The organism is Paenibacillus sp. PvP094 (assembly GCF_040546835.1).
GTDB lineage: Bacteria > Bacillota > Bacilli > Paenibacillales > Paenibacillaceae > Paenibacillus > Paenibacillus illinoisensis.
On record NZ_JBEPOM010000001.1, the window covers coordinates 4,445,001 to 4,560,343 of the forward strand.

Genomic DNA, 115,343 nt, shown 5'->3' on the forward strand with positions numbered 1-115,343 from the left:
TCTGGAAAGGCCCGCCAAAGAAGGTAAAAGCCCTGTAATTGAAAGCCTGTTCCCTCCGAGACGGATCCCGAGTAGTGCGGGGCACGTGAAACCCCGTATGAATCCGGCAGGACCATCTGCCAAGGCTAAATACTTCCTAGCGACCGATAGTGAAGCAGTACCGTGAGGGAAAGGTGAAAAGCACCCCGGAAGGGGAGTGAAATAGAACCTGAAACCGTGTGCTTACAAGAAGTCAGAGCCCATTTTAGGGGTGATGGCGTGCCTTTTGTAGAATGAACCGGCGAGTTACGTTCCCGTGCAAGGTTAAGGTGAAGAGCCGGAGCCGCAGCGAAAGCGAGTCTGAATAGGGCGACATAGTACGTGGACGTAGACCCGAAACCGGGTGATCTACCCCTGTCCAGGGTGAAGGTGCGGTAACACGCACTGGAGGCCCGAACCCACGCACGTTGAAAAGTGCGGGGATGAGGTGGGGGTAGCGGAGAAATTCCAATCGAACTCGGAGATAGCTGGTTCTCCCCGAAATAGCTTTAGGGCTAGCCTCGGAAAACAGAGTCGTGGAGGTAGAGCACTGATTGGGTGCGGGGCCCGCAAGGGTTACCAAGCTCAGTCAAACTCCGAATGCCATAGACTTACTTCCGGGAGTCAGACAGTGAGTGCTAAGATCCATTGTCAAAAGGGAAACAGCCCAGACCATCAGCTAAGGTCCCCAAGTGTGTGTTAAGTGGGAAAGGATGTGGAGTTGCACAGACAACCAGGATGTTGGCTTAGAAGCAGCCACCATTGAAAGAGTGCGTAATAGCTCACTGGTCGAGTGACTCTGCGCCGAAAATGTAACGGGGCTAAACACACCACCGAAGCTATGGCTTGGATCGACTTCACTGCTTCTTTGAGGCGGTGTTTACCACAAGGACATTTTTGTCAGACAAGGCTTAAAATCTTGGATGACCAAATGGTTCTCAGGGGATAAACACAGGACTTCGAAGCTGGAGTGAAGTCGATCCAGGGGTAGGGGAGCGTTGTATAAGGGTTGAAGGTGTACCGTAAGGAGCGCTGGACATTATACAAGTGAGAATGCCGGTATGAGTAACGAAAAGATCAGTGAGAATCTGATCCGCCGAAAGCCTAAGGGTTCCTGAGGAAGGCTCGTCCGCTCAGGGTAAGTCGGGACCTAAGGCGAGGCCGAAAGGCGTAGTCGAAGGACAACAGGTCGAAATTCCTGTACCACCGTAAATCGTTACGAGCGATGGGGGGACGCAGTAGGGTAGTGACGCAGGCTGATGGATGCCTGTCCAAGCAGTGAGGCTGGTTAGTAGGCAAATCCGCTAACCGTAAGGCTGAGCTGTGATGGGGAGTGAAAATTACAGTAGCGAAGGTCATGATCTCACACTGCCAAGAAAAGCCTCTAGCCAGATGAAGGTGCCCGTACCGCAAACCGACACAGGTAGGCGAGAAGAGAATTCTAAGGCGCGCGGAAGAACTCTCGTTAAGGAACTCGGCAAAATGACCCCGTAACTTCGGGAGAAGGGGTGCCCCGGTAGTGTGAATAGCACGAGGGGGCCGCAGTGAAAAGGCCCAAGCGACTGTTTAGCAAAAACACAGGTCTGTGCGAAGCCGTAAGGCGAAGTATACGGGCTGACGCCTGCCCGGTGCTGGAAGGTTAAGGGGAGCGGTTAGGGAGTAATCCCGAAGCTGTGAACCGAAGCCCCAGTAAACGGCGGCCGTAACTATAACGGTCCTAAGGTAGCGAAATTCCTTGTCAGGTAAATTCTGACCCGCACGAATGGCGTAACGACTTGGGCGCTGTCTCAACGAGAGATCCGGTGAAATTTTAATACCTGTGAAGATGCAGGTTACCCGCGACAAGACGGAAAGACCCCATGGAGCTTTACTGCAGCTTGATATTGAATTTGGGTACGATCTGTACAGGATAGGTGGGAGCCTTTGAAGCATGAGCGCCAGCTTGTGTGGAGGCACCGTTGGGATACCACCCTGATCGTATCTAGGTTCTAACCTAGTGCCCTTAGCGGGTACGGGGACAGTGTCAGGTGGGCAGTTTGACTGGGGCGGTCGCCTCCTAAAGAGTAACGGAGGCGCCCAAAGGTTCCCTCAGAATGGTTGGAAATCATTCGAAGAGTGCAAAGGCATAAGGGAGCTTGACTGCGAGACCTACAAGTCGAGCAGGGACGAAAGTCGGGCTTAGTGATCCGGTGGTACCGCATGGAAGGGCCATCGCTCAACGGATAAAAGCTACCCTGGGGATAACAGGCTTATCTCCCCCAAGAGTCCACATCGACGGGGAGGTTTGGCACCTCGATGTCGGCTCATCGCATCCTGGGGCTGAAGTAGGTCCCAAGGGTTGGGCTGTTCGCCCATTAAAGCGGTACGCGAGCTGGGTTCAGAACGTCGTGAGACAGTTCGGTCCCTATCTGTCGTGGGCGTAGGAAATTTGAGAGGAGCTGTCCTTAGTACGAGAGGACCGGGATGGACGTACCGCTGGTGTACCAGTTGTTCCGCCAGGAGCACCGCTGGGTAGCTATGTACGGACGGGATAAGCGCTGAAAGCATCTAAGCGTGAAGCCCCCCTCAAGATGAGATTTCCCAGTATGTAAGACCCCTTGAAGACGACGAGGTAGATAGGCTGGGGGTGGAAGTGCAGTAATGCATGGAGCTGACCAGTACTAATCGGTCGAGGGCTTATCCAAATCGCAGGTTTTAGTCGCAAGTTTCGTTTCGGATCTAGTTTTCAGGGATCAAATCCTTGTAAGATTTAAGTTGCATGTCCTTTCTGAGGATTGATATTTTGCTGGTGATGATTCACCGAAGATATCACAGCGCAAAAATCATGTTTGGTGGCGATGGCGGAGGGGTTCCACACGTACCCATCCCGAACACGACCGTTAAGCCCTCTAGCGCCGATGGTACTTGGACCGAAGGGTCCTGGGAGAGTAGGACGCTGCCAAGCGAAACCCTTTTGGGTGTTTTTAAACTACATAATGTGGCGGCGTAGCTCAGCTGGCTAGAGCGTACGGTTCATACCCGTGAGGTCGGGGGTTCGATCCCCTCTGCCGCTACCATAAAACGCCGGTGTAGCTCAACTGGTAGAGCAACTGACTTGTAATCAGTAGGTTGGGGGTTCAAGTCCTCTCGCCGGCACCATAATACGATATGCGCGTGTGGCGGAATTGGCAGACGCACTAGACTTAGGATCTAGCGTCTTTGACGTGGGGGTTCAAGTCCCTCCACGCGCATCTCAGCATTGACAGAAAGGATCTAGAGTATAAGGTTAAACACATTCCTTCACTCTTGATCCTTTCTGTTTATAATTAGAACCCTTGAAATGGCTCAAGGGTTTTTCATGTTTTTATTTGCCACGAAATCGGCTCCTGCAAAATTGGGCTCACGCATAAATGCCCAGGGCATAAGCTGGCGTATAGGTTTTTACCTAAACCATGAGCGAAGGGCAGGCGTTAACTTTTGGCGACTTCTTATATGGATTATACGTTACCAACCACACAGTTCACGTATGATGTGAACCAGAATCAATTGTTCAAAAAGGATGAAAATAACTACATCAATTCCCTATCCATTAAACAGTTAAACACATTGGGGAATGCATCCCTACTGGATATTTATTTGAGTACTGGCAATGTCGTTGAACCTCACATACATCAAAATGCAACAGAACTGGTCTATTGTATTAGTGGTTCTGCTGTCGTATCCCTCATTAACCCCTTTACCAACGAGTTATTAAACTTCCCTATTAGTCCTGGCCAAGTAGCGAATGTTCCCCAAGGCTGGTGGCATTATGAAGTTGCGACGGTTGATCAGACTCACCTTCTGGCCATTTTCGATGCTCCGGTCCCAGAAGCGATATTTGGTTCAGACATTCTGCGTCTGACGCCTGCAAGTGTGCTGGCCCATACGTATTGTCTGGATGAGAACAAGGTTAAAGAGACGTTAGCTCCTATTCAAAAGACGGTATTCATTGGACCGCCTGCAGATTGTGCAACTCAAGTGTCACCAGCTGACGATAACATGCCTAAACCAAACAGTCAGCCGAACCTCCAACCAAATATCCAACCAAACGTTCAGCCTTATGTACAGATGCAATACGCGCCAAGTCCGGAATATATTTACCCCGATCCAATGAATCCAACGTATGGGCATAATCCAAATGCTGCTTATGTACCAGCAGAGTCCGAATATATGCCGTACACTGTACAGCGTCCTATTATTGGTAATGGTTGGAGATACTAATTATATTTCATAATTTTTTTTGAAATGAATGTCACAGATTCATCTGTTCATTTGTCTTCAGTATGTACACTACATTACGGAGGCGAATGAGATGAGTTTGAGAATGAATTACAGAGCAGCGAATCCGGGGGCTTTCAAGGCATTAATGGCAATGGAGCAGTTTTTATCGGGTCAATTTGAGGATAAAGTATTATATGAACTGTTAAAAATCAGAGTTTCACAAATCAATGGCTGTGCCTTCTGTCTTGATATGCATGCCAAAGATCTGATGAAGCTTGGTGATTACGCAGATCATATCCTGCTGCTTAGCGTTTGGCGCGAAGCTCCTTTATTTACGGAAAAAGAACGTGTTATGCTTGAACTGGCTGAAGCTGTGACCCGAATTTCTGAACAAGGGGTTTCACTGGAATTATACAATAAGGTCCGGGAACACTTTAGTGAAGAAGAACTGGTAGATCTGGTTATGGCGATTAATACCATTAACAACTGGAACCGAATTGCAATCACGACAGGCATGTATCCAGGCTGCTTTAATTAAAAATTTCAAATACCGCTTCCAGAGGAGGCCTTCATATGAATCCTGATAAACTCACCACTGAACCGGAAGAGTCTTCTCTGGAAGTTGGTGAACTGTATATCCGTTATAAAGCATATGCGTTCTCCATTGCTTATCGAATGCTTGGGAGTGTTGTGGAGGCTGAGGATGTCGTACAGGACTGCTTTGCAGGGCTGCATAGCAAATCTGACGAGGTTATCCGTAATCCCAAATCCTACATTGCCAAACTTGTAGTAAATCGAAGCCTGAATCTGCTGAATTCCGCGCGCAATCAAAGAGAACACTATGTTGGTGAGTGGCTTCCGGAGCCGATAGGCGAGACAGTGGATCTGCCTGAGCAGACCTATGAGCAGAAAGAAATGATCTCCTATGCTTATATGGTACTGCTGGAACGTTTGACGCCCGTGGAGCGGGCTGTATTTGTACTTCGAGAAGCCTTTCAGTATGAGTACCGGGAGATTGCTGATTGGCTTGGCAAAACGGAGAGCAATTGCCGACAAATTTTTAGTCGGGCCAGACGTAACCTGCCGGATCAACTTCCGGATAAGGTCCAGACCACCACAGATGATGCTACTAAAGAAAAATTGCTCGCACGTTTCACGACTGCCTTTCTTGCTTATGATGTGACGGCCATGCTCGATCTGCTCTCTGAACAACCTGTATTCACTGCTGACGGTGGTGGGAGGGTACATACGGTGATGAGAACGATGAAGGTTCACAAGGGTGTCCTAGCTCTTCTGACTTCACGGCGTGTGCTTACCCGATTAAGGGAGCGGGAGTGGGTGCCAACGATTATCAATGGAGAAGTCCAGGTTGCACTCCTGAACAATGGTGAGGTAAGCGAAGTCATATGCCTTCAGTCCGACTTGTCCGGTCAACGAATTGAGGCCGTTTATCTGGTTGTGAATCCAGATAAATTGAAGACCATTGCAGCAGGAGGTCATTGAACGGCAACGGAGAAGAAGAAGTGAACAATTAAAAGCGGCTTGCTCCTATTAACGGAACAGCCGCTTTTGTGCTATGCAAGTATGGATTCCAGTATCGGCATAATGTTTTTCAACGGACCTCATAGTAGTACCGAACTCAGATAAATTTGATTCTCGCGGAGTACGTGGTATGATCCTAATGTGGTGATTAATTCAATTTTAGGATGAGGATGGAAGTGATCATTCGCAATTTCCGAAAATAAGTGAGGTAGGCACTATTGAGACAGCTGAATTATTTTAAAGTTTTTATTTTCCTAAGCGTAGTTACTGTAGTGACAGTAGGACTGTACTTTGCAGCTGCTGATTGGCTGGACCAACGTTATTACCGATTTCTCATCTGGAATCTGTTTTTGGCTTGGATTCCTTTTTCTTTCTCTTATATATCATATGTCTTCAGTGCATCGAAGTGGAGAGCTGCTCCATGGCTTGCGGTGGCAAGTGGGCTCTTATGGTTGTTGTTTTTCCCGAATGCGTCATATATCGTAACGGATCTTGTTCATCTGACGGCGCGAAGCTCCCGTTATTATGTTGGCAACGGTCTGGATTACAAGTACTGGTACGATCTGATTGTCTTGCTGATGTTTGTCTGGACAGGGCTGCTGCTTGGTTTTTTGTCCATGTATCAGCTTCAAGAAGTTATTTATCGGAAAATGGGAAATGTGGCATCATGGGTCTTTGTATTGGCGGGTTGTGCGTTGGGAAGTTACGGTGTATTGCTCGGCAGGGTCTACCGACTTAACAGCTGGGATGCACTAACTAACCGTGATACGCTGTTTAATTTAATGATAGAAAGTATCAGTCGTCCATCGCTTGCGTTTTGCCTGTTTTTTGGCGTATTTGTTCTTACCATCTACTTGACGCTGTATTATCTCGTTAATGCGAAGTCTACATATAAAAAGTGATTATTAACTGCCTGGGCTTTCTTCAGATGTCGAGAGACAAGAAGATATTCTCATTAATGTCGCTAATCTAGCGGCTTTTTTATTTTATCGGAAACATTCAACCAGAGGGCAGGATATTTTAGTGGTAAAAAAACAAACAAAACCATAAGAAATAGCGTTTATTAAATGACATGTTTCTAAATAAAGCTATACTTGGAATGTATGGGTTATTAAACTAAATGAGGTGAATATATGAAAAAGTTATTGTTAAATAACTTGTTTGTTTATTTGGGATTATTACTAATAATGGTCTTGGTCTTTATATTAGGGCTAAAATATCAACAATATTTACAGTTAGAAGCTCAGAAGACGTATCAACTTCAAGCTAGTATTGTTTTCTCTGTCCTATTTCCAATGTTCATTGGCGTATTACTCGGTTTGATAAGATTATTAGATTTAATGCGAAAGCCTGGAGAATGGAAAATAAATTGGATTAAACTCTGTATATTCGGCATACCTTCACTCTATGTCTCTATAGTTCCGCTGTTGTATTGGTCTAGTCTACCTATTTCTTATTATGATTTAACCTTGGGTTATCTATTGATCACTTCTGGAACAACACCTCATACCATATGTGGGATTATATTCGGTTTTTTATTATTTTACGTCATCGAAAGGAAGGTCATAGAAAGATAGAATCCGGAATATCTAAGTGGTGATGAAAAGAGGAGAGCATGAAAAAATCAGACTGGTTTAAAGTAATTTTAATATTCTCACTGCTCGGGAATTTGGCGTTTTTTCAAAATCATGAACGTGCAGGCAGGAAACAAGAAATTAAAAATGAATTATTGAATTCTTCCATTTACAGAGATCTAGCTCAACTTGAAGAGGCGATTCAGTACCAAATCGATCATAATTGGCAAAATGAAACCCTTGTTACAGAGAAACTTGATGATGCCCTTGATTCTATTCTCTTAAATCATGGAATGGAGGAAGACAATTATAAAGATGATACGTTCTTGGAATTGCTCGACTACTTGGATAAGTTCAAGTATAGTGAAGAACTTTTTGATGTGAGTTTAAACGATGAGCAGCGTGCTAATTTCATTTATTTAGGCGAGAAACTCCGTTCAAACGGGTGGAGCTTTGAAAAGGGGTTTGATTTAAAGTGGGATGTATTTGAAACAAAAGTAAAGGGGCTTATAGCGGAATCATAATAGGATAGAGAAAAGCTACATATTGGGGAGATATGGTGTTAAGAAAAGAAATGAAAAAGAAGATAGGTGAATAATAATGACCAATATAATGGATGCAGCACGTAAAGTGGAAGAACTAATGGATTCTAAGGATTTTTCAGGTGTAGTTTTGTTAAAACAAAACGGACAGACACTCTTGAATCTGAGCCGGGGATACGCGAATCGCAGCGATGAGCTTTTCAACCAGATCGATACCCGATTTGGAATTGCATCAGGGTGCAAAATTTTCACGGCAGTGAGCATATGTCAACTGATTGAACAGGGCAGGCTGTCATATGACATGAGGCTTGCAGAGGCATTAAATATTGATTTTCCTCTGTGGCATAAGGAGATTACCGTTCATCAACTATTAACGCACACCTCAGGCATACCGGATTACTTTGACGAAGAGGTCATGGAGGATTTCGCTAAATTGTGGAAAGAGCGGCCCGTCTATTCCATGCGTAATGGGAGCGACTTTTTACCGATGTTCCAGCATCTGCCGATGAAGGCAGCTCCGGGTGAACGTTTCCACTATAATAATGCGGCATTTATCGTGTTAGGCTTAATTGTGGAAGAACAATCGGGACAACCTTTCACCGAATATGTACAGGAACACATTTTTAAACGTTGCGGAATGACGAATTCCGGTTATTTTTTGACCGATCAGCTTCCACGAAACACAGCAATTGGATATATCGACAACGAGGATGGAACCTGGAACACCAACATATTCTCAATCCCAATCAAGGGCGGGGCCGATGGTGGGGCGTATACAACAGCACCTGATATGATTTGTTTCTGGGATGGACTGTTAACTTATCAGTTATTGAGTGAATCGACAACACAACATTTGATTACACCTCATGTACATGAAGAAGGAGAGACTTACTATGGACGTGGTGTTTGGGTTGATCAAAAAAATGAAGGGATATTCAAAATACATGTCATGGGATTTGATCCTGGCGTGTCGTTCATGTCTTCGGTATATCCTGAACATGCTGCGCAACTGGTCGTTCTCTCCAATAAGGAGTCAGGTCCGTATCCGATAACGCGTGCAATTGAAGAGACACTTTTTGAGGTGTAACGAAGTAAAAATGTACGAGAGTAACCCCAACCGATCGGAAAATATCCGGTCATGGTTGGGGTTATACGGGGTTACATATAAACTGATAGATGCGGTCTACAATAGGCTAAGTAAATGCGGAGCGATCAATCTAGGGAAAACATCCAGAGGAGGCTTTTCCTTTTTTCGCTTGTCGTTCGTCAGGACCGTAACAAGCTCAAGCTCAGGAACAATGTATACAAACTGACCGCCGAATCCACGGGCGTAATAATAGTCAAGTACAGTTATGTTTCGGTCAGCGCTGTTAATGGAGGTAGACTCTGACAAATGCGATGGTGTACGTTCTTCACTATATTCAGATCGTTCATCCCTCTTGCAAGTATCGACCCACCAGTGCCAGCCGTAGCTCCCACGATTCGGTGGTGTCACGGTAATGAATGCTTCTGTGGAACGGTTAACCAGTTCACTTGAAATCAAACGCTCACCATGCCACATGCCTTCCTGCAAAAAGAGCTGACCGAATTTCAGCAAATCATCGGGCAGCATCTTTAACCCGAAGCCTCCTGTATGTACACCCTGAGGATCACACTCCCACTGATACTCCGTAATCCCCAATGGACCAAACAAATACCGTTCAGCGAATCCGGCTACACTCATTCCAGTATGCTGCATTAGAATGGCCGCAAGTATTTGCGATACCCCCGAATTGTATTCCATGTGTGTTCCGGGTGTATGACTGAGACGTTGTTCCAACGCAAAGTTCACCCAATGCTCCGTGCGTGTCATACGTGGAAACGAATTCTGTCCACCAAACTCATCCCAGTTGAAGCCGGCTGTCATGGTGAGCAGCTGTTCCAGAGTAATTTGCGGTTTGCGGGGGTCAGGATCTGAAACCAGCGCCGGAAAAAAGGCAGACAGTGGAGTAGATGCATCTGGCAGCCAACCGTGATCCATAGCGATACAGATAAGTGCAGACAGCACGCTTTTGGTGCAAGAATTAACTTTGGCGATCTGGCTTGCTGCTTCCTTATTGCGATAATGCTTGTATATGCTCTCCCCTTGCATGCTGACGAGACAGCTTCGCAGATCCAATGACGGAATATGTTGTTGAAAAATAGATTGTACGGATGAAGGATTCATAATGTTCCTTTCTGAGGCTGTTTATAAAATAGGTGTTCATAATATTAGCATAGGAAAGTGCTGAGCTCAAATGAAGTAAAGGAGATGAGATCCATTTAGGCAAAAATATATATCGAAGTTATAATAGAGTAGATGCTTATAAGTAATTTTCATATCAATATATACCAACTGGGAGGGTACACCTGTGTTCAAAATTGGAAGTCAAGGAACGTTTGAAACGCTGCCTGATTTCGCCATGGCGATCTATAAGGGAGACACTGCTGCCGTAGAAGAAAAGATCAGAGAGGGTGTGGATCTGGATGCACCTATCTCTCTCAGCAAATACATAGCATTGACACCGCTTGATCTTGCTTTGATCACCAATCATCAGAAGATCATAGAGTTATTCGTAGAGAACGGCGTCAATCTCAATATGAAGGATAAACCATCTATTCTTACCGCAGCCAGATATGGCGGAGAAGAGGTCGTCCGGTATCTGCACCAAAAGGGTGCGAAGTTGACTGGTTTAAACAAGGTGAAATCGAGTGCGTACGATGAAGCCTATTACGGCAACAAAAAGAATATAGCTGTACTGAACGAGCTTGGACTGGATATTCGCAAATATGGTGGGAAAACATTGCGCACAGCAGTGTCTGGCCATGATATGAGAACGATACAGTACTTGCTGGATGAAGGGGTAGACATTAACTATAATGAACCGGATATGGTGTACCCTTATAGGCCAACCCCGCTTACTGTCGCTGCTCGTAACAACAATATGAAGATGGTTCAATTTCTCGTGGAACAGGGGGCAGATGTGACCATCCAGGAAAAGGACGGGGAACGGGCATACACGATTGCGGTTAGTCAAAAAAATGACGTGATGGCCGATTACTTAAAGGCTCGCGAACCGAAGGAATTCCATGACTTAAGTAACAAGTTGCATGCGTTAAAGCCTTACAAGCTGCCGAAGGAACTTGTTCATTTTCTTAAAGAAGGACCGCGGAGAGTGGAATTGCCTGATAACGAATCAGGGATTACATATGTAGATTTCTTTAGTCTGTTAGATACTGTGGAGATGAAGATGGGCAGACAGAAACTGCTTCGTTTATCTGCGGATGTAGATCAATACTCCCATATTCATCTCGTCTGGAATCCCAGTAAAAAGCTTATTGGTTACGTTGATTTAGAACATCAGGAATATGCAAACCTCGGAACGTTTGATGCATTTATAGGGGAACCTGTACCATTTATCGAAGCGATTTTAAACTAGAAGACATTATGTATACTTTTCATAACGGAACGACGAAATTACATTTACGCGTCTTTTGCATTCTAAATGCCTAAAGGCGTTTTTTTGCCTGGAGCAGAAATAATTTTTTTAGGAAAAATAACACGGGAAAAATGAACTATTTTGATGCGGAAAGAGGTTAGAAATGGTAAAATAGCAATGCTTAAACAAGAATTCCGTAGAATAATATATAGTCGTTTTAACTAGTTCGTTTAATAATGAGATTTTAGAATCATAGCCTGATTGAGCTTTTGTAGTAATCATATACTGAAGTGAGGAATTGAACATGGCAATTATTGATGTAATTAAGTATGATGGCTCACCCGATGTGTTTGCCTGGAAGCATCCAGAGAACGAACTGGGAACTTGGACCCAACTGATTGTGAATCAGTCACAACAAGCCATACTTTTCAAGGATGGGAGGGCGCTAGATTTATTTGGTCCAGGACGCCATACGTTAAGTACCGCCAATATTCCGATTTTAAACCGGATTGTTAACCTACCGTTCGGTGGGAAGTCACCTTTTGCAGCAGAAGTATGGTATGTAAACCAAGTAAGCGCTCTGGATGTCAAATGGGGAACAGCGAATCCGATTCAGATTCAAGACCCCAAATATAACATTATCGTTCCTGTAAGGACTTTTGGTCAGATGGGAATCAAAATTGCTGATTCACGCAAATTTCTGGTCAAGTTGGTAGGAACATTGCCTGAATTTAACCAAATCAATCTGGTCAATTATTTCCGCGGGTTGATCATTATGAATATTAACTCCATGTTGTCTTCCTACTTAGTACATAGAAAAGTTAGTGTCTTGGAAATCAACGCCTATATCGCAGAAATATCCCGACATTTTGCAGATACAATAGCTTCAACATTTGATGAGTTTGGCATCGAATTAATTAATCTGTATATACACAATATCAATCTGCCTGAAGAGGACCCTTCCGTCATCCGGTTGAGGGAAGCACTGGCACGCAAAGCCGAGATGGATATTATCGGATACACCTATCAGCAGGAACGCTCTTTCGATACGCTTGAAGGGGCAGCCAAAAATGAAGGAAGCATGCAGTCCGACATTATGGGTGCAGGGCTTGGAATGGGTATGGGTGTTGGTCTCGGAGGTTCCTTCAGCAGTGAAATGTCCCAAATGTCACGGGTAATGTCTACTACTGAAACGCCAACCATGCATATGTGCGAGCACTGCCACCATCCGAATCAGGAACAAGCCTCTTTTTGCAGTAAATGCGGTAAGTCTTTGAAAAAGGAAGCAGCCTCAACGGATTGCAATAATTGTGGACATTCATTACAAAAGGGGACCAAATTCTGTCCTAATTGCGGTGACAAATATCATGCATGCCCTTCGTGCGGAGCAGATAATCCGGAGACCGCTGTAGAATGTATTCAGTGTCATCAGCCCATGCCAAGTCCTTGTCCAAAATGTAGCCACATGAATTCTGGAAATACCAAATTTTGCGGCAATTGTGGCACCAATCTGGCATTAAAATGCAGTCAATGTCAGCATGAAGTGAAACCGGGTCAGAAGTTCTGTCTGGATTGCGGACACAATCTGCAAGAGGGGGGACAGGTCTAGTGACTACGAAACAAAGTAATTTCCTGATTTTAAATGCGATCTATCTGATCTGTATCGTGGTAATCTCTGTCGCTTCATTTACGATATTCAATGATGCGGTTGGCTCGGTTGCATTTTGGATCAATCTGGTCGCTTCCTATGTGGCGATTACCGCTATCTGGATATATGTACGTTATATCATGAGGAATTTGGAACAGGTTAAACGGTTTGTGCCTGGTTATACAGCATTGGGTGTAGTTGCAGTCATGTACCTCCTTTGTGTAGTCTTTTACTCTCTATTCACAAGCATAGCTCATCTTTCGCTTCGCTTATTCACGTTAGTACATATCGTAACATTGGCACTGGCATTGGTTCTGTGCGGCATTATTATAATTTATATTCGAAATACGCAACGTCAGGAAGCAGGCATGCAAACGAAAATGGTAACCCTGCAGCTAATCGAAAAAGCTCTTCAACAATTACATCATACGCTGGGAAATCCTCTAACAGCATCCGTGGATGAGCAGAGGAGAGATGTCAAATCTCTCATTGAGCTAGTAAGATACAGTGATCCCATTACTCCAGATTCACTTACATATAATGATCACCAAATTTTGCTGGATATTGAATTAATGAATAGTGAAATTGCCAATCAATATGCTTCCGGTGAAGGGGTTAACAGCGAGCGGCTTGCTGGGCAATTATCACAATTAAAACACCGGTTAACTGAGCGGAATCGACAATTAATCGCTAGCAAATCATGAGTTTTCAGGAGGAAAAGCTGTGAAAAAATTTTTCGGGATCATCTTAATTTTGATTTCATCGCTAACTATTCTTTTCTCGCTGTTTTTAGTATCAGAAGGCACGGATGTTGCCGTCATTAGTACCATTATATTCTTTGTACCTGGTGTTATCGTGCTTGTTACGGGGATTAAAATGTGCAGTAAACCGAAGTTTCACTCTCACGCGTATGCCGCTGATACTTATCACCACCACTCCAATCATGATGAGTATTATGAGGAAGAATATCATGAAGAGTATGAACAATATGAACAATATGAAGATGAGTTTGAGAAACCCCAAGAGGCTGTTTCGGTAAATTGCCCCGGATGTGGAGCCAAAGCAAAAGTATATCCGAATATGTCGACAGAATGTGAATACTGTGGAACGACAGTTCGAATATCCTGAAGCGAAAATCTATCCTAAACAATCAACAGATTGTGAGTATTGTGGAACGACGCTGCGGGCATCTTGATCTGGCTCGACTGAAGTGTAATTCAATTCTTTAGGATAAAGTTTGCGTACAAAAACCTAAATTAGAATATTATAGGCATTCAAAAACGCCTCAGACCTCATTTCCATTCAGGTCGGGGGCGTTATTTATATTGCAGTCTGGGCTTTAAGAGTGCTAGAAAAGAAGTTTTATCAGGGTATCCCTTGATCATGGACGATACCAACAAGGATGTGGTCCTGACCGATCTGCTCAAATACCAGACGCAGTGTATGCCAATCTTTTCCCTCGGCGTCTGTGCCTTTAACATGGAATTCAACGAAATCATGATTGGCCTCAGGGTATATCTCGTGTAAATTACCAGGATGAGCATCTTTGCCAAGAAGAACATTTACAGCGTTTTCGCCATCATGAATAAAGTCCTTGTTATACACATATTTAAGATGATAATCGGCATAGGTCATTTTGATTTTGTTATCATCATTACCAGGTACGGTTCGCCATATATATCTGGTAGGATCCTTCAGTAGGTCGCTAATCTCATCTGGTGTGAACACCAGATCATTGACGGGGTCAATGTTGGCAAAAGGGGAGAAGCGGACTCCATCCTCTGAAGCCCATGAAGCTACAGTCTCCATGTCTTTTTCTTGAAGAGCTTTAATAATGCTAGTGGATGCTTCGGTGACGGAAAGTGGATGACCCTCCAGGGATTCACTGGACTTCTTGTTAGTTCTAGCTCCTTGTGATAATGCTTCACCTTCCGCCGCTGGATAGCTTTCCGTCTGGATTTCCTGTCGTTTCTGCAAGTTCTCTGAGGTTTGAATCTCCGAACGCTCCTCAGGAGCTGAACTATAGGCTGCCAGAGCTAAAGTGACTATGATCCCGAGTGCAAGATATGTGATTGTATTCCACTTCAAATGATAACCCCACCTTTCGGTCCTTATATGTTCTTACCCGCATATACGTCATGACTCACAAGAAAATAGAGACAGACCAAGGAAGAAAGATATGCACAGCTCCCCTTTTAACAGCATGATCTCAGTGCTGCGGGCATACATTACAACAATGAGATGTTTGCCCATAAGGAGGAAAAAATTAGCATGATCAATCCGATTTTGCAAATCCCGAATATTCAACTCGCAGGTGATTCCACTGCTGTACTGAACTATCAGCGAGACCCGCGAAATTATGTTACGCAGTTATTCGGGGAACAACTGCCCACCATTCAAAATGGCTTTTTCAATATACACATGAGCAAGGGGATTATTGTTCAGCCTCACTGGCATACCAACACGACGGAAATGATTGTACTGATTAGTGGAGAGATAACAACTTCCGTGTTTGATCCCTTTGCCCGCAGGCGAATTAATTATCATTTGAAACCCGGCCAAGTCTCCATCTTCCCCAAAGGATGGTTTCACTGGTTTGTGGCAGATACGGACGATGTTCACTTGCTGACCATCTTTGATCAGCCCACGCCTGATATTGTGCTGGGAGCAGACTTTCTGGCTGCAACACCTCCTGAGGTGGCGCATAGAGCCTACTGCATTGACGAAGAAGCCTATGCCCAAGCGGTTGCATCCATACAAAATGATGCGATCCTGGGACCGCCAATTGGTTGTGTGGAGTCCGTTTCGGACCAAGTGAATCCAGCATCCAAAACCAAAGGATGACTTTAGTTTCATTTCAGATCATGGCGGAGCCTGTGACCAGAATATACGTCTGGTTACTGGCTTTTGTTTTGCACAAATATACACAACCAAGTTTCTTGGTTAATATAGAATTAGCATGTAATCATACATAGGGTTAACGGAGGGGAACATGGATGACGACAATGGATTCAGTATTGCTGGAAAAAGCGATGAGTTATGCGCCCATTCTGATGTTTGATCAGAACGAACCGTTTTATCCGGATCTGGTTGGTATTTCACTGCTCGAGAAACCTGGTCCTTCACCTTCGTTAAGGCGGGAGATCCTTTTCCCGGTTGAGGCCGTGCAATTTGTGATTGAGTATGCGATATGGTGGGATTATGAGATAGGGCACCTGTATGAAATGGAACATGTATGGGTCTATGTGGGTCACGATGGAGAGGTAGTGGATTGTGAAGCCAGTTTTCATGGTAAAGTACTGCGCGGGATGCTGAGGGATCGGGTGAATATGGTTGATCGTCACGTCTGTCTCTATTCACAGCCAGGTAAGCACGCGTTCTCCCCGCTTCCTGTCGTGTTTGAGCTGCTTCCCGATTTGTATTCCGCTGCAGGTATCCAAGCCGGATGTGACGGTCTCTTGGTAAACGACTTGTTCCAAAATTATTATGAGACCAATGGAGTCATTGATGCACGAGTAAGGAAATATCTCCAGACCAAAGCCTTTGTGCCGGCAATGCAGTTTGAGGAGTATATACTTGGACCGGAGAAGTTTATCCTATGGGACGAGTTATTTGAGATAATTCCACAGCGAATCAAGAGCCGTCTGCTGGAGCTGGAGCAAATGTATGGAACATCATGAGCTTTCTGCAGCGCAAAGTTTTACAAGAGTACAACAATAAATAAAAATAACTAAAGCAATAATCGCTATCAAGATCAATAATAAGTGCTTCTTTTCCTTATCAGGAGTAGAAGCACTTATTTGTGTTAAGGAGTTATTTAACTTTTAAAAATGAGATCCATAAATCGGTTGGCCGCCAGGGAAATAGGCATATTCCGTTTGGTCATAATCCCCACATGTGAAGGGGGAAGAGGGACATCGAGCTGAATTTCAAACAGTGAACCTTCTTCCAGCTCTTTGAAGATAAATTCACGGGTTACATAAGAAATACCCAATCCCCGCCGTGCAAATTCAATGAGCAGATCCACGCTTCCGACCTCAATTTCAGGCTTCAGTGTGTAACCGTAGCTATTAAACAATTCCGTTATGGCCATACGAACCCGGCTGTTCCGCGAGAAGAGAATAAGCTGGTGCTCAAGCAGCATATCCAGTGTCATCACTTTGTCCTTCAACTGAGCATAACGTTCGCCCGCGACGAAGCAATCCTTGAGCTGTATGCTTTCACGGACCTCCAGCTGTGGATCAACAATCGGCATCCGTACAACACCGAGATCAATTTTGCCCTCTTTCAGAAACGTAATGACTTCCGGCGTTGTCCCATGACTTAGATGCAGCTTAATGTTGGGATAGAGGGTATGGAATTCTTCCAGGTAAGCGAGCATGTAATGTTTGAACAAGGAGTCACTGCCGCCGATTCGAAGCTCTCCACTGTCCAAACTTTTCAATGCAGCCATTTTCTCTTCTGCTAGAGAAATCAGAATCTGGGATTGTTCAATATAGGAATATAGGCTAACGCCTTCCTGCGTCAATGCCACCCCTTTGGAATTCCGATAAAACAATGTAAGGCCGAAACTTTCCTCCAGCTGCTTGATGGCATGGCTGACACTGGGTTGAGTGATATAGAGTGCCTTGGCAGCTTGAGTCAAACTTCCGGTTTTGGCGGCCCAATAAAAGACTTTATATAACTCATAATTTGTTGTCATAGATATTGTCTATAGCTCCTGTGAAATATATTAATTACTTGTATGGCTATAAAACGTATTATAGTGTAACTACAGAAAAGAAACCAGAGTTACTTGGAAGGAGAACGGTGAAATGGAACCAACGAGCATTATTTTATTTGGTGCTACTGGCGATCTAGCCAAAAGAAAAATATATCCTGCCTTATACAATTTATATATTGAGCAGAAACTTCCTGAAACCTTCTCACTGATTGGCCTGGGCCGCAGAGAATGGTCTGATGAATTTTTTCAGGCACAAGTTGAAAAGTCACTGAATGAATTCTCTAGACGCAAGCCGGATCCAGAACGTGTGAAGTTGTTCGTGCAGGCTTTTCGATACAATGTATTGAATATTAGCCATAAGGAAGATTATATACAGCTGTTAAAATTGGTTGAACAGAGAGAAGCAGAGCTGGGCATTCCGTCCAATCGCCTGTTCTATCTGTCTGTCGGCCCAGAATTCTTCGAACCGATCGCCGAAAATATCCAAAGCAGCGGACTTGGATCCACTGAAGGCTGGAAGAGACTCGTAATTGAGAAACCGTTCGGTCATGATCTGCAATCGGCCCGTGATCTTAATCGCAAACTGAGTGAGGCGTTCACGGAAGAAGAGATCTATCGGATTGACCATTACCTCGGCAAACCGATGGTACAGCGTTTGGAAACCTTGCATCAGAGCAATCCGATCATGAAAGCATTGTGGAACAACCGTTACATCTCCAACGTGCAAATCACGGCCAACGAGACTGTTGGCGTGGAGGAACGTGCTTCTTATTATGATCATGTAGGAGCCGTGCGGGATATGTTCCAGAATCACATGCTGCAATTGCTCATGATGATGGCCATCCAGCTTCCATACAACAGCACGACCGAAAAGGTTGGGCAGAAGAAAAAGCATATTATGGAATCGATCGAGCCGCTGCAGAAACAAAATGTGGGTGCAAGCGTGATTCGTGGACAATATGCTGAAGGATCCATCCAAGGCAAAGCGGTAAGCGCGTATGCTGCCGAGCCGGGCGTTGCCGAAAATACAATGAACGATACCTTTATTGCTGCGAAATTGCAGATTGATGATTTCTTCTGGCGCGGGGTTCCATTCTACATCCGCACAGGTAAACGAATGAAGGAGAAATCAACACGTATCGTCATCGAATTCAAGGAACCGTCTGGTCAATCAAATGCAGCGAAGAGCAATGGCTCTAAGCCAAACCTGCTTGTCATTGAAATGAGTCCTGATCAAAGCATGACACTTCAGCTCAATGCGAGCGACCCTCAGAACAAAGGGGAATTCAAGCCGGTTCACATTGATTTGGCACCTGATCGGGAAGATCTGGCCGAAGCATATGAGAACCTGATTCGTGACGCGCTCCAAGGGGATCCAACGTTCTTCGCTCATTGGGATGAAGTTGAATTGTCCTGGGCTTGGGTTCAACCAATCTTGGAGGCATTTGAGGAAAATCTGCTGCCGCTTCATCTCTACCCTGCAGGTAGCTATGGTCCTGTGGAATCAGACGAGATGCTTGCTGCCGAAGGTCATCACTGGTGGTTCGATGAGCCGTCAGTACAATTCGCTGAAGATGCACTGGCTGCACCACTCGCTGTAAATTCAAACTTGTAATTCAAAAAACAAATTAACTGGAGGGTTTTAACATGAAATTTTTCATCGATACAGCAAACTTGGAAGACATCAAAAAAGCATACAAAATCGGCGTCCTGTCCGGTGTAACAACTAACCCATCATTGGTAGCCAAAGAAGGCATTAAATTTGAAGATCGCATTGAGGAAATCTTGCGTGAAGTACCTGAAGTTGAATCCGTATCTGCAGAAGTAACACCGGATGCCCTTACAGCTGAAGAAATGATCGCCCAAGCGAACGAACTGATCAAAATCAACAATAACGACAAAAACATTACAATTAAGCTGCCAATGACACTTGCAGGACTTGAAGCTTGCCGTTACCTCACCAAAAAAGGTGTGAAAACGAACGTAACGCTGATCTTCACTGTGAATCAGGCACTCCTTGCAGCACGTGCAGGCGCTACTTATGTATCTCCATTCCTCGGACGTCTGGATGATATTTCGGAAGATGGTGTTCAATTGGTTGCCAAAGTAGCTGAATTGTTCCGTACACATAACCTGGATGCTCAAATTATCGCAGCTTCCGTAAGACATCCAGACCACGTTACACGTGTAGCTATGGCTGGAGCACATATTGCTACGGTTCCATTCTCTGTCATTGAACAAATTTCCAAACACCCACTGACGGATCAAGGCATGGATAAATTCGCAGCGGACTGGAAAAAAACAGTTCAATAAGGGTAACTTCTGATTAGTGAATTCAATCAGACTAAACGTTTCCTATAAAACAAAGAGCATGGGGAGGACATAATGAGTAAACAACAGATTGGTGTTATTGGACTTGCAGTAATGGGCAAAAACTTGGCCCTGAATATCGAAAGTAAGGGATTTTCCGTATCGGTGTTCAACCGTTCGCCGGAGAAAACGAATGATCTTCTGAAAGAAGCTGAGGGAAAAAACCTGACTGGTGCGTTCTCCATTGAAGAGTTCGTGGCATCCCTGGAATCCCCGCGCAAAATTCTGATCATGGTTCAAGCCGGTAAAGCGACTGACGCGACGATTGAACAATTGCTGCCTCATCTGGATGAGGGCGATATCATTATTGATGGAGGTAACGCCTACTTCCCTGACACGCAACGTCGCAGCAAAGAGCTGGAAGAGAAAGGATTCCGTTTCATTGGCGCTGGTGTATCCGGCGGCGAAGAAGGCGCACTGAAAGGCCCAGCAATCATGCCAGGTGGTCAAGAAAGTGCATACGAACTGGTTGAACCGATTCTGACAGCGATCTCTGCCAAAGTTGGCGATGATGCCTGCAGCACATACATCGGACCAGACGGTGCCGGACACTACGTCAAAATGGTGCACAACGGTATTGAATACGGAGATATGCAGTTGATTGGGGAAGCATACCACCTGCTCAAATCCGTTCTGAATGTTTCCGTTGAGGAACTGCACGAAATCTTCACAGAGTGGAATCAAGGCGAACTGGACAGCTATCTGATTGAGATTACGGCGGATATCTTCTCCAAATACGATCCGGAAACCGGCAAACCGATGGTTGACGTTATTCTGGATGCGGCCGGACAAAAAGGTACAGGCAAATGGACAAGCCAAAGCGCGCTGGATCTCGGCGTACCATTGTCCATGATTACAGAATCCGTATTCTCCCGTTTCCTGTCCGCGATGAAGGACGAGCGTGTAGCTGCGAGCAAAATCCTGAATGGACCGAAAGCCGAAGCGTTCTCCGGCGATAAAAAAGCGTTCATTGAAAGTGTACGCAAAGCATTGTTCGCAAGTAAAATCGTATCTTATGCACAAGGCTTTGCCCAAATGCGTGCGGCTTCCGACGAGTATGGCTGGGATCTGAAATACGGTAACATCGCGATGATCTTCCGCGGCGGCTGCATTATCCGTTCACAGTTCCTGCAAAACATCAAAGAAGCTTATGACAAAGATGCAGAACTCAAAAACCTGCTTCTGGATCCATACTTCCAAAATATCGTTGAATCCTACCAGGATGCTTGGCGTGAAGTTGTAGCAGCTGCTGTAAAACAAGGTATTCCGGTACCTGGCTTCTCCAGCGCGCTTTCCTACTACGACAGCTACCGTACAGAGCGTTTGCCTGCAAACCTGCTGCAAGCGCAACGTGACTACTTCGGTGCTCACACCTTCAAACGTGTGGACAAAGAAGGTTCATTCCACTTCCAATGGATGGATACAAACGAGTAAGATCTGTTGATTCAATGTACTGAACAGAACAAGCAAGCATGCTTGCATCGTTTAGAAGTGTGATATTCTAGACGAATGCAGGCATGTTTTTTTATTTTAACTAGGTACCATACTACTCAATATTATCAATTGCGAGTGGTTGGAATTTAAGCATCCCCAAATTGTAATAAAATGTACGTATCTATGCTGGTGAAGGTGATGCCTCGACCCTGCAAACTGCGTTATACTGGTTCAGACAGACTACTAGTTATCGTTTGTTTGGTGTAAATTCAGCAATCAACTTACTGACGTGGAGGTTAACCGGAGCATGTTCGTATTGGCAGGCATTTTGTTTTTGGTGGTATACGGTTTATTGGTGTTTTACATAGGTTGGAGCGGCTGGAGCTGGATGAAGCCTGTCGTGTCAGCCAGATTTCGATGGTTCTATATTGTGGCCCTTGTATTTCTTGCAGTTTCATTCATTCTGGCCCGGCTGTTTGGAAGTATATCCTTCTTAAGTGTGATTGGTTCTTACTGGCTTGCAATTTTTTCGTTGCTGCTGCTGATCTTGCCCGTTATTCATTTAACATTGTGGTTGCTCCGATTAACGCGGATTCCCAGACATCACACGCAGAAGTGGGCGGGTGTAGTTACTTTGGTGTTACTTCTCTCTACGATGGCATACGGGATCTACAATGCGTATAGTCCAGTCGTCAGAGAGTACAGCATTCAGATTGATAAAAAGGTGGAAGGAATCGACAGTCTCAACATTGTTATGGCTGCCGACATGCATTTTGGACTTCTATCAGGACCGGCACATGCCAAGCGCATGGTGGAGGAAATTAACGCTTTGAAGCCTGATTTGGTCCTCTATCCCGGTGATATTATCGATGACAATCTGGACATGTACCTGGGTAGTGGCATCGCAGATATTATCAGTGGTATCCAGGCGCCTTACGGAGTCTACGCTTCATTGGGCAATCATGACAAGTTCGACGGTCCGATTGAAGATCTGATTGCTGCACTGGAGAAGAGCAATATGCAGGTTCTCTACGATGATAAGATCATATTGGACGACAAAATCACTTTGATTGGACGGAAAGACAGAACGGAAGACGATCGTGCTGAAGTGGCAACGTTGATACAGGATACCGATCTCAGCAAGCCGGTGCTGATGATGGATCATCAGCCGTATGATCTGGATATTGCGGAGCAGAATCATGTAGATCTGGTTGTGTACGGTCACACCCACCGTGGCCAGATTGCACCAGCTCAATTCATCACGCAGGCGATCTACGAGAACGATTGGGGTTACTTACAAAAAGGTTCGATGCATTCCATTGTGACCTCGGGTTATGGCTTTTGGGGACCGCCAATCCGCACGAGCAGTCGCTCTGAAATTGTTCAGATTCATGTGACATTCCAACAATAATAGTAAAAGGCCCTTCAAAGGAAGGGTCTTTTTTTATGGAAGTGTCTTTGCTTTAAGCAAACCAAAAGCATCTAACCTGTGTTTATATAAATAGAGCTTATATATTTCGGAAACTAGGATATTAACATACATACTTCTAAGAAAGAGATGATCAGTTGAACACAAAAAGACATTCCCGAATAAGAAATCGATTAGTGCCCGTCATGGGTCTGATGTTGGTTATATTGGCTGGCTATCTCTACTGGATTAGAGACCAGTCCCAGATTCCTGAAGTTGCTTTTGAGACGATTGAACTTGCTCAGGCACCACCTGAGGTCATGGAGGTAATTGAAGACGAAGCGGGCAAAGCCAGAAAATTTGAAGTGTTAGCTGCTGAGCATGAGGGGTGGATTTACGTCTATTATGGCATTGATGAAATTGAATATTCAACTGTAGATGTGAAGTTAACGGAGTTAAAGAAACAGTACCTCGCAGAAATAATTGTATTAAATGCAGTAAGCGAAGAATGGATTAACAGTTATAAGCTTGTGCGATTTCAACCGTTAAGTGACAAGCCTTTGCTTTCTAAAGTAACAGATGATACCCGAATGAATTAGAATAACTAGTATTTATTAATAAGGTTTCACACCACTGTACGATGGCAATACTCTATAGGGGTAAACAAGTAAATAGCTGATAGAAAGTAAATTGCTAAGATTAAAGCCCTAATAAAAAGGATTTTTCTATGTAATTAGCCGATGTAAATAAGACAGTGGTAGCATTTTTGGTTGACACCGTTTTCAGGTTGTGATAAATTATACCCGAGGCTTGTTACCGGTAATGCGGGCAAAACCACTATGGAAATGATTTTATTATTTCTATTTTGGTTTTGCCCTTTTTTAATCCTCAAAAAAAACGGGTGGTCCAAAATGATTATTAAACAGATATTTAATAACAATATTGTCAGTACCGTGGATGACAAAAATCAGGAACTGCTGATCCTCGGCCGGGGTATCGGGTTTAAGTTCAAAGTCGGTGATGAGATTGATGAGGAACGGATAGAGAAAGTATTCCGTCTTCAGGATGCATCGATCTATGAGAAATTTAAGTCCATCGTCACAGAAGTGCCGATTGAAATTCTGCAGGCAACGGATGATATCGTAACGCTGGCGCGTACGCAACTGAATAAAACCATCAGTGACGGGATCTATGTCTCGTTGTCGGATCACATTCATTTTGCTGTCCAGCGAATGGTAAAGGGCATGATTACAAGGAATCCGCTTTCCTGGGAAGTGCAGCACTTTTACAAGGCGGAGTACGATGTCGCCCGAGAAGCGCTCACGCTGCTCAAGGAAAGACTGGATATTGATTTTCCCAAAGATGAGATTTGCAATATTGCACTGCATTTCATTAATGCGGAAGTCAATGATTCCATGAATGATGTGACTCATCTCATGCAGCTGCTTCAGGAAATCATGAACATTATCAAATATCACTTCAATGTCGAGTTGGATGAAGATAGCGTTAACTATTTCCGTTTCATCACACATTTGAAGTACTTCTGCCAGAGAGTCATCACGCATTCAACTCATGATGATGCAGAGGAGTATTTATACGAGGTGGTTCGGAAAAACTATCCGGAAACCTTCAAATGTATCGGCAAGATCGAAACGTTTATCCATAAGAATTATCAATACGACATGACACACTCGGAACAGTTATATCTCACGCTCCATCTGGAGCGGTTAATGAAAACCAAGCGAGAAAATTAGATGTTAACTGAATATCCCATGGGCTTGTTACTGTTCAATCAGGCAATACCCGAATGAAATGACGCGCACATGACGTGTCATATTCGTTCGGGTATTTTTTATTGGAAAATATGAGGAGGAAAACATCATGAACCATCAGGAAACGGCACAGGAAATTATCAAAGCCGTTGGGGGCACAAATAATATCAACTCGGTGTACCACTGTATTACCCGTCTTCGCTTTGAATTGAAAGACAATGACAAAGTGGATAACGGTACACTCAAGAAGCTGGACAAGGTCATGGGGACCAACATTTCCGGCGACCAGTTCCAGGTTATCATTGGTAATGATGTACCAAAAGTGTTTGATGCGATGGTCAAAGAACATCCAGCTCTGCAGCAGAGCCCGGAAAAGAAAGAGACCAAGTCGGATAACAAAAAAAATGTAATTCTTAAAATATTTGAAACGATTGCAGGCGTATTTGCACCCATGCTGCCAGCGATCACCGCTGCAGGTATGCTCAAAGGTTTGCTTGCCCTGTTTGTATCTCTCGGCTGGATGTCAGCAGGTACGGACACCTATCGTATTCTCTCAGCCATCGGTGATGGTGTATTCCATTACCTGCCACTGCTGATTGCAGTCAGCGCTGCCCGCAAGTTCGGCAGTAATCCGTTTGTTGCGATTGCATTAGGTACGGCGTTGATGTATCCGGATATGAGCACACTGCTCTCCAGCGGCGAATCCGTTGCTTTTATCGGCATCCCGGTAACGGCAGTAAGCTATGCATCATCGGTTATCCCGATCTTGCTGGCCGTATGGCTCATGTCCTATGTTGAGAAGTGGGTTGACCGCGTAATTCCGGCCGCTTTGAAGCTGCTGCTTGTTCCGTTGATTACTTTGCTTGTTATGGTTCCGGTTACGCTGATCGCGATCGGTCCATTGGGTACATTCGTAGGTAATGGATTGTCCGGCGGTATTAACTGGCTGCTGAATGAAGGCGGATTGGTTGCAGGTATCGTGCTTGGCGGTGCAATGGCGCTGATTATTATGACAGGAATGCACTATGCACTTGTTCCGATTATCCTGAGTAACATTGCTACACTGGGCTTTGATAAATTCTTGCCGCTGACGTATATCTCCAATATGGGTCAAGCCGGTGCAACTCTCGGCGTATTTTTCCGGGCAAAAGACAAAAAGCTCAAAACCGTTGCATTATCGACCAGCTTTACAGCCCTCATGGGTGTAACTGAACCGGCAATGTACGGGGTAAACATGAAATACAAAAAACCATTTGCTGCAGCCATGATCGGTAGTGCTGTAGGTGGCGGATTCGCACTGGCCTTTGGAGCCAAAGCTTATGTACTTGCGGGTAACGGCGGACTTCCTGGACTGCCTTCCCTGATTGGACAAACGTTCTGGTATTCCCTGATTGGTATGATTCTTGCTTTCGTGGTAGGTGCGATTATGTCCACGGTATTTGGAATTAAGGAAGAAGAAGGAGACGCAGAAGCGCTCGCTCAATTCTCACCTGGTGCTTCTTCTACGCCAGCAGCAGCGCCTTCCAATGAGGCAGCAGCAGTGAACGTGGATGATATGGGTGCACCAACACCAACAAGTGATGCGATAGCTGTAGCTCCGATGACAGGAAAAGCAATTCCGCTGAAAGAAGTCAATGATCCAACGTTTGGCGATGAATTAATGGGTAAAGGTATTGCATTTGTTCCAAGCGTAGGCGAGCTCGTATCTCCAGTGACAGGAACAGTTATGAATGTGTTCAAAACGAAACATGCGATCGTTGTACGCAGTGATAACGGCATGGAACTCCTGATCCACGTGGGAATCAATACAGTCAAACTGCGCGGACAATATTTTGAATCCCATGTTGCTGCCGGAACTCGCGTACAGGCTGGAGACAAGCTGCTTTCCTTCGAACTCGATCAAATTGCAAAAGAATATGACATTACAACGGCCATGGTTGTTACGAACACAGCTGATTACAAAGACATTCAGCCAGTAAATTTGGGTGAGATCACGATGGGTCAAGAGGTATTGAAAGCCCAAATTTAATCTTAATCAACGAGAAGAGGAGAGATACGCATGATTAATCGACAAGGATTTCCGGAAGGCTTTCTGTGGGGCGGCGCCATTGCCGCCAATCAGGCTGAAGGTGGATTCGATGCAGGTGGCAAAGGCTGGTCCACGGCGGACATGGTTCCTTATTTTGAAAAAAAAGACTACACCAATCTAAGAGAGCTCATGCATGTGACGACTGCAACCGTTGAGAAAGCGATGTCCCACCATAGTGCGGAGGGTTATCCGAAACGCTACGGCATTGATTTTTATCACCGCTTCAAAGAGGATATTGCGCTATTCGCTGAGCTTGGTTTCAAGACATTTCGTCTATCAATCAACTGGCCGCGTATTTTCCCGAACGGTTATGATGCGGAACCTAATGAAGAAGGACTGCGCTTCTATGACGAAGTATTCGATGAACTGCGCAAGCACAACATTGAACCACTCGTAACACTTTCTCATTATGAAATGCCAATGGCACTGGTACTGAAGTATAACGGCTGGGCTGGCCGGGAAGTGATTGGCCATTTCTTGAGATACGCCGAAACGGTGATGACCCGTTATAAGGACAAAGTGAAATATTGGCTGACGTTTAATGAAATCAACACAACCATCATCGAGCCGTTTACAGGTGGAGGCATTATCGAAGACCGTGTGGATAACGTGATGCAGGCTTCGTATCAGGCACTTCATCACCAATTTGTTGCCAGCAGTCTGGTTACGGAAAAAGCACGTCAAATTAATCCGGAGTTTCGGATTGGCTGCATGCTCGCTCGCATGATTCACTATCCGGCCACTTCGAAGCCAGAAGATGTGCTGCAGGCACAGATTGATAATCAGCTGAATCTGCTTCATACTGATGTACAGGTTCGAGGAAGCTATCCAACCTTCATGGCTCGATACTGGGCTGAGCATGGAATCTCCATTGTCATGGAACCAGGCGATGAGGAGCTGTTGAAAAAGCACACAGTCGATTTCATCTCATTCAGTTATTACACTTCTCTGGTATCTGCCGTAAATCCTGAGGAATATGGAGTGACCGGTGGCAATCTGTACAGCACGATCAAGAACCCGAATCTGGAGCGTACAGAATGGGGCTGGCAGCTTGACCCAATCGGTCTTCGCGTAGTGCTCAAGGAGCTGTATGATCGTTATCAATTACCATTATTCGTCGTGGAGAACGGACTAGGTGCCAAGGATACATTTGAGGCTGATGGTTCCATTAACGATGATTACCGGATTGACTACCTGAGAAAACATATTACGCAAATGAAGGAAGCCGTTATGGATGGTGTGGACCTCATGGGTTACACAAACTGGGGAGCGATCGACATCATCAGTGCATCCACCTCCGAAATGTCCAAGCGTTATGGCGTAATCTATGTCGATCAAGACGATAACGGACACGGTACATTGAACCGTTATAAGAAAAAAAGCTTTGGCTGGTATCAAAAAGTCATTGCTTCCAACGGTGAAGATTTGGCTTAATTCATAATGGCAGCCCCAGGCGCAGCAGATGAGCGGCGCAGGGGGCGGCTTTTTTTTACCCATAGAGGAGATGGTAAAAAGAATAGCTTCATGACACCCGGGGTGATATACTGTGTTCGTACGGGGGAGGGATAACATGAAGAAACCAATTATTGCTGTAGACATGGATGATACGATCTGTCATCTGGTCCGGCGAGCCATTTACCACAACAACATCAACTTCCCGACCCATCCGCTGCGTTATGAGGATATGACTCATTGGGATACGTCTCACTTGCGTCATCCGGAGAGTACTCATGATGTTTTTTATGGTCGGCCGGGACTATTCGAGGAATTGGAGCTGTATGACGAGTACGTTGTGGATGAAATGCAGAAGCTGAATGAAGCTTATGATGTTATTATTGTAACGGCAGCAGACCCGAAGACCGTGGTGGAAAAGTGGAACTGGCTTCAGCGCCATATGCCCTTTATCACGCCGGAGCAGTTTATCACATGCAAACGGAAAAATTTGATTAACTTTGACTTGTTAATTGATGACGGAGCACATAATTTGATTCCTGCCTGGAAAGAGGGAAAAAAAGTCATTTGCATTCCGCATCCATGGAATGGGAGTGAACGGGAACAATATCCGTTTCCCTTGATGTCCAGTTGGAAAGGTGCCAAAGCGTACATAGATGATTTGTTTGAGACTGCAAGTGGCTAGTCAAAGTACCAAAAGGAAGGTCCAGGACTTCAGGTTCTGGACTTTTTGCGGTATGTCAGCGGAGTTTCCCCTGTAATTCGTTTGAAAACGGCGTAGAATGTATCTACATCACGGTAGCCGACAAGCTCAGCGATGAGGCTAACTTTATGCTGTGAATTCTTTAGGAGTTCACGGCTTTTTTGTATGCGCAGGTGCTGGAGGTAAGAGCTGAACGTCTGGCCCGTATAGCTCAAGAACATGCGGCCAATTTGCTTTTCGCTCCAACCTGAACGGTGAGATAAATCACTCATGCGAATGCGCATGCCCAGATGCTGATTCAGATATTGAAGGATGTATTCAAAATCGGAAGATGGCCTTTGTTCACCGTGCCTTTTCTGATGAAGCTGTCTGTAGGTCGTTACGATAAGCTGGCAAACGAGGGTGTACAGCATGGTGGAAGATCCGATTCCCGCAACCGAAGTTTCGTGGTAGAGCTTCACCATCAATTCTTCAATTTGTCGATTCTGATCACCAATGGATATATAAGAGACCTCATTGTTGGCCAAATCGTTCAGGTGGCTTCGAATGTCCTCTTCCTGAATGGTGAGGGACAGTTTATGTATCAGCTCGGTATGGAACAGACAGTTATATATGATGAGCGGATGCTCTGAGACATTGGCGGATGATGGACGAAATACATGGGGAACACCGACCGGGATGACAAAGAGCATGCCTTTTTGAACCTGGACAATGTCCTGATCAATGTGATGGAAACCTGCTCCTTCCGCAACATAACTGTATTCCAAGAAATCATGGGCATGGAAAGGGAGGTTGAAGTCCTCGGTACATCTATTAACAAAGAGCTGCAGTTCGGAGTTGAAGAAGAGTTCACTTTTTAACAGGTGTACTGATGAGTTCATGGCTTCACCTCCTTATGGTTATGGCCGAATTACCGGGTTAAATAGTCCTCATTACCGGGTATTTCCTTGAGCGGGATCAGTATAATTATAGCGTAAGCCTGTGTTGGAAACCACGATGGAAAGGAATGTTTATCCTATGTTGACCATCAATCATCTTCGTTGCGAGTATAAAGTAAATCCGATTGGACTGGATGTAAAATCACCCCGATTAAGCTGGCAATTGCAGTCGGACCAGCGAAACTGTGTTCAATCCGCCTATCAAATTCAATTGTCTCTAACGGATGGCCATGAACAGACTGAATGGGATTCCGGGAAAGTAATCTCCGATCAGTCCATTCATGTGGAACTGGCTGGTTGGGAGCCTCAGGCACGAACCCGGTATTATTATCGCATTCGTGTCTGGGACACTGCTGAAGAGCAATCTGCCTGGTCAGCAGCAGCGTTCTTCGAGATGGGACTGATGGACAGCAAGAATGCTTGGCAGGCTGATTGGATTACGTCAAGACCCGAAGATGAGCATGATACGGCCTGTCCTCGCCTACGTACGACTTTCGAACTGAAACAAGAGGTAACTCGTGCAAGAATATATGTAACAGCTCTTGGACTCTATGAATTGCACCTGAATAACAAGAGAGTGGGTCAGGATTATTTTACGCCTGGATGGACCAGTTATGGTAAGCGGTTGCAATACCAGGTGTATGATGTCACTGATCTTCTTCAAGCAGGTGGGAATATTCTGGGTGCATACCTTGGTGACGGTTGGTATAAAGGTCATTTGGGATGGAATAAAGAAAAGAGGATATTCGGAGATCAAGCAGCTTTACTGCTGGAACTCCATATTCACTACGCGGATGGAACGGTAGAAACCCTTCTGTCTAATGGAGACTGGAAGACGGCGAGCAGTGCCATCTGTATGTCGGATATCTACATGGGGGAGACATACGATGCGCGCTTGGAGACAGATTGGACAGATAACACTTCAAACCGTTGGTCAACTGTAGAAGTACTGGAATATACCAAGGATATTATCGTTGCTCAGGAGAATGTACCTGTTACCCAGGTGCAGGAGCTCGAACCTATCGCCTTGATCACAACACCACAGGGAGACCGCGTGCTGGACATGGGGCAAAATATGGTGGGATGGGTGAAATTCAACATCGAGGGTAAACAAGGGCATACCGTTGAGTTAAGACACGCTGAAATTTTGGATCATGAGGGTAATTTTTATACCGAGAATCTGCGCGGGGCAGCGCAGTCTATTCGATATACCTTAAAAGGTGAGGGGGTTGAGTCGTATGAACCCCATTTCACATTTCAGGGATTCCGTTATGTTAAGCTCATTGGATTCGCGGAATCCATAAATCTAGATGACTTTAAGGGAGTGGTGCTGCACTCTGATATGGAGCGAACAAGTGATTTTCAATGCTCCAGCCTGCTTGTTAACCAGCTTCATCACAACATACTTTGGGGACAAAAGGGGAATTTTCTTGACGTACCGACAGACTGTCCACAACGGGATGAACGTCTTGGTTGGACCGGCGACGCCCAGATGTTTATTCGGACAGCTTCATATCTAATGAACACGGGTCCCTTCTTCACGAAATGGCTGCGGGATCTTCAGGCAGATCAGGGCGAGGACGGCGGTATTCCCTTTTTCGTTCCGGATCTAAGAAGTTCAACTTCAGAGGGCTGGGGAGATACCAGTCATTCCTCGGCTGCTTGGGGCGATGCAGCGGTCATCTGTCCCTGGACCATTTACGAGATGTATGGGGATGTCAGACTGCTTGCCGAGCAATATGATAGCATGAAACGTTGGGTTCATTATATTTATGAGCAAGGTAACGATCCATACTTATGGAACACGGGATTTCACTTTGGGGACTGGCTTGGACTCGATTCCAAGCCGGACAGCTACATTGGTGCCACGGACAAGGACTTTGTGGCAACTGCGTTTTATGCCTATTCGGTCTCACTTGTGAGAAAGGCAGCCGCAGTTCTTGGGCAGGGCGAAGATGAAGCATACTATGCAAATTTGCATGAACATATTGTAACGGCCTTCCGTGAGGAATTTGTTACGCCTTCGGGGAAATTGGCGGTTCCTACACAAACAGCCCATGTTCTTGCCCTGCATTTTGAATTACTGGATTCCAAGGCAAGACAGCGGGCTATCGACCAACTGGGAAAACTGGTTACAGATGCAGGGAATCATCTGACAACCGGTTTTGTTGGAACGCCATACCTGAATCCGGTACTCAGCGAAACGGGGCATCATGATCTGGCTTACACGCTGCTCTTTCAGGAAGACTACCCGTCCTGGCTGTATCAGGTAACGAAAGGGGCGACGACCGTCTGGGAACATTGGGACGGAATAAAAGAAGATGGAAGCCTATGGAGTGCAGATATGAATTCATTCAACCATTATGCGTACGGTGCCATTGGAGAGTGGCTATACCGTAATGTTGCAGGCATTCGTTCCGGTGAGCAATCTCCGGGCTTCCATGTTGTGCATATTGAGCCGCAGCCTGGTCCGGGTCTGGATTGGGTGGAAGCAAGTCTTGATACAATGTATGGACGTGTGGGTTCAAACTGGTATCGCCGGGAACACAATGAGATGGAAGTGCACGTAACCATTCCCGCAAATGCAACTGGTACCGTTGTTTTGCCGGGTGCAAGCCTTCAGACAGTTATGGAGGGTGGCCTTCCTTTGCACCAGGTGCCTCATCTTCAGGGTGTTCAAACGAGAGAATCTCACGTGAAGATTGATTTGGGATCGGGAAGTTACCATTTCACATACAAGTGTGTGGAGGAATCGGAGCACGTAATCATAAAGTAATATAGATAGAGGAATATAAGAATTGTGAAAAAAGGAGCTGCATTAACGCAGGTCCTTCTTCATTTTTATTTAATGTAATTGTAGAATCAGGGAAAGGAGAGTGTACTTCGTATGACAAAAGAACAAGTCAGACTCGTTAGACCATCGATTGCGTATAAAGAAGCTTACATGGAATTTTATCAGGATTGGCTCCAAAGTGGAGAATTGATGGTACCTTGGGTTATTGCAAAAGATCCAAGTGATTTTGAAGGAATGATAGCCTCTCTTCATCGAAGTGAACAAGGAATTGACATTCCGGAAGGGTGGGTCAAGGATAGTACATACTGGCTTGTAACAGAGACCGGCAAGATGGTTGGTGCCGTAAATATCAGGCATGAGCTTACGGACAAACTTTTCAACAGTGGTGGACATATCGGATATGGAATTCGTCCAGATGAGCGTCAGAACCATTATGGTTCACAGATCCTTGAACTGAGCCTGGTTAAGGCTCGGGAGCTTGGAATTACCAAAGTGCTGGTTGTGTGCGACGCCCACAATATCGCTTCCAAAAAAGTCATTCTTCGTAATGGGGGAGTGCAGGATCAACATTATGTTGAGCCAGATGGTAACGTAGTGGAGCGATTCTGGATTGATAATGTCGAATAATGTTGAATATGGGTGTGAATTGACGAAAATAATATGGATATCGATTGTATAACCCTCTCAGGCTGATTACTATGAAGTGTAGAATCTGGATTGCGGCCGGAAACTATCATCCCATATCAGTCATAAGTGAGGTTTTATCATGAATCAACCGGTTAATCGGCCCCGGCGAATTGAATATCTGGATCTGTTTCGGGCTATTGCCATCATGGCGGTGGTTGCCATCCATGCAACATCCACAGCAGTTACACATTACTCAACTCATTCGCAAGGCCATGATTTTTATTTTTTCTGGAACAGTATACTGCAATTTGCGGTGCCTGCGTTTCTGTTTTTGTCCTCCCTTGTCTTGTTCTACAATTATAGTGCCAGGGTGAAGGAAACAGGGTGGGTGTTCGGATTTTATAAAAAGCGTCTGCTCTATGTGTTTGTGCCTTATGTGATGTGGTCATTCATTTACTTTGCGGTCAAACAGCTGCTGGCACGTCATAATCCAATGTCTCATTTTACTTTTTTTCTTAAACAATTGCTCACAGGAACAGCCCATACGCACTTATACTTTTTTCTTATTATTCTTCAGTTTTATGCGGTATTTCCGTTACTGTTATCACTAACCCGGTTTCGTTTATTTAAGCGTTATCTGCCCTTATTCTTCGTTGCAGCTCAGGCTGTCTTTTATGCGCTGCATCTTCAGTTTCACTTCGAACGAATGGGAAGTCTACTGCCGAGTTACCTGATCGTTATTGGGTTTGGCGCATGGATTGGCCTGAACTTTAACGTTTCTCTGGGGAAACTGCCTTCATACCGCTATGTCTTAATTTTGGCCTTTTTAAGCGGAGCTTTTATATTTATCTATGGCAGTGTCTACATAAAAACATCCTTAACTGCAATTCCAATCATGATGTATATCTTGCTGTTTTTGTTCCGGAATTTGTTTACACTTTCTGCATGTTTGTTATTGTTGATGGGATGTGAAAGAATGGCGGCAAAAAAGCGGGATCGAGCACATCGGATTCATCGTCTTTTCGACTCACTGGGTACAGTGGCCTTCGGAGTTTTCTTGATGCACCCATTAGTATTGTTATTCTGGAGACGGGAGTTCTCGGTGGAACTGGCCCGGCATTTTAGTCTTGGCATACTACTGTCATACGTCCTTGCCCTGCTGCTCTCTTGGTTGATAGCGATTGGATTACGGCGAATGAAATGGGGCTGGGCACTGATTGGGCGATAATTTTGAATATTATTTTTAAAAATATGAATGAGATTCTAAGGCTCCTGATGAAAAAGGGGGAACTTGAATCTCTTTTTTATTTGCTTTTAAAGAGGTATTATGGATGAATGTCCAGAAAATTCAAATCATTTATATCCAAATGAGGAGTGATGGGATGAAGTTTGTCATCATTTTTGGTCCACAAGCGGTCGGGAAGATGACTGTCGGCCAGGAACTGGAGAAGATCACGGATCTGAAGTTGTTTCATAATCACATGACCATTGAACTGGTAGCTCCCTATTTCAGTTATGGTACACCTCAAGGTAAACGACTGGTGAGTCTGTTTCGCCAGGAAATTTTTGAAGAAGTGGCGAAGAGCAATCTTCCCGGCTTGATCTTTACATACGTGTGGGCGTTTGATTCTAAAGAGGATGCAGAATATATCCGTAAAATCAGTGAGCTGTTCACTGCTCATGGCGGACAGGTGTGTTATGTCGAATTGGAGGCAGATATGCCGGAGCGATTGAAGCGTAACCGGAGTCCTCACCGGCTGCTGCATAAGGCAACGAAGCGAAACGTAGAATGGTCCGAACAGGATTTGCTAGATAGCATGAACAAGCACCAACTGAATTCAGTCCCTGGAGAATTTACACATGAGCACTACATTCGAATCAATAACACACATAAAAGTCCTGAAGAGGTGGCAGAAGCCATCAAGAAAAGATTTGATCTATAATCAGTTAATTACCCAGAAATTTAGAAGGATAGAAAGGACGTGGTCATGTTGACCAACAACATATTTAAAGACATCATAGCGTCGGAGGACGTTCTTCGAGAGATCTGCGGTACACCGGGAGAATTGGTGAAGAATAAATCGATTGCCTATCTGGATGAGCATTGTCAGCAATTCATTGCCCGTTCTGGCCTGCTCTTTATGTCAACCAGTGATCGATCAGGCTCTTGTGATGTATCTCCCCGTGGTGACGGAGAAGGATTCGTACATGTCGTAGATCAGCATCATTTGGTCATTCCGGAACGGCCGGGCAACCGACGTTTTGACTCGCTGCTAAACATTTTGTCCAATCCGCACATTGGATTGATTTTTGTTATTCCTGGACTTGAAGAGACACTGCGTATCAATGGCAGAGCGATGATTATTCGGGATATGGACATGATGACGCAAATGCAGGCGCAGGGCAAAACACCCAAACTAGGTATCGCTGTAACGGTAGAAGAGTGCTATATGCATTGTGGCAAAGCCTTTAAACGTTCGCACACATGGGAACCTGAGAACTGGCTCGTTAAGGAGGAATTACCCAAACCAGCACGTATTATCGCTGCGCATGCTAGCAAATTAGGTGTTACGGAGGACGATGTCGACCGTTCTATGCAAGAATCGTATGAGAAACGATTGTATTAATATTTACAAATTCTAAGGAGTTGAATCATTTTGTTTGTATTAGTCTTGATGATTGCAGGAGCCATTGTTAGTCTTTTGGTGCCGTACGGCACTGTCATCGTCATTGGCATTATACTTGGTCTTGTGGTGGATAATTATCGAAATACGTTGTATCTTCGTGAGGACATTCGTGCGATTAAAAATCATTTGGGGCTGATGAACAATAAGGAATCAAAAGAGTACGAATTCGATAAAGAGTTCAAGCAAGTGGATCAACTTAGTTCCGATGAGATGAGTGTGATTAACAAGAGGATTGAAGCTGAACTGGAGAAGGAAAATAGAAATAAGAAAAACTAGGCGTGCAAGTCTGTTACGTCATGCAATTTAATGCAAAAAAAGAGATAGTTCTCCTCGGGTCGGTAATACATGCCGCTTTCTCTCATTAACCATGAATGGTATGGAATACTGGCTATCTCAGACCGAAAATTAGATGAGTTTTGCTCTTCATTTTTGGGTGTATTCTTCTAATTCCAGAGGAATTAATGCAAATGCTTCAAGAACATACGGGAGAGACTGAATAAAATAAAACAGATGGAACCAAATTAAATTTATTGTTGCACATTGTAGAAAATTGTAATACCATGAACGCACATATCGTAGATATTGAAGTTGAAAAGGGCAGGACCTATGACCTCGTTGAAGGTATGGCTTGTCTTTTTCTGTATATTGGGGTGGATAAAGTGAAAATCGAGAAGGTGCTGAACAATAATGCTGTAGTTGCCATTCAGGATGGGCGCGAAGTCATCGTCATTGGCCGAGGAATAGCTTTTCAGAAGCGGGCAGGTGATCGGGTCTCCGAGGAGCATATTGACAAGATCTTTACTTTGCAAAACGAAGATATCCAGGAAAATTTCAAAACATTAATCGCCAGCATACCGCTGGAATACATGAAAGTTTCCGAAGAGATCATCGCGTATGCCAAACTGAAATTGGGCAAAAAATTGAATGACAGCATCTATCTCCATCTTACAGATCATATCCATTTCGCCATTGAGCGATATCGCAACAACCTGCCTATACGAAATGGACTACTGTGGGAAACGAAACAGTTGTACAAGGATGAGTACGAAGTGGGACTCGAGGCCCTCAACATGATTTGTGATCAATTTGGTGTCCTGTTACCGGAAGATGAAGCCGGATTTATGGCATTGCATTTTGTAAATGCAGCACTTAACGAAGAAATGCCGAACATTCGAAGCATGACGCAGGTGATGCAAGAGGTGCTGACGATCATCAAGTACCATTTCAAAATGGATTTTGACGAGAACTCGCTGAACTATTACCGATTTGTGACACATCTGAAATTTTTCGCCCAGCGTTTGGTGAAAGGTAAGCACTATAAAAATAACAATGATGATGAATTGTTTGAACTGATCCAGAAGAAGTATCCCGAAGCGCACAAGTGCTCCGAAAAAATCAAAAAATTCATTGAAAATAACTACACGTATCAACTTACTAACGAGGAAATGATGTATCTGTCGATTCATATTGAACGCGTGGTGCACGCCACTTCAGAGTAGATCGATATAACCAAAATATTCCATTAAAAAAGCGCTTGCAAAAGATCAGAAGTTATACTATTATGAATCCATAAAGTAAGCGCATACAAAATCGGATTGTAACTGTTCAATCAGGCAATGCCGATCACTCCAGGTCAGTAGACTGGTTGCAACTTACTTTAAGATGAAGTTGTTGAAGTAACAACCGAATATCGCTGTGTACAGCCTTACAGGGTTGCAACCATTAAGGGCAAAACCTGAATTGCTGAATAACACGACTTGTTTCCGGATCATCCGGCACGTTGTGTATGTTCAGTAGTTCAGGTTTTCTTTGTTTCACAAGCATGGGGAGTCTACTTAGAGAGGGAGAATAACTATGAATTACGATCAACTGGCCAAAGACATCCTATCCCGTGTAGGTGGTTCTGGAAACGTGAACAGCGTTTTCCACTGTGTAACCAGATTACGTTTTAAACTGAAAAATGAAAGCGTTGCTAAAACAGAAGAGATTAAAAATCTGCCTGGCGTTATTACGGTTATGCAGAGTGGAGGCCAATATCAGGTAGTCATCGGCAATGAAGTGCCGGATGTATATAAAGCGATTGTGAAGGTGGGCAACTTGCCGACAGAAGGTCAGGTTGAAGAGACGAAGGACGAATCGGGGAAAAAAGTAGGGCTGTTCAGCCGATTTATCGATATGATCTCGGGAGTTTTCACTCCACTTCTCGGCTTGCTTGCTGCAACAGGGATGATCAAAGGGTTTACAGCCATGTTTCTATCCTTCGGCTGGTTGACGGACACATCCGGAACGTACCATTTGCTGAATGCAACAGGTGACTGTCTGTTCTACTTCTTCCCGGTATTCCTAGGTTATACGGCTATCAAGAAATTTGGCGGCTCACCGTTTCTGGGTATGGCCATCGGGGCTACACTGGTTTATCCTACGCTGTCCGGTTTGACTGCGGGAGATCCATTGTACACACTATTCGCGGGTACGTTGTTTGAATCACCGATTCATATTACATTCCTTGGTATTCCTGTGATCCTGATGAACTATTCATCGTCGGTTATTCCAATTATTATTGCTACATTCTTTGCCGTGAAAATCGAAAGATTCTTCAAAAATGTTATTCCTAAAGTGGTTAGCACATTCCTTGTTCCATTCTTTACGCTGCTTGTTATCGTTCCGGCAACGTTCCTTGTAATTGGTCCAGTATCCACTTGGGCTGGACAGTTGATCGGTGCAGGAGCAACCGGAATCTATGATCTGAGCCCACTTCTTACAGGACTTATCATTGGCGGCCTGTGGCAGGTGTTCGTACTGTTCGGTCTTCACTGGGGTCTAGTTCCAGTCATGCTTCTGAACCTCAGTACGTCCGGAGCGGATCCGGTGGTTGCCATGTCGTTCGCTGCTTCCTTTGCTCAGATTGGTGCGGTACTTGCCGTAATGTTGAGAACTAAAAATGCCAAACTGAAATCTTTGAGTATTCCTGCCTTCATCTCAGGCATCTTCGGTGTAACCGAGCCGGCAATCTATGGTGTGACCCTTCCACTGAAAAAACCGTTTATCATGAGCTGTATTGCAGGTGGTATTGGCGGCGCCATACTGGGATTCTTCGGTTCGAAAATGTACATGTTTGGTGGACTTGGCGTATTCGGTTATCCGACCTTCATTAACCCGGCCACAGGTGTTGATTCAACATTCTATATGGCACTTGTTGCAACAGCTGTTGCGTTCATACTTGGTTTCGTTCTCACGTATGTCATTGGTTTCAAGGAAGCTGCTGCACCAGTATCAGCTCCGGCAGCTTCACCAGCACCTGCACTCGATCCCAATCCGAACAGCAAATACGAAATCTTCAGCCCAATGGCTGGCGAAGTTATTCAATTGAAGGAAATTAACGACATTACGTTTGCTGGTGAGCATATGGGTAAAGGCATTGCGATTCGACCAACAAGTGGCCGAGTGGTATCTCCAATCACAGGTGTTGTACAAACGGTTTACCGCACAAAGCATGCCATTGGACTTGTGACGGATGATGGTTTAGAGATGCTGATCCACATTGGACAAGATACGGTACAACTGAAAGGTCAACATTTCAATGCTCATGTGAAAGATGGTGACCGTGTCAACGTTGGAGATTTGATTATGGAGTTTGATCTGCAGGCCATCAAGGATGCCGGTTATGAGACGGTTACTCCCATTATTATTACGAATACTTCAAATTACCTGGATGTTGTGGGCACAGAGAATGCATCGGTGAACGAAAAAGACAAATTGCTGACGGTGCTTGGTTAAATCAAGTTACGATGAAGAGGAGGAGTGCTTTATGTTTGAAAAGCCAACTTCCTTCCCGGAGAATTTTCTCTGGGGAGGAGCAACAGCAGCGAATCAGCTGGAAGGTGCCTATTTGGAAGGGGGGAAAGGATTGACTACGGTCGATCTGATCCCTACCGGGTCTAGGCGTTTCCCCATTGCGATGGGTAACCTGGACTCGTTCGAACCCAAGGAAGGCGAGTTCTACCCTTCTCATGAAGCTATTGATTTCTATCATCGGTACAAGGAAGACATTGCTTTATTCGCCGAGATGGGGTTCAAATGTTTCAGACTTTCGATCGCCTGGTCCCGAATCTTCCCGAACGGGGATGACGCCGAGCCAAATGAGGCAGGTCTGCAATTCTATGATGATGTCTTCGATGAATTGTTGAAATACAATATCGAACCAGTCGTTACCATTTGTCATTTTGATGTACCTGTACATCTCGTGCAAACATATGGCGGCTGGAAGAACCGCAAGATGATAGTTTTTTTTGAAACCTATGCGAAGACGTTATTCCATCGATATAAGGACAAAGTGAAATACTGGATGACGTTTAACGAAATCAACATGCTTCTGCATCTTCCGTATATTGGTGCAGGTATCGTCCTGCAAGAGGGAGAGGACAAGCAGCAGGTCCTGTATCAGGCGGCGCATCATGAACTGGTAGCCAGTGCACTTGCCGTCAAGGCGTGTCACGAGATGGTTCCCGGTGCACAGATCGGATGTATGCTGGCTGCAGGTACGGTGTATCCCTACACTTCCAATCCGGAGGACGTATGGAAGGCGATGGAGCAGGATCGCGAGTCTTTTTTCTTCATTGATGTTCAGTCCAAAGGGGCATACCCGGGCTACACGAAGCGTTTCTTCAGAGAAAACGGGATTCATATTGAGATGCATCCAGAAGATACCGAACTTCTTATGCAGAATACGGTGGACTATATCGGCTTCAGCTATTATGCCAGCCGCTGCACAAGCACAGATCCGGAGATTTTGAAAGATTCAACGGAGGGCAATGTATTTGGTTCCGTGAAAAACCCTTATCTTGATGCATCGGAATGGGGATGGACCATTGACCCGAAAGGTCTGCGAATTACCTGCAATCAGCTGCACGACCGCTACGGCAAGCCATTATTCATAGTGGAAAATGGTCTTGGTGCTACGGATGTATTGCTGGATAATGATACGGTGGAGGATGATTACCGCATTGACTATCTGAACCGTCATTTTGCCGAGATGGCAGAAGCCATTCAGGACGGAGTCGAGATCATTGGATATACGAGCTGGGGCCCGATTGATTTGGTCAGTGCAGGTACAGGAGAAATGAAGAAACGTTATGGTTACATCTATGTAGACCGAAATAATGACGGTACGGGTTCGCTTAGAAGAGTGAGAAAGAAAAGCTTCCACTGGTACAAAGACATCATTGCTACTCATGGGGCACAATACTTCTAAGTGCTGTCCAGTAAGTGAAATTCAGAAAAAGGGAGGAGCAGTCCTGTGTTACACACGGTTCTGCTCCTCTTTTGTTCAAATGAACAGAACTTTGGAAAATTCACTTTTTTATGTTTATCTAAGAGAAGAACCAATTAAGGGACTTGCAGACTCCGATGAGCGTTTAGCCTGCCATACTGCCAATAGACACCGGACCCGGATACGGGATCGGAGGCAAAGCACAACGCATCGCGGATCTGGGCATTGGTTTTGCCTTGGGCTGCAAGCAAGGCAGCCGCACCTGCAACCTGCGGTGCAGCCATCGATGTACCGCTCATATAAGCATACGAGCTGCCGAGATATGTCGACAGTATGCTGTCACCCGGAGCAGCCATATCAACCCATGCACCATAGTTGGAGAAATTGGATTTCAGATCGGAAGGATTGGTGGAAGCGACGGCAATCACATTGGGGTAGGAAGCGGGCACGATTGGATACGAAGTATTGTCATTGCCGGCAGCAGCAATAATGACTGCCCCGCGGTCCCAGGCATACTGTACCGCAGCTTGCAAGAAGGCATCACCTACAGGTCCGCCCAGGCTCAAATTAACGACTTGTATACCGTTATTGGCAGCATAGACCAGCCCGTTGCCGACATTGCCCATGGTTCCCATCCCGCTATCATCCAGCACACGAATGGGTACGATGGACGCCAGCGGAGCAACGCCAGCGATGCCAGCTCCATTATTCGTGACGGAAGCCGCAATTCCGGCCACATGTGTGCCGTGTCCGTTCCCGTCCTCGGGGATGGCGTCATAGCTGACATAGTCATAACCTGGAAGGAGCTTGCTGGCAAGCTCGGGGTGGTTTAGCTGTACTCCGGTATCAATAATGGCAATTTTGATAGAGCTGTTGCTTTGGCTAATATCCCAAGCCGCAGGTGCGTTAATCTTTTGCAGGTTATTCTGATAAGGGAAGTAGGGGTCATTCGGGGTATAGGATGCCTGAGCGAGGTAATTGGGTTCTACATGTTCAATGAGTTCATGATCCTTATAATTCTTTAGCATGCGATGCATGATTCTGTTTGATTCCACCCGATACCAGCCGAGATCCTCATACGTTTCGGCAACTTTGCATCTTCCTTTTTTATGCAGAGTGTGCATTTGATCTGCCGTGGTGCCTTCCCTAAATTTGATCAAGAGTTGCTTGGGAGCATGGGGATGAAACTTTCGCGTTTCAAGGATGTCTTCTACGTAACGATATACAAATCCCAGCATGAGCAGAAATGCAGCAGAGATACCAAGCCATAGCCACATCGCTTTTTCCCCCTTGTGAGTTTGATTTGGTAACACGTCTTATCGTATGCAGAGAGTCTCTCACATCGCGCGGGCTTTCTATCATTTTGGATAGGAGTACAGCTAGATTGATAGAAGAAATTAAATTAGGTAAGATGATGAAAGAGAGCGAGCTCGCTAAAAATGCGGGTTCGGGGGAGCTGCTATAAGCCAGGCTCTAATCAACAGGATAGGAATGAAAATATGGTGACACAGCTTCAGACAGTGCCCAAGGTAATGAAGGTTCAGCTCCATCAGATTGAGCAAGCTGTTGATTTTGCCATGCGTGTCCGCAGAGAAGTATTTCCAATGATGAATCATGAACAGATACCTGCGGATCTGATGCAATTTAGAGAACATTATATGGAGACAGCGGGTGCAGTCTTTCTTGTAGCCGTAACGGAAGAAGCAAGCATTGTAGGCTCCATCGGCATTGTGCCATATGATGGACGGATTCAGGTGATCGAAGGTCGGTACCCGGAACAATCCGCAGCTGAAATTGTAAAATGTTATGTCGATCCTGCCTATCGCAGATACGGTATTGGTTCACTTTTAGTGAAAGAGCTGGAGCGTGTGGTAAGAGAAATGCCGTACACCACGCTATACCTACACACCCACCGTTTTTTGCCTGGGGCTGTGGATTTCTGGCAGCGTCAAGGATTTACAATCGTGACCGAAGAGCATAATGAGTGGCAAATTGTGCATATGGAGAAGCCTGCTGAGAAGTGATACGTAATGTATACATGTTTTGAATGAATGAATGAATGGATGGTTACAACATGGCATGAGACATAATGGGGGCAGATGCAGATGAACACACGGACACAGAAAATAGTCTTTATCGATATTGACGGAACACTTGTGGATGATGATGGGAACATACCTGTTTCAGCTCAGCAAGCTTGTAGGCAGGCACGTGCGAATGGACATCTGCTTTATTTGTGCACAGGGCGTTCGAAAGCGGAAATTTATGATTCCATCTGGGACGTCGGATTCGACGGTCTGATTGGTGCAGGTGGCGGATACGTGGAGTTTGGTGATGAAGTTCTCTATCATAAAAAGGTAACGGCTGAAGACGTTCGGCATATGGTCGATTTTTTCAATGAACATCAGATTGATTTTTATCTGGAATCCAATTCGGCCCTCTATGCAAGTAGCAATCTTCAAACCCATCTCGAACGTCGCATATACGGTGATGTGGAGAATGATCCGGCAGCCAGAGCGAAAAAGGAACAGAAGCCGCATCCCTTTATTACGGGTCTGACCTACGGTGAAGCCAACTTATATAAGGATGATGTCAATAAGGTTTGTTTTCTGGAAAGTGCTGTGGTTCCGTTCGAACGGATCAAGCAGGAATTTCAGGGCAAATTCGAGGTAATCCAATGTACCGTACCTATCTTTGGAGAGGGAAGCGGGGAGCTTATGATTCCTGGCATTCATAAAGCAATTGCGATTGCGGATCTGCTGGAACACTTGGGCATGTCTCGGGAAAACACACTGGCCATAGGAGACGGCATGAATGATGCCGAGATGCTGGAATTTTGCAATATAGGCATTGCCATGGGCAATGCGAAGCCCGGTCTGAAAGCCATCGCCGATGACATTACCGGAACCATTGAGGAAGACGGGTTGTATCACAGTTTTGTGAAGTATGGCTTGATCCAGTCCTAGTGTTCTTGCCAATTAAAATAGTAGGGCGATCAGGCAGCTCCTGTAATAGAGATGTCTGTTTGCAATGTTAAGACTCAGAGACAAGGGTCAGGATCCATAAGAGGAGAGCGCCGAAACCTCCCACGCACAGTCCGCATAGGAGCGTAAAAAGAAATACAAATTTTTTCCCGTTCATCAGATCCCTCCCGCTTGAGTTGTAACATAGAGTAAGATCATGGCGTGTGTTAGATTACATAATTCCTGTACAGTATCCGATATATATTAGGTACGCTCATTTACTAGAAACATAAAGGAGTGCAGAACATGGATATTGCAGCATTATCAATGGCCATGAGTCAAACGTCGCTGGCGCAGTCGGCGAGTTTGCAGGTGATGTCATTGTCGAAAAACATGGCAGAACAACAAGGTCAACAGCTTACGGAAATGTTAAAATCTGTTCCAGCCCCACATCCGAATCTGGGAAGCAGTCTGGATATTTCAGTTTAGACGTTTTCTAAGAAATGCATGTTCAAAAACAATTGCAGCAAGCGAACCCAAACGGTTTCAATTCATCGAATTGAAGCTGTTTGGGTTGTTTTTTCGATTAAGAATGATGGAGGATCATATTTCCAAAAAGCTGACGGGCCTTATCCCAATCCACACCGAGTTTACCTTGCCATCCAGCCCAAGGCATCTCCATGTCGGAGCGGCCTTTCGTATTGCTGAGCTGTAATTCGGCATTCAGCAGCTCTTCGATATTGGTCCAATGATCAGGACGAAGGGGGAGAATCTGGTTTGGCAGAACCCCTACTCGGGATAAAGATTTTAATATGCCTCGGCGGATGCCAGCCTGTCCTTTGATCAATTTCTCCGCAGTGAGCCGTTTCTCATATTTTCCCGGAGATTCATCGCTCTCTGCCTGATCCAAACTATGAAGCAGTTGATTGAAGGTGTGAATGTCCTCTTCACTCGGTGTAATGGATTCATGTTCAAGCAGGGAAACTAACTCTGTCAAATCTGCATATGTCCCTAAACTATTCGAGCTGTAATCATGTCCCAAGTGAACGGCATAGCGAATAAAGGACAAATTATCCCATGCGTCATTGCTGTTACGGCTTAAACCGCAGTATTTACAACAATGGAAATGCTTCGCTTCTTCATAAGCATGGTGCTGCATGTGAACCATCATATGATAGCTTCCAAGTGTAGTTATGCCTCGGGGATAACTTCCACCAACACCCGCCACAAATGCATTGGTGATCGTGGTCCAGGATAGATGTTCATTTTGCTGCAAATCAATTAATTGTTGAATGATCTCGTCATGAGCAATTAGCTCCAGATCATTAGGAATCCAGCCGTGCGTATGTAATACTTCTTGTTCGTCAGCAGTTAGTGTATCCGTTTGATACACCATCACTTGGCGCTCCCTGTCATACTTGCCATTGGTATGCAGATACAGCTTTTTAAGCACTTTAATGCATTTTTTGTCCATGAGCATCTCCTCAAAAGTTAGTTGCTTATTCTAAGACTTTCGCATAGGCTTCATTGCTTCCTTTCATTATAAATGAGATGATGGCTCTATTACAGATGAGAAGCGGTGAAGCATGCGAATTAATAAATACATAAGTGAAACGGGATTCTGCTCACGGCGAGAGACAGACCGCTTAATTGCAGCTGGGCGCATTACGATCAATGGTAAGGTATGTGTAAAAGGGGCAGAGGTTGTAGCAGAAGATATCGTCCTTATCGACGGCAAGGAAATCCCTCAGGTTGATCGTGAGCCTGTATACCTGGCTCTCAACAAACCAATAGGTATTGTCTGTACGGCAGCACACCAAGTCGAGGGCAATATTATACAGTATGTAAATTATCCATCACGCATCTTTGCCATTGGAAGGCTGGATAAAGCCTCGGAAGGTTTGATTTTGCTTACGAACGATGGAGAGATTGTCAACAAAATGATGCGCTCAGAGCACAATCATGAGAAAGAGTACGTGGTGACCGTGGATAAACCGATTACAGATGAATTCCTAAAAATGATGTCCCAAGGAGTCGAGATTCTGGACGTAATAACCAAGCCATGCAAAGTATATCGTCACCGTGAGAATGTTTTTCGGATTATTCTGACACAGGGGCTTAACCTGCAAATTCGCAGAATGTGCAAAGCCCTGGGGTACAGAGTGCTGAAACTGGAGCGCATCCGTATTATGAATATAACATTGGATCAGCTGGAACGAGGACGATGGAGGCATCTGGAGAAGCATGAGCTGAGTACGCTGCTTGCCAGACTGAATTAGCTGAATAATAACATTTGTGCAAAAGGTAAGTCATCGCACGCAAACACAAAGAAGGCACTAATCCTGAAAGGATGGAGGGTGCCTTCTTTTGCGTTCCAAACGACCAGAGCTAATGGATCTCGGACAACTTCGATCCGGGGGCGTGCTTCCGAACTTTTCGTTCTGAGATGATTGAACCCAGGAGTGTTAACACCGCACCCAGCATGGTAATCCAAGTAATGGGTTCATGCAGCAGCAGTGCAGAGGCTAACAATGTAATTACAGGCACCAAATAAATGTAAACACTGGTTTTCACTGCTCCCAGATGGCTTACCGCCCTATTCCAGGTTACAAAACACAATGCAGAAGCGCCTACCCCGAGAAAAAGAAGATTGGAAAGGTTGGTCAGATCGGCTAACCGCTCCATGTCAAAATGGAATTCGAACAGGAATAAGGCAGGGAGCATGAACAAAAGCCCGTAAAAGAACACTTTGCGTGTTGCACCAATGGTGTGATAGTGAAGATCGCCTATCTTACGCATAAGGACGGAATAGATTGCCCAGACAGCAGGAGCCACAAAAGCAAGCAGATCGCCCAGCGGATTCAGCTGCAGGCTGTAACTCCCATTGAACGCAATGATCACAATGCCTGTCAAAGCAATAGCAAAACCGACGACAAAATGCCGAGATAACGGCTCATCCTTCAGGAAGAAATGCGCAAGCACAGCGGTGAAGAAGGGCGCAATGGACACAATGACACCTGCGTTTGAAGCCAGTGTGAATACAAGCGCGATATTTTCGATCAAAAAATACAATGTGACTCCGCACAGTCCGGCCGCCATAAAAAGCATCTCATCCCGGACCGTTGATATCCGCATCACACGAGGGTAGATCAGAAACAACACCACATATCCAATCAGAAAACGAAACAACAGGATTTCCACAGGTGTGAAGTCGATGAGCAGAATTTTAGTGGAGATAAAGGTGGTCCCCCAGATCAAAATCGTAAGCAAGGCGAGCAGGTGACCAGCCGTATGTTTATTTTCACTCATCGTGAAACACGGTCCTGCAGCCGTTGGGACTCGTATTCGTGGTTAAAAATTCGATGATATTGTTTGGGCGTCAAGCCGATTAGTTTTTTGAAAAAGTTCGTAAAATGGCTCTGATCGCTGAATCCCGTCTGGGCGGATACCTCAAGCGGCAGCGTTCCTTGTTCCAATAAGCGCTTGGCCTGATTAATACGAATAGTTTCCAGATACCGATACGGCGAGATGCCTTTTTGGCGAGTAAATAGACGCACCAGGTGATACTTGCTCATTCCACTTAGGTCGGCTAACACATTGAGCGATATACTTTCCATGTAATGAGACTCTATGTATTCGCAGATACGCTTGATTTCAATTGTGACATCCTGAGAAGAGACGGGGGATTCAGCATCCGCATAATCCCGAAGCAGCTGTTCCAGCAGCAGGAGCAGCAGCTCTTCTTTGCCAAAATCGGATTGCTCCTCCAAAATCATCAAATGCAGGTCATGCAAAGAGCCGACCAATTCGTGTTGATAGAGTACGGGTGCTGTAAAGTGTGGCAAATAGTCTAGTCCGGTAATTTCGCGGGTGTATTCTCTCATGACCTCTGGCTGGATGTTGATACAGCGATAATCGAGCGTTCTTCCGTCAATCCCTTCACAGGCATGGGGGTCATGAGGGTTAAATACGATCATGTCGCCTGTATTCAGCACATACTCCTGATTATTGCAGACCAGATGTCGCTTGCCCTGCTCAATAAAACCAATGACGTAATAGTCATGAAAGTGATTGGGGAATTTCTGCATAATACCCTGGAATTGATAAGCTTCAAGCTGCAGATCGGTATCAAATACAACGGTTCGTACTTCACGATTCATGCTGCACCTTCTTTCTCGTAAGTTCTTGTCAGTATAAACTGAAAAGAAGGTTAGTTCTTGGACGATATTGCTCCCTCGCAGCTATTAATAGCAGGGAAACAGCAAAAAAGAGCAGATTTCCTGCTCTTTTTCTGTTATCCCTCTATAGCGTACTACTTATATAACCTCATGGGAAGGCTTTTAAGAGATTGTCCTGCTGCAGACGGGATCAGGTGGTCTTCCAGCATGAATCCGCTGACGGGTTCAATACTTGAGAAGGTTTGCAAAAATGTCGTCAAAACAATTTTGGCTTCCAGCCTAGCCAGAGGTGCACCCAGGCAGAAGTGTGTTCCGAAGCCAAAAGCGAGCTGTTTGTTATTGTTCGGACGATGAATATTCAATGTGAATGGATCCTCGAACATGTCCTCATCCATGTTGGCTGCACTCATCCAGGCTACGATGGCGTCTCCTTTTTTGAGTTCAACCCCAAGCAGGTTATTATCCGCCTTGACCATGCGGTCCATTTTACTGATATGGAAACGGTACCGCAGCATTTCTTCCACTGCATTTCCAACTAGCTCTGGATTATCTCTCAGCTCCGTGTACAGTTCAGGCTGATCATAGAGCAGCGCATAGAAGGAATTGGCCAACAGGTTGCTTGTCGTTTCTATTCCTGCGCCCAGAATGAACATGGTGGTGCGTACAATTTCCTCATCCGTAAAATGTTCACCATCCACTTCGACCTGGATCAGGTCCGAGATAATGTCCTCGGCAAGATTCGTTCGTTTGGACACAACAAAAGGGTAAAGGTATTCGAAATATTGCTGACCCGCAATTTTCTTCATTTCATTGATATGGCTAAAGGTTGCATCCGTTGTTGGCATGAAGAGAATATCTACCCATTCCTTAAATAAGAGCCTGTCTTTGGAAGGAATGCCAAGCAGATCAGACATGATGATTACTGGAAACATACTTGTGTAGGCTTGTACAATATCCACCTCGGGAAGCTGAGAAAATTCTGCGACTAACTCGTCAGCTGCAGCCTGAATGCGCGGTTCCCAAAGTTTGAGACTTCTTGGGGTAAATGCACTGGCCAATAGTGATCTTCGCTTGCGGTGTTCCGGAGGATCGACGTTGTGAATATCCAGCTTGTCCGGAATGTGGTGCTCGCTGTCCGCACCTTCTCCCTCACTTGAATACCCCACGTTCACAATCGATCTTTCTCTTACACTGGAGAAATGTTCATGATCATTCAATACGGTTTTGACCAAGTCATACTTGAACACATGCCAGGAATCCGTCTCTTCGTTGTAAACGACAGGTTCCTGTTTGAGCATGTGGCGATACCAACGATAAGGGCTAAACTCTTCTTCTTTCGATTGGAATTTCGTGATTTCAGACAGAGATATAATCGTACTCTTCTTCATTCATCTTACCTCCTTAGTTGGGGTCATTGACAAATATAACAAACAAGAGTACTTTAATTCAAGTAATTTAAATTATAATAATAAGGTGGAGTAGAGAGTGAAGAGCATGCTGAAACATAAAGGAGTCAAAGCGGGGATATTCATGATTGTGTTCTATCAGATTGTGATGCTGACCGTTTTCATGTCCGGATATAGCGCCATCCCCAAAACGTAACGAATCTTACGGTGGCCATCGTTAATGAAGACCAACAATCCGGTCCTGAATTTGTTCAGAAGCTGCAAGAGCAGCTCCCGTTTAATATCGTAACTAATGAGTCGCTGGAACAGGCGAAGATGGGTCTGGAAGACCGTGATATCCATATGGTGATACGTATACCTGGTGACTTTACGGAGAAACTGTCTGAACAGAGCGGCGAAGCACAGCTGGAATATTTGATTAATGAATCTAACCCAACGACAATTACCAGTTCGATGAAAAGTGTAGCAGCAGAAATTACCGCTCAGATCAGCGCACAGGTTCAGGCTCAAAGCTTCGAAGCGGTATTGAACGGAATGCATGTTCCTGCGGATCAATCCAAACAGATTGTGGAATCAACCACGGGCAAGGTCTCATCCAATATCGTCATGAGCAACCCACAGCCTGCCGGTATGCAAAATCAGATGGCACCGATGTTTATTACGATGGCGCTCTATGTTGGAGCCATGATCTATGCCATGCAGAGCGTGGGCGGAATGCAGCAGCTGCGTGCACAAATGGGAAAATGGAAAGCCTTTTTTGCCCTCCGGGGGGCGAACCTGCTCATTTCCCTGATTGCTCCTCTGGTTGGAGTAGGCATCTATTTCATGGTTCAAGGATATGGGGTTGAAGTCTTTCTAAAAATGTGGCTGGTGCACAGTCTGCAATTATTCGTGTCGATCGAATTTACAAGTATCTTCATCATGCTTCTCGGTCAAGGAGGTATGCTGATCAACATGATATTCGTGCTTAGTCAATCCATTGCCAACGGTACGTCCATGTCACCCGAAATGATGCCTGGATATTTTAAATTCGTCAGTCAGATCACGCCGATGTACTATTCCACGCATTTGGATTACAATATTCTCTTCGGCGGTGGCAGAACGGCCCATTACGCCATTGGATTAGCGCTGGTTGGACTGGTCGCTTTCGTTCTCAATGCAGCCATTCACCATTTCAAACAGGCCAAGCAAACCAATCCGCTGCAAGAGTCTTCACAACAGCCCGCTATCGTATAAAATAAGAAATACAAGGGCTCAGGCGAATTTGAAAGAAGCTGTGCCCTTGGTAAGAGCAGAATGGGGGCAGTCACATGTCAATTCAAATATTTATTCTTGGTGCATTAAGTGAAGGGAATTGTTATCCCTATGATATTAAAAAGCAAATAGGCAAACATTTGGATCAGACCGAGGCCAAAATTACGGAAGGGACGATCTATTACAATTTCGAAGTGCTGCATAAAAAGGGGCTAATCGAGAAAATTGAAACGATCCAGAGTGAGAATAGACCAGACAAGACGATGTATGGGATCACCGATCAAGGGCGGCTCGCGCTGGAAGAGAGCATCTATAAAGTGTTTCAGAAATTCACGACCATTCAGTCCCTTTATGCAGCTCTGGTTAATCTGGATAAGGTGGATAATCAGAAGATTGCATACCTTATTGAAGATATCATCGTGAAACAAAGAAAAAAACTCGATTATATTGACGAGCAGAAACCAGAGGAGATCGATGTAAGTGAGGATTTGATGGATGCTCTGTGGCTGATGAGGGATCATGCTTATCACACGATTGAGAGCAACATTGCATGGTTGGAGAAGCTCCTTCACCATGTTCAGAGCAGGGCGTTAAGGCATTAAGCGCGTTTAGCGTCACTGTGTCTGCGTAGAGGTGCGTCAGGTCAGCGACAGTCTGGCTTTGAACGCGCCTTTTTTCGTCTATATTGCGAAGCAGAACCAGGAGCGCGGATTGAAACAAATGGTAAAAACCTATAGAATCTGAACTATGTCGTAAATGAATATTTTGTAACGAAGGAGAGGGAATTTCATGTTCGAACATCTGGTGGTATTCAAATTCAACGATAAAATTACGCCGGCAAAACAGCAGGAATTTGTCTCACAATTGCTAGCCTTGCAGGACGAGATTCCTGGGATCATTGATCTGACTGCCGGGATCAATGTAACGGAAGAGACGGATCATATTCAGGGATTCACACTTGGATTAAGAGTGACGTTTGAAGACCAAGAAGCCTTGCGTGCATATGGTCCACATCCCGCCCATCAGGCTTTTGTAGCTTCCCTTAACGGATGGGTAGAGAATGTTATTGTAACGGACTTTCCGATCCCTTCGAAATAAGACAGGTCATGAAGGAGAACACTGATGATTAAAACGATTGAACAGCAGGCTGGCACATGTAGTGCTGGCTTTTTTCTTTTCTCCTGATATTCAGTAAAAAATGTAGTGAGATGTTATATAATATTACACTAAAAATCCGGCGTTTTGTTTCGTTTGCCCAAAAAGATACGATCTCTTTATCTCCTGTAACAATTCTCGTTCATGTATCATGGAAGTTTTCGAAATAGTTTATATAATGTGAATCAACATAACATGATTATTCAGTGCGATGGGTTGATTCTAATTTCGGGGGCGAGCGCGGATGAACGAAACAAAAAAGATGAGAATTTTTTCACTGGGGATTCAACATGTATTGGCAATGTATGCCGGGGCTATTCTGGTACCTTTACTCGTGGGAAGAGCTTTGAATCTGACTGCAGAGCAGCTGGCATATCTGGTATCCATTGACCTGCTCACATGCGGTATTGCAACGTGGCTGCAGGCTCGGAAGGGAAAGTATCTGGGCATTGGTTTGCCGGCAGTACTCGGTAGTTCATTTGTAGCTGTTACGCCCATGATCGCCATCGGATCTCAGTATGGTATTCCAGCCATTTATGGGTCCATCATAGCAGCCGGTTTATTTATCGTCATCTGTGCCGTATTTTTCAGCAAAATCGTCAAGCTGTTCCCTCCCGTTGTCATTGGTACCGTGGTAACCATTATTGGTCTAGCACTTATTCCTACCGGTATTAAGAATATGGCTGGTGGGGCAAACAGTGAGAACTTCGGAAGCTTGGACAATCTGGCACTTTCTTTCGGAGTACTGCTCTTTATTTTGGTACTGAACCGGTATGCTCGGGGTTTCGTTAAATCTCTTGCCGTCCTGATTGGCATCATCGCTGGAACTCTCATTGCGGCCCTCATGGGAAAAGTGAATTTCTCTCCTGTACAGGAAGCGTCATGGTTCCACTTGCCACAACCCTTTTATTTCGGAATGCCAACATTTGAGCTTGGCCCGATTATCACAATGATCATCGTAGGTACTGTCGTGATTATCGAGTCAACAGGTGTGTTTATGGCTTTGAGCAAAATTTGCGATCAGCCCATCAATGAGAAGGATCTGGCTCGCGGTTATCGTGCAGAGGGCTTGGCTTTTGTACTTGGCGGTATATTCAATGCCTTTCCATACAATACATTCGCGCAGAATGTCGGGCTCGTACAATTGTCCAAGGTGAAAACAACAAATGTCGTGGTTGCAGCCGGAGGCATACTGGTCTTCCTCGGACTCATTCCGAAGGTAGCGGCATTTGCAACCATTATCCCAAGTGCAGTATTAGGCGGTGCGACAGTGGTTCTGTTCGGTATGGTCGTATCCTCTGGAATCAAAATGCTGCAAACCGTCGATTTTGGCAAGCAGTCCAACCTGTTGATCGTCGCTTGTTCGGTTTCGCTCGGGCTTGGTGTCACAGCCGTACCAGACCTGTTTGCCCAGCTGCCACAAAGCATTCGGATCATTGTGAGCGATGGTATCATTACAGGAAGTCTGTCAGCGATTCTGCTTAATATCTTTTTCAACCTTGGTTTCAAAAAGGAAAGTCTGCCTGTTCAGCCTGTAGCGGGAACTCAGGAGGCACATACCTGATTCCATCTTAACTGAATAATAGCGAATTAAACGAGTAAGCCCACATAGGATTCATTGCTGGAAAGAGTGGAAAATATCCTTCTTCCTAATGAATACCTTGTGGGCTTATTTGGCTGTCGGATGCGATGAAACATGCAAACACCCTACAAATATGCTAAAGTTTCCTTATGAACATATGATATGTTCATCATTTCGAAATTCCATGCGACTACATAAATGAGCATTGGTTCACACAGGCTACATGAATACAAACAGAGGAGTTCCTTTGTTGAGGAGAAGGAGTGGAGTGCACATGGAAAAGGATAAGTTAGGGGCAGGCTGGAATTTGGACAATAGTTATGCCCGGCTGCCGCAGACCTTTTATACGAGTCAGGGTGCAGTACCGGTACAGTCACCTGAGCTTGTCATCTTAAATGAAACCCTTGCGACCAGCCTCGGACTGAATGCTGAAACGCTGAACAGCAAGGAAGGGGCAGCAATTTTTGCAGGCAATGAAATTCCGCCTGGAGCCGAGCCTCTGGCTCAAGCTTACGCAGGCCATCAGTTTGGCAATTTCAACATGCTTGGTGATGGACGGGCATTGCTACTGGGTGAACAGATTACGCCACAGGGCGAGAGGGTGGACATTCAGCTCAAAGGTTCGGGCAGAACGCCATACTCCCGTGGAGGGGATGGTCGGGCAGCGATCGGACCGATGCTGCGTGAATATATTATTAGCGAGGCCATGGAAGCACTAGGTATCCCTACAACGAGAAGTTTGGCGGTAGTGACTACTGGAGAAAGCATTTTTCGTGAAACGGAACGACCGGGTGCCATATTAACCCGTGTGGCCTCCAGTCACATCCGCGTGGCAACCTTTCAGTATGCAGCTAGATGGGGAACTGTAGACGAACTGAGAGCACTGGCGGACTATACGCTGGAACGGCATTTTCCTGACATTCCTTTAGATCATAACCGTTACTTGAACTTCCTCCGGGAAGTCATCAAACGACAGGCTTCGCTGATAGCCAAATGGCAGAATGTTGGATTTATACATGGTGTCATGAATACGGACAATATGGCCATCAGTGGAGAAACGATAGATTACGGCCCTTGTGCATTTATGGATGCTTATAATCCGGCTACAGTCTTTAGTTCAATCGATACGCAAGGCCGTTATGCCTACGGCAATCAACCCTATATTGCGGGCTGGAATCTGGCTCGTCTTGCCGAGACATTACTGCCGCTGCTGCATGATAATGAAGATGTGGCCATACAGATTGCACAGGATGCCATTTCCCAATTTTCAGAGCAGTATCATCATGAATGGTTATCCGGCATGCGTGCCAAGCTGGGATTATTGACAGAAGAGGACGAAGATGAAACGCTGATGAAAGATCTTCTGGAACTGATGGAAAAGCAATCGGCGGACTTCACGAATACGTTCTTAGCTTTGACTTTTGATAAGTGGGAGAACTCGAATCTGAACGAAGCACCGGAATTTGCGGAATGGAACGAACGCTGGAAAGCCAGACTGGGCCGGCAGTCTGAATCAAAAGAGGCTGTAGAGCAATTGATGAAGAGCAGCAATCCTGCAGTCATCCCACGGAATCATAGAGTGGAAGAAGCGCTCGAACGGGCAGAGAATGATGGGGATTATAGCGTAATGAATCAGCTGCTAGCCGTTCTCCGGAAACCTTACGCACATACACCGGAACAGGAAGAATACGCCACATTGCCGGCGACCTGTGATCCATCTTATCGGACATTTTGCGGAACCTGATGGGAGTGCAGATTCAGCATTCAGATTGAACATTTCAGATTAAAAAATACAATCATGAGTTGCAATAGGTACCTTGCGAGTACAACAAGCAACCTGGTGATCACGAAGAAGCTGCCACCGGCAGCTTTTTCATGATCAGGTCATGGGGAATGCAATTTAAATGAATTACAGGTGGTGAGCTGCCATGTCAGATGTTTTAACCAAACAGGAATTAGCAGTCAAGCTGCTTGAACTGTTATCCCTAACAGACTTTGACCAAGAACAGAGCAATACATATGTTAACCGTCTATTGGAGCCTTTCAAATGGGAAGGTGTGCCTTATGTTGAAATGGAAAGTGGAACCTATATCGTCACCATCTATGAACGTGGAATGCCCATGTTGGAGAAAAAGTTGAAGCAGACCGAGATGGTTATCTACTGGCTGCTGGAGGATATTATTTTTACCACGGTGCATGTGGAGATGTTGAAAAAATATGATGTTGATAATATCAACACGCATTTGAAATATACGAGCGAAGTGATACATGAAATGGATCGCAACGTAACGAACGCTTTTCAGCAATTGGGAGAACCCTATTTGCACTGGCATCAAATCGGTAAACGCCAGGAACTGGAGAGCATGCAGCCTAGGGGAAGGGATGAAGGGCATGACTAATCAAGATATCAATGATGTATGGTATGATTATGCGTTGAAGTTTGTAGACAAAAAGAACAAACAAGAACAGGGATGGTCGGGATTAACATCCGAGGAACAGGAGATTGCAGCCCTATGGCTGTTGGAAGTAGACGTATATAACGGTGGGTTCATTCAATTTTTCTGCAACTGGGGAGAAGAAGCATATCTTCATGTTTTGCGGGCATTACATACGATTGGTGCGAACCAGGTGCTGGGCAATATTCAGGAGCAGTATCGCTTGATAGAGCATTTGGCGGATGATGAACGGCTTACAGCATTATGGGACATTCCCCGTTTACTCACGACAGAAGAGGAACTAAGGTTGGATACTCTGGATCAGCGATTGTGGGATAACGAGGATCAAATTGCGGAGAAGGCATACACGCATTATCATAGGAAGCTGAATATAGAGGCATAGTATAAAAGATCAGAGTCTCTTTTGCTGTACTGTGAGCAGATTAAATACAGGCTCTTGCAATGGGTTGAACGTTCGGCTATACTGGCTATAATCTAATACATGAATTACGTTGATGGAGCGCAGTAGCGGCTTTGTCCCTGTTACAGAAAGTCAGGGGTTGATGGAACCTGATACATACAAGGGCTGCGAATTACACTCTGGAGTACTTGGGTAATGCCAAGCGGAATGGGCAAACGATATATTGCCAAAAGCGGTATGGATGATGCGTAAGCATCTGTTCATGCAAGTTGGGTGGTACCACGGTTATGATAATCGTCCCTATGTCTAATGAAGACAAGGAGGCGATTTTTTTGTGTCCAAAAAAGCTGCTCCCATCTGTATCTTTGACCATTAACGTAGTCCATGACTGAAGAACGATTAGAAGAGAAAGGGGTTGTTTGGGTTGAATATTATTGATGAACTTGAATGGCGTGACGCCATAAACCAACAGACGGATGCGGAGGGGCTGCGTGAGCTGACCGAAACCAAGTCGATATCCTTGTACTGTGGGGTTGACCCTACTGGAGACAGTATGCACATCGGTCACCTGATTCCGTTCATGATGCTGAAACGTTTTCAACTAGCGGGACATCGTCCGGTAATCCTGATTGGGGGGGCAACGGGTACAATTGGTGACCCAAGTGGACGTCAATCCGAGCGTTCGCTGCAAACACTGGAACAGGTCCAAGAGAACGTTAATAAGCTGACAGCACAGATGAAAAAATTGTTTGTAACCGAAGGCGACAACCAGGTTCGCATGGTAAACAACTACGACTGGACACATCAAATTAACGTCATCGAGTTTTTGCGTGATTACGGGAAAAACTTCAATCTTAACACGATGCTGGCAAAAGATGTCGTGGCAAGCAGATTGGAAGGCGGAATCTCGTTCACCGAGTTTTCCTACCAGATCCTGCAGTCTCTGGATTACCATCACCTGTTCAAAAACGAGGACGTGCAGCTGCAAATCGGTGGTTCGGATCAATGGGGCAACATCACGAGCGGTCTGGATCTGATTCGCAAGAAAGAAGGATCTGAAGCAAGAGCATACGGTTTGACGATCCCTCTGATGCTCAAAGCGGATGGTACGAAGTTTGGTAAAACAGCTGGCGGCGCGATCTGGCTGGATCCGGAGAAAACGACACCGTTCGAATTCTACCAGTTCTGGGCGAATACGGATGATCGCGATGTCATCAAGTACCTGAAATACTTCACCTTCCTCAGCAAAGAGGAGATTGAAGCTTTGGCTGAAAAGGTAGAGACTGAGCCGCACAAACGTGAAGCGCAGAAGGCACTCGCCGAAGAAATGACAAAATTCGTTCACGGCGAAGAGATGCTGGAGCAAGCTAAACGTATTACCGCAGCCCTCTTCAGTGGAGATATTCGCTCCCTGACAGCCGATGAGATCGAGCAGGGCTTCAAGGAAATGCCTACATTTGAAACAGACGGCGAAGCCAAAAACATCGTGGACTGGCTGGTGGATCTGGGCCTTGAGCCATCCAAACGTCAAGCACGTGAGGATGTCACCAAAGGTGCGATTTCTATGAACGGAGAGAAGATTACAGAGCTGGAATTCACAGTGTCTGCGGAGCATGCAATTGGTGGCAAGTTCATCATTATTCGTAAAGGCAAGAAGAACTACAGCCTTGTGAAATTGAAGTAGGAACGTACCGTATCATGAATATCTTGGGAAGAACAACGTTAGTTTAAATTCCCAGGATATTCATAACTCTTAAGTAAACAAAAGGGCCGTCTCCACTAATGTCAATGACATTAGGGAGACGGCCCTTTAACAATTCATCCGCAAATAATTGATTTGATTATTGATTCACAATGGCTGTAATCTCTTCGTCCAGATCAAGCCTGACGTTTTCACGGTAAGCCCGGATGTTGTATTCGCTGTGCAGGTAGCGCAGGATCGCTTCTATCATGTTGGATTCAACCAAGTATTGACTACGGCCTTGAATCCAGACTTCAGCGGAGTATCCCGTATCTTCTTCCCAGCTCAGTTCAACATTGACATCGGTCGGGCGCACACCTTTGCGTTCAGCCATGTGAAGACAGATTGCATTAACAATCTCATCCATGCTTAGAACCATAATGATTAATACCGTCCGTTTCTGTTGCGGTCATCATCATCACGATCGTTGCGGCGGTCATAACGACCATCTGCAGCCGGTTTACGGCGATTCGTGATCGCTCTGAAGAGTGCCATTGCCAGCATCACAATCAGCATAATTGCAGCGACGTTGACAAGCAATCCAAGAATGTTTCCGAGGGCTCCCATGCCGCCGAACAATCCGCCGAACAGCATACCTGCCAGACCACCCAGCATCATGCCTTTCATGAATCCACCGCCACCGCCGAAGAATCCCCCACGGTTCGTTGCAGCTGCACCAGTACCCGATTTGTTCGAGTTCGATTGGCTCACATTATTATTGTCGGATTTCTTAGGTGTGTTGGTATAACTTTTCGTACCTGACTTGAAACCGCCACCACGTCTTGCGTCAGCAGAATCCGGATTTGCTACGCCAACTGTTGCGAACAACAGAGTGAAAGCCATAAAAACCATCATCAGATGTTTAATTCCAAATTTTTTCTTCATTGTAAAGATCGTAACCCCCCGATTAAATTGTGTGATTAGCCCTAAAAATGGGCCTTACTCATGTAATACGGTCAAAAAGCAGGAACGTTTCAAATTTTGTTTAATTTTCCGAAATAATCGGACAAGGGTCCTGAATGGCTGCCTGACCATCGAGCAGCTGAGTCACCCAGTTGCACCATTCCAGGCCGGTCTGGGCATTCATTAATCCCTTTTGAACCAAAATGTAGCTCCCAAATTCCCGGTTGCCTACGCGGAGGTTATCTTGAGGGATGCGGGACTTCAGATCCTCGAAATAACGGATGCGCTCCATAAACCAGTTTTTGCGCTCATTCAGAATGCGTCTCATGCTTCCATCTTCGGCAATGCCGACACACAAAATCCGCAAATTGAATTCGTCACGCGTTACCGGAGCAGTAACAGGAGTGATCATCCATCCGAGCAGCTTCTCAATACCTTTTTCCGTGACTGCATACATTTTTTTGTCCGGTTTGTCAGACTGTTGCACCCAGCGGGAAGATAATAGTTCATCATTTTCCATCTTGGACAGGAGCGGGTAGATCTGACTGTGTTTGGCTTGCCAATGAGGCTGGATTTTCAGCATCAGATCGTAACCAGACGACTCCTCGCGGGTAAGCAGCCCGAGCAATCCGTAGGAAAGTATGTTCATGCACATGTCTCCTTAATATTAGGGCTAGGCCAGTGAAAACAATGAATATTGCCATCAATGACCGCTTTCATAAAAGTGTACACTGAAACTGTATGGTTTGACAACCTGACAGCATAACTGCCTCAATTTAGACAAAAAAAGAGTGCGGACCCTGAGGTCCGCACCCAAAACCATTTAGAGAGATGCCTGTTACTCGTACCCTTCAACTACAAGCTCAAGCTGGCCTGTGGAGGAATCGATAATCATGCCGTGAACGGGTACTCCCTGTGGAAACAGGGGATGATTTTTGATGACTCCTACAGTATGTTTTACCCCTTCATCAACACTGTTAAACCCTCGAAGCCAATTGTTCAAATTGATTCCGGAGTTGTCCAGAGCATTGATGACTTCCTTGGATACGCCGCGGTCAAGCATGTGACCAATCATTGTGTCTGCTTGCAAAGATGCCATACCGCACTCGGTGTGACCGACAACAACAACTTCGTCTGCCCCGAGCTCATAGATAGCTACAAGCACGCTTCGCATAACAGAACCGAAAGGTTGAGAGATAATGGCGCCTGCCGTTTTAAGGATTTTAACCTCACCATTCTTCAAATTCATCGCTTTAGGCAGCAGTTCCACCAGACGGGTGTCCATGCATGTGATAATTGCCATTTTTTTAGTTGGAAACTTACCGGCCGTATACTTTTCGTATTCTTTCGTCTCGACAAATGATTTGTTGTACGCCAAAATCTCTTGAATGTTGTTCATGTCCATTGCCTCCTGTTATCCAAATACGATGAGCACGGCTGCTGCATCGGTATGCAGCCTGTCCTACGCCCTGCTCTTGATTATACCACGGTCAGCAAACGGCATGATATCTTATGAATAAGAATCTAGCCATTTACCTCTGTTAAAAGTTGATTATACGCATTGCAAAAAGTATCATCAATAGGGAGTCTAAACTTTTTTTGGAGAGGTGAACGATAACAATGGAAGAACAAACCCTGAAACATCTGGAACCATTTCTTAATTTGGCCAGCAAAATCAAAAGTTATCACGAAGCCATTGGTTTGCTTCATTGGGATCTGCGCACTGGTGCGCCGAAGAAAGGCGTTCCGACTCGTTCGGAAACCATTGGCATGTTATCTACCGAAGCGTTCAAGCTTCAAACTTCGGCTGAGATGAAAACCTATTTGGACACGCTGACAAAACCAGAGGTGTTGAATCAACTGGATGATATAAATCGCCGTCTGGTATTGGAATGCAAAAAGGAATACGATCGGAGCCAATCCGTCCCGCCTGAGAAGGTTCAAGCATATACGGTGCTTACGGCCAAATCGGAAACGGCATGGGAAGATGCCAAGCATAATAGCGATTTTGAAGGCTTTTCCCCGTATTTGACAGAGATCGTGAAACTCAAACAGGAGTTCATCGACTACTGGGGTGTGAAAGACACACGCTATGATACGCTGCTTGATATGTATGAGCCGGATCTGACCGTAGAGAAAGTAGATGCGGTATTTGCCCGGTTGAAAGCACGTTTGGTGCCGCTGCAGGAAAGGATCAATGCTTCCGAAAACAAGCCGAATACGGAGTTCTTAAACCAGCTGTTTGATACGGATCAACAGGAAAAATTCAGTTTGTTCATTTTGGGACAGATGGGTTATGACTTTGATGCCGGAAGACTGGATGAGAGTGTGCATCCGTTCGCGACAGGACTTAACCCGGGGGATGTGCGAATCACGACGAATTACTTGCAGGATGATGTGGCGAGCGCGGTATTCAGTTCTTTGCACGAAGGCGGACACGCTCTATATGAGCAAAATATTGACGAAAGTCTGGCAGGTACCCTTCTGGCTGAAGGAACGTCGATGGGTATTCATGAATCCCAGTCCCGTCTGTGGGAAAATATGATTGGCCGCAGCCGTCCGTTCTGGACTCGCTATTATCAAGACTTGCAGCAGCATTTTCCGCAATTGAGCGATGTGGCTCTGGAAGATTTCTACCGTGCGATCAACCGCGTCGAAAGTTCCCTGATTCGAATTGAAGCAGACGAGCTGACGTATAATCTGCACATTATCATCCGTTATGAGATTGAAAAAATGCTGTTCAATGAGGGACTGGAAGTCAAGGATTTGCCGGAAACCTGGAACGCCAAGTACAAAGAATATTTAGGCATCGTTCCTCCAAACGATGGTGTAGGTGTGCTTCAGGATGTTCACTGGTCCGGTGGCGATTTTGGTTATTTCGCATCGTATTCACTCGGCAATATGTATGCCGCTCAGATTCTACATACGCTGCGCCAGGAACTGCCGGAGTTTGACTCTTATATTGCTGAAGGCAATCTGATACCGATCAAGGAATGGTTAACGGACAAGATTTATCGTTACGGCAAGAGCCGTACGCCATCCGAATTGATTCTCGCTGTGACAGGTGAGGAACTAAACCCGGATTATCTGGCGGACTACCTGGAAGCAAAGTATACCGAGATTTACAAACTGTAGTTGTACAATCACATACCACGAAGCAGGTACTAGAGAGAGCCGGGCATATGCCCGGCTCTTTTTTGGTGTGCAAGTTCTTAACCTTTTGATGGGCAGCGGCATATTCATAGTAGAGAGAAACTGCTGAAACCAGCGAAGGAGGGAAACAGCATGAAATACACGCCCTGGTTCATCCGTGCCATCGTTATATTGCTGATTATCATTGTAGCGCTCACGAGCTGCAACCGAGAGAAAAACGAAGCGAAAATTACGATTGGCGAGGTGACGCGTTCGGTATTTTACGCACCGGAGTATGTAGCCGTAGCTCAAGGTTTTTTTGAAGAAGAGGGACTGGAGGTCGAGATCCAGACAACGGCTGGTGGTGACAAAACGATGGCTGCCTTGCTCGCGGGCTCCGTGGATATTGCCCTGGTCGGAGCAGAGACATCTATCTACGTCTATCAGCAGGGAGCGGAAGATCCGGTCATTAACTTTGCCCAGCTAACCCAGACAGACGGAACATTTTTGTTTGCACGAAGTGCGGAAGGCAGCTTTGATTGGGATCAGCTGAACCAAAGTACATTTCTCGGACAACGCAAAGGCGGGATGCCGCAAATGGCTGGAGAATTCACGTTGAACAAACACGGCATTGATCCGCAGAATGATCTGGAATTGATCCAAAATGTCGATTTTGCCAACATTGCTTCTGCATTTGCGTCGGGTACCGGAGATTATGTACAGCTGTTTGAACCACAGGCGTCAATCTTTGAACAGGAAGGCCGCGGGAAGGTCGTTGCATCGTTTGGAACGGAGAGTGGACATTTGCCTTATACGGTGTTCATGACAAAACAAAGCTACATCAACGATAACAAGGAAATGGTACAGAAATTTACAAATGGGCTGCACAAAGCACAGGTCTGGGTAGATTCCCATTCGGCTGAAGAGATTGCCGAGGTCATCCTCCCTTACTTTAAAGACATCGATCAATCCATTCTCGTAAGTAGTATTAATCGCTATAAAGAGCAGGGGACGTATGCAACAGATCCGATTATTGATGATGAAGAATGGGAACAATCTGCTGGACGTCATGAGTGCGGCTGGAGAACTCGAACAACGGGTGGATTCCAAAGCGATTGTCGACAACACCTATGCGGAACAAGCAGCATCTGTGAAGTAACCAGGCATTCAGGAAAGGAAGTGATCGCCATGCCTGAATCCGATACGGTGATTAGACTGGAAGGGATTTCGCAAGTGTATGTCAATGAGCGTGAAGCCTCATTGGTCATCGAAGACCTGAGCCTTCAGGTTAAACAAGGCGAATTTGTCAGTCTTGTTGGTCCGAGCGGGTGTGGCAAAACAACATTGTTGTCCATCATCGCCGGGCTGCTCACGCCAACCGCGGGAGAGGTGAAAGTTAAAGGGAAACTGGTTGAAGGTCCTTCTGCCCAGATTGGCTATATGCTGCAGCAGGACTATCTGTTTCCATGGCGTACCATTTTGGACAATGCATTGATCGGACTTGAATTGACGGGCAGGCTGGATGAACGGAGTCGTAAACGAACAAGCGAGCTGCTTGCAGAGATGGGCCTTGCTGGAACAGAGAATTTGTATCCTTCCGAACTATCTGGGGGCATGAGGCAGCGTGTCGCACTCGTGCGGACGCTTGCAACCGATCCATCCTTACTGCTTCTGGATGAGCCATTCTCTGCACTGGACTATCAGACCAAGCTGCAGCTGGAGGATCTGGTGTCAGATACGCTCAAGGAAACGGGAAAAACCTCGGTGCTGGTCACCCATGACCTGTCCGAAGCGATTGCAGTGAGTGACCGCGTTATTGTGCTGGACCGCAATCCTGGACGAATTCGGAAAGAGTTTATCATTCCGGAAGCCATTCGGAAATCCCAGCCCTTCTACGCAAGAGAACAGGAAGGTTTTAATGAGCTTTTTCAGGCATTATGGAGCGAACTGGAACAGTCCGGAGGAGGTGAGAAGAACGGGTGAATCATACGAGAGAGAAGCAGGAAATGCGCCGGGATGAATGGATGCAGAAACTGCACCAGGGCCACATGAAGCAGGTTGCTGAGTGGCGCCGCAAGGTACTTGCGGTTCAGCTGTCCCTGCTGGTCTGCATGTTTTTGTTATGGGAGCTGGCGGGCAGGCTGCGCTGGATTGATGTGCTGCTGTTCAGTTATCCGAGCAAAGTTTTTGCCCAGATCGGCAAGGACATCGCCAGTGGTGAACTTTGGATTCATGTCGCAGTCACCGTTGGGGAGACGGCAGTTGGCTTTTTGCTGGGGACGCTTGTCGGAACGCTGCTTGCGGTCCTGATCTGGTGGTCTCCTTTTTTGTCCAAAGTGCTTGATCCCTATATGGTCGTATTCAACAGCATGCCAAAGGTGGCACTCGGCCCCATCTTCATCGTCATGTTTGGTGCAGGCTTTACGGCTATTGTCATGACTACGTTGTCCATTACGGTGATTATTACGACCCTGGTTGTGTACAACAGTTTCAACGAAGTGGACAGCAATTATATCAAGGTCATTCGTACGTTCGGTGGCGACCGGTCCGTGATTTTTACCAAAGTTGTCCTGCCGGCTTCATTTCCCGCGATTGTTTCTACATTGAAAGTCAATGTGGGCATGGCCTGGGTCGGTGTAATTGTGGGTGAGTTTCTGGTTGCCAAACAGGGGCTCGGGTATTTGATTATCTATGGATTTCAGGTCTTCAATTTTACCCTGGTATTATCGAGCCTGCTTATTATCGCGGCCGTAGCTACAGCGATGTATCAGCTTGTGGTGTATGTAGAGAGAAAACTGCTGGCAGGTCGCAGGTAGTGCCACGAAAAAAGTTAATAGAGCTTGCTAGATCGTGTTATGTATACAATTTCACAAGGGGTGTCACGTTGCCCGCTAACCAAAAATCAAGTACCATACTAATACGAATATTCCGTGCAGTCCTTCATGTATGCGGAGATTGGAGATTAGGGCCTTATATGTCTTCACCCCGCATCAAATCGAAATTGCCAGCGTCCCACATCCGGGACGCGATGTTGTGACCGGCATGCATGGGCATGTCGGTTGATGCCGTTTATTGATTCTGATGTGACTGCATATGTCTATGCATCCCTTCAATAGCTTCATTTTTTGTAAAACGGGAAATGGTTTGCCTAAGGGTGTGTAATACTAGGAATACTACGTATTGCAGAAGCAGGCTAACGCAGATTTGTTAGAGGTATGAAGCAGGACATGCATTCATCCGGATGGGACGAAGAGCTGGCTTGGCCATATAAGCAGCTTAGAGGAGAGGTAATGAGAAATGGGTTTTAGAGTAATTAAAACCGCAATTGCTGCACTGATGGCTGTGCTGATTGCGGACTGGTGCGGCTTGCCCGGGCCAACATCGGCAGGCTTGCTAGCCATTCTGGGTGTCGATGTTACGAGAAAAAGAAGCATTCGCACGATTTCGGCGCGATTCTTTGCTTCCGTGGTAGGTCTTTTGTTTGCAAGTGTACTTTTTCACTTTCTAGGCTTCCATTATTGGGTTCTGGCCGTGTACATACTGATTGCGTTTCCGGTAATTGTTCGGGCCGGATTCAAGGAAGGCATTGTGACGGGGTCTGTCGTGGTCTTTCGTGTCTTCAGTGGCGGGGAGATGGACGTTGAAGTCATTTTGGTGCAAATCGGGTTGCTGCTGATTGGTCTGGGATCTGCAATGGTCGTTAATCTGGCATATATGCCAGCAGCGGACCCGCAAATGCTTCAGATTCGCAAAAGGATTGATGAACTATTCTCCGTGATCTTCAAGGAGTTTGCTGCGACTCTTCGTAATCCGAATGAGGTCTGGGCAGGGAAGGAACTGATTGAAGCGGACAAGGCTGTTCTTGGAGGCATTGAAGCAGCCAAGCGTTCACTGGAGAATCAGGTCATTCATCCCAACGAAGAATGGAGCGTATATTTTTACATGCGAAAAACGCAGCTGGACTCCATTCAGCATATGATGCATCTGGTATCACAAATTTATCAGAAGATGCCACACGCCGAAATGGTGTCGGAGCTGTTTGACCAGCTCAGTCAGGATGTGCTCACAGAGTCTTACACTGGACGAACCGAAAAACTACTCGCAAATGTGCAGGAAGAATTCAGGCGAATGGAACTGCCAGATACAAGGGAAGAATTCGAGATTCGTTCTGCGATTCTCCAGCTGTGCCGGGAACTCGCGCTGTATCTGAAAATTGCGAAAAAGGACAAAGCACCGTCGCCGATTACGGACCGGTCCCAATCTACAAACGAATAATAGAAAATAGTTGTCACCCTAGACGGATGCCCTGCATACACTTGTAGTGAATGATTGTATGGAGGAGGTTTAAAGATGTCATTGAGTCATAAACATCAATGTAGAGAGATCATCACGAAGGCGATCTGCGGCAAAGGTCGTAAGTTCTCTACCGTAACACATACCGTGACTCCGCCTAATGGTCCGACCAGTATTTTGGGGGCTTGGATTATCAACCACCAATATGAAGCCGTATCAGCGGGGGACGGAATTGAAGTTATTGGTACTTACGATATCAACATTTGGTATTCCTATGACAAAAATTCGCAGACAGATGTAGCCAAAGAAACGGTGTCGTATGTAGAACATGTACCTTTGTCTTACCTGGATCCGAAACACCGGGCTTCCACAGTAGAGGTATCTGCGGATGCAACGCAGGAACCAAGCTGTGTGGAAGCCACTGTATCCGCAGGCGGAGGCAGCGTAGTTATCCGGGTAGAACGGGAATTCGCTGTTGAACTGGTTGCCGAAACCAAAGTATGCGTGAAGGTATGCACAGATGGTTGCGGAGACTACGAAGACAAGGATTATGACTTTGGCAGCACGGATGAAGATTATGATGATCTTGATCCGGACCTGCTTGACGAGGAACTGTAATTTCTTCGTCTCTTGTATCCTTAGCTAAGGTATTATATGCGCCGCAAGCGGCAGTGAAGAGGGCGCAAGCCCTCTTTTTTCTTTTTGGGCGATGGAAAGGAGGGACCGAATGAATGTAATGGAAGAGGCAGAGCAAGCGGTTAAACGTTACGAACGCATGTCGGCGGGAGAACGGGCAGGACGATTGGAGCGAGCCGGCATTGAAGTGCTTGCCTCACGTGACAGGCAAAAAAGGGAGCCTGGCCTAAGAGTACGTTACGATGTAGAGATATGCTGCCTGTACGCACTTCGGATTAAACGGCGGGATACGAGCGGCATGGGCGGTGCACAGGATAGCGTACTGGACCGGGAAGCGGCTTCGACGCTGTTCAAAAGAATCGAGCGGCTAGCTGTTAAAACCTTGTATACCCTTGGACTCGATCACGGCGCTGTACGGCTGGAAGCTTCGGGGAAAAACGGGTGCACTGTTGTTTCGATTGACCCGCGTCCGTGGAAGGGCATGACAGATCTATCTGTCATGTACCGGGAAGGCTGGAAGCAGCTGCAGTCTCAACTGGATGAGGAAAGTCAGAATAAAGTAACGCCCGTGCTTGGAATGGACCCGGAGTTTCTACTCGTGCAGATGCCGGAGTCCAAAATTATACCTGCTTCAAGGTTTCTCGGACGCACAGGAATGGTAGGCTGCGATTCCGTGACTATCGGGGGGAGGCGGATCTATCCGGTTGCTGAACTTCGTCCTGCCCCCAGTTCGGAACCGCGAGAGCTGCTAACTCATTTACTTAGAGCTTTTGACCTGGCATCCCGCAGCATAACCGACCATTCGCTCATTTGGCAGGCTGGGGGAATGCCGCAGCGTGGATTGCCGCTCGGGGGACATGTTCATTTCAGCGGAGTGACGCTTAACGGGGATTTGCTGCGTGTGCTTGACAATTATCTGGCCCTGCCGCTTGCGTTTCTGCAGGACCCGCGTGGTTCGGGCAGGCGTCCAAGGTACGGAGCACTGGGTGATTTTCGATTGAAGCACTATGGTGGATTCGAATATCGAACACTGCCCAGCTTCCTGATCTCTCCACTCGTTGCCAAAGGAGTGGTCGCTCTCGCAGGTCTTATTGCCGCCTCCTACACCAGTCTTCCTCTTCGTCCTTTGATGAACACAACCGTGCATGCTGCTTTTTACGAAGGAGACCGGGAACGAATGAAGGAATACATTCCAGCGCTTCTGGACGATCTGGTCGGCTTGGAGGACTACGCAAGATATGAAAAGTATGCCGCTCCGCTCATACGTCACCTGAGAGAAGGGAAGACGTGGGATGAGAGCCGGGACATTCGCAAAGTCTGGAATATTCGTGCAGGTTCATGAAGAGTAGATGTTTTTTTGTTATAATAGAAAGTAAGTCAATTTTGGATCTGATTACAGCTATGGAAGACATGCAGACACTGGTCTGTGAAGGAAGCGGCAGGTGGCCGAAACATGAGGCGGAGGCACGAAGATGTGCCTGACCGCCTTATTGTTCCTTCTAGGGCAGGGACTCTTCCTGACAACATAGGAACGGATGGAGGATATTCATGGCTCAGTATACGCCAATGATTCAACAATATTTGCAAGTGAAGGCCGAAGCGCAAGACGCTTTTCTTTTTTTTAGATTAGGTGATTTCTATGAGATGTTCTTCGATGATGCTGTCAATGCAGCACGTGAGCTCGAAATTACGCTGACTGCACGCGCAGGCGGTGGGGAAGAGAAAATTCCGATGTGCGGTGTGCCTTATCATTCGGCGGACAATTACATACAGCGTCTGATTGAAAAAGGATACAAGGTTGCCATCTGTGAGCAGATGGAAGATCCAACCGTAACAAAAGGCATGGTGCGCCGGGAGATTGTACGTGTCATCACGCCTGGAACGGTGATGGAAGGCAAGACTCTTGGCGACAAATCCAACAATTATATGGTCTGCCTGACAGGAAACCAAAATACACTGGCGCTGGCAGCGTGTGATCTGTCAACGGGTGAATTGTACGTGACGTCCGTGCCATATTCCAAGGAATGGCTGAAAGATGAGATCGGCATTTACGAACCTTCCGAATTAGTCGGTGATGCGACTCTTCTCGATACCGTCGCTGCGCAGTCTTCACCAATCGGTAGACCTGTTGTATACACGCCTTGGACCAAAAGCAAGGAAGATCTCGTTCGGCAACAATTCGGCGAAGCTGCATGGGCAAGACTGGAGCCTGAACGTCAAGTTTGTGTTGCACGACTGTTCTCTTATCTGAGTGAAACGCAGAAACGTTCTCTGGGGCAATTGACACAAATCTCGACTTACGAGCCGGATCACTTCATGATTCTGGATCCATTCACCAGACGTAATCTGGAACTTGTGGAAACGGTTCGCGAGCGTTCCAAAAAAGGCTCGTTGCTCTGGCTGCTGGACAGAACGGAGACATCCATGGGTGCGCGGATGCTGCGGCGGTGGGTGGATAAACCCTTACTTCAAAAAGGGAAAATTAATGAGCGACTAGAAGCAGTGGACACGCTATACAATCAGTTTATTTTGCGTGAGGATTTGCGTGCTGAACTGAAGGACATTTACGATCTGGAACGACTGGTGGGGCGGATTGCTTTTGGGAATGCCAACGGGCGCGATTTGAACGCACTCAAGCTGTCGCTGGATAAAATACCTGGACTGCGCCAGTATTGTGCAGAGTCTTCTTCTACCACGCTGCAGAACATTGCGGAGATGATGGATGACTGTAGTGACTTAAGGGATGCCATCGGGCGTGCCATTGTGGACGAGCCCCCTGTTTCCGTAAGGGATGGAGGATTAATCCGTGAAGGTTACCATGAACGACTGGACGAACTAAGGGAAGCATCGGTGAATGGCAAACAGTGGATCGCTGAATTGGAAGCAAAAGAACGTGAAGCTACGGGCATCCGCTCCCTGAAAATCGGCTACAACAAGGTGTTTGGCTATTATATCGAAATTACGAAGTCCAATCTGGCCTCCTTGCCGGAAGGCCGTTATGAGCGGAAACAGACGCTGGCTAATGCAGAACGTTACATTACGCCGGAGCTTAAGGAAAAGGAAACATTGATTCTCGAAGCACAGGACAAGATGGTCGATATTGAATACGGATTGTTTGCTGAGCTGAGGGATCGGTTGAATCATGAAATTGCAAGACTGCAAAAACTGGCTGAACAGGTTGCGGAGATCGATGTATATCAATCCTTCGCGGTAATCAGTGCAGAGCGGAATTTTGTTAGACCAACACTGACAGATGGTTATGACTTTGTGGTGGAACAAGGACGTCATCCTGTGGTGGAGGCTGTTATGAGGGATGGTGCCTTTATCGCCAACCAAACGGCAATGAAAAAGGAAGAAGCACGGATTCTTCTGATTACTGGTCCGAATATGGCCGGGAAAAGTACGTATATGCGACAAGTTGCCCTGATCTCAATCATGGCGCAGATTGGTTGTTTTGTACCTGCAGGTCAGGCAGAGGTACCCATCATGGATCGCATCTTCACACGAATTGGGGCAGCAGACGATCTGATTGGCGGTCAAAGTACGTTTATGGTGGAGATGGCGGATATTCAGGTAATGACTGACAAAGCAACGCCGAGAAGCCTGATCATTATCGATGAATTGGGCCGGGGCACGTCAACAAGCGAGGGGATGGCTATTGCCCAATCCGTCATTGAGTATGTGCACGACATTATAGGCTGTAAAGCACTCGTATCGACGCATTTTCATGAACTGGCTCACCTGGAAGAAAGTCTGGATAAGCTGGCAAACTACTCCATGGCCGTACAGGAGAGTGGGGACAAAGTGAATTTCTTGCGCAAATTGATTCCGGGTGCTGCCAGCAGCAGTTATGGTATATACTGCGCACGACTTGCCGGTCTGCCGGATAGTATTATTGAACGAGCGAATGGTTTACTGCACGGCTTCGAACATGCGGCAGCACAGGTGGCGGTCGGAAGTGAGTTTGCTGGGAAGGGAAGCCGCATTCCGGGATCGGACTACAATAATACACCTGGAATGGAAAATGCCACAGTGATACGAGAGGAAGCTGTGGTTTCGGTACCCGATACGGTGACTTACGTGGAGAGCGAGTTGTTCAAGGAGCGAGGCAATAAGAATAGATCTGGTTCCAAACCACAGGACGTTGTCCAGCTGTCGATATTCGGTGATGATGAGCCCAACGTGGGAACCAAGCCCGATGATGTGGTCGCTGTGGACAAACCAACACGAGATTTTATACGTAACATGAAAGACATTGATGTTATGAATATGACGCCTCTGCAGGCGATGCAATTATTGAATGAGCTTAAGTTAAAGGCACAGCAATTATCCTGATATGATGGGAGGGGAAACCTGTGGCGAAAATACATGTCCTTGACGAACATATTGCCAACCAGATTGCAGCAGGTGAAGTGGTTGAACGGCCTGCTTCGGTTGTTAAGGAATTACTGGAGAATTCCGTGGATGCAGGGGCTACCAAAATTGAAGTTTCCGTTGAAGAGGGCGGATTGCTCAGCATTCGTGTGAAAGACAACGGTTCAGGCATTGAACCCGAGGATCTGGAAACAGCATTCTATCGTCATGCAACGAGCAAAATTACGCACGGACGTGATCTCTTCCAGATCACAAGTCTTGGTTTTCGGGGAGAGGCTCTGCCGAGTATCGCGGCTGTCTCCAAGGTCGAAGTGCTAACGGCTAGCGGAGACGACGGCCGGGGGCGCCGGATTGTGATTGAGGGTGGCAAACTGTGTACACATGAGGATGCTGCTTCACCTCAAGGGACAGAGTTTGTTGTCAAAGAATTATTTTATAATACTCCTGCCCGCCTGAAATATATGAAAACCATCCAAACCGAGCTGGGACATATCTCGGATGTGCTGTACCGGATGGCCATGTCTCATCCGCATATTTCCTTTACGCTGCGGCATAATGCCAATGTGCTGCTGCAGACGCTCGGAAACGGCGACCTGCTTCAGGTGGTGGCAGCAATCTACGGTACCAGTGCAGCCAAAGCCATGCTGCCCGTCCAGGGCGAGAATCTGGATTATCGGGTAAGTGGATTAATCAGTCTTCCGGAATGGACACGGGCCAATCGGGGCGGCATGTCAACGATTGTAAATGGTCGATATATTCGCAATTATGGTCTTAATCAAGCCATTCTTAAAGCGTATCACACGTTACTCCCGATCAATCGATTTCCGCTTGTTGTGGTGCAGCTTGAGATGCATCCCTCACTCGTGGATGTAAACGTGCATCCGGCAAAACTGGAAGTGCGGTTCAGCAAGGAAGCCGAGTTGTACGAATTTATTGAAACGACAGTACGGGGAATTCTGCGGCAGGAAGTGCTTATACCTCAAGTGACCAAACAGCAGATTAGACGTGGAGACGACAGTTCATTTATACAGGAACAGTTTCTGTTTCCGCGAGGACCATACAAGGATGAGCCAGTGATAGAAGATGAGGTTGCACAGTCCAAAAAGAATAGCACCCCTGTGCCAGGCAACACGGCCATGGAAGAGGACGATCTGGATGCCCCCGCTGATATTCAACCGGGTCATGCTGCGGAACTCTTTTCAGAGGTGCCACCCTTGCCGGACGCTCCACCGCCAGATCAGCTCAACCCGATAAATCCGTTTCAGGCCCTTGTTGTTGATGAGCGGGTTCAGACAGATGAACGCGAGGTGCCAGCTCAGGACACAGCGCCGACATATCGACCAACCAACGTGAATGCTCCAGTTAGAGAAAACCGGCTGTCATATCAAGCTTCTAATCGTTCCAATATGGAGCGCAGCTGGAAGGGTTCAGGTTTACCTGATACTGCAAAGCTGGCAGCAGCGGTGAAGTCGGATGCGACGTTGCCGGCGTTTCCAGAGCTTAGCCTGATTGGTCAGCATCACGGTACGTATCTGATTGCCCAGAATAAAGACGGCCTCTATCTGATTGATCAGCATGCCGCTCATGAGCGGGTGAATTATGAGTATTATTATGAAAAGTTTGGCAATCCGGCTCAAGCTTCACAGGAGCTTTTGCTGCCGATCACACTGGAATTTACACCGTCCGAAACGGAAAAACTCAAGTCCAGGCTTGCCTGGTTTGAACAGGCTGGAGTCTATCTGGAGCATTTCGGTGGACAGACGTTTCGTGTGCGCTCCCATCCGTTCTGGTTTCCCAAAGGGGACGAGAAGGATATTATTGAAGAAATGTCTGAATGGGTGCTCAGCGAGCGCAGCATTGATGTGGGGAAAATGCGTGAAGCTGCTTCCATCATGTGCTCCTGCAAAGCCTCGATTAAAGCCAATCAGAAGCTGACAGAACAGGAAGCAGAGACGCTCATTCAGCGACTCGGTTCCTGCAGGCAGCCCTATACTTGCCCACACGGGCGACCGATAGTCGTTTCATTTTCAACCTATGATCTGGAGAAATTGTTCAAACGGGTCATGTAGCTGTTTAGGAGGAAGTTATGTATATTACAACCGGTGATACAGAGGCGCCTTCGCTTGTGGAACGCGCGCGCAAGCTCGCGGAAACGACGGGTGGTACCTATGTGCCGCGCAATAAAAAGTCTTTGCCCAGGCTGATTGAACGTTATGGCGTTAACGAAATCCTGGTCGTGCTTCAGGGCAAGGCGCGCTTGTATCGCAAGAATGCGCCGCAGCTTGAATTTCATCCAAGCATGGGATTCGTACGCGCGAAGCGTGTGTTGCGCGGAGAGCCTGATCCTATGCTGGAAGCGGGAGCTGTAATTAAAGGAGATACCATCATTGATTGTACAGCCGGATTAGGTACGGATGCGCTTGTATTCTCCGTCGCAGCAGGTAAGCAGGGGAAGGTTATTGCTTGTGAGAGCTCTCTGCAGCTCTATACACTGTTGGTTGAGGGGATGTCCTATTACGAGAGTAATCAGCCCGAAGTCGATGAAGCCTTTCGCAGAATTGAATTAAGACATGCCAATCATCTGGATTTTCTTCGTTCTATGCCGGATCGAAGCTGCGACACAGTTTACTTCGACCCCATGTTCCGCGAACCGATGATGGATTCAAGTGCGATTCAGCCCTTGCGGGATTATGCAAACTCCCATGCACTGGATATTCAAAGTATCATGGAGGCCAAACGGGTAGCCCGCAAACGGGTTGTGATGAAAGAAAAGCGCGGCAGCGCGGAGTTTACGAGGCTCGGATTCGAGGTGCTGGATCGCGCCAATGCAAAAACACTGTACGGAGTGATAAATGTTGAAAGCGGAAGCTAAACCTAAACTGCTTGTACTGGTTGGACCGACAGCAGTAGGCAAAACAAGGATGAGTATCGAGCTCGCACAAGCGTTTAATTGCGAAATTATTTCGGGAGATTCGATGCAGGTCTATCGTGAAATGGACATCGGGACGGCCAAGATTACCCGTGAAGAGATGAAAGGAGTGCCCCACCATCTCATTGATATCCATGAACCGGAATATCCATATTCGGTTGCAGAATTTCAGGAGAGCTGTACCCGGCTGATCAGTGAAATACAGGATCGCGGTAAGCTGCCCTTTATTGTTGGGGGAACCGGTCTGTATGTAGAGTCGGTCTGTTACGGATTTCAATTCTCGGAAAGCGGGTCGGATGAGGCTTTTCGGGAGGAACAGTTTCGCTATGCGGAGTTACACGGTGCTCAGGCGCTGCATGACAAGCTGAGGGAAATAGATCCAATTAGTGCGGAACGGCTACATGTGAACGACCAGCGGCGAATTGTTCGGGCTCTTGAGATTTACCACCTGACAGGGGAGAAGTTATCTGAACAACTGGCGTCGCAGAAGAAAGAATCCCCGTACGATCTGAGTATTATAGGTTTAACAATGGATCGTCAAAAGCTCTACGCCAGGGTTGAAGAACGGATTGACCTGATGATTGAGCAAGGTTTGGTAGAAGAAGTGAAGTCACTGCTGGAACGCGGGGTGGCCAGAGGTCATATCTCCATGCAGGGACTGGGATACAAGGAAATTGCAGCGTATCTTCAAGGCGAAGTCAGCTGGGATGCTGCGGTGGAATGGCTGAAGAGGGATACCCGCCGCTTTGCCAAACGCCAGCTTTCCTGGTTCCGGCATATGAAGGACATTGAATGGGTGGATATGACAGATACCGAAGATTTCGCAGGGAACTATGAGAGGGTATGTGCATTAATTCAGCAAAAGTTCAAATGATTGCGAAACGTGTGAATTAGGTCCCTTATGGGACGTTTGAACCTCTATCTCTTGATTTCAAAAAAGAGTAGAGGTTTTTTATTTTGAGTGCAAAACATAGAAAATAAAGGAACAGATTTAATCAAATGGTTGTAAAAAAATGACATGAACTTTAAGATGAAAACACATAACAACATCAAATAATGAACCGTGTGTTCCAATGAGAAAGGGATGGTCTTCTTGGATTCGGGCTTTAGTGGAGGAACGAGCTTATATCTATTTTTTTCCGGATTATTCGGAGTTGCTGTTGCCATTCTGGGTCTTATTGCCCTAATTTGGGTAATTATCGTTCTGTCCAATACCAATACATACCTGAAAATGCTGATTCATGATCGAAAAGAACGGCAGAAAATTCCGCTAACGAAAGCATTGTCGAACCCTTTGGTTGACCAGGAACGGCAGGAATAAAGCGCTCTAAAACGATGATTTTGTCCCTCTTTTGCATTTTAGACAAGCGGTGTATAATGGATAAGTCTTCTAACTGCACGTCAGGCTGATTCCGAGATGCAAATTAGTAGACAAGGGGTTTTTGTGGATTATATGAAACTGTTCATGATATAATAGCACGAAAGCTACTCAGCGATATTGAATACTATCTTAAACACGAATTCAAATGAACCAATGGGGGTACGGCTAATGAACAAGTCCATCAACATCCAAGATACGTTCTTGAACCAACTGCGGAAAGAAAACATTCCTGCTACGGTCTATCTGACCAACGGCTTTCAAATCCGTGGAACGATCAAGGCATTTGACAATTTTACGATCGTCATTGACAGCGACGGACGCCAGCAAATGGTCTATAAGCACGCCATCTCCACGTTCACGCCGCAACGCAGCGTATCGCTGATGCAGCAGGATAACAGCGGCGAAGCTTAAAAAAATTACGAAACCTTTTCTACAACCATTTCGTCTACAAGTATAGGAATTGAAGCAGAGCAACCTTAACAAGGGTTGTTCTTTTCATTCCGGGCAAAAAAGGGTTATGATAAGCATTAGCCTTTACAGGCAAATAGAAATTGTGCAACCGAAAGGGAGTCAGGAGGTAACATGCCAAACGATCCGTTGTCGAGGTCTAACAATCGCAACAACAATAACAAGTCACCCAAGAAAGCGAAGCCTAAGACCTCTAAAAAGAAAAAAATTACGGGTAAACGCGTTGGGTGGACACTATTTTTCACTATGGCAATCGCCATCTTTTGTGCACTTGGCGGGTATCTGTTCATCATGGTCAGTGGTGAGCGGCTGCTTACAGCCAACATGGACAAAACAACAATTAATGAGACATCGAAAGTATATGATCGCAATGGTCAATTAATGGGGGAGCTGTCGATTCAGAAGCTGGAACCCGTTGATGAAGATGAGATTCCCGAATTGGTAAAGGAAGCTTTTGTGGCAACAGAGGACAGACGATTCTATGAGCATCAGGGTGTGGATATCTGGTCCATCGGACGTGCAGCTGTAAAAGACATCATGGCCCGTTCCATGGTTGAGGGGGGCAGTACGCTAACCCAGCAGCTTGCGAAAAATATGTTCCTGTCCCGTGACAAAACATTCTTCCGGAAAGCGACGGAAGTATCCATTGCGATGGCTTTGGAGCGCAAGTACACAAAAGACGAGATTCTGACGATGTACCTGAACCGGATTTTCTTTGGTCATCAGCGATATGGGATCAAGGCCGCTTCCGAATTTTATTTCGGGGAAAAAGATTTGAATAAACTTGAGTTGTGGGAAATTGCTACACTGGCAGCGATGCCTAAAGGGCCGTCCGCCTATAACCCACTGAGCAATCCGAACGATTCCAAAGCGCGCCGCGGTGTGGTGCTGCAGCTTATGTACGAACAGGGCTACATCACGAAGGAAGAAATGGATGAAGCCAAAGCGGTGGATTACGATTATACACCACCGGAGAAAGAGCAAAAATATCAAGCTTTTATTGATTATGTACTTCGTGAAGCAGAACGCGTAACAGGCAAAACAGAAGATGATCTGAACATCGGTGGATACAAGATTTATACAACCATGGATGCTCAGGCACAGACGGCCATGGAAAGTGCCTTCTCGGATGACAGTTTATTTGAGGAAAGCAAAGACGACCAGAAGGTTCAAGGATCCATGGTTATCATGAACCATGAAAATGGTAGTCTGGTTGCTCTCTTGGGTGGACGTGACTATCAAACGAAGGGGTACAGCCGGGTAACACAGAGCCGCAGACAACCGGGATCGGCATTCAAGCCCATCGTATCGTATGCGCCTGCACTGGAGTCTGGCGACTATAACGCCAATTCGCCGCTGAGCAATCAGAAGCAGTGCTTTGGCAATTATTGCCCGGGAAACTTGCATGGATACTCTTCAACAATCAGTATGACCGAGGCCATCACGAAGTCGGAGAACATTCCTGCCGTGTGGCTGCTTGATAAAATAGGTGTAAATACAGGCGTACAGTTTGCCAAGAGTGTAGGCATTCAGCTTACAGATGAGGATAAAAACCTAGCGATTGCTCTGGGTGGTCTGAGTAAAGGTACAAATACCCTTGAGATGGCACAAGCTTATAGTGCATTTGCCAACCTCGGTGAATATCAACAGGCTTATTCGATCAAGGAAATCAAGGACAGCTCGGATAAGTCCGTTTACAAACATGACAAGTCAGACACGACGCGTGTCATGAGTGAACAAAATGCATACGCATTGACACAGATGCTTCAAAACGTAGTCAATGATGGTACAGGACGTTCAGCAAGACTGGATCGCCCGGTAGCAGGTAAAACCGGTACGGTGCAGAGCGGCATCGCTGGCAACAGCGCAAACCGTGATGTATGGTTTGTCGGGTATACACCTGAATGGACTGCTGCAGTCTGGATGGGATATGATAATCCGGACGCAACCCATATGCTCAAAAACAGCAGTAAGCTATCCGCAGCTTTCTTCGCCAAAGTCATGACTGATGCACTGAAGGGTGTACCTGTGAAGGATTTTGAAGCACCTAAAGGTGCACAGGCACCACCACCGGAAGAAACGCAACCGGAGCAGCCGCAATTATCGGTTAGTGGATTAAGCGGGGCGTATGATCCGAATTCTCAGACGGTTTCGCTTAACTGGACAGGAACAGGAGATGCGAATACTCAATATCGGATCTATCGGAAAGAGACGTCCGAAGCGCAATTCACCCATCTGATTGATTCGGTGGGATCGACTAGTGCACAGGATCTAAGTGCACTTCCAGGCCTGACATACGAGTATTATGTTACTGCCTTTGATCTGGCCTCCGGACTTGAAACCGATCCGTCCAATACGATCTCACTTATGATTGAGGCACAGGAGATCGAACCAGTGGAACCAGAACCGGGTACAGACCCAGGAACGGATCCAGGAACGGAACAGCCTGGTACCGAGAATCCGGATAACGGTTCACCGGATAATGGGAATTCGGGTGAAAACAACGGTAACAATGGGAATAACGGAAACAACGGTAACAATGGAAATGGTAATGGAAACAATGGCAATAACGGTAACGGCAACGGTAATGGTAACAATGGAGGACCGGGGCAAGGAAACGGCCAGCCTGGTGATGGAAATACATCCCCTGGAACGGGAACTACCGATCCTGGTGGGAACAATGATGGATCTGGCGATGGTTCGGTTACGACTCCTGGTGAAGTTGTTCCGCCGGATGCCGGAACAGAAAGCAACACAGGTGAAAACGATGGTACGGTTGAAACACAGACCGGAAACGATGGTTAACTTCAACTAATTATCATTAACGCAGCTCTTAACCTGCTTCCCGAATGATCGGTGAAGCAGGTTTTTTGCTTTAGACAGCGATATTTTAACTCCATTCACATCGATTAATTGGTGAGGCGAAGCTTAATTTTGAGTGTATAACTTAAATATGGTAAGCTGTAGCTATCGTAATACGTTGTGCAAAACTGATTCGTAAGTCATGGAATCGGCTGTGCGGACGTTATTCAGTGTTCACCAATATGAGAACAGGTCAAGGGCCTGTAGTCGGCAAAGAGGGGTTCGTATGAAACGGAAATTCGGGGACCGCGCGAACTGGCGCCGGATTACGAACCGACAATTTACATGCCGGTTCGTACAATCCAAAGTTTTTACAGGTTACATTACGTTGTATACCATACAGGATTTGAAAGAACCCTTGTGGAAAACCTATGGGGGGAGTACGTTTTGCATCGCAGATAAAGGGTATTCATGGCTACAGTATTACCCGAAGGGAGAGCATTTCGTGGTGACAGCCATGTTTGATGATCAGGAACGGATCGTTGAATGGTACATTGATACCTGTCGAAGCCAGGGCATCACGGATCAGGGGGTTCCCTGGTTTGATGATCTCTATCTCGATGTCGTCGTCCTGAAAGATGGAGAGGTATTTTTGCTGGATGAAGATGAGCTTGAAGACGCCCTCTCGCGTAAGCATATTACAACCGGCGATTATGATCTGGCTAACCGAACGGCCAAGGAATTGCTGCATGCTATTGATGCTCATGTGTTTCCTTATTTTCAACTATCATTGAAACATCGGAAGACCTTGTTTGAGAACGGGGAGTTTCGCAAAAACGTTCAAATCTGAGTTTTGACCAAGCAGAGAATTACTTCGCCATCCTTCTAATATTGGAGCATCTGATAGAATACATTAATAATCAGGAGAGATCAGCCCGATAAAATAGAGGTGATGGCGAATGAACGGACGGGTCATGGCTGCAGGAGGGCAACCGGGAGGCAGACCATCCAGACAAATTAATGTTGTATTGCGTAACCAAGAGCCTCAGATGTTGGCGAAGGAAGAGGAGACACCACTTCAGGCAGTAAAGGGATTAGCCAAGCACAGCCATTTTCAAGAGATTCAAGGTGAGCTCGAGCAGTTGGTTGGGCTGGAAAATATCAAGGATCTCGTATTTGAAATCTATGCGTTTTTGCAAATTGCCCAGATGCGTTCTGAGGCAGGCCTGATCAGTGGAGCACATGTGTATCATATGATTTTCAAAGGAAATCCAGGGACCGGAAAAACCACGGTTGCGCGGATTGTGGCAAAGCTGTTCCAAAAGATGGGCGTGCTCAGCAAAGGGCACCTTATTGAGGTGGAGCGGGCCGATCTGGTCGGAGAGTACATTGGACATACGGCCCAGAAAACGCGTGATCTGGTGAAGAAGGCACTTGGAGGCATCTTGTTTATCGACGAGGCATACAGCTTGGCTCGTGGTGGCGAGAAGGATTTTGGCAAGGAAGCTATTGATACACTTGTTAAATCCATGGAAGATCATAAAAATCAATTCATTTTGATTCTGGCAGGGTATTCTGAAGAAATTGATTTCTTTCTGCAGACCAATCCGGGATTACCATCCCGATTTCCTATCCAGGTTGAATTTCCGGATTACAGTATAGATCAGTTGATACAGATTTCAGAGATTATGGCGAAAGAGCGAGACTATATTTTAATGCCACAGACCATCCTGAAGTTGAAGCAGCATTTGCTGCAGGAGAAAAATGAATCTCTGCATGCCTTCAGCAATGCTAGGTACGTTCGAAATGCAATTGAGCGGTCCATACGTCATCAGGCGGTACGATTGCTGGAACAGTATACCCAGGGCAGTCCGGGAAAATTGGAACTGATGACGATTCGAACAGAGGATTTGAAGTTTGAGCGAAAGTAAGCGATAATGGTTTTTTTGGAGCAGCCGGCCGGGTTAACCGGTTCGGCTTAAAGTACGCTATGAGGGAACAATAACCGTAATAGATGAAGCTGAGTTTGAGAAGGAGGAAACATTGAATATGACTGTTACCCATGATACAGATCAAGTCAAGAAAGACCAAGCCGTTTTAGTTAGTTTGATTACAGATGAAGTAAAGCGTTCAGGCATTAATCCGGAGTACTCTTTGGAGGAATTGGTGAAGCTTGCAGAGACCGCAGGTGTTGAGGTGCTGAGTGTATTGTCCCAGAACCGGGAAACCCGGGATACGAAGTGGTTTATCGGAAAAGGTAAAGTGGAGGAGCTACGTGCGATTGCAGAGGAATTAGGCGCGACCACAGCGATATTTGATCAAGAGCTGTCTGGAGCTCAGGTTCGTAACCTGGAAGAGGCACTGGATCTCAAAATTATCGACCGTACCCAGTTGATTCTGGATATTTTCGCTCAACGTGCAAATACAAGAGAAGGTATCATTCAAGTCGAATTGGCCCAACTTAGCTATCTGCTTCCACGATTATCGGGTCATGGCAAAAACCTTTCACGGCTTGGAGGGGGAATCGGGACACGTGGACCGGGGGAAAGCAAGCTGGAGACGGATCGCCGTCATATCCGGGGGCGCATTGATGATCTGAAACGGCACCTGGAAGAGGTTACACGCCACCGCAAACTTCATCGCGAGCGTCGTAAAAAGACAGGCATTGTACAGGTAGCACTTGTGGGGTATACGAATGCAGGCAAATCCACATTGCTTAAACAATTAACTGCCGCTGACGTATATATTCAGGATCAGCTGTTTGCAACGTTGGATCCAACTTCACGTACGATGGAGCTTCCGAGCGGTAAAGAAATTGTACTTACGGATACAGTAGGATTTATTCAAAACCTTCCACATGATCTGATTGCCGCTTTCCGTGCAACATTGGAGGAAGTGAACGAAGCCGATCTGATTTTGCATGTTGTAGATGCATCCTCTGCAATGAGGGAAGATCAGATGAGAACTGTGCACGACATTCTCCAGCAGCTCGGATCTGGCGACAAGCCTCAATTGGTGCTCTATAACAAAAAAGATGCATGTACACCGGAGCAGCTGGAAATGCTTCCTTTGGACAAAGACCATATGAAGGTAAGTGCACTGGAAGAAGCTGACCTGCTGAAGATTCGGGAGCGAATTCAGGAAGAGTTGACGGGGGATACGAAGCGGTTCCGTATTCCTGCAGAGCGGGGCGATCTTACATCCGTGCTTTATAAGGTTGGAGATGTTGTTGAAACCACTTTTGAAGAAAACGATGTGATCTATCAAGTTGAGCTGCAAAAAGGGGAATATGAAAAATTCGGTTATTTACTTGAAGATTTCATTGAATTGTAATATACATGACATATTGGTATGGTAAGTTGTCACGATAATCGATATTATGCGTTAGATTAGTGCAATGAAGGGGAATGAAGTAAGATGGCAAGCTTGGATACAAAGATTGTGGAGCTGCAACAACAAGTTGAGGCCCAGATTGAACAACAGATGAGAATGATTGACGGTATTACGGATTACAACCAGTGGAAGGTCATTGATGCGTTTCAACGCAAACAAGTCAGTGATTTTCATTTTGCCGGTTCAACGGGATATGCATATAACGATCGTGGCAGGGAAGTGCTGGATGAAGTATATGCGGATGTATTTGGCGCAGAAGCTGCGTTGGTTCGTCCCCATTTTGCCTCAGGTACACATACGATAGCCACCGCTCTCTTTGGCGTACTGCGCCCAGGTGACGAGTTGTTATACATCACAGGTAAACCTTATGATACATTGCACAAAGTCATTGGAAGTCCGGAAGATGGAACCGGATCTCTTCGGGACTTTGGTATTGGATACCGTGAAACCGCTTTGCTGGCAGATGGAAGTGTCGATTGGGACGCAGTTAAAGGGAATATTACTGCTTCAACCAAAGTCATTGGTATCCAACGTTCACGTGGGTATGACTGGCGTTCTTCCTTCTGTATTGATGAGATAGCTGATATGGTAAGACGGGTAAAGGCCATCAAAGAAGATGTTATCGTGTTCGTGGATAACTGTTATGGCGAATTTACTGAGAAACGCGAACCGACAGAGGTCGGGGTAGATCTGATGGCAGGTTCACTAATCAAAAACCCTGGCGGAGGCCTTGCTGAAACCGGGGGTTACATATGCGGGAAGGAAAAGTATGTTCAACTGGCAGCGTATCGTTTGACTGCACCTGGCATAGGTGGTGAGGTTGGTGCCATGTTGGGAACTACCCGTGGGATCTACCAGGGACTTTACATGGCGCCGACAATTGTGGGACAAGCCATTAAGGGCAGTACCTTTGCCGCTGCAATGTTTGCTGCTTCGGGATTTGTAACCAAACCTGCTTGGAATGAGACACGCACGGATTTGATCCAAGCTGTGCAGTTCTCCTCCGCGGAGCATCTGATCGCTTTTGTACAGGGAATTCAGCGGGCTGCTGCAGTGGATAGTCATGTCGTTCCTGAGCCATGGGACATGCCTGGTTACGAACATCCCGTCATTATGGCGGCAGGTACGTTTATACAGGGCGGAAGCCTGGAGTTGTCAGCGGATGCACCTATTCGAGAGCCATATATCGGCTACATGCAGGGTGGATTAACCTACTCTCATGTTAAATATGGCGTTTTGATGGCGCTCCAGACAATGAAAGATCGTAAATTATTGTGAGTTTATCTAACACGTCATTGACACTTAGTAATAACTAAATGTACAATAGGGTGAAGAATAGATGACTGGAAGGTTGATGAACATGGGTGACGAAATTCGCAGAAATATGGCCTTATTCCCGATAGGTATTGTTATGAAACTTACGGATCTGTCCGCTCGTCAGATTCGATATTATGAACAGCACAGCTTGATTGTACCGGCAAGAACGTCAGGTAACCAACGTTTGTTTTCCTTTAATGACGTAGAACGATTGCTGGAGATCAAGGCTTTGATCGAAAAAGGCGTTAACATTGCCGGCATCAAGCAGGTTATGAATCCGGTATCCAAGGAATCCGAAGAAGCGACAGTTATCACTGCAGATACAGAAGTGAAGCGCAGAGAACTGTCGGATACACAGCTGCACCGATTATTGAAGCAACAGCTGGTTTCGGGTAAGAGACCTGGACAAGTATCTCTCATTCAGGGAGAGCTTTCCCGATTTTTCAATAAAAAGTAAGTTCGCATAACTTGGCGAGTGAGGGGAAATCATGCAGTTGTGATGGCAGACTCCTTGACCCGTGGAACTTTCTAATGTACAAATATAACATGCAAGCCAAATAAGCAGAAAAGAAAGGGAGAGGTATCGTGAGTTATACAAAAGAAGACATTCTCCGCATCTCTAAAGAAGAAAACGTACGGTTCGTTCGATTGCAATTTACCGACTTGCTGGGAGCTATCAAAAACGTTGAAATTCCTGTAAGCCAATTGAATAAGGCTTTGGATAACAAAATGATGTTTGATGGTTCTTCCATTGAAGGTTATGTGCGTATTGAAGAATCCGACATGTACCTCTATCCGGATCTCGATTCTTGGCTGATTTTCCCTTGGGTAGCTGAGAACCGTGTTGCTCGCCTAATCTGTGATGTTTATTTGCCGGATGGCAACCCATTCCCTGGAGATCCACGCGGCATCTTGAAACGTAACCTGAAGGAAGCCGAAGAAATGGGATTCACTTCCTTCAATGTCGGTCCTGAACCAGAGTTCTTCTTGTTCAAAACAGACGAAAAAGGAAACCCGACTAACGAACTGAATGACCAAGGTGGATATTTCGACCTTGCGCCTACGGATCTTGGTGAAAACTGTCGTCGTGACATCGTTATCACACTTGAAGAAATGGGCTTTGAGATCGAAGCTTCCCACCATGAGGTAGCTCCAGGTCAGCATGAGATCGACTTTAAATATGCTGATGCTCTAAAAGCAGCAGACCAGATCCAAACGTTTAAACTCGTTGTTAAAACGATTGCACGTCAGCATGGTCTACATGCGACCTTTATGCCGAAACCATTGTTTGGTATGAACGGTTCCGGTATGCACTGTAACCAATCGTTGTTCCAAGGCAGTGCGAACGCATTCGTAGACGAGTCGGACGAGCTGGGTCTCAGCAAAACTGCACGTCACTTCATGGCTGGAACGCTGAAGCATGCGCGTGCGTTTGCAGCAATTACTAACCCAACTGTGAACTCATACAAACGTCTTGTACCAGGTTATGAAGCCCCTTGTTATGTAGCATGGTCCGCCAGTAACCGTAGCCCAATGATCCGTATTCCAGCTTCCCGTGGTTTGAGTACACGTGTTGAGGTTCGTAACCCGGATCCGGCTGCTAACCCTTACTTGGCTTTGGCTGTTTTATTGAAAGCAGGTCTGGACGGAATCAAACGTGAGCTTTCCTTACCAGCTCCGATTGACCGTAACATCTACATTATGTCAGAAGAAGAGCGTGTGGAAGAAGGCATTCCAAGCTTGCCGGCTGACCTGAAAGAAGCATTGAACGAATTGATCCGCAGCGAAGTCATCTGTGATGCGCTTGGCGATCACGCCTTGGCTCACTTCTACGAGCTGAAAGAAATTGAGTGGGATATGTACCGTACACAAGTCCACCAATGGGAACGCGATCAATATATCACGTTGTACTAATTCGGAAAGCCCTTGGCGCAAAAAAGTGCCAAGGGCTTTTTTTGATGAATTACATAATGGGACAGAGGTGAGTAGTTTTCTAAAAAAATACCAGCATTTAATAGTATTTATATAATAGTAAGAGAGAAGATACATATTTTACTTAGAACAGCTATTTTAATATGTTGATAATTTCATATAAACAAGATATAATTCAAATATATTTTTAGCAATTTAATTTTAAAACATTAATTGGAGATGTTAATATGGAACAAGCGAAACAACTCGTTGCAAGACAGCGGGCATTCTTTTATACAGGACAAACTAAAAATATTGAGTATCGGATTGATGCTCTACAGCAATTAAGACAAGGGATAGAGAAATATCAGCAACGGATATTGGACGCACTTCATGCTGATCTAAATAAATCGGAAACAGAGGCCTATAACTCTGAGATTCGCATCGTTTTGGGTGAACTGGATTTTGCCCTAGAACATCTTAAGGAATGGGCGGCTCCTAGAGCAGTGCCTACAAGTTCTGTTATACCTGATGGTACAAGCACGATCTATCCAGAACCTTATGGAGTTGCTCTCATTATTGCGCCATGGAACTATCCGTTCCAACTGGCATTCGGTCCATTGATTGGTGCAATTGCAGCGGGTAACTGTGCTGTTATTAAGCCTTCTGAATTAACGCCGGCAGTGTCACGTCTGACGTATGACCTGATCACGGATATTTTTCCTGAGGAATATGTTGCTGTCATGGAAGGTGAAGTCGAAATGAGCACAGCCTTGTTGAAAGAGAAGTTTGATTATATTTTCTTCACAGGAAGCACGGGTGTGGGTCGCATCGTTATGAAGGCAGCAGCAGAGCACCTTACGCCGGTAACGCTTGAATTAGGTGGTAAAAGCCCTGTAATTGTTCATAAAGACGCAGATTTGAAGTTGGCAGCTCAGCGGATCGTCCGTGGCAAGTTCTTGAATGCGGGTCAGACCTGTGTTGCTCCGGATTACTTGCTTGTACATCAGGACGTACACGATAAACTCCTTGAAGAGATTGGTGAGGAGATTCAAGATAAATTCGGTAAGGATGTCATGGGAAATCCTGATTTTCCGCATATCGTCAACACACGTAACTTTGATCGACTGTCTGTATTCTTAGAAGAGGGTCATGCTCTGATTGGTGGTCGCTCTGATCGGGATCAGCTGCTGATTGAACCTACCTTGGTAGGAAATGTGGACTGGGATTCACCTGTTATGCAAGAGGAGATATTCGGTCCCATTTTACCGGTAATGACTTACGATGATCTTAATCCTCTGCTCACTGAGATTGTGCGCCGTCCCAAACCGCTGGCGCTATACCTGTTCACGCAGCAAGAGGAGCTGCAGAACCAGGTCTTGGATCAAGTGTCCTTCGGTGGAGGATGCATTAATGATACGTTGTCTCATATGACTTCACATTATTTACCGTTTGGCGGTGTAGGAGAGAGTGGTATGGGGTCATATCATGGTCAGCAAAGCTTTGAAGTATTCTCTCATCACAAAAGCATTCTCAAACGATAACATATGGAACTAACGAAGTCGAAATATAGCATATGAAAAAGAGGTTGTCCTGTTGAACAGGGCAACCTCTTTTTGTCATTACAGTTCAGCTGACTTGCTGTTGAAAGAAAGACTAGTGAATATCACGGAAAAGGCCAATCACTTTACCCAAAATGCTAACATGTTTTAAACGAAGTGGTTCAAATGTTGCATTCTCAGGCTGAAGACGAATGTGGTCTTTCTCTTTGTAAAATGTTTTAACTGTAGCTTCGTCATCTTCTGTCATCGCAACGACAATATCTCCGTTATCTGCCGTTTGCTGCTGGCGTACGATAACGTAGTCTCCGTTGACGATTCCTGCTTCGATCATACTGTCACCAACAACAGACAGCATAAATACTTTCTGTTCTCCAACATAATGTGTCGGTAGCGGGAAATAATCCTCAATGTTCTCTGTTGCGGTAATCGGAACCCCTGCAGTGACTTTACCTACGACAGGAATGCGAGCGACACTGTGTGCAAACTGATGGGAGTGTTCTGATTCCTCCTGGCTTAACAACTCAATGGCTCTTGGTTTAGTAGGGTCACGTCTAATGAGACCTTTCTTCTCCAAGCGGTCCAGATGTCCATGAACCGTAGAACTGGAAGCCAGTCCAACCGCTTCACCAATTTCACGTACGGAAGGAGGATATCCCTTCAACCGGACTTCATTACGTATAAACTCCAGAATAGCTTGCTGCCTGCTGGATATCTTCGACATACCGTATCAACCCCATTTTAGTAACGTTTGGGAAAATTATAACATAGAACCTCCGTTCGTACAAACATAAGTTCTAAATAAAATCCGATAAAATCAATGTTTCTGAGTCTTTTATTCTTATAGTCATTCAAATCTAACAATAGTAAAAAAACGAGTCGGATTCACCTAGAGATTTACTGGAAATTTGGAGTTTGAAATAAAGCGAACAATTGTTCTAAAAATCTGTTGTACAAAACAAGTGTTCGTGTTATATTGATTTTAACAGATAGGAACAAACGTTTGGAGGACGATTAATATGAGATATTCAACTTATCAAAGTATTTACGAACCGGTGAATTCGGAAGCGGTCAAGTCTAACATAGGTAACGTTAAACAATGGTTTGCAGAAGCCAAGATGCCAACATGGATGTTGAAATTGATTATGGCATCGTTAATCATATTTATTGGCTGCAGCACTGTATTGACTGTGTTTGCAGGAGACGAGAACAATGTTCTTCCCGGCAGCAAAATAGCAGTATCCCAGGGTGAGACATTGTGGAGCTTGTCTTTGGAACATAAACCTGAAAATATGGATACACGTGTATATATAGAAGCAATAAAGAAAGTAAACCAGCTTCAAACCACTTCAATTCAAGTAGGACAAGTCCTAACTTTGCCTCAGTTTACCCCTTAAAATCATGATTCAGTTGAGCGAGTAAGTAGCAACCTTGACAAGCAGCCTCGATCATGTCAAAGTTAGTATGACTTTGTATTTTTGGAGGGGACAAGCTTGGATATAGATAGCCTGGTAGCACGCATCAATGAATTGGCTCGTAAACAAAAGTCCACTGGACTTTCAGAGGAAGAACTTGCCGAACGTGCTAAACTTAGAGAAATTTACTTAAACAACATCCGCAGTAACTTCAGACAGCAACTGGAGTCCATTGAAATTGTAGATGATGAGAACGATCAAGGCCACCAAGGCAAACTCAAACACTAAGGAACCTAAAGATATCGTAGTGATATTTAGGTTTCTTCCTTTTATTTTGAGAATGCAAATTTATAGGGGGAATGTCGGTTTGCGAATTTTGTAAGCCGATACAAAGATGACATAAGGGGGATTCTCATGGCTCGTTCGTTCGAGAGAACGGTTCGGAAAAATTCAAAGCAGTTGAATCAGCAGCGCAAAAAAAATGGTCAACCGATTTCGGGTACGCCCGGTGAGGACATTTTCAAAGGACGCAGTCTTCTGTTTCCTATTTTCCTCATTGGACTTGCGTTTTTGTATCTGTTTATGAGCACATTTCTTGTTAAAGCTCCGATGACAACATGGGACTGGGTTACGATGCTGTTGTATGTATTTTTGGCTGTAATTTTTATGCTTCGTCGTCCTTACATCAAAATCGGGAGCAACCGGATTATAACAACCAAAGGGAATCGGGAACGCTCCATTGGAGTAGATGACATCGTTAAGTTTAGATTCGAACAGGGAACGGTAGTTATTGAACATAACAGCCGAGGCAAAAGATGGGTCTTCACTAAACTGTTGAACCGCTATGACACAGATGCCATTTCTGAACGACTTCTGAAATTTGCCAAAGCTCATCAGATTACTGTAGAAACAGACGAGAAAAAGTAATTATTCACAAAGGGGAAGATGATCGGAATGGCATTAAAAGCGATTTTGTTCGACCTGGATGATACTTTATTGTGGGATGAACGCAGTGTGCGGGAAGCATTCCACGAAACTTGCCTGCTTGCTTCACAAGAAACCGGCGTTGATGCTGAGGCATTGGAAGAAGCTGTTCGTAATGAAGCTCGTAGTCTATATGAATCCTATGAAACCTATGCATTCACCAAAATGATTGGTATCAATCCGTTTGAAGGACTATGGGCTAATTTTACAGGCGGTGACCAGCCGGAATTCCGTCAATTGGAGCAGCTTGCCCCTGTATATCGTAAGGAGTCCTGGCGTCGTGGCTTATTGAAGCTGGGAGTGGATCGTGAAGATTTGGCCGAACGTCTTGCTTCGCAATTTGGAGCAGAGCGAAGATCCAGACCTCATGTATATGAAGAAACAATGGACACTTTGCGTCACTTGCAGGGAAAATTCAAACTGTTGCTCTTGACGAATGGTTGTCCTGCTCTGCAGCAAGAGAAGTTGGATGGTGTGCCTGAACTGGCTCCTTTCTTCGATGAGATCATCATCTCGGGTACTTTTGGAAAGGGAAAACCGGATCCGTCCATCTTTGAACATGCGCTCAGCAAACTTGGAGTAAAACCAGAAGAAGGCTTGATGGTTGGAGATAAACTCACGACGGATATCCGCGGAGCTTTATCAGCAGGAATCCAGTCTGTCTGGATTAATCGTGAGAACAAAGTGAACTCGGAGTCGTATGTACCTGATCATGAGATTAAGCACTTATCAGAATTAGATCGTATTATTGCTAATTTCTGATTATTTCAGAATTGAACAATAGTGCATTTTAAAACATTGATAACCTCGTTGAATGATGCAAAATCATTCATGGGTTATCAATGTTTTTTTTGATCTGGTTGAAACTTTAAAACAACTGTGTAGTGAAGAAATATCAAAAATAATAAAAAAAGGTATTGTAATGTTGGGACTGCTGTTTTAGAATGTAACTAACATACTAGTATGACTAGTATGGGAATCATTTAAAAGCAGTACTCTTTTGGCATATCCAGGTCATGGAATCAGAAGTTATTGCTTTATTATTTTCATGTATATTGTAAGCGCTTTACATAGTTTTGGGAAATATTAATTTTTGGAATACAACAGGTACTCATGAGATTGAGCAATAAAATAACAATCTGAACCTAAGTATATCCATTAAACTACTTTAAATTGATATCGCTTACATTACCAAATATCTATTATGCAGTGGGGGTGAAATTTCTGCAAGGTCTTCGATGGGAGCTGTCATGAAGTACTTTTGATTTTATCAAGTTTATTTGATCGGAGTGAATCAGATATGAAGTCAGAAACTGCTAAAACCACGCTTACGATGACCTCATTACGCAAAGAAAGCAGGTTAAGAACGGCTGGAGCCTTACTCCGCAAAGATTGGCAGCTGTATTCACTATTAATACTTCCAGTGATCTATCTGATAATTTTTAAATACGGGCCCATGATTGGTAATGTGATTGCCTTTAGAAGATTTGTACCGGGAGGCAGCATTTTTGGTGAAACCTGGGTTGGGTTAAGGTATTTTCAGATGTTCGTTCAGGACCCCACATTCTGGAAAGTATTTGGGAACACACTCATTTTAGGTGGGCTTGCATTACTCTTCACTTTCCCGGTTCCCATTATCTTTGCGCTGCTTTTGAATGAAGTAAAAAGTAAACGCTTCAAAAAGTTCGTTCAGACTGCATCCTATCTGCCGCATTTCTTATCGATCGTTATCGTAGCCGGTATGATTTTGCAACTAACGGCAGTGAATGGATCAATTAATGGCTTGGTTGCATTCTTTACTGGAGACAATATTCCTTTTATGCAGCGCGCCGAATGGTTCAGAACGATCTATATAACCTCTGAAATTTGGCAAGGCATGGGCTGGGGAGCCATTTTGTATCTTGCCGCCTTAACAACAATCGATGATTCTTTGTATGAAGCTGCACGGATTGACGGTGCGAATCGCTGGAAACAGACGATCCATGTAACCATACCAGGCATTTTGCCAACCATCGTTACATTGTTAATTCTGAATATGGGTAATTTTCTTGCTGTCGGATTTGAGAAAATTCTCCTCCTTTACAATCCGCTTATCTATGATACATCAGACGTGATTTCCACTTATCTGTATCGTGTAGGTTTGCAATCCAGCAACTTCAGTTACGCTACTGCGATTGGATTATTCGAATCACTCATCGGACTGATCTTGGTATTCTCGGTAAATGCAATCTCACGCAGACTAACACAACGAAGCTTGTGGTAAAGGAGGGATAACATGCAGGAATCAAAATCATACAAAGTCTTCAAAGTATTTAACACCATCTTTTTGCTGCTCGTGGTGTTCATCACACTCTATCCATTCCTGAATGTTGTAGCACAATCTTTCAGTAGCGAATCCTATATCAATTCAGGGAAAGTCAGCATCATCCCGCGCGGTTTTAATGTGGAAACCTACAAGACCATCTCGCGTGACAGCATGTTCTGGACCAATTATAAAAATACAGTTATCTACACTGTGGTAGGTACGTTGATATCCATGTTTATGACAACCATATTCGCGTATGCGATTTCGAAAAGGAGATTAATGGGACGCAAGTTCTGGACAATGTTTGCCGTGTTCACCATGTTTTTCAGTGGCGGATTGATTCCAAACTATGTCCTGATTAATTCCCTTGGCATGAACAATACGATGTGGGCGTTAGTTGTACCTGGAGCCATCAGCATTTATAACATGTTAATTATGAAGTCATTTTTCGAAAACATGCCCGAGGAGCTGGAGGAAGCAGCAGCCATCGACGGTTTGAACACATATGGTATTTTACTTCGTATCATATTGCCGTTAAGTAAGGCTGTAATGGCTACAATGGTTCTGTTCTACGCAGTTGGACACTGGAACTCATGGTTTCCGGCATTCCTGTATCTCGACAAAAAGGAACTGTTCCCTGTGACCATTTATTTGCGCAATATGATTGCAGGTGCAACAGGAGGAGCTTCTGCTGGAGCGTCGGCTGATAATTTGACTCAAATCTCAGCCAATATCAAGTCGGTAACGATGGTACTTACGATTTTGCCAATTCTTACGATTTATCCGTTTGTGCAAAGATACTTTGTAACCGGTATCATGTTGGGATCTGTTAAGCAGTAATTCCAAGTGCATATAGTGAACATCTCTTAGACGCAAGGCCAATCTAAACCACATGCAGGGGGACAATGGAATGAAAAAGAGACCACGCAAGCTTGTAGGCAAGATGGTTTTGGCAACAATGATGAGTGTCGTTTTGGCAGCATGCAGCAGCGGAGCGGGAACCGAGAAGGCCGAACCTGAATCCAAAGGGGCTATGGAGTCCTACGGAGTGGGTGAAACGTTTAAAGCCTCGGAGCCATTCAACTTATCCATACTTTATAGTGATCAGCCAGCATATCCATACAAGAAAGATTGGTTGCTTTTCCAAAAAATCACCGAGCTGACGGGTGTGACCTTGGATCCTACCATTGTACCGATGTCTGACTATCCGCAAAAAAGATCTCTTTTGATCAGTTCGGGAGATGCACCTCTCGTAATCCCTAAAACCTATCCGGGTGAAGAATCTGCCTTCGTATCTTCTGGAGCCATATTACCCGTAAGTGACTATGTTGACTTAATGCCTAATTTCAAGGACAAGATAGAGAAATGGGGACTTGAGGATGAACTGGAGGGTCTCCGTCAGGAAGACGGGAAGTATTATGTACTCCCTGGTTTGCATGAAGAAGTATGGCCAGACTATACACTGATTGTTAGAACGGATGTCTTCGAGGAAAACAACATTCCTATCCCAACAACTTGGGATGAACTATATGATGCTGCCAAGAAGTTGAAAGAGATCTACCCAGATTCGATTCCGTTCTCTGACCGATTTGAATTTAACAGTACGTTGAATATTGCGGCTACTGGTTTTGGAACCAAGGGCGGGTGGGGTTTCGGCAATGGTCTTACGTATAAGGAAGACAAGGATGAATTCGTATATACATCCACTACTCCTGAGTACAAAGAAATGCTGACCTACTTCAACAAAATGGTGTCCGAAGGATTGCTGGACAAGGAAAGTTTCACTCAAGATGATGATCAAGCGACACAAAAATTTGTCTCTGGCAAGTCGTTTATCATTAACGGTAACTCTCAAACGTTAGTGCTGCATCGCAATGATATGAATAAAACGTTGGGTGAAGGAAAATTCTCCATTGCTAAAATTACGGTTCCGGGTGGTCCGAAAGGACAATTAATGTCTGGATCAAGACTTGAAAACGGTGTCATGATTTCCGGTAAAATCAAAGATAGTGAAAATTTCAAAGCAACAATGCAATTTATTGACTGGTTATACTACAGTGATGAAGGACAGGAGTTTGCCAAATGGGGAGTTGAAGGAGAGACCTTCACGAAACAGGATGGGGTTCGCAAGCTTGCGGATGATGTGAACTATAATGGATTGAATCCTAAAGGCACAAAAGATCTGCGTATTGATTACGGTTTCTCTGGTGGCGTGTTTGCTTATGGTGGAACAACGGATCTGCTGCACTCCATGTTTAGTGAAGAAGAATTGAAATTCCAGCAGGACATGAAGGATACCAAGGAAGTTATTCCTGCTGAACCTCCAATCCCGTACTCAGATCTTGACCGTGAACAGGTGACATTGCTTAGTACTCCACTTAAGGACTACTCGGACCAAAATACCCTTAAATTTATTCTGGGCGAACGCAGTCTTGACGAGTTCGATGCATTTGTACAGGAGCTGGAAGGACAAGGGTTGTCTCAGTACTTGCAGATTTCCAACGATACGTACAAAAAGTATAAAGAGAACAAACAGCAGTAGTATGATAGACAAAGTTTAATCGATTGCCGTTTCGCTGAGCTCATTTTAGTGAAACGGCAATTTATGCTAAGATGAATGAATACGGCTGAGAGGAAGAGGTTAAGGAATGTCACTTAATCAAAAGATTAGAGGTTCTACCCGGGCTTATTCATATGAGCTGATAAAGGAAAGAATTTTGCACCTTGAGCTTAAACCTGGTACGAAGATTTCAGAGAAAGAAATAGCGGATGAACTTGAGGTCAGCAGAACTCCTGTTCGTGAAGCTTTCATGAAGCTTGCTGAAGAGGAACTGTTGGATATTATCCCACAGAGTGGAACAATCGTCTCACATATTAATCTGGAGCATGTGGAAGAAGGCAGATTTATGCGAGAAAAAATAGAAAAGGAAATTGTAGCGCTGGCGTGTGCCTCATTTGCAGAAGAATTCAAATTCAGATTGGAAACCAATATCGCTATGCAGGAAGTGTGCATGGATAAGAATAACTTCTATCGACTGTTTGAACTGGATGAGGAGTTTCATCAGATCCTGTTTCAGGGAACTGGAAAAATGAGAACGTGGAAAATGCTTCAGCAGCTTAACATTCCGTTTAATCGTCTGCGTATCCTTCGCTTGTCCGAAGACATTAATTCCGAAATTATTATCTCCCAACACAAGGAAATCTACCAGCTCATCAAGGAGCGCCAAACAGAACAAGCGATGAAGGTGATGGAAGCTCACCTTAGACTTGTCGTTGTTGAACAGGAGACGGTCAAAGCAAAGTATCCACATTATTTTATATAATCCATCTAGTGTTGTATAATGATCCAAACCGCAACAAACCCCTGTTCAAATGGACAGGGGTTTGTTGAATGAACAATATCCGTAATATAAGATTAGGCCTGCTTAATAAAAGTAGGATCCGGGTACGGGTCAGCAACCCAGCCGTCTTTTTCGATAAAGAGACGGACAGCAATAATTTGTTTGTTCTCCATCAAAGTGAAGAAATGCGGCGTGTTTTCGGGTACGGAAATGACGTCTCCAGGAGACAATTCTACATTAAAGTAACCTACATCATCTGTACCTTTGATAACAAAGATCCCTTTACCCGCGACAATGGCACGGATTTCATCTTCGGCATGTGTGTGGATTTCCTCGAACTTGGCCAATTTTTCTTCGATATCTGGCGTTTGTTCGGAGAGGGTGATGACATCCCAGATTTGATATCCGCGACGTGCAGCGAGGTCTTTGATTTCATAATCAAAGGTTTCCAAAACCTGGTTTTTCTGATCATCAGTCAATCCAAAGTTATTTTGCAATTCAGCACTTAATTTGGATGCGTCCCATTTTTCATAGAGTACTTCATATTTGTCCAAGAAATTTCGAACATTTTCGTCTCCAGTGATACGTTCGTTCGTATTTCTGATCACAATTTCAGCCATGTTCTTTCCCTCTTTTCCACTTGGTTTAATAGATATTATATCGGATGTCTACCTTTTTGTCGATTCGTAAATTCGACCTTGATCGTCTGAAACCCGCCATACAGCTGAATAAAACCGATCTTTCACAATAAGTAAGTTTCTGTTAAACTAAGATTTAACGTTTTGCGGGGGTGAAGTTATTGGATAAGCTTAGTCTACATGATGCATTAAAACAACGAATATTAATCCTCGACGGTGCGATGGGGACCATGATTCAACAAGTTGATCTCACTGGTGCAGATTTTGGCGGAGAGGATCTGGATGGCTGTAATGAAATGTTGGTACTTACACGTCCAGAACTCATCCAGCGCATTCATGAAGAATATCTGGAAGCTGGTGCAGATTTAATCGAAACCAATACATTTGGAGCTACTTCGGTTGTATTGGCCGAATATGATATCCAGGATCGTGCCCGCGAGATTAACCTCGAAGCTGCTCGAATTGCGAGAGCTGCGGCAGATCGGTTCTCGACTCCAGAGTCCCCACGGTATGTGGTAGGTGCGATGGGACCAACAACGAAGACGCTCTCGGTTACGGGCGGCGTAACGTTTCAGGAGCTCATCGACAGTTATTCCGAGCAAGCGCTCGCTTTAATTGAGGGAGGCGTTGATGCGCTACTGCTTGAAACTTCGCAGGATACCCTTAATGTCAAAGCAGGCAGCATAGGTATCCAGCAAGCATTCGAGCAGAGCGGAATTAAGCTCCCTTTGATGATCTCAGGGACAATTGAACCGATGGGAACAACCCTTGCGGGTCAAAACATCGAATCCTTTTATATATCCCTAGAACACCTTAACCCAATTTCAGTGGGACTAAACTGTGCTACAGGCCCGGAATTTATGCGTGACCACATCCGTTCTCTTTCCGGAATGGCTTCAGTAGCAGTCAGCTGTTATCCGAATGCAGGTCTACCTGATGAAAATGGTAATTATCATGAATCACCTGATTCACTCGCTCAGAAGATTGGAGCATTTGCCGAACAGGGATGGTTAAACATCGCCGGAGGTTGCTGCGGTACAACTCCAGCACATATTCGGGCGATGCGTGATACGCTTGCCAAGTACCCCCCAAGAGAAATGAACGGAACACATCCGCCAGCATTATCCGGTATTGATCCCGTATATATAGAGCAGGATAATCGTCCATATATGGTTGGTGAACGGACCAACGTGCTTGGCTCTCGGAAATTCAAGCGCCTGATCGTTGAAGGGAAATATGAGGAAGCTTCGGAAATTGCACGCGCTCAGGTGAAAAATGGTGCACATGTTGTCGACGTTTGTGTGCAGGACCCGGACCGCGAAGAAGCTGAGGATATGGAAAAATTTCTCGAACTGGTCGTCAAAAAAGTAAAAGTTCCGCTCATGATTGATACAACCGACGCAAAAGTCATCGATCTTGCTCTTCAGTACTCTCAAGGTAAAGCGATAATTAACTCCATTAACCTTGAGGATGGGGAAGAGAAATTCGAGCTTGTAACTCCTCTTATCCACAAATATGGCGGAGCCGTTGTAGTGGGTACCATCGATGAACGTGGACAAGCCATTAGTCGGGAAGATAAATTGGAGGTTGCCAAGCGTTCATACGATCTGCTGGTGAACAAGTATGGATTGAAGGCTGAGGACCTGATTTTTGATACGTTGGTGTTCCCTGTTGGTACCGGGGATGAGCAGTATATTGGTTCTGCCAAGGAGACCATTGAGGGGATTCGGGTTATCAAGGAAGCTATGCCTGAGTGTCATACGATTCTTGGTATCAGCAACATCTCATTTGGATTGCCTGAGGCCGGTCGGGAAGTCCTAAACTCTGTCTTTTTGTATGAATGTACGAAGGCAGGACTCGATTACGCGATTGTAAACACGGAGAAGCTGGAACGTTATGCTTCCATCCCTGAAGAAGAACGCAGATTGTCGGAAGAGCTGCTCTATAATACAAATGACGAAACACTCGCTGCATTCGTAGCGGCATTCCGAAACAAAAAGGTTGAGAAGAAAGAAAAGATTTCGAATCTTTCATTAGAAGAGCGTCTCGCCTCTTATGTTGTCGAAGGCAGCAAAGAGGGATTGTTGCCAGATTTGGAACAGGCTCTTGCCAAATACTCAGCGCTTGAAGTCATCAATGGGCCACTTATGCAGGGGATGGAAGAAGTAGGCCGACTGTTTAACAACAACGAGCTGATCGTTGCTGAGGTTCTACAGAGTGCGGAAGTAATGAAGGCCTCAGTTGCTTATCTAGAACAATTCATGGAGAAAAATGAAACATCTGTGAAGGGCAAAATCATTCTGGCAACGGTTAAGGGTGATGTGCACGACATCGGGAAGAACCTGGTGGAGATCATCCTATCCAATAACGGTTACCGAATCATTAATTTGGGTATAAAAGTACCACCAGAACGAATCATAGAAGCATATAGAGAAGAAAAAGTCGATGCAATCGGCTTATCCGGTTTGCTTGTCAAATCGGCACAGCAGATGATTGTCACCGCGCAAGATTTGCGTACAGCGGGTATCGACGTACCTATCATGGTGGGCGGAGCAGCACTTACGCGCAAATTCACCAAGAACCGGATTCGTCCTGAATATGACGGAATGGTTGTATACGCAAAAGACGCGATGGACGGTCTGGATTTGGCTAACAAGCTGATGAACCCGGTTTCCCGTGAAGTCATGCAACTGGAGATGGAGGCCGAAAAAGAAGCAGATGCGTCCAGTGCAGAAACAGTTAAACCGCTGCCGGAGCTTACGCGAGTTGAGCGGTCGGATATCGCAATCGACAATCCTGTTCTTGTTCCTCCGGATCTTGAGCGGCACACGCTGCGTAATTATCCATTGTCGCACATTTTGCCGTATGTAAACATGCAGATGCTGCTTGGTCATCATCTTGGCCTTCGCGGTTCTGTGGAGCAGCTGCTCGCTTCGGGTGATCCAAAAGCTACCGATCTCAAAGCGGTTGTAGACGGAATAATGCAAGAAGCAGTCCGGGATGGAATTATCCAGGCACATGCGATGTATCGCTTCTTCCCGGCACAATCCAGCGGGAACAGCATCATCATTTACGATCCCGAGAATACAAGCAATATTCTGCATACCTTCACATTCCCGCGGCAAAAGGTTGAACCGTTCCTGTGCCTGTCTGACTTCCTTAAGCCCGTGGAATCTGGAGAAATGGATTACGTTGGATTCATGGTTGTAACAGCCGGTCACGGTGTTCGTGAACTATCTACGGCATGGAAGGAGCAAGGGGATTACCTTCGATCACATGCTCTGCAATCTGTAGCGCTTGAAGTGGCTGAGGGATTAGCTGAACGAGTGCATCATATGATGAGAGATATATGGGGCTTCCCGGATCCGGCGAACATGACCATGAAACAGCGTCATGGCGCACGTTACCAAGGGATACGGGTGTCATTTGGATATCCGGCTTGTCCGGATTTGGAAGATCAGGGGCCACTCTTCAAGCTGATGCAGCCTGAGGACATTGGTGTGGAACTGACGGAAGGCTTCATGATGGAGCCGGAAGCTTCCGTATCCGCGATGGTGTTCAGTCATCCGCAAGCCAAATATTTTAATGTTGAAAAAGCATAGTCAATAAGAGGTCAGGCAGAGCCCTCCGCATCGTCGGAGGCTTTTTGCTGGCAACAGAAAGAGGTGCAATCCGGATGGAACTATATTTCCTGGGAACTAACGCTGGTGTACCTACACTGCAGCGGAATGTAACTTCCATTGGGCTCCGCATGTTGGATGAGCGAAGAGCTTTGTGGTTGTTTGACTGCGGGGAAGGAACCCAGCACCAAATTTTGAGTTCACCGCTAAAACTGAGTAAATTGGAGAAAATCTTCATTACCCATCTTCATGGGGACCATGTATTCGGGCTTCCCGGCCTGCTTTCGAGCAGGGCTTACCAGGGAGGGACGACACCCCTTACGGTTTATGGACCGCCTGGGACAGAACGTATGATTACAACCGTAATGGAGTTAAGTCAGTCTCGGATTAACTATGAGTTGAAGATTGTTGAGCATACAGGTGGTTTGCTGTTTGAAGACGAGAGCTTCATTGTAGAGTCTGCATTACTGGAACATCGGATCGACAGCTACGGCTACCGAATTACGGAGAAGGATCGTCCAGGCAGTCTCGATCAAGCTAAGCTGGCAGAGTATGGTTTGAAGCCGGGTCCTCTTTTTGGTCGTCTTAAACGCGGTGAGACGATTACCCTGGATGACGGCAAAGCTGTTCGTCCGGAGGATGTATTAGGAGCTCCCAAACGCGGCAAAGTGATAACCATTTTAGGAGATACAAGACCGTGTGCAAATGTATTGCCCCTCGCTAAGCATGCAGATGTACTTGTACATGAAGCAACATTTATGGACGATTTGGCAGATACCGCTCATGAGTACTATCACAGCACTGCTAAGCAAGCGGCTGAGGCGGCCAGAGCAGCAGATGTTGGAGAATTGATTATGACTCATTTTAGCTCTCGTTATAAGGATGATGAACAGCTGCAGCCCCTTTTGGACGAGGCAAAGGCCGTTTTTCCTAACTCCAGATTGGCGAATGAGCATCAGTTAATTCCTGTCATTCATCATCAGAATGGATCTCAGTTATAATTAAGGCAGTTGGGCTTCAAAAAAGTTTGTTTAAAGGCGGCAATTCTGGCGGGACTGAAGGGGAGAGGCCCTGAGGTCCCTTTTGCAATCTGATCGGAAAGCGTGTAGGATGGGCAATATGAGCAGGGAAATGAACCAAATTATTTTCCGGGAAAGCGCAGGAAATGACAAGCTTGTACAGAAGGCGCGCGAGTGAAAACGTCTGGGTTCGATTCGGTTCGACGTGTTGCGTGCTCATACGAGCAAGCCCGTATTATTTTTTGAAATACATAGCTATGGATCAATAAAACATCAAAATGTAATTAAGGACATGAATGGTTAATGGTCTAAAAGAAAGGAAGTGCTCTGTATGATTAAGGCCTATCTGATCGATCTGGATGGAACACTCTATCATGGCAGACATCGGATTGAAGGGGCAGACAAGCTTATTCAGACGCTGAATGAACAGGCTGCACCTTATTTATTTGTAACAAATAATTCTTCACGTACACCGCAAGGGGTAGCAGATCACTTGAACGAAATGGGAATTCCAGCGGAAGCATCTCAAGTTTGTACTTCTGCAGTTTCTGCTGCTGAATATGTAGCTGAAGAATCTCCTGGCGCAAGAGTTGCCTGCATTGGAGAAGCTGGTTTACATCAGGCTATCGATGAAGCAGGATTGCAAAGGACGGAAGAAAAGCCGGAATACGTCATTCAAGGCATTGACCGTGAATTTTCCTACCAAAAACTAACCAAGGCACTGCGCTGGATTAATGATGGAGCAAAATCAATCCTGACCAACCCAGATCTGCAGCTCCCCTCTGATGATGGCTTGACTCCAGGAGCAGGTACCATTGGTGCTGCGATCGAAGCGGCTACAGGTGTTTCACCAACTGTAATCGGCAAGCCTTCCAGCATTATTATGAAGTCAGCGATTGATCGATTAAATTTAAGGGCTGATGAAGTGGCAGTGATCGGGGACAATATGCGTACAGATATTGCAGCAGGAGCAGCAGCTGGATGCGAGACATTGCTCGTATTGACCGGAGTCACAACGAAAGAAAATATGGACACTCATATTAGCGCGACCAAGATACGTCCTGATCATGTGTTTGATGATTTGCATAAACTGATTGAGTGGCTGTTGCAACAAGCGAGCCAAGCATCCAAGAAGGGATAGATACAGATGCCGGAACTGCCGGAAATGGAAAACTACCGGACATTATTGTCCGCAGAAATACTTGATTTACCTATTACTGGTGTTGTCGTTAATCGGGAAAAATCCATCAATAAGGAGCCAGAGGAATTTACGCGCGAACTTACAGGCAATCGTATTATTTTTGTCGAGCGCCGGGCGAAGCATCTTATTTTTCATTTGGCAAACGGTAAACGACTGGTGCTCCATCTCATGCTGGGAGGCATGATTTACTGGGGGACTGAGGCAGATCGTCCTGATCGGTCGACACAAGTTGAGATTCAATTTGGTGATCATATCTTGTTCTTTATTGGACTCCGATTGGGTTATTTGCACCTGCTTACATCCAAGGAAACGGAAGAAGCCATGGCCGATCTTGGACCTGAGCCACTTGATCGACGCATGAATCCTGAGCGTTTTGCTTCATTGCTGAAAGGACGCCGCGGAACGCTCAAAACGACCCTGGTTAATCAGCACATTATTGCTGGTATCGGCAATTGTTACTCGGATGAAATTGCTTTTGCTGCAGGTTTGAGACCTAGTTCCAAAACACAGAACATCGCCAGTTCACCAGAGCTCACAGAGCGTTTGTTCCGTTCTATGCAGTCGGTGCTCCGTGAAGCAGCTTCGGAGGGTGGTTATATGGAAATGCCGCTGATGCAAGGGGACACGAAAACAGGAAGTTTTGATGAGCAATGCAGGGTATATGATCGCGAAGGGGAAAGCTGTCCACGTTGTGGAGGCACGATTGAACGAGTGGAAATTACGGGGAAGAAGGCTTTCTTCTGTCCGAATTGTCAGCATGAGGCCTAAATACGGAATCGGCGCACACGTCAGCACGAGAGGTGGATTTTTACAAGCAGCCAAGAGGGCATACGAGATGGGGGCAACGGCATTTCAATATTTTCCGAAGAACCCCCGGAGCCTTGGTTTGAAAGATCCTGACCTTAAAAATGCTGAATTGTGCCGGGAGTGGTGTGAGGAGAATGACATTGCGTCCATTGCACACTCACCCTATCCGACGAATCCGGCTTTGGGCATGACCCGTGGAGAGGCGGGGTTTCATGCTACCGTAGCTTCCATAAGGAATGATCTGCATATTGCGGATGCGTGCGGTTCAGTAGGAACGGTAGTTCATTTTGGACATCTTAAGAGTGATCAGCCGCTTGAAGGGTATCAGAATCTCATCCATTGTTTGGATACGGTTTTGGAAGACTGGAATGGACAGGCAAAGATCTTGCTCGAAAATCAGGCAGGTGACCACGGTCCAATGGGCACGACGATGGAAGAAATGATTCAGATTCGCAAGCTGAGCCAATATCCGGAGCATATTGCTTTTTGTTTTGACACATGTCATGCTTTTGCTTCAGGGATGTGGCACAGCAATAGTGAACAGGATATGCTTCAGAAAGGCAGACAGCTTGGGTACTGGGATGCACTTGCTGCTGTGCATTTTAATGACTCCAAATATGCTTCCGGTTCGTGCAAGGATCGACATGCGCGAATTGGTCAGGGATTTATAGGAAGCAAAGCGATGCAAGAATTGTTGAGTTCACCTGAGTTCCAACGAGCTGTCGTTGTGTTGGAAACCGAGACAGGTGAGGATGGGACGCACAAAGATGATATTGAGGTCATGCGTTCCTGGTTGTAAACGGGGAGAGGAGTGGTCGTATGCATGTTTTCTTGGATGATTACCGGTCATGTCCCAAGGGATTTGTCTTGGCTACCAATGCTGAAGAATGTCTGATGCTGCTCAGGGAAGGTGACGTGGATATCCTGTCCCTGGATTATGAATTGGGTCCGGATTCGCCAAATGGTGGAGAAGTTGCAGCTGCCATTGTACGGGAAGGGCTGTTTCCGCGCGAAATTTATTTACACACCTCCAGCATGTACGGCAAACGTCAGATGTACGAATTGTTATATACCAATAAACCTGACACTGTAAATGTACACAACGGTCCGATGACAGGTGAGGTTATGCTTCGGGTTGCTGCGGGAGAGCTCAGCTGATGAAGCCCATTCATTCGAAGCTATTGATGCGCGGTGTGTGGGAAGGTATTCCTCAAGCTGTATTTATCTACACCCCTTTATGCGGTACATGTGCTGCAGCGAGAAGAATGCTGGAAATCGCGGAGCATTTGCTGCCTGAGAATACATTATTTGAAATGAACATTCATGATATTCCGGAACTTGTGCAGCAGTTTAAAATTTCAAGCGTACCAGCAGTGATGCTGTTTGATGGAGAGCAGGAGGTACCTAAAATAATTTACCGAATGTCCTCGGTGGAGCACCTGCTAAATGAAATTCGAAAGGCGGTCCTGAAATGAGGATTATTTCGATGGAGCATGTTTCTCTCCGCCGTGAGGATAATCAGATCCTGGATGACGTTCATCTGCATATTGAGCAGGGCGAGCATTGGGTCATTCTGGGACGTAACGGTTCAGGCAAAACAACGCTGCTGGAAATGATGAATGGATATATGTTCCCCAGTCAAGGGCGTATTGAGGTGCTGGGGAACTTATATGGGCAATGTGACGTTCGTGAAGTCAGAAAAGAGATTGGTTATATCAGTCAAACGCTGATTGAAAAACTGACATTGCGAGATCCGGTCTGGGAGGTCGTTGCGACAGGTGCATTTGCCTTTTTGCGTTTTTATCAGACCATACCCGATGAAGTGAAGACCAGAGCCTTGAATCTTCTGGATGACATGGGCTTCGCTAAACTGGCTAATCACCCGCTGGGTACACTTTCCCAGGGCGAGCGAAAAAAAGTCATGCTGGCACGTTCATTGATGGCGGATCCTAAGTTATTAATTATGGACGAGCCGTGCGCTGGACTCGATCTGTACGAACGGGAAAAAATGTTGGCTGAAATCGACCGACTTCATCAGCGCAATATAACAGTAGTATATGTAACACATCATGTTGAAGAGATCATGCCCTTATTTACACATGTAGCATTAATTCGCGAAGGTCGTATTGCTGCGGCAGGAAACAAACATGAAGTTTTGACACAGGATACAATTATGCATACGTATGACATTCCGGTCGACATTGAGTGGGATCACGATCGACCATGGATTCGCGTACGTTCTGGAGGGTAACACAAGTTGAGTACACAGTCGTCTAGCGGAGAAGGGAACTTCTCCCGTTTTATCTGCACAGCCAATCATGGCTTTGCGCCCTATGCTCAGGAAGAACTGCGCCGTACATTCGGTGCTGTTAAGAGCACGGTACTTGTACCGGGTGAAGTCCTTCTTGCCGGCTTACCGGTAACAGAAGAAGAGGTATCGATCAAACTCCTTGAGGAAAATCCAACGTTTTTACGTCACATTCAACCTGTTCAGTTTCAGGAGAATACGGAAGATTCTGATCAGGCGATGGAGAGACTGATTGCCTTTATTACAAACCATACGGAGTTGACCGGAACCAAAGTGGCATTACAGGTTCGTAAAACGGAAGGTTCATTTTGGCTGGAGAACGCTGCTTCATTGAAGCAATGGTTGACCGAAAAGCTGGATACACTAGGCTGTGATTGGGTTGTTCGCGATGCAGACTCTGTTATTTCTGTGTTTGCGGCAGATGATGCATTGTACGCTGGTATATCACGACCTGAACAGAACCTTTCCGACTGGAGCGGGGGAGCTGTACGCTTTCAAAAAGAGAAAGGCCAGATCTCGCGAGCCAAATTCAAGCTGCTTGAGGCAGAGCAGACATTTGGCATCGATTTTGCATCGTTTCACAAAGCGCTTGATATTGGTGCTGCCCCTGGTGGTTGGACTTCCTTTTTGCTAGAACGAGGATTAGAAGTCACAGCAGTGGACCCGGCCAAAATGGATGCCACACTTCTGGAATCGCCCAAACTTACGTTTTTGAAAAAGAATGCAGGTGATGTACGGTTCCGTGAAGGTGAATTTGACCTGCTTGTCTGTGACATGAGCTGGAGTCCCAAATTGATGAGCCGACTCGTTTCGGACTTGTTATATAGTCTTCAATCCGGTGGAACAGCGGTTGTTACGGTAAAATTGCTTCATAAGAAACCACTCGCGCTGATCAAGGAAGTCATTGATACGTTTGAGCGTTCACGGATGCAGATTCAACGATCCAAACAATTGTTTCACAATCGCGAGGAAATAACACTTTATATGATTAAATATTAAGCACGTAAAGATTTTAAATTTACTACTTTACAATATCTTGTGGCGTATACTATAATGATACCAATATTAACCATAATGAATCCAAGGGAAAGCATCCCGAGGTGGACAAGTCTGGATAACCGGACTGTTGCACTTCGGTAAGCTTTCCCTTTTTTGTTATGCAGAAAGGAGGATTATACATGAGACATCCGGCGAGGCTGGAACACGGGAGCCTGCTGGGAGGACGATATCGAATCGAGTCCGTACTGGGTACAGGTGGGATGAGTCACGTATATAAGGCAGAAGATATGAAGTTGCCAGGTAAAACCTGGGCAATAAAAGAAAGTGTTGCTACGGTACCTTATGAATCGAGTATGGAGACGGAAGCTGCTCTTTTGACCTCACTCAGGCATCCCAGATTACCGTTGATTGTTGATTTTTTTGTACCGGATGAAGAGGGCTACACGTACCTGGTAATGGAATACATTGAAGGTCAGACACTGAGTGATTATCACAAGCAATGTCGCGGAAAGATTCCCCTCGAACATATGACAGATTTTGTGCTCCAATTACTTGACGTGCTCAGTTATTTGCATGGTCTGAATCCAGCAGTGATCTATCGCGATCTGAAGCCATCCAACATTATGATAACCCCAGACCATGAAGTCAGGTTGATTGATTTTGGGATTGCTCGCAGCTTCAAGGCTCAGCATATAGAGGATACGGTGAAACTGGGTACGGCAGGGTTTGCTGCTCCCGAACAATACGGTACCGGACAGACGGATGCCAGATCGGATTTGTATGGGCTCGGAGCACTGCTGCTCTACCTCATGACGGGTGGTACATATACAGAATGGATACAAGGCGTCGAAAGTTCCATACGCAGTGATGTACCTCGCACTTACATTCCGGTTGTACGGCGATTGTTGAGACAGAACCCCGAGGAACGCTTCCAATCTGCCGATGAAGTCCGCAAAGAACTGCTTCGAAGACCTGGAATAACGGAGAGTAATGATTCGACAACATTGACAATTAGCGGTGGAACTAGAGTTATTGCTCTGACAGGAGCATCTTCCGGTGTTGGAGTGACGCATACCGCCATAGCCATTAGCCATTACCTGGAGAGACAACAGTTTAAGGTGGCAGTCATCGAGATGTCGCCGCGCTCCCAATCGTTTGCAAGGATTCAGCAAGTTGCCCAAGCTGGGAAACCATTATCGACAGGCAGACAGTTTGCAGTAGACGGAGTGCACTATTGGAAGCAGTCCGGACGAGCAGACATTTTGTCTCTGCTGGGTGGCAGCTACCAATTCATCGTTATGGATCTGGGTAGTGGTCAGGATCAGAATCGACTGGAGGAATTTCTGAGAGCAGACCTGCCTATTGTTGTGGGCTCAGGTGCTGAGTGGAAGCAGGCAGAGATTAATGCATTTGTTCGTTCGCATCATCGTTATCCGAGAGACAAATGGATTTATTGTTTGCCGCTTGCAGCCACAGATGCTGTTCAACGTGTACGTAGAACTTTGAATACATCAAGTGTGTACGGACTTCCATTGCACATTGATCCTTTTGATAGGGATTCTCAGACAGACAAGGTATTAGCCCATATATTGAATCATTTGATCGGGCAGCAGCCCAAGAAGCGTTCGTTTTTTGCAAGAAGAATAAATTCATGATTAGAGGAGCTTGTGAAAGGAGAGCCTTTTTTGTCCAAATTAAGAAAACAAAGCCGACAAATGATCTATGCCGGATTAACCGGTGCGGGAGCAGTAGGATTATTATTCGGGGGATATGTCATCTACAACGTGATTACAATGAATGACACCAAATCTGAAATGGAGTCCCAGTATGCTTCAGCTTTCGAACAAAAAGAAGCTGAGCTGCTGCAGCAATGGAACACAGGAGCACAAGGCTGGGTAACGGTACGCGACGTTGAAGCAGGAGAACCGATCTTACCCGAGGATATTAAGCTTATCGCGGTGCCTGATGCTCAAGCGCCACGTAATTTATGGTCCAGCACCAAACAGATGGATGGGCAAGTAGCCAAAATAGAATTGAAAAAAGGAACAGCCATAACAACCGAAATGGTTTATGAAGACACGCCAGCACCGCCAGATTTAAGAAATCGTGAACTGCAGGTCGTTTTATTACCCACTTCACTTGCACAAGGCGATAATATTGACATTCGCATCCAATTTCCAACAGGTCAGGACTATATCCTACTTTCCAAGAAGAAAGTAGAGCGCCTGAATGAAGCGACGTTGTGGATTACCATGACTGAGGAAGAGATTCTGTCGCTGTCCAGCGCAATCGTAGATGCCTATTTACATAAAGCTTCAATTTATGCACTAACGTATGTTGAGCCTCAGTTCCAGACAGCTGCAATTCCAACGTACCCTGCCAATAGTGAAGTGCTGAAACTGCTTGAAAGTGACCCGAACATTGTTCGGAGGGCGGAACAGGAGTTGTCGAGACAGGTACGGAGTTCCCTTGAGAGCTCTCTGGCTGCTTCCATGACAGCGCCCTCCCAAAGTGTTGAGCAAGATGTTGCACAATCATCCGTTTCCCATAACAGCAGACCTCGCTCTAACAATATATCGGACGAAGTCATATGGAATGACGGATCAGGAAGCAATCAGCAAACGACAAATGGAAACAATCAATCCACGGAGTCTTCCGCATATACGGATGAACAGAAAAACCTGTTGACCGGAGGAGAGGAGTAGACATTCAAAATGTAAAAATATAATGCTGATAACAACGAACTAATGCATAAAAGGAAGGAGTTGAGTGTCACGTGCATACTTGGATTTTCGCTGGATTATGTGAAAAAAATGATCTTATGTTATATCTGTGCAAAATTTTAGCCACTTCAGGCAAGCGGGTGTTACTGGTTGACGGAACTTTACAACAAAAGTATGGGTACGGGGTTGGAGAAGGACACCATTCTCTGCGTATCACCGAATTTGAGGGTTTTGATATTGCCTGTCACTTTGTAACTTCGGCCGCGGTTGAGAGTCATCTGGAGGCTAGTGGAGAAGGTTTGGAATCCTATGATTTTGTCCTGTATGACATGGAAACCTCCCATTTCGCCTCTAGAGAATTATGGCTCACGGCTGATATTCGAGTCTGGGTGAGTGATTATGAACGTTACAATCTGGAACGAGGAAAAGGCTGGTTGAGGCGGCTTCTTGAAGAGCAATCATTACCAACAGAGCTTTCATTTCAGCGCATTCTGATTAATGCAGTTGACTGCAAATTGGAAGAACGTTACCTATGGGCCTATCTGGAAGGAAGTCCTTTTGTTTGGACAGGCGAATCTTTGATACTTCCATGGGATGAACTCACTGCTGCGGTGAAATTGGAAAATGAACATCACCGTCGGGTGCGGTTAGGGCCTTTGTCACGGAGCTACAAAAAATCACTATGTCGTTTGTTCGAACAATTGACTGGATGGGAAAGTGTTCGAAGTCGAAGAGCGATCAAGGAAGCGGAAAGGATGAGAGCATGAGCAACATTTTGTTTTGGAGTCCTTTTGCAGGTTCGGGCAGTACGTCCAGTGCAGTAATTAGCGCCTACGCCATGGCACTTCAATACAGGACACGAATTTTATTAGTGAACACAGGTCCAGTCGGCAGTGGTATTGAAGCACCGCTTCCATCTATGGAATTAGGGCAGGCTGACAGTCTGTTCAGATTTGAAGAGGGTGGTTGGGATGCAGTAGAACGACTACATATAAGCGGAAGCCTAGGCAAGCATAATTTGAAGGATTACGCGAAGCCGCTATTACGGGATAGATTGGATTTATTGACCGGAAGAATTAACCAGATGGAACGTACGCCCAAAGAACACATTGAAACGTTGAAAGCACTGCTGGAAGTGGCGAATGAGTACTACGATATGGTTTTGCTGGATGTGGACCGTGAGGGAATGGATGCGACCGTTCTACTGGCTCAAGCTGATTATGTTGTAGTGAATTTAACACAAAATATGCGTGATCTGGAATTGTTTTTTGAACACATCAAACCTGATAACTTAAGTAACCAAAACATGCATGTTGTCATCAACAAGTATGATCCGCAAGCAAGGGCAACTCTTAACAACATTCGCCGACGTTTCCGTTACAAAGGATCCATATCCATTGTGCCTTATACGACTGCATTTCTGGATGCTGTGAATCGGAGGGATACGGCTACGTATCTGCAGCTTGAAGGATTGAGTGACAGTAGAGATCTTCGAAAAGGGAGCATGGCCGCCAGTATGGCTGAACTTGCTCGCCTGATTATGGACGGTGCAGGTATGCGTACTGTTCTGAAAAGGCTGGAAAGGGGAGCCTGAACCTCCAATGCTCTGGAATACAATAGGGATCAGTTTTATTGTAATAGCTGTTTTGACATACATCTGGATCAAAACGAAATCATTCCATCAGCAAAAAAATGCAGGAACTCCTGAACGCGAAGCATTTACGATTGAAATGCTAACTGAACAGGTGAAGAACTCGCTGCATGAATTAAGTCATAGTCAGCTTGGGGATATCGGTCTTCATGAAGAAGAATATCGCAGGAGAATCAATCAGCGTGCCGAGATGAGAAAAGCGCTGAAAGGCTGCGTCTCTGGCAGCATAAGTGACAAAACCTATGTAAAGAACCTGATCGCTGACTTACTTACTCGAAACATAGGTCTGAATAAAACCAATGTGGATGAAGTCATCCTTTTTGCGGAACCCGAGCTGCTATCCGTTCAAGACCAGTTTGAAATTGTCTTTTACCTGTACCGACAGCAGTTCGGCGTCGATGCCTTGTCACGCTTGATTGACACTTACGATCTGGGCAGACTCCGATTGGAGGATGGTGCTGAGGACGGCGGTGGATATTATGTTTCCGAAGAAGATATCCGGTATGTATTTGAGTGCGAATACCGTGAACTCGGATTTAGAGAAAAAACGGATATTATCGTTCAGCGGATATACCAACATTACAAAGGTTTCTCGGTTGTAGATGAAATCAGAGACCAGCGAATTGATGGAGTTAGCGGCGGGGTTAGCGGTATGCTGGATGCCATGCAAGATATCGGAATTAAGCACCCGGCTTCCTGGAATGATCTGTTGGAAGATGGCTTGGAGGATACACCCGTTGACGTTCCGCTAAGTGGTATGGAGAGTGTTTGGATTTTTTACAAAGGGAAGTCGATCCATCTTTCATTTTTATCGTTTGGCAGTACACGGGAGCTGAAGAGGGTTTGTCAGAATATTTATAAATATAATTATCCTGGTCAGTTATCTGAAGCGAATGGATATAAGGTTAACGAAATGAAGGATGGCTCTCGTGTCGTTGTGGTACGACCTCCTTTTGCAGAATCATGGGCGTTTTTTGTCCGGAAATTCGATATTCCCAATGCGTCGCTTGAGCAATTAATAACCGGCAGCAATGCCGAACTGCCAATCACATTACTGAAGTACCTCATGAAAGGAAGTCGTATTACAGCTGTGACTGGTGCTCAGGGATCTGGTAAAACGACGCTGCTGATGGCGATGGTCAAGCATATCTATGCCTCATACACGCTGCGTGTACAAGAAATGGCATTCGAGCTGCAGCTGCGTCGAATCTACAGTCGTCGTAATATTTTGAGCTTTCGGGAGACGGAACATATTTCAGGTCAAGAAGGACTGGATTTGCAGAAAAAAACAGATGGAACAGTCAACATACTGGGAGAGGTTGCGAGTGATGAGGTTGCTGCCTGGATGATTCAAATGTCGCAGGTGGCGAGTTTGTTCACTCTGTTTACCCACCATGCCAAGACATTCCGGGATCTGGTATTCTCGCTCCGCAACTCTTTGCTCAAAACAGGTATGTTTCAACATGAGCACATTGCTGAGGAACAGGTCGTCAGTGTCATCAATTTTGATGTGCACATGAAAAAGGACCCCGAAGGACGCAGATACATAGAGCGAATTACAGAGTGCCTGCCTCGTGCTGATCAGGTGGACAGTGTGGAAGAACGGGCAGGGTTTGCTTTTCGGAATGTCATTGAATACAAGGATGGCGAATATGTGGTAACCGCTCCCCTGTCACCTAGCTGCATTATGGATATGCGGGACCAAATGACATTGCACGATGCTGCACAGTTTGAACAGTTTATTGAGCGGCACTGGGGTGATATGCATGACAACTAAATCGTGGCTTATCCTTTTGCTGGGTATATGTATCTCCGGGCTCGTGATTACGCTCCTGACTCTCCAATTCTTTCAAAAGAGGGGGAAGGGCTTAAGCGATAGAGTTCCTGGAACAACAACTCCTGTTGCCAATCGAACGGTCTGGGTAAGGTCATTTCTGCTGCAGTCCTATCGCTGGGGTACGAGGGTGCCGATTTTGGCATCTTACACCTATTTGATTCAAAAGCGGATCTCATTCAGACATGTTGGAGATGAAGCCTCTTTACGGCGTATGACCATGACTGTTGTTCTGATTGTTGCGGGGGGATACGGAAGTATTAGTATCTTGCTGTTCTTCATGCAACCAGGGATTGCTTTCGTCATTTTGTCTCTACTTTGCGCTGTCGTAATCCATAGTCTTGTCGTGGACTTGTGGCTGAATCGCACAGAGAAACGGCTGCTGGTCCAAATGTTGGATCTGTTTGCGGACGTGCGACATCGGTACCATCAGCACGGGATGATCGAAGAAGCACTCTATGAAGCTGGAGAAGCTGGTGTGGGTGAAGCAGCTGATCAGGTATTGCTAATCTATGAGGCACTGACTTCACCAGATCCCAATGAAGCGTTGGAGAGGTATTACGAGATAGCCCCCAATCGATTTTTGAAGGCTTTTGCTGGCATCTCCTATATGGTGATGGAGTTCGGGGACAAGGACAGGGCTCAAGGTTCAATCTACCTGAAAGGTTTGGGAAACCTGACTCAGGAAATCCACTTGGAAATTTTGCGGCGTGACAAGTTGGATTACCTTTTAAAAGGATTGAATATGATTGCGCTGGCTCCGGTATTGTTTACGGCTCCCATTGAACGCTGGGCGAGAGGCAGTTTCCCGACCATGGATGAGTTTTACCGCAGCAAGCTTGGATTCATAACCAAAATATCAATCTATATCATCATAATTTTGGCCTACTTGCTGTTGCAGAGACTTCAGCATTACGATGAAACGCGATTCCGCTCAGGGCACAAACCTTCCATCATGGACCGTTTTTTGTACAACCAAAAATTCATTCGTAAATTGGCCATGTTGTTTGCTGCTAAACCAGGAAGTACAAATTATACCCAGACGGTAAGGTTGATGAGGGAGAGCAGCGCTGAATTAAAATACGAGTGGCTGGCGATCCGCAGACTGATGTTATTTGTGTGCTCCTTTGCACTGGCTATCGGTTGTATATTACTGCTTCATCAAATTGAACGAAATCATGTTCTATACGATCCGGTAAGAGATGACCGCATGTTTGGAGCAATGGCCGAAGCTGAACTGAAGCAGGCTGCCGAAAAAACAGCTTTGGACCGAGAGGTAATGGGGCGGTTAGGCATGAAACGTGGAACTAGTTATGATGACGTGTTTAACATGTTACAACAGGTTTCCCCCATCCCATTAGACTCTGATACACAAACTGAAACGAGTCTGCGCATCATTCAAAAGCTCGAAATATACAACAAGCAGTACTTGCACTGGTGGGAGCTGCTGATTGCCATCTTTATCGGCGCAGCCGGATATTACATGCCCATTTGGCTCATGATGTTCCAGCGTAAAATGCGAAGCATGGACATGAAGCATGAAATTTACCAATATCAGACGGTGATCTCCATTTTGCGTGAGATGGACCGGATGTCCGTTGAAGAGATTTTGGAATGGCTTAATCGCTTTGCCGTCATTTTCAAACGACCACTGCAAAAATGTCTGCTTCACTTTGAACATGGACCCGAAAATGCACTTGAGCAGCTGAAAGAGGATGCAGGATTGCCTGAGTTTCAGCGTTTGGTAGACAAACTGCAGCTTGCGCTGGGTAAAATTTCAATCCGGGAAGCGTTTGATGATCTGGACAGCATGATGGCTTTTTATTTTGATCAGCGGAAGCAGGAGTATACCAGAATGATAGATGTAAAAGCCTCATGGGGCAGAATGATTGGCTTTGCACCTATGTATGCCCTTATTTTTCTCTATCTGGTGATCCCGCTTGTTGGTATGAGCTTCCTGCAAATGAACATTTATTATGAACAAATTCAGAAACTGTAGCGGTTCAGGTTGAACCCGTTCAGGCTGATATACATTTATTTATCAAAACATAGGAGGATTTAACATGAACAATGCTTCAAGTGCTTTAAAGGTAGCCGCAGGGATCTTTTTGACGATTGCCCTTATTACGATTGTGGTACTTCTGTTTATTTCTGCTCAGGAGGCGACCAAAACAGCGCAAAATAATTTTGCGGATATTCAGACAGAATTGTCTCAGGCTGCATTTACGGTGTATGACGGGACAACGATCAGTGGCTCCCAAGTTACTAACGCACTGCGTAAGTATGCGGACAAGGATCAATTTGGTATCCAGGTCATTACAGGAAAAAACAAGGGTGGTCAGTGGTATGGCAATGAGTTGAACATTTCTCAGGATATTAATAATGCGGACTACGGTTCAGTCGTTGCTCCAGATAACAAAGTGGGCAGTATTAATCAGACGATGAGCGAAAAGGACAATCAATACGTTAACCCAAGTGGAAAGTTCAAGGCCGTAATCGTTAAAGACAAATCAAATGTGGTGAGAGGACTAATCTTCCAGCAATCCTGACAGGAGTTGGTTTCATTGTCCCAGAATACTCAGCAGCTCATGTTGTTTTGTACCGCAATTGTCCTGTTTGTAACAGCCTGCCTGTATGGACAACAAAGCGTTAGCGTATTGGTCAGTGCTTTGAGTTCCAGTGTGCACACGAATGAAGACATGGAAGGAAGAATAAATACAACATTAAGAATGAGCAAACCCCTTCGTTACAGCGGAGCTGAGGTGTTACATACGGTTAGACAAATGACGGGTACAGCGGTCGAAGTGCAGGTTGACGGGAAAAAGTATACGATAGACCCGCTTATCAACCGAAGTGTGACTATACCTGTTCATTTGTCGGCCTCCTATAAACCGGAGTTTATAAGAACTGATAGCGGGGAATTGCTTCGAATTGCATTTTGGAGGGAGGCCAGTATCAATTGATAAATGCTGTATCCA

Annotated in this window: 104 protein-coding genes, 3 tRNA genes, 2 rRNA genes, 1 pseudogene and 1 other annotated feature (2 of these 111 cut by a window edge); of the genes and pseudogenes, 95 read left to right on the top strand and 15 right to left on the bottom strand. The window is 45.6% G+C overall.

Going from position 1 to position 115,343, the window contains the following annotated elements; all coding sequences use genetic code 11:
* The 12 genes from ABIC22_RS20490 to ABIC22_RS20545 form a co-directional block, all read left to right on the top strand.
* Positions 1–2,702 (top strand): 23S ribosomal RNA (locus ABIC22_RS20490) (it extends 348 nt beyond the left edge of the window).
* A 143-nt stretch (positions 2,703–2,845) separates the two neighbouring features.
* Positions 2,846–2,962: ribosomal RNA gene (gene rrf / locus ABIC22_RS20495) — 5S ribosomal RNA — on the top strand.
* 35 nt (positions 2,963–2,997) lie between these two features.
* Positions 2,998–3,074 (top strand) — tRNA-Met (locus tag ABIC22_RS20500).
* 6 nt (positions 3,075–3,080) lie between these two features.
* Positions 3,081–3,156: transfer RNA gene (locus ABIC22_RS20505), tRNA-Thr, on the top strand.
* A gap of 11 nt (positions 3,157–3,167) precedes the next feature.
* Positions 3,168–3,248: transfer RNA gene (locus ABIC22_RS20510), tRNA-Leu, on the top strand.
* 226 nt (positions 3,249–3,474) lie between these two features.
* A complete protein-coding gene (locus tag ABIC22_RS20515; RefSeq protein WP_354483393.1) occupies positions 3,475–4,257 on the top strand; it encodes a cupin domain-containing protein in 783 nt (260 codons plus the stop codon).
* Positions 4,258–4,348: 91 nt separating this feature from the next.
* Complete coding sequence (locus tag ABIC22_RS20520) at positions 4,349–4,795, top strand: carboxymuconolactone decarboxylase family protein (RefSeq protein ID WP_354483395.1); 447 nt, start codon at positions 4,349–4,351, stop codon at positions 4,793–4,795.
* A gap of 35 nt (positions 4,796–4,830) precedes the next feature.
* Positions 4,831–5,760 carry a sigma-70 family RNA polymerase sigma factor gene (locus ABIC22_RS20525; RefSeq protein ID WP_354483397.1) on the top strand — a complete coding sequence of 310 codons (930 nt, stop codon included), beginning with the start codon at positions 4,831–4,833 and terminating at the stop codon, positions 5,758–5,760.
* Positions 5,761–6,017: 257 nt separating this feature from the next.
* Complete coding sequence (locus ABIC22_RS20530; RefSeq protein ID WP_354483399.1) at positions 6,018–6,701, top strand: DUF1361 domain-containing protein; 684 nt, start codon at positions 6,018–6,020, stop codon at positions 6,699–6,701.
* Between the two features lie 231 nt (positions 6,702–6,932).
* A complete protein-coding gene (locus ABIC22_RS20535; protein WP_354483400.1) occupies positions 6,933–7,376 on the top strand; it encodes a hypothetical protein in 444 nt (147 codons plus the stop codon).
* A gap of 38 nt (positions 7,377–7,414) precedes the next feature.
* On the top strand, positions 7,415–7,897 hold the full coding sequence (locus ABIC22_RS20540; protein WP_354483402.1) for a hypothetical protein: 483 nt from the start codon (positions 7,415–7,417) through the stop codon (positions 7,895–7,897).
* Positions 7,898–7,973: 76 nt separating this feature from the next.
* Positions 7,974–9,002, top strand: coding sequence for a serine hydrolase domain-containing protein (locus ABIC22_RS20545; protein ID WP_354483404.1), 1,029 nt, complete (start codon positions 7,974–7,976; stop codon positions 9,000–9,002).
* Between the two features lie 96 nt (positions 9,003–9,098).
* Here the strand turns inward: ABIC22_RS20545 and ABIC22_RS20550 are convergent, their stop codons facing one another.
* On the bottom strand, positions 9,099–10,121 hold the full coding sequence (locus ABIC22_RS20550; protein ID WP_354483406.1) for a serine hydrolase domain-containing protein: 1,023 nt from the start codon (positions 10,119–10,121) through the stop codon (positions 9,099–9,101).
* Between the two features lie 184 nt (positions 10,122–10,305).
* On the opposite strand from ABIC22_RS20550, the gene ABIC22_RS20555 reads away from it, so the two are divergent.
* From ABIC22_RS20555 to ABIC22_RS20570, 4 genes are all read left to right on the top strand, one after another.
* On the top strand, positions 10,306–11,373 hold the full coding sequence (locus ABIC22_RS20555; RefSeq protein WP_371859918.1) for an ankyrin repeat domain-containing protein: 1,068 nt from the start codon (positions 10,306–10,308) through the stop codon (positions 11,371–11,373).
* 304 nt (positions 11,374–11,677) lie between these two features.
* Positions 11,678–12,982 carry an SPFH domain-containing protein gene (locus tag ABIC22_RS20560; RefSeq protein WP_354483408.1) on the top strand — a complete coding sequence of 435 codons (1,305 nt, stop codon included), beginning with the start codon at positions 11,678–11,680 and terminating at the stop codon, positions 12,980–12,982.
* The gene (locus ABIC22_RS20565; protein WP_354483410.1) at positions 12,982–13,725 is read left to right on the top strand and encodes a hypothetical protein; all 744 of its coding nucleotides are present in this window, start codon (positions 12,982–12,984) and stop codon (positions 13,723–13,725) included. Before ABIC22_RS20560 ends, ABIC22_RS20565 begins: the two co-directional genes overlap by 1 nt.
* A 19-nt stretch (positions 13,726–13,744) precedes the next feature.
* Entirely contained in the window at positions 13,745–14,149 is a 405-nt protein-coding gene (locus tag ABIC22_RS20570) for a hypothetical protein (protein WP_354483411.1), read from the top strand.
* A 237-nt stretch (positions 14,150–14,386) separates the two neighbouring features.
* On the opposite strand, the gene ABIC22_RS20575 is transcribed toward ABIC22_RS20570, so the two are convergent.
* Entirely contained in the window at positions 14,387–15,109 is a 723-nt protein-coding gene (locus ABIC22_RS20575; protein WP_354483413.1) for a hypothetical protein, read from the bottom strand.
* 183 nt (positions 15,110–15,292) lie between these two features.
* Here ABIC22_RS20575 and ABIC22_RS20580 point away from each other — a divergent pair, with 183 nt between their 5' ends.
* Together ABIC22_RS20580 and ABIC22_RS20585 are read left to right on the top strand one after the other, a co-directional pair.
* Positions 15,293–15,865: a cupin domain-containing protein gene (locus tag ABIC22_RS20580; protein ID WP_095286384.1), complete on the top strand. Its 573-nt coding sequence runs from the start codon at positions 15,293–15,295 to the stop codon at positions 15,863–15,865.
* A gap of 152 nt (positions 15,866–16,017) precedes the next feature.
* Positions 16,018–16,701: a hypothetical protein gene (locus tag ABIC22_RS20585; protein ID WP_354483415.1), complete on the top strand. Its 684-nt coding sequence runs from the start codon at positions 16,018–16,020 to the stop codon at positions 16,699–16,701.
* Positions 16,702–16,838: 137 nt separating this feature from the next.
* Here the strand turns inward: ABIC22_RS20585 and ABIC22_RS20590 are convergent, their stop codons facing one another.
* Positions 16,839–17,723, bottom strand: coding sequence for a LysR family transcriptional regulator (locus ABIC22_RS20590; protein ID WP_354483417.1), 885 nt, complete (start codon positions 17,721–17,723; stop codon positions 16,839–16,841).
* Positions 17,724–17,835: 112 nt separating this feature from the next.
* On the opposite strand from ABIC22_RS20590, the gene zwf reads away from it, so the two are divergent.
* From zwf to ABIC22_RS20635, 9 genes are all read left to right on the top strand, one after another.
* Positions 17,836–19,359, top strand: coding sequence for a glucose-6-phosphate dehydrogenase (gene zwf / locus ABIC22_RS20595; protein WP_354483419.1), 1,524 nt, complete (start codon positions 17,836–17,838; stop codon positions 19,357–19,359).
* 32 nt (positions 19,360–19,391) lie between these two features.
* The gene (gene fsa, locus ABIC22_RS20600) at positions 19,392–20,057 is read left to right on the top strand and encodes a fructose-6-phosphate aldolase (RefSeq protein ID WP_095357317.1); all 666 of its coding nucleotides are present in this window, start codon (positions 19,392–19,394) and stop codon (positions 20,055–20,057) included.
* A gap of 72 nt (positions 20,058–20,129) precedes the next feature.
* Positions 20,130–21,548, top strand: a complete 1,419-nt coding sequence (gene gndA, locus ABIC22_RS20605) for an NADP-dependent phosphogluconate dehydrogenase (RefSeq protein ID WP_153979094.1) — start codon at positions 20,130–20,132, stop codon at positions 21,546–21,548.
* Between the two features lie 307 nt (positions 21,549–21,855).
* Complete coding sequence (locus ABIC22_RS20610) at positions 21,856–22,959, top strand: metallophosphoesterase (RefSeq protein WP_354483422.1); 1,104 nt, start codon at positions 21,856–21,858, stop codon at positions 22,957–22,959.
* A gap of 155 nt (positions 22,960–23,114) precedes the next feature.
* Positions 23,115–23,555 carry a hypothetical protein gene (locus ABIC22_RS20615; RefSeq protein WP_354483424.1) on the top strand — a complete coding sequence of 147 codons (441 nt, stop codon included), beginning with the start codon at positions 23,115–23,117 and terminating at the stop codon, positions 23,553–23,555.
* A gap of 312 nt (positions 23,556–23,867) precedes the next feature.
* Entirely contained in the window at positions 23,868–24,710 is an 843-nt protein-coding gene (gene licT, locus ABIC22_RS20620; RefSeq protein WP_354483426.1) for a BglG family transcription antiterminator LicT, read from the top strand.
* A gap of 127 nt (positions 24,711–24,837) precedes the next feature.
* The gene (locus ABIC22_RS20625) at positions 24,838–26,757 is read left to right on the top strand and encodes a beta-glucoside-specific PTS transporter subunit IIABC (RefSeq protein WP_354483428.1); all 1,920 of its coding nucleotides are present in this window, start codon (positions 24,838–24,840) and stop codon (positions 26,755–26,757) included.
* Between the two features lie 30 nt (positions 26,758–26,787).
* The gene (locus tag ABIC22_RS20630; RefSeq protein ID WP_354483430.1) at positions 26,788–28,251 is read left to right on the top strand and encodes a glycoside hydrolase family 1 protein; all 1,464 of its coding nucleotides are present in this window, start codon (positions 26,788–26,790) and stop codon (positions 28,249–28,251) included.
* Between the two features lie 136 nt (positions 28,252–28,387).
* Positions 28,388–28,954, top strand: coding sequence for a 5' nucleotidase, NT5C type (locus tag ABIC22_RS20635; RefSeq protein ID WP_127536655.1), 567 nt, complete (start codon positions 28,388–28,390; stop codon positions 28,952–28,954).
* A gap of 29 nt (positions 28,955–28,983) precedes the next feature.
* Here the strand turns inward: ABIC22_RS20635 and ABIC22_RS20640 are convergent, their stop codons facing one another.
* A complete protein-coding gene (locus tag ABIC22_RS20640; protein ID WP_354483432.1) occupies positions 28,984–29,853 on the bottom strand; it encodes a helix-turn-helix domain-containing protein in 870 nt (289 codons plus the stop codon).
* A 136-nt stretch (positions 29,854–29,989) separates the two neighbouring features.
* Between ABIC22_RS20640 and ABIC22_RS20645 the strand changes: the two genes are divergently transcribed.
* The 9 genes from ABIC22_RS20645 to ABIC22_RS20685 all read left to right on the top strand — a co-directional run bounded on the left by ABIC22_RS20645 (position 29,990) and on the right by ABIC22_RS20685 (position 41,269).
* Positions 29,990–32,686 carry a family 78 glycoside hydrolase catalytic domain gene (locus tag ABIC22_RS20645; protein ID WP_354483434.1) on the top strand — a complete coding sequence of 899 codons (2,697 nt, stop codon included), beginning with the start codon at positions 29,990–29,992 and terminating at the stop codon, positions 32,684–32,686.
* A gap of 111 nt (positions 32,687–32,797) precedes the next feature.
* Positions 32,798–33,331: a GNAT family N-acetyltransferase gene (locus ABIC22_RS20650; RefSeq protein ID WP_354483436.1), complete on the top strand. Its 534-nt coding sequence runs from the start codon at positions 32,798–32,800 to the stop codon at positions 33,329–33,331.
* A gap of 139 nt (positions 33,332–33,470) precedes the next feature.
* Complete coding sequence (locus ABIC22_RS20655; RefSeq protein ID WP_354483438.1) at positions 33,471–34,559, top strand: acyltransferase; 1,089 nt, start codon at positions 33,471–33,473, stop codon at positions 34,557–34,559.
* A 154-nt stretch (positions 34,560–34,713) separates the two neighbouring features.
* Positions 34,714–35,274, top strand: coding sequence for a DEAD/DEAH box helicase family protein (locus ABIC22_RS20660; protein ID WP_127536660.1), 561 nt, complete (start codon positions 34,714–34,716; stop codon positions 35,272–35,274).
* A gap of 45 nt (positions 35,275–35,319) precedes the next feature.
* Complete coding sequence (locus tag ABIC22_RS20665; RefSeq protein WP_354483440.1) at positions 35,320–35,958, top strand: pyridoxamine 5'-phosphate oxidase family protein; 639 nt, start codon at positions 35,320–35,322, stop codon at positions 35,956–35,958.
* A 30-nt stretch (positions 35,959–35,988) separates the two neighbouring features.
* Positions 35,989–36,294: a hypothetical protein gene (locus ABIC22_RS20670; RefSeq protein WP_127536661.1), complete on the top strand. Its 306-nt coding sequence runs from the start codon at positions 35,989–35,991 to the stop codon at positions 36,292–36,294.
* Positions 36,295–36,677: 383 nt separating this feature from the next.
* Positions 36,678–37,517: a BglG family transcription antiterminator LicT gene (licT, locus tag ABIC22_RS20675; protein WP_127537188.1), complete on the top strand. Its 840-nt coding sequence runs from the start codon at positions 36,678–36,680 to the stop codon at positions 37,515–37,517.
* A 355-nt stretch (positions 37,518–37,872) separates the two neighbouring features.
* Positions 37,873–39,795: a beta-glucoside-specific PTS transporter subunit IIABC gene (locus tag ABIC22_RS20680; RefSeq protein ID WP_354483442.1), complete on the top strand. Its 1,923-nt coding sequence runs from the start codon at positions 37,873–37,875 to the stop codon at positions 39,793–39,795.
* A 31-nt stretch (positions 39,796–39,826) separates the two neighbouring features.
* The gene (locus tag ABIC22_RS20685) at positions 39,827–41,269 is read left to right on the top strand and encodes a 6-phospho-beta-glucosidase (RefSeq protein WP_354483444.1); all 1,443 of its coding nucleotides are present in this window, start codon (positions 39,827–39,829) and stop codon (positions 41,267–41,269) included.
* Positions 41,270–41,403: 134 nt separating this feature from the next.
* Here ABIC22_RS20685 and ABIC22_RS20690 read toward each other — a convergent pair whose 3' ends face one another.
* A complete protein-coding gene (locus ABIC22_RS20690; protein WP_354483446.1) occupies positions 41,404–42,564 on the bottom strand; it encodes a S8 family peptidase in 1,161 nt (386 codons plus the stop codon).
* Positions 42,565–42,786: 222 nt separating this feature from the next.
* Here ABIC22_RS20690 and ABIC22_RS20695 point away from each other — a divergent pair, with 222 nt between their 5' ends.
* From ABIC22_RS20695 to ABIC22_RS20705, 3 genes are all read left to right on the top strand, one after another.
* On the top strand, positions 42,787–43,311 hold the full coding sequence (locus tag ABIC22_RS20695) for a GNAT family N-acetyltransferase (protein WP_354483448.1): 525 nt from the start codon (positions 42,787–42,789) through the stop codon (positions 43,309–43,311).
* A gap of 81 nt (positions 43,312–43,392) precedes the next feature.
* Complete coding sequence (locus ABIC22_RS20700; RefSeq protein ID WP_354483450.1) at positions 43,393–44,253, top strand: Cof-type HAD-IIB family hydrolase; 861 nt, start codon at positions 43,393–43,395, stop codon at positions 44,251–44,253.
* Between the two features lie 303 nt (positions 44,254–44,556).
* Positions 44,557–44,739, top strand: coding sequence for a YjfB family protein (locus ABIC22_RS20705; RefSeq protein ID WP_095357337.1), 183 nt, complete (start codon positions 44,557–44,559; stop codon positions 44,737–44,739).
* Between the two features lie 97 nt (positions 44,740–44,836).
* Here ABIC22_RS20705 and ABIC22_RS20710 read toward each other — a convergent pair whose 3' ends face one another.
* On the bottom strand, positions 44,837–45,724 hold the full coding sequence (locus tag ABIC22_RS20710; RefSeq protein WP_127536667.1) for a hypothetical protein: 888 nt from the start codon (positions 45,722–45,724) through the stop codon (positions 44,837–44,839).
* A 112-nt stretch (positions 45,725–45,836) separates the two neighbouring features.
* On the opposite strand from ABIC22_RS20710, the gene ABIC22_RS20715 reads away from it, so the two are divergent.
* Complete coding sequence (locus tag ABIC22_RS20715; protein WP_354483452.1) at positions 45,837–46,529, top strand: pseudouridine synthase; 693 nt, start codon at positions 45,837–45,839, stop codon at positions 46,527–46,529.
* A 109-nt stretch (positions 46,530–46,638) separates the two neighbouring features.
* Here ABIC22_RS20715 and ABIC22_RS20720 read toward each other — a convergent pair whose 3' ends face one another.
* From ABIC22_RS20720 to ABIC22_RS20730, 3 genes are all read right to left on the bottom strand, one after another.
* Complete coding sequence (locus tag ABIC22_RS20720) at positions 46,639–47,559, bottom strand: DMT family transporter (protein ID WP_354483454.1); 921 nt, start codon at positions 47,557–47,559, stop codon at positions 46,639–46,641.
* On the bottom strand, positions 47,556–48,410 hold the full coding sequence (locus ABIC22_RS20725) for an AraC family ligand binding domain-containing protein (protein ID WP_354483456.1): 855 nt from the start codon (positions 48,408–48,410) through the stop codon (positions 47,556–47,558). The genes ABIC22_RS20720 and ABIC22_RS20725 overlap by 4 nt, the downstream gene beginning before the upstream one ends.
* Before the next feature lie 152 nt (positions 48,411–48,562).
* Positions 48,563–49,816: a cytochrome P450 gene (locus ABIC22_RS20730; protein WP_354483458.1), complete on the bottom strand. Its 1,254-nt coding sequence runs from the start codon at positions 49,814–49,816 to the stop codon at positions 48,563–48,565.
* A 225-nt stretch (positions 49,817–50,041) separates the two neighbouring features.
* Here ABIC22_RS20730 and ABIC22_RS20735 point away from each other — a divergent pair, with 225 nt between their 5' ends.
* The 8 genes from ABIC22_RS20735 (at position 50,042) to tyrS (ending at position 58,365) form a co-directional block, all read left to right on the top strand.
* Complete coding sequence (locus ABIC22_RS20735; RefSeq protein WP_354483460.1) at positions 50,042–51,070, top strand: YhgE/Pip domain-containing protein; 1,029 nt, start codon at positions 50,042–50,044, stop codon at positions 51,068–51,070.
* A 74-nt stretch (positions 51,071–51,144) separates the two neighbouring features.
* The gene (locus ABIC22_RS20740; protein ID WP_354483462.1) at positions 51,145–51,690 is read left to right on the top strand and encodes a PadR family transcriptional regulator; all 546 of its coding nucleotides are present in this window, start codon (positions 51,145–51,147) and stop codon (positions 51,688–51,690) included.
* Positions 51,691–51,877: 187 nt separating this feature from the next.
* Positions 51,878–52,186 carry a Dabb family protein gene (locus ABIC22_RS20745; RefSeq protein ID WP_095357344.1) on the top strand — a complete coding sequence of 103 codons (309 nt, stop codon included), beginning with the start codon at positions 51,878–51,880 and terminating at the stop codon, positions 52,184–52,186.
* 301 nt (positions 52,187–52,487) lie between these two features.
* Positions 52,488–53,807, top strand: coding sequence for a solute carrier family 23 protein (locus ABIC22_RS20750; RefSeq protein WP_154893779.1), 1,320 nt, complete (start codon positions 52,488–52,490; stop codon positions 53,805–53,807).
* A gap of 292 nt (positions 53,808–54,099) precedes the next feature.
* Positions 54,100–55,569, top strand: a complete 1,470-nt coding sequence (locus ABIC22_RS20755; RefSeq protein WP_127536675.1) for a protein adenylyltransferase SelO — start codon at positions 54,100–54,102, stop codon at positions 55,567–55,569.
* Between the two features lie 184 nt (positions 55,570–55,753).
* On the top strand, positions 55,754–56,224 hold the full coding sequence (locus ABIC22_RS20760; protein ID WP_354483465.1) for an Imm63 family immunity protein: 471 nt from the start codon (positions 55,754–55,756) through the stop codon (positions 56,222–56,224).
* A complete protein-coding gene (locus ABIC22_RS20765) occupies positions 56,217–56,663 on the top strand; it encodes a DMP19 family protein (RefSeq protein WP_354483467.1) in 447 nt (148 codons plus the stop codon). Before ABIC22_RS20760 ends, ABIC22_RS20765 begins: the two co-directional genes overlap by 8 nt.
* A 100-nt stretch (positions 56,664–56,763) precedes the next feature.
* Positions 56,764–56,986 (top strand) — a binding site (T-box leader).
* Between the two features lie 119 nt (positions 56,987–57,105).
* The gene (gene tyrS / locus ABIC22_RS20770) at positions 57,106–58,365 is read left to right on the top strand and encodes a tyrosine--tRNA ligase (RefSeq protein ID WP_354483469.1); all 1,260 of its coding nucleotides are present in this window, start codon (positions 57,106–57,108) and stop codon (positions 58,363–58,365) included.
* A 157-nt stretch (positions 58,366–58,522) separates the two neighbouring features.
* Here tyrS and ABIC22_RS20775 read toward each other — a convergent pair whose 3' ends face one another.
* From ABIC22_RS20775 to ABIC22_RS20790, 4 genes are all read right to left on the bottom strand, one after another.
* Positions 58,523–58,801 (bottom strand): YxcD family protein, encoded by a 279-nt coding sequence (locus ABIC22_RS20775; protein ID WP_095286418.1) that lies wholly within the window; start codon positions 58,799–58,801, stop codon positions 58,523–58,525.
* A 5-nt stretch (positions 58,802–58,806) separates the two neighbouring features.
* Entirely contained in the window at positions 58,807–59,307 is a 501-nt protein-coding gene (locus ABIC22_RS20780; protein WP_354483471.1) for a hypothetical protein, read from the bottom strand.
* A 100-nt stretch (positions 59,308–59,407) separates the two neighbouring features.
* Entirely contained in the window at positions 59,408–59,974 is a 567-nt protein-coding gene (locus tag ABIC22_RS20785) for a PadR family transcriptional regulator (RefSeq protein WP_354483473.1), read from the bottom strand.
* A gap of 189 nt (positions 59,975–60,163) precedes the next feature.
* A complete protein-coding gene (locus tag ABIC22_RS20790) occupies positions 60,164–60,724 on the bottom strand; it encodes a beta-class carbonic anhydrase (RefSeq protein WP_095357349.1) in 561 nt (186 codons plus the stop codon).
* A 221-nt stretch (positions 60,725–60,945) separates the two neighbouring features.
* Between ABIC22_RS20790 and ABIC22_RS20795 the strand changes: the two genes are divergently transcribed.
* The 21 genes and pseudogenes from ABIC22_RS20795 to ABIC22_RS20895 all read left to right on the top strand — a co-directional run bounded on the left by ABIC22_RS20795 (position 60,946) and on the right by ABIC22_RS20895 (position 87,505).
* Positions 60,946–62,460: a carboxypeptidase M32 gene (locus tag ABIC22_RS20795; RefSeq protein WP_354483475.1), complete on the top strand. Its 1,515-nt coding sequence runs from the start codon at positions 60,946–60,948 to the stop codon at positions 62,458–62,460.
* Positions 62,461–62,610: 150 nt separating this feature from the next.
* A pseudogene (locus ABIC22_RS20800) lies at positions 62,611–63,616 on the top strand (ABC transporter substrate-binding protein).
* Positions 63,617–63,645: 29 nt separating this feature from the next.
* A complete protein-coding gene (locus ABIC22_RS20805) occupies positions 63,646–64,440 on the top strand; it encodes an ABC transporter ATP-binding protein (RefSeq protein WP_127536683.1) in 795 nt (264 codons plus the stop codon).
* 41 nt (positions 64,441–64,481) lie between these two features.
* A complete protein-coding gene (locus ABIC22_RS20810) occupies positions 64,482–65,273 on the top strand; it encodes an ABC transporter permease (protein ID WP_371859929.1) in 792 nt (263 codons plus the stop codon).
* A 481-nt stretch (positions 65,274–65,754) separates the two neighbouring features.
* Positions 65,755–66,732, top strand: a complete 978-nt coding sequence (locus ABIC22_RS20815; RefSeq protein ID WP_127536684.1) for an aromatic acid exporter family protein — start codon at positions 65,755–65,757, stop codon at positions 66,730–66,732.
* 75 nt (positions 66,733–66,807) lie between these two features.
* Complete coding sequence (locus ABIC22_RS20820; RefSeq protein ID WP_127536685.1) at positions 66,808–67,368, top strand: outer spore coat protein CotE; 561 nt, start codon at positions 66,808–66,810, stop codon at positions 67,366–67,368.
* Between the two features lie 109 nt (positions 67,369–67,477).
* Positions 67,478–68,728, top strand: coding sequence for a putative amidoligase domain-containing protein (locus tag ABIC22_RS20825; protein WP_354483478.1), 1,251 nt, complete (start codon positions 67,478–67,480; stop codon positions 68,726–68,728).
* Between the two features lie 206 nt (positions 68,729–68,934).
* Positions 68,935–71,721 carry a DNA mismatch repair protein MutS gene (gene mutS, locus ABIC22_RS20830; RefSeq protein WP_354483480.1) on the top strand — a complete coding sequence of 929 codons (2,787 nt, stop codon included), beginning with the start codon at positions 68,935–68,937 and terminating at the stop codon, positions 71,719–71,721.
* A 20-nt stretch (positions 71,722–71,741) separates the two neighbouring features.
* Positions 71,742–73,829 (top strand): DNA mismatch repair endonuclease MutL, encoded by a 2,088-nt coding sequence (gene mutL / locus ABIC22_RS20835; protein WP_354483481.1) that lies wholly within the window; start codon positions 71,742–71,744, stop codon positions 73,827–73,829.
* Positions 73,830–73,846: 17 nt separating this feature from the next.
* Entirely contained in the window at positions 73,847–74,632 is a 786-nt protein-coding gene (locus ABIC22_RS20840; RefSeq protein WP_127536688.1) for a class I SAM-dependent methyltransferase, read from the top strand.
* On the top strand, positions 74,616–75,563 hold the full coding sequence (gene miaA, locus ABIC22_RS20845) for a tRNA (adenosine(37)-N6)-dimethylallyltransferase MiaA (RefSeq protein WP_354486036.1): 948 nt from the start codon (positions 74,616–74,618) through the stop codon (positions 75,561–75,563). The genes ABIC22_RS20840 and miaA overlap by 17 nt, the downstream gene beginning before the upstream one ends.
* Positions 75,564–75,782: 219 nt before the next feature.
* Positions 75,783–76,010 (top strand): hypothetical protein, encoded by a 228-nt coding sequence (locus tag ABIC22_RS20850; protein WP_164764178.1) that lies wholly within the window; start codon positions 75,783–75,785, stop codon positions 76,008–76,010.
* A 228-nt stretch (positions 76,011–76,238) separates the two neighbouring features.
* Entirely contained in the window at positions 76,239–76,481 is a 243-nt protein-coding gene (hfq, locus tag ABIC22_RS20855) for an RNA chaperone Hfq (protein ID WP_017687918.1), read from the top strand.
* A 171-nt stretch (positions 76,482–76,652) separates the two neighbouring features.
* A complete protein-coding gene (locus ABIC22_RS20860) occupies positions 76,653–79,343 on the top strand; it encodes a PBP1A family penicillin-binding protein (protein WP_354483483.1) in 2,691 nt (896 codons plus the stop codon).
* Positions 79,344–79,626: 283 nt separating this feature from the next.
* On the top strand, positions 79,627–80,190 hold the full coding sequence (locus ABIC22_RS20865) for a ribonuclease FAU-1 family protein (RefSeq protein ID WP_095357360.1): 564 nt from the start codon (positions 79,627–79,629) through the stop codon (positions 80,188–80,190).
* Positions 80,191–80,299: 109 nt separating this feature from the next.
* Entirely contained in the window at positions 80,300–81,271 is a 972-nt protein-coding gene (locus tag ABIC22_RS20870) for an AAA family ATPase (RefSeq protein WP_154893792.1), read from the top strand.
* A gap of 118 nt (positions 81,272–81,389) precedes the next feature.
* Complete coding sequence (gene hflX / locus ABIC22_RS20875) at positions 81,390–82,673, top strand: GTPase HflX (protein ID WP_354483485.1); 1,284 nt, start codon at positions 81,390–81,392, stop codon at positions 82,671–82,673.
* Between the two features lie 84 nt (positions 82,674–82,757).
* Complete coding sequence (locus ABIC22_RS20880; RefSeq protein WP_127536694.1) at positions 82,758–84,011, top strand: methionine gamma-lyase family protein; 1,254 nt, start codon at positions 82,758–82,760, stop codon at positions 84,009–84,011.
* Between the two features lie 82 nt (positions 84,012–84,093).
* Positions 84,094–84,507 carry a MerR family transcriptional regulator gene (locus ABIC22_RS20885; protein WP_095286436.1) on the top strand — a complete coding sequence of 138 codons (414 nt, stop codon included), beginning with the start codon at positions 84,094–84,096 and terminating at the stop codon, positions 84,505–84,507.
* A gap of 128 nt (positions 84,508–84,635) precedes the next feature.
* A complete protein-coding gene (glnA, locus tag ABIC22_RS20890; RefSeq protein WP_153979050.1) occupies positions 84,636–85,964 on the top strand; it encodes a type I glutamate--ammonia ligase in 1,329 nt (442 codons plus the stop codon).
* A gap of 245 nt (positions 85,965–86,209) precedes the next feature.
* The gene (locus ABIC22_RS20895; protein WP_354483487.1) at positions 86,210–87,505 is read left to right on the top strand and encodes an aldehyde dehydrogenase; all 1,296 of its coding nucleotides are present in this window, start codon (positions 86,210–86,212) and stop codon (positions 87,503–87,505) included.
* A gap of 112 nt (positions 87,506–87,617) precedes the next feature.
* Here ABIC22_RS20895 and lexA read toward each other — a convergent pair whose 3' ends face one another.
* A complete protein-coding gene (lexA, locus tag ABIC22_RS20900; protein WP_056689962.1) occupies positions 87,618–88,244 on the bottom strand; it encodes a transcriptional repressor LexA in 627 nt (208 codons plus the stop codon).
* 295 nt (positions 88,245–88,539) lie between these two features.
* On the opposite strand from lexA, the gene ABIC22_RS20905 reads away from it, so the two are divergent.
* The 8 genes from ABIC22_RS20905 to ABIC22_RS20940 all read left to right on the top strand — a co-directional run bounded on the left by ABIC22_RS20905 (position 88,540) and on the right by ABIC22_RS20940 (position 95,547).
* A complete protein-coding gene (locus ABIC22_RS20905) occupies positions 88,540–88,917 on the top strand; it encodes a LysM peptidoglycan-binding domain-containing protein (RefSeq protein WP_354483489.1) in 378 nt (125 codons plus the stop codon).
* A 96-nt stretch (positions 88,918–89,013) separates the two neighbouring features.
* Complete coding sequence (locus ABIC22_RS20910; protein WP_193722806.1) at positions 89,014–89,223, top strand: DUF896 domain-containing protein; 210 nt, start codon at positions 89,014–89,016, stop codon at positions 89,221–89,223.
* A 126-nt stretch (positions 89,224–89,349) separates the two neighbouring features.
* Positions 89,350–89,862, top strand: coding sequence for a hypothetical protein (locus tag ABIC22_RS20915; RefSeq protein ID WP_095286441.1), 513 nt, complete (start codon positions 89,350–89,352; stop codon positions 89,860–89,862).
* Between the two features lie 27 nt (positions 89,863–89,889).
* The gene (locus ABIC22_RS20920) at positions 89,890–90,681 is read left to right on the top strand and encodes an HAD family hydrolase (RefSeq protein WP_354483492.1); all 792 of its coding nucleotides are present in this window, start codon (positions 89,890–89,892) and stop codon (positions 90,679–90,681) included.
* A 571-nt stretch (positions 90,682–91,252) separates the two neighbouring features.
* The gene (locus ABIC22_RS20925; protein ID WP_371859930.1) at positions 91,253–92,182 is read left to right on the top strand and encodes an ABC transporter permease; all 930 of its coding nucleotides are present in this window, start codon (positions 91,253–91,255) and stop codon (positions 92,180–92,182) included.
* Between the two features lie 12 nt (positions 92,183–92,194).
* On the top strand, positions 92,195–93,064 hold the full coding sequence (locus tag ABIC22_RS20930; RefSeq protein WP_095357368.1) for a carbohydrate ABC transporter permease: 870 nt from the start codon (positions 92,195–92,197) through the stop codon (positions 93,062–93,064).
* Positions 93,065–93,134: 70 nt separating this feature from the next.
* A complete protein-coding gene (locus ABIC22_RS20935) occupies positions 93,135–94,766 on the top strand; it encodes an ABC transporter substrate-binding protein (RefSeq protein ID WP_354483494.1) in 1,632 nt (543 codons plus the stop codon).
* A gap of 106 nt (positions 94,767–94,872) precedes the next feature.
* Positions 94,873–95,547, top strand: coding sequence for a GntR family transcriptional regulator (locus ABIC22_RS20940; RefSeq protein ID WP_095286446.1), 675 nt, complete (start codon positions 94,873–94,875; stop codon positions 95,545–95,547).
* Positions 95,548–95,639: 92 nt separating this feature from the next.
* Here ABIC22_RS20940 and ABIC22_RS20945 read toward each other — a convergent pair whose 3' ends face one another.
* Entirely contained in the window at positions 95,640–96,185 is a 546-nt protein-coding gene (locus ABIC22_RS20945) for a cupin domain-containing protein (protein ID WP_095286447.1), read from the bottom strand.
* 179 nt (positions 96,186–96,364) lie between these two features.
* On the opposite strand from ABIC22_RS20945, the gene metH reads away from it, so the two are divergent.
* From metH to ABIC22_RS21035, 18 genes are all read left to right on the top strand, one after another.
* Positions 96,365–99,805, top strand: coding sequence for a methionine synthase (gene metH, locus ABIC22_RS20950; protein ID WP_354483497.1), 3,441 nt, complete (start codon positions 96,365–96,367; stop codon positions 99,803–99,805).
* Between the two features lie 74 nt (positions 99,806–99,879).
* Positions 99,880–100,824 carry a ribonuclease Z gene (rnz, locus tag ABIC22_RS20955; RefSeq protein ID WP_127536702.1) on the top strand — a complete coding sequence of 315 codons (945 nt, stop codon included), beginning with the start codon at positions 99,880–99,882 and terminating at the stop codon, positions 100,822–100,824.
* 349 nt (positions 100,825–101,173) lie between these two features.
* Positions 101,174–101,983 carry a TIGR01457 family HAD-type hydrolase gene (locus ABIC22_RS20960; RefSeq protein ID WP_354483499.1) on the top strand — a complete coding sequence of 270 codons (810 nt, stop codon included), beginning with the start codon at positions 101,174–101,176 and terminating at the stop codon, positions 101,981–101,983.
* A gap of 6 nt (positions 101,984–101,989) precedes the next feature.
* Entirely contained in the window at positions 101,990–102,811 is an 822-nt protein-coding gene (locus ABIC22_RS20965) for an Fpg/Nei family DNA glycosylase (protein ID WP_354483500.1), read from the top strand.
* Positions 102,801–103,649, top strand: coding sequence for a deoxyribonuclease IV (locus ABIC22_RS20970; RefSeq protein WP_354486038.1), 849 nt, complete (start codon positions 102,801–102,803; stop codon positions 103,647–103,649). Before ABIC22_RS20965 ends, ABIC22_RS20970 begins: the two co-directional genes overlap by 11 nt.
* A 20-nt stretch (positions 103,650–103,669) precedes the next feature.
* A complete protein-coding gene (locus ABIC22_RS20975) occupies positions 103,670–104,008 on the top strand; it encodes a cyclic-phosphate processing receiver domain-containing protein (protein ID WP_354483502.1) in 339 nt (112 codons plus the stop codon).
* Positions 104,008–104,325 (top strand): thioredoxin family protein, encoded by a 318-nt coding sequence (locus ABIC22_RS20980; protein ID WP_354483504.1) that lies wholly within the window; start codon positions 104,008–104,010, stop codon positions 104,323–104,325. Before ABIC22_RS20975 ends, ABIC22_RS20980 begins: the two co-directional genes overlap by 1 nt.
* A 2-nt stretch (positions 104,326–104,327) precedes the next feature.
* Positions 104,328–105,101, top strand: coding sequence for an ABC transporter ATP-binding protein (locus ABIC22_RS20985; protein WP_354486039.1), 774 nt, complete (start codon positions 104,328–104,330; stop codon positions 105,099–105,101).
* A 6-nt stretch (positions 105,102–105,107) separates the two neighbouring features.
* Positions 105,108–106,157, top strand: coding sequence for a 23S rRNA (cytidine(2498)-2'-O)-methyltransferase RlmM (locus ABIC22_RS20990; RefSeq protein WP_354483506.1), 1,050 nt, complete (start codon positions 105,108–105,110; stop codon positions 106,155–106,157).
* Positions 106,158–106,336: 179 nt separating this feature from the next.
* On the top strand, positions 106,337–107,812 hold the full coding sequence (locus ABIC22_RS20995) for a serine/threonine protein kinase (protein WP_354483507.1): 1,476 nt from the start codon (positions 106,337–106,339) through the stop codon (positions 107,810–107,812).
* A 30-nt stretch (positions 107,813–107,842) separates the two neighbouring features.
* On the top strand, positions 107,843–108,862 hold the full coding sequence (locus tag ABIC22_RS21000) for an SAF domain-containing protein (RefSeq protein WP_354483509.1): 1,020 nt from the start codon (positions 107,843–107,845) through the stop codon (positions 108,860–108,862).
* 71 nt (positions 108,863–108,933) lie between these two features.
* A complete protein-coding gene (locus ABIC22_RS21005; RefSeq protein WP_154893805.1) occupies positions 108,934–109,647 on the top strand; it encodes a hypothetical protein in 714 nt (237 codons plus the stop codon).
* Positions 109,644–110,474 carry a CpaE/TadZ family protein gene (locus tag ABIC22_RS21010; protein ID WP_354483511.1) on the top strand — a complete coding sequence of 277 codons (831 nt, stop codon included), beginning with the start codon at positions 109,644–109,646 and terminating at the stop codon, positions 110,472–110,474. The genes ABIC22_RS21005 and ABIC22_RS21010 overlap by 4 nt, the downstream gene beginning before the upstream one ends.
* Positions 110,475–110,481: 7 nt before the next feature.
* Complete coding sequence (locus ABIC22_RS21015) at positions 110,482–112,308, top strand: ATPase, T2SS/T4P/T4SS family (protein ID WP_354483513.1); 1,827 nt, start codon at positions 110,482–110,484, stop codon at positions 112,306–112,308.
* Positions 112,298–114,364: a hypothetical protein gene (locus tag ABIC22_RS21020; RefSeq protein ID WP_354483514.1), complete on the top strand. Its 2,067-nt coding sequence runs from the start codon at positions 112,298–112,300 to the stop codon at positions 114,362–114,364. Before ABIC22_RS21015 ends, ABIC22_RS21020 begins: the two co-directional genes overlap by 11 nt.
* Before the next feature lie 64 nt (positions 114,365–114,428).
* Complete coding sequence (locus ABIC22_RS21025) at positions 114,429–114,914, top strand: ABC transporter permease (RefSeq protein ID WP_095286462.1); 486 nt, start codon at positions 114,429–114,431, stop codon at positions 114,912–114,914.
* A 15-nt stretch (positions 114,915–114,929) separates the two neighbouring features.
* Positions 114,930–115,328 (top strand): hypothetical protein, encoded by a 399-nt coding sequence (locus ABIC22_RS21030; protein ID WP_354483516.1) that lies wholly within the window; start codon positions 114,930–114,932, stop codon positions 115,326–115,328.
* Positions 115,325–115,343, top strand: the 5' portion of a protein-coding gene (locus tag ABIC22_RS21035; protein ID WP_354483518.1) for a hypothetical protein. The gene runs 533 nt beyond the window's last position; only the first 19 of its 552 coding nucleotides appear in the window; its start codon is at positions 115,325–115,327; its stop codon lies beyond the right edge, outside the window. The genes ABIC22_RS21030 and ABIC22_RS21035 overlap by 4 nt, the downstream gene beginning before the upstream one ends.

Excerpts from the sequence above, each read along its gene's own strand:
- ABIC22_RS20520 (WP_354483395.1), top strand. The coding sequence starts at position 4,349 with ATGAGTTTGAGAATGAATTACAGAGCAGCGAATCCGGGGGCTTTCAAG.
- ABIC22_RS20525 (WP_354483397.1), top strand. The coding sequence starts at position 4,831 with ATGAATCCTGATAAACTCACCACTGAACCGGAAGAGTCTTCTCTGGAA.
- ABIC22_RS20535 (WP_354483400.1), top strand. The coding sequence starts at position 6,933 with ATGAAAAAGTTATTGTTAAATAACTTGTTTGTTTATTTGGGATTATTA.
- ABIC22_RS20540 (WP_354483402.1), top strand. The coding sequence starts at position 7,415 with ATGAAAAAATCAGACTGGTTTAAAGTAATTTTAATATTCTCACTGCTC.
- ABIC22_RS20545 (WP_354483404.1), top strand. The coding sequence starts at position 7,974 with ATGACCAATATAATGGATGCAGCACGTAAAGTGGAAGAACTAATGGAT.
- ABIC22_RS20550 (WP_354483406.1), bottom strand. The coding sequence starts at position 10,121 with ATGAATCCTTCATCCGTACAATCTATTTTTCAACAACATATTCCGTCA.
- ABIC22_RS20560 (WP_354483408.1), top strand. The coding sequence starts at position 11,678 with ATGGCAATTATTGATGTAATTAAGTATGATGGCTCACCCGATGTGTTT.
- ABIC22_RS20580 (WP_095286384.1), top strand. The coding sequence starts at position 15,293 with ATGATCAATCCGATTTTGCAAATCCCGAATATTCAACTCGCAGGTGAT.
- ABIC22_RS20585 (WP_354483415.1), top strand. The coding sequence starts at position 16,018 with ATGACGACAATGGATTCAGTATTGCTGGAAAAAGCGATGAGTTATGCG.
- ABIC22_RS20590 (WP_354483417.1), bottom strand. The coding sequence starts at position 17,723 with ATGACAACAAATTATGAGTTATATAAAGTCTTTTATTGGGCCGCCAAA.
- zwf (WP_354483419.1), top strand. The coding sequence starts at position 17,836 with ATGGAACCAACGAGCATTATTTTATTTGGTGCTACTGGCGATCTAGCC.
- fsa (WP_095357317.1), top strand. The coding sequence starts at position 19,392 with ATGAAATTTTTCATCGATACAGCAAACTTGGAAGACATCAAAAAAGCA.
- gndA (WP_153979094.1), top strand. The coding sequence starts at position 20,130 with ATGAGTAAACAACAGATTGGTGTTATTGGACTTGCAGTAATGGGCAAA.
- ABIC22_RS20610 (WP_354483422.1), top strand. The coding sequence starts at position 21,856 with ATGTTCGTATTGGCAGGCATTTTGTTTTTGGTGGTATACGGTTTATTG.
- licT (WP_354483426.1), top strand. The coding sequence starts at position 23,868 with ATGATTATTAAACAGATATTTAATAACAATATTGTCAGTACCGTGGAT.
- ABIC22_RS20625 (WP_354483428.1), top strand. The coding sequence starts at position 24,838 with ATGAACCATCAGGAAACGGCACAGGAAATTATCAAAGCCGTTGGGGGC.
- ABIC22_RS20630 (WP_354483430.1), top strand. The coding sequence starts at position 26,788 with ATGATTAATCGACAAGGATTTCCGGAAGGCTTTCTGTGGGGCGGCGCC.
- ABIC22_RS20635 (WP_127536655.1), top strand. The coding sequence starts at position 28,388 with ATGAAGAAACCAATTATTGCTGTAGACATGGATGATACGATCTGTCAT.
- ABIC22_RS20640 (WP_354483432.1), bottom strand. The coding sequence starts at position 29,853 with ATGAACTCATCAGTACACCTGTTAAAAAGTGAACTCTTCTTCAACTCC.
- ABIC22_RS20645 (WP_354483434.1), top strand. The coding sequence starts at position 29,990 with ATGTTGACCATCAATCATCTTCGTTGCGAGTATAAAGTAAATCCGATT.
- ABIC22_RS20650 (WP_354483436.1), top strand. The coding sequence starts at position 32,798 with ATGACAAAAGAACAAGTCAGACTCGTTAGACCATCGATTGCGTATAAA.
- ABIC22_RS20655 (WP_354483438.1), top strand. The coding sequence starts at position 33,471 with ATGAATCAACCGGTTAATCGGCCCCGGCGAATTGAATATCTGGATCTG.
- ABIC22_RS20660 (WP_127536660.1), top strand. The coding sequence starts at position 34,714 with ATGAAGTTTGTCATCATTTTTGGTCCACAAGCGGTCGGGAAGATGACT.
- ABIC22_RS20665 (WP_354483440.1), top strand. The coding sequence starts at position 35,320 with ATGTTGACCAACAACATATTTAAAGACATCATAGCGTCGGAGGACGTT.
- ABIC22_RS20680 (WP_354483442.1), top strand. The coding sequence starts at position 37,873 with ATGAATTACGATCAACTGGCCAAAGACATCCTATCCCGTGTAGGTGGT.
- ABIC22_RS20685 (WP_354483444.1), top strand. The coding sequence starts at position 39,827 with ATGTTTGAAAAGCCAACTTCCTTCCCGGAGAATTTTCTCTGGGGAGGA.
- ABIC22_RS20690 (WP_354483446.1), bottom strand. The coding sequence starts at position 42,564 with ATGTGGCTATGGCTTGGTATCTCTGCTGCATTTCTGCTCATGCTGGGA.
- ABIC22_RS20695 (WP_354483448.1), top strand. The coding sequence starts at position 42,787 with ATGGTGACACAGCTTCAGACAGTGCCCAAGGTAATGAAGGTTCAGCTC.
- ABIC22_RS20700 (WP_354483450.1), top strand. The coding sequence starts at position 43,393 with ATGAACACACGGACACAGAAAATAGTCTTTATCGATATTGACGGAACA.
- ABIC22_RS20705 (WP_095357337.1), top strand. The coding sequence starts at position 44,557 with ATGGATATTGCAGCATTATCAATGGCCATGAGTCAAACGTCGCTGGCG.
- ABIC22_RS20710 (WP_127536667.1), bottom strand. The coding sequence starts at position 45,724 with ATGGACAAAAAATGCATTAAAGTGCTTAAAAAGCTGTATCTGCATACC.
- ABIC22_RS20715 (WP_354483452.1), top strand. The coding sequence starts at position 45,837 with ATGCGAATTAATAAATACATAAGTGAAACGGGATTCTGCTCACGGCGA.
- ABIC22_RS20720 (WP_354483454.1), bottom strand. The coding sequence starts at position 47,559 with ATGAGTGAAAATAAACATACGGCTGGTCACCTGCTCGCCTTGCTTACG.
- ABIC22_RS20725 (WP_354483456.1), bottom strand. The coding sequence starts at position 48,410 with ATGAATCGTGAAGTACGAACCGTTGTATTTGATACCGATCTGCAGCTT.
- ABIC22_RS20730 (WP_354483458.1), bottom strand. The coding sequence starts at position 49,816 with ATGAAGAAGAGTACGATTATATCTCTGTCTGAAATCACGAAATTCCAA.
- ABIC22_RS20740 (WP_354483462.1), top strand. The coding sequence starts at position 51,145 with ATGTCAATTCAAATATTTATTCTTGGTGCATTAAGTGAAGGGAATTGT.
- ABIC22_RS20745 (WP_095357344.1), top strand. The coding sequence starts at position 51,878 with ATGTTCGAACATCTGGTGGTATTCAAATTCAACGATAAAATTACGCCG.
- ABIC22_RS20750 (WP_154893779.1), top strand. The coding sequence starts at position 52,488 with ATGAACGAAACAAAAAAGATGAGAATTTTTTCACTGGGGATTCAACAT.
- ABIC22_RS20755 (WP_127536675.1), top strand. The coding sequence starts at position 54,100 with ATGGAAAAGGATAAGTTAGGGGCAGGCTGGAATTTGGACAATAGTTAT.
- ABIC22_RS20760 (WP_354483465.1), top strand. The coding sequence starts at position 55,754 with ATGTCAGATGTTTTAACCAAACAGGAATTAGCAGTCAAGCTGCTTGAA.
- ABIC22_RS20765 (WP_354483467.1), top strand. The coding sequence starts at position 56,217 with ATGACTAATCAAGATATCAATGATGTATGGTATGATTATGCGTTGAAG.
- ABIC22_RS20775 (WP_095286418.1), bottom strand. The coding sequence starts at position 58,801 with ATGGTTCTAAGCATGGATGAGATTGTTAATGCAATCTGTCTTCACATG.
- ABIC22_RS20780 (WP_354483471.1), bottom strand. The coding sequence starts at position 59,307 with ATGAAGAAAAAATTTGGAATTAAACATCTGATGATGGTTTTTATGGCT.
- ABIC22_RS20785 (WP_354483473.1), bottom strand. The coding sequence starts at position 59,974 with ATGAACATACTTTCCTACGGATTGCTCGGGCTGCTTACCCGCGAGGAG.
- ABIC22_RS20790 (WP_095357349.1), bottom strand. The coding sequence starts at position 60,724 with ATGAACAACATTCAAGAGATTTTGGCGTACAACAAATCATTTGTCGAG.
- ABIC22_RS20795 (WP_354483475.1), top strand. The coding sequence starts at position 60,946 with ATGGAAGAACAAACCCTGAAACATCTGGAACCATTTCTTAATTTGGCC.
- ABIC22_RS20805 (WP_127536683.1), top strand. The coding sequence starts at position 63,646 with ATGCCTGAATCCGATACGGTGATTAGACTGGAAGGGATTTCGCAAGTG.
- ABIC22_RS20810 (WP_371859929.1), top strand. The coding sequence starts at position 64,482 with ATGCAGAAACTGCACCAGGGCCACATGAAGCAGGTTGCTGAGTGGCGC.
- ABIC22_RS20815 (WP_127536684.1), top strand. The coding sequence starts at position 65,755 with ATGGGTTTTAGAGTAATTAAAACCGCAATTGCTGCACTGATGGCTGTG.
- ABIC22_RS20820 (WP_127536685.1), top strand. The coding sequence starts at position 66,808 with ATGTCATTGAGTCATAAACATCAATGTAGAGAGATCATCACGAAGGCG.
- ABIC22_RS20825 (WP_354483478.1), top strand. The coding sequence starts at position 67,478 with ATGAATGTAATGGAAGAGGCAGAGCAAGCGGTTAAACGTTACGAACGC.
- mutS (WP_354483480.1), top strand. The coding sequence starts at position 68,935 with ATGGCTCAGTATACGCCAATGATTCAACAATATTTGCAAGTGAAGGCC.
- ABIC22_RS20840 (WP_127536688.1), top strand. The coding sequence starts at position 73,847 with ATGTATATTACAACCGGTGATACAGAGGCGCCTTCGCTTGTGGAACGC.
- hfq (WP_017687918.1), top strand. The coding sequence starts at position 76,239 with ATGAACAAGTCCATCAACATCCAAGATACGTTCTTGAACCAACTGCGG.
- ABIC22_RS20860 (WP_354483483.1), top strand. The coding sequence starts at position 76,653 with ATGCCAAACGATCCGTTGTCGAGGTCTAACAATCGCAACAACAATAAC.
- ABIC22_RS20865 (WP_095357360.1), top strand. The coding sequence starts at position 79,627 with ATGAAACGGAAATTCGGGGACCGCGCGAACTGGCGCCGGATTACGAAC.
- ABIC22_RS20870 (WP_154893792.1), top strand. The coding sequence starts at position 80,300 with ATGAACGGACGGGTCATGGCTGCAGGAGGGCAACCGGGAGGCAGACCA.
- hflX (WP_354483485.1), top strand. The coding sequence starts at position 81,390 with ATGACTGTTACCCATGATACAGATCAAGTCAAGAAAGACCAAGCCGTT.
- ABIC22_RS20880 (WP_127536694.1), top strand. The coding sequence starts at position 82,758 with ATGGCAAGCTTGGATACAAAGATTGTGGAGCTGCAACAACAAGTTGAG.
- ABIC22_RS20885 (WP_095286436.1), top strand. The coding sequence starts at position 84,094 with ATGGGTGACGAAATTCGCAGAAATATGGCCTTATTCCCGATAGGTATT.
- ABIC22_RS20895 (WP_354483487.1), top strand. The coding sequence starts at position 86,210 with ATGGAACAAGCGAAACAACTCGTTGCAAGACAGCGGGCATTCTTTTAT.
- lexA (WP_056689962.1), bottom strand. The coding sequence starts at position 88,244 with ATGTCGAAGATATCCAGCAGGCAGCAAGCTATTCTGGAGTTTATACGT.
- ABIC22_RS20905 (WP_354483489.1), top strand. The coding sequence starts at position 88,540 with ATGAGATATTCAACTTATCAAAGTATTTACGAACCGGTGAATTCGGAA.
- ABIC22_RS20915 (WP_095286441.1), top strand. The coding sequence starts at position 89,350 with ATGGCTCGTTCGTTCGAGAGAACGGTTCGGAAAAATTCAAAGCAGTTG.
- ABIC22_RS20920 (WP_354483492.1), top strand. The coding sequence starts at position 89,890 with ATGGCATTAAAAGCGATTTTGTTCGACCTGGATGATACTTTATTGTGG.
- ABIC22_RS20925 (WP_371859930.1), top strand. The coding sequence starts at position 91,253 with ATGACCTCATTACGCAAAGAAAGCAGGTTAAGAACGGCTGGAGCCTTA.
- ABIC22_RS20930 (WP_095357368.1), top strand. The coding sequence starts at position 92,195 with ATGCAGGAATCAAAATCATACAAAGTCTTCAAAGTATTTAACACCATC.
- ABIC22_RS20935 (WP_354483494.1), top strand. The coding sequence starts at position 93,135 with ATGAAAAAGAGACCACGCAAGCTTGTAGGCAAGATGGTTTTGGCAACA.
- ABIC22_RS20940 (WP_095286446.1), top strand. The coding sequence starts at position 94,873 with ATGTCACTTAATCAAAAGATTAGAGGTTCTACCCGGGCTTATTCATAT.
- ABIC22_RS20945 (WP_095286447.1), bottom strand. The coding sequence starts at position 96,185 with ATGGCTGAAATTGTGATCAGAAATACGAACGAACGTATCACTGGAGAC.
- rnz (WP_127536702.1), top strand. The coding sequence starts at position 99,880 with ATGGAACTATATTTCCTGGGAACTAACGCTGGTGTACCTACACTGCAG.
- ABIC22_RS20960 (WP_354483499.1), top strand. The coding sequence starts at position 101,174 with ATGATTAAGGCCTATCTGATCGATCTGGATGGAACACTCTATCATGGC.
- ABIC22_RS20965 (WP_354483500.1), top strand. The coding sequence starts at position 101,990 with ATGCCGGAACTGCCGGAAATGGAAAACTACCGGACATTATTGTCCGCA.
- ABIC22_RS20970 (WP_354486038.1), top strand. The coding sequence starts at position 102,801 with ATGAGGCCTAAATACGGAATCGGCGCACACGTCAGCACGAGAGGTGGA.
- ABIC22_RS20975 (WP_354483502.1), top strand. The coding sequence starts at position 103,670 with ATGCATGTTTTCTTGGATGATTACCGGTCATGTCCCAAGGGATTTGTC.
- ABIC22_RS20980 (WP_354483504.1), top strand. The coding sequence starts at position 104,008 with ATGAAGCCCATTCATTCGAAGCTATTGATGCGCGGTGTGTGGGAAGGT.
- ABIC22_RS20995 (WP_354483507.1), top strand. The coding sequence starts at position 106,337 with ATGAGACATCCGGCGAGGCTGGAACACGGGAGCCTGCTGGGAGGACGA.
- ABIC22_RS21010 (WP_354483511.1), top strand. The coding sequence starts at position 109,644 with ATGAGCAACATTTTGTTTTGGAGTCCTTTTGCAGGTTCGGGCAGTACG.
- ABIC22_RS21015 (WP_354483513.1), top strand. The coding sequence starts at position 110,482 with ATGCTCTGGAATACAATAGGGATCAGTTTTATTGTAATAGCTGTTTTG.
- ABIC22_RS21020 (WP_354483514.1), top strand. The coding sequence starts at position 112,298 with ATGACAACTAAATCGTGGCTTATCCTTTTGCTGGGTATATGTATCTCC.
- ABIC22_RS21025 (WP_095286462.1), top strand. The coding sequence starts at position 114,429 with ATGAACAATGCTTCAAGTGCTTTAAAGGTAGCCGCAGGGATCTTTTTG.